Origin of the sequence: Micromonospora citrea, from assembly GCF_049629545.1 — a bacterium.
GTDB classification, from domain to species: Bacteria; Actinomycetota; Actinomycetes; order Mycobacteriales; family Micromonosporaceae; genus Micromonospora; species Micromonospora citrea_A.
Genome location: NZ_JBNADX010000002.1, coordinates 228076 through 343091, shown reverse-complemented (window position 1 = coordinate 343091; position 115016 = coordinate 228076). Strand labels below are relative to the sequence as shown.

General features: G+C 72.9%; 102 protein-coding genes, 2 tRNA genes and 1 pseudogene (2 of these 105 only partly in view). 57 read left to right on the top strand and 48 right to left on the bottom strand.

Translation table 11 applies throughout. The annotated features are described in order from the left end of the window. Positions 1–750 carry the 3' portion of a hypothetical protein gene (locus ACPFP2_RS04140; RefSeq protein ID WP_424086226.1) on the top strand. Its footprint begins 504 nt before the window's first position, so the window shows 750 of its 1254 coding nt (coding positions 505–1254); its start codon lies off the left edge, out of view; its stop codon occupies positions 748–750. A 41-nt stretch (positions 751–791) separates the two neighbouring features. Here the strand turns inward: ACPFP2_RS04140 and ACPFP2_RS04135 are convergent, their stop codons facing one another. The 3 genes from ACPFP2_RS04135 to ACPFP2_RS04125 form a co-directional block, all read right to left on the bottom strand. Then, positions 792–1643: an aldo/keto reductase gene (locus tag ACPFP2_RS04135; RefSeq protein WP_424086224.1), complete on the bottom strand. Its 852-nt coding sequence runs from the start codon at positions 1641–1643 to the stop codon at positions 792–794. Positions 1644–1774: 131 nt separating this feature from the next. Beyond that, positions 1775–2956 carry an endonuclease gene (locus ACPFP2_RS04130; protein ID WP_424086222.1) on the bottom strand — a complete coding sequence of 394 codons (1182 nt, stop codon included), beginning with the start codon at positions 2954–2956 and terminating at the stop codon, positions 1775–1777. Between the two features lie 57 nt (positions 2957–3013). Further along, a complete protein-coding gene (locus ACPFP2_RS04125; RefSeq protein ID WP_424086220.1) occupies positions 3014–3973 on the bottom strand; it encodes a LysR family transcriptional regulator in 960 nt (319 codons plus the stop codon). 37 nt (positions 3974–4010) lie between these two features. On the opposite strand from ACPFP2_RS04125, the gene ACPFP2_RS04120 reads away from it, so the two are divergent. Beyond that, the gene (locus ACPFP2_RS04120; RefSeq protein ID WP_424086219.1) at positions 4011–4898 is read left to right on the top strand and encodes a serine hydrolase; all 888 of its coding nucleotides are present in this window, start codon (positions 4011–4013) and stop codon (positions 4896–4898) included. Between the two features lie 155 nt (positions 4899–5053). Beyond that, on the top strand, positions 5054–6034 hold the full coding sequence (locus ACPFP2_RS04115) for an MBL fold metallo-hydrolase (RefSeq protein ID WP_424086217.1): 981 nt from the start codon (positions 5054–5056) through the stop codon (positions 6032–6034). Positions 6035–6080: 46 nt separating this feature from the next. Here the strand turns inward: ACPFP2_RS04115 and ACPFP2_RS04110 are convergent, their stop codons facing one another. After that, on the bottom strand, positions 6081–6302 hold the full coding sequence (locus ACPFP2_RS04110) for a TM2 domain-containing protein (RefSeq protein WP_424086215.1): 222 nt from the start codon (positions 6300–6302) through the stop codon (positions 6081–6083). A 209-nt stretch (positions 6303–6511) separates the two neighbouring features. Here ACPFP2_RS04110 and ACPFP2_RS04105 point away from each other — a divergent pair, with 209 nt between their 5' ends. Genes ACPFP2_RS04105 through ACPFP2_RS04085 form a run of 5 tightly spaced genes read left to right on the top strand, consistent with a single transcriptional unit; the run spans position 6512 to position 10494 of the window. Then, positions 6512–8122, top strand: a complete 1611-nt coding sequence (locus tag ACPFP2_RS04105) for an AAA family ATPase (RefSeq protein ID WP_424086213.1) — start codon at positions 6512–6514, stop codon at positions 8120–8122. A gap of 31 nt (positions 8123–8153) precedes the next feature. After that, the gene (locus ACPFP2_RS04100; protein WP_424086211.1) at positions 8154–8609 is read left to right on the top strand and encodes a hypothetical protein; all 456 of its coding nucleotides are present in this window, start codon (positions 8154–8156) and stop codon (positions 8607–8609) included. Further along, complete coding sequence (locus tag ACPFP2_RS04095) at positions 8606–8818, top strand: DUF2997 domain-containing protein (protein WP_424086209.1); 213 nt, start codon at positions 8606–8608, stop codon at positions 8816–8818. The genes ACPFP2_RS04100 and ACPFP2_RS04095 overlap by 4 nt, the downstream gene beginning before the upstream one ends. Continuing rightward, positions 8802–9803: a ComEA family DNA-binding protein gene (locus ACPFP2_RS04090; protein WP_424086207.1), complete on the top strand. Its 1002-nt coding sequence runs from the start codon at positions 8802–8804 to the stop codon at positions 9801–9803. The genes ACPFP2_RS04095 and ACPFP2_RS04090 overlap by 17 nt, the downstream gene beginning before the upstream one ends. After that, on the top strand, positions 9781–10494 hold the full coding sequence (locus ACPFP2_RS04085) for a 4Fe-4S single cluster domain-containing protein (protein WP_424086205.1): 714 nt from the start codon (positions 9781–9783) through the stop codon (positions 10492–10494). Before ACPFP2_RS04090 ends, ACPFP2_RS04085 begins: the two co-directional genes overlap by 23 nt. Before the next feature lie 17 nt (positions 10495–10511). Here the strand turns inward: ACPFP2_RS04085 and ACPFP2_RS04080 are convergent, their stop codons facing one another. Next, a complete protein-coding gene (locus tag ACPFP2_RS04080) occupies positions 10512–10919 on the bottom strand; it encodes a hypothetical protein (RefSeq protein ID WP_424086203.1) in 408 nt (135 codons plus the stop codon). After that, positions 10916–11839 (bottom strand): ParA family protein, encoded by a 924-nt coding sequence (locus ACPFP2_RS04075; protein ID WP_424086201.1) that lies wholly within the window; start codon positions 11837–11839, stop codon positions 10916–10918. Before ACPFP2_RS04075 ends, ACPFP2_RS04080 begins: the two co-directional genes overlap by 4 nt. Positions 11840–11962: 123 nt before the next feature. Here ACPFP2_RS04075 and ACPFP2_RS04070 point away from each other — a divergent pair, with 123 nt between their 5' ends. Beyond that, positions 11963–13003 (top strand): hypothetical protein, encoded by a 1041-nt coding sequence (locus ACPFP2_RS04070; RefSeq protein ID WP_424086199.1) that lies wholly within the window; start codon positions 11963–11965, stop codon positions 13001–13003. On the opposite strand, the gene ACPFP2_RS04065 is transcribed toward ACPFP2_RS04070, so the two are convergent. From ACPFP2_RS04065 to ACPFP2_RS04045, 5 genes are all read right to left on the bottom strand, one after another. Next, positions 12949–14379: an amino acid permease gene (locus ACPFP2_RS04065; protein ID WP_424086197.1), complete on the bottom strand. Its 1431-nt coding sequence runs from the start codon at positions 14377–14379 to the stop codon at positions 12949–12951. The genes ACPFP2_RS04070 and ACPFP2_RS04065 overlap by 55 nt on opposite strands. A 73-nt stretch (positions 14380–14452) precedes the next feature. Next, positions 14453–15016, bottom strand: coding sequence for an SOUL family heme-binding protein (locus ACPFP2_RS04060; RefSeq protein ID WP_424086196.1), 564 nt, complete (start codon positions 15014–15016; stop codon positions 14453–14455). A gap of 41 nt (positions 15017–15057) precedes the next feature. Then, positions 15058–15783, bottom strand: coding sequence for a YqeB family protein (locus ACPFP2_RS04055; protein ID WP_424086194.1), 726 nt, complete (start codon positions 15781–15783; stop codon positions 15058–15060). A 2-nt stretch (positions 15784–15785) separates the two neighbouring features. After that, complete coding sequence (locus tag ACPFP2_RS04050) at positions 15786–16568, bottom strand: ABC transporter permease (protein ID WP_424086192.1); 783 nt, start codon at positions 16566–16568, stop codon at positions 15786–15788. Further along, a complete protein-coding gene (locus tag ACPFP2_RS04045) occupies positions 16565–17464 on the bottom strand; it encodes an ATP-binding cassette domain-containing protein (RefSeq protein WP_424086190.1) in 900 nt (299 codons plus the stop codon). Before ACPFP2_RS04045 ends, ACPFP2_RS04050 begins: the two co-directional genes overlap by 4 nt. A gap of 133 nt (positions 17465–17597) precedes the next feature. Between ACPFP2_RS04045 and ACPFP2_RS04040 the strand changes: the two genes are divergently transcribed. The 4 genes from ACPFP2_RS04040 (at position 17598) to ACPFP2_RS04025 (ending at position 21623) form a co-directional block, all read left to right on the top strand. After that, positions 17598–18848, top strand: coding sequence for a sensor histidine kinase (locus ACPFP2_RS04040; RefSeq protein ID WP_424086188.1), 1251 nt, complete (start codon positions 17598–17600; stop codon positions 18846–18848). A 71-nt stretch (positions 18849–18919) separates the two neighbouring features. After that, entirely contained in the window at positions 18920–19528 is a 609-nt protein-coding gene (locus tag ACPFP2_RS04035) for a response regulator (protein WP_424086335.1), read from the top strand. 73 nt (positions 19529–19601) lie between these two features. Further along, entirely contained in the window at positions 19602–21026 is a 1425-nt protein-coding gene (locus tag ACPFP2_RS04030) for an ATP-binding protein (RefSeq protein ID WP_424086186.1), read from the top strand. Between the two features lie 87 nt (positions 21027–21113). Then, on the top strand, positions 21114–21623 hold the full coding sequence (locus tag ACPFP2_RS04025) for a hypothetical protein (protein WP_424086184.1): 510 nt from the start codon (positions 21114–21116) through the stop codon (positions 21621–21623). 97 nt (positions 21624–21720) lie between these two features. Here the strand turns inward: ACPFP2_RS04025 and ACPFP2_RS04020 are convergent, their stop codons facing one another. Continuing rightward, entirely contained in the window at positions 21721–22506 is a 786-nt protein-coding gene (locus tag ACPFP2_RS04020) for a D-Ala-D-Ala carboxypeptidase family metallohydrolase (protein WP_424086183.1), read from the bottom strand. A gap of 316 nt (positions 22507–22822) precedes the next feature. Between ACPFP2_RS04020 and ACPFP2_RS04015 the strand changes: the two genes are divergently transcribed. Further along, positions 22823–23464: a DUF6642 family protein gene (locus tag ACPFP2_RS04015; protein ID WP_424086181.1), complete on the top strand. Its 642-nt coding sequence runs from the start codon at positions 22823–22825 to the stop codon at positions 23462–23464. An 85-nt stretch (positions 23465–23549) separates the two neighbouring features. After that, on the top strand, positions 23550–24014 hold the full coding sequence (locus tag ACPFP2_RS04010; RefSeq protein ID WP_424086180.1) for a PPOX class F420-dependent oxidoreductase: 465 nt from the start codon (positions 23550–23552) through the stop codon (positions 24012–24014). A 9-nt stretch (positions 24015–24023) separates the two neighbouring features. Here ACPFP2_RS04010 and ACPFP2_RS04005 read toward each other — a convergent pair whose 3' ends face one another. Both ACPFP2_RS04005 and ACPFP2_RS04000 read right to left on the bottom strand, forming a co-directional pair. After that, complete coding sequence (locus tag ACPFP2_RS04005) at positions 24024–24665, bottom strand: NAD(P)-dependent oxidoreductase (protein WP_424086178.1); 642 nt, start codon at positions 24663–24665, stop codon at positions 24024–24026. 108 nt (positions 24666–24773) lie between these two features. Further along, on the bottom strand, positions 24774–26006 hold the full coding sequence (locus ACPFP2_RS04000; RefSeq protein WP_424086176.1) for a serine hydrolase domain-containing protein: 1233 nt from the start codon (positions 26004–26006) through the stop codon (positions 24774–24776). Between the two features lie 79 nt (positions 26007–26085). Between ACPFP2_RS04000 and ACPFP2_RS03995 the strand changes: the two genes are divergently transcribed. The 4 genes from ACPFP2_RS03995 (at position 26086) to ACPFP2_RS03980 (ending at position 29720) form a co-directional block, all read left to right on the top strand. Beyond that, positions 26086–26679, top strand: coding sequence for a pentapeptide repeat-containing protein (locus ACPFP2_RS03995; protein WP_424086174.1), 594 nt, complete (start codon positions 26086–26088; stop codon positions 26677–26679). A gap of 34 nt (positions 26680–26713) precedes the next feature. Next, positions 26714–27472 carry a heliorhodopsin HeR gene (heR, locus tag ACPFP2_RS03990; RefSeq protein WP_424086172.1) on the top strand — a complete coding sequence of 253 codons (759 nt, stop codon included), beginning with the start codon at positions 26714–26716 and terminating at the stop codon, positions 27470–27472. 390 nt (positions 27473–27862) lie between these two features. Beyond that, complete coding sequence (locus ACPFP2_RS03985) at positions 27863–28666, top strand: hypothetical protein (protein ID WP_424086169.1); 804 nt, start codon at positions 27863–27865, stop codon at positions 28664–28666. Between the two features lie 94 nt (positions 28667–28760). Further along, the gene (locus ACPFP2_RS03980) at positions 28761–29720 is read left to right on the top strand and encodes a hypothetical protein (RefSeq protein WP_424086167.1); all 960 of its coding nucleotides are present in this window, start codon (positions 28761–28763) and stop codon (positions 29718–29720) included. A 33-nt stretch (positions 29721–29753) separates the two neighbouring features. On the opposite strand, the gene dacB is transcribed toward ACPFP2_RS03980, so the two are convergent. Together dacB and ACPFP2_RS03970 are read right to left on the bottom strand one after the other, a co-directional pair. Further along, positions 29754–31337 carry a D-alanyl-D-alanine carboxypeptidase/D-alanyl-D-alanine endopeptidase gene (gene dacB / locus ACPFP2_RS03975; protein WP_424086165.1) on the bottom strand — a complete coding sequence of 528 codons (1584 nt, stop codon included), beginning with the start codon at positions 31335–31337 and terminating at the stop codon, positions 29754–29756. A gap of 88 nt (positions 31338–31425) precedes the next feature. Further along, a complete protein-coding gene (locus ACPFP2_RS03970; RefSeq protein WP_424086163.1) occupies positions 31426–32172 on the bottom strand; it encodes an MIP/aquaporin family protein in 747 nt (248 codons plus the stop codon). Between the two features lie 233 nt (positions 32173–32405). Between ACPFP2_RS03970 and ACPFP2_RS03965 the strand changes: the two genes are divergently transcribed. Beyond that, positions 32406–32687: a HesB/IscA family protein gene (locus ACPFP2_RS03965; RefSeq protein WP_424086161.1), complete on the top strand. Its 282-nt coding sequence runs from the start codon at positions 32406–32408 to the stop codon at positions 32685–32687. A gap of 1 nt (position 32688) precedes the next feature. Here the strand turns inward: ACPFP2_RS03965 and ACPFP2_RS03960 are convergent, their stop codons facing one another. After that, a complete protein-coding gene (locus tag ACPFP2_RS03960; RefSeq protein ID WP_424086159.1) occupies positions 32689–33741 on the bottom strand; it encodes a beta family protein in 1053 nt (350 codons plus the stop codon). A gap of 568 nt (positions 33742–34309) precedes the next feature. Between ACPFP2_RS03960 and ACPFP2_RS03955 the strand changes: the two genes are divergently transcribed. From ACPFP2_RS03955 to ACPFP2_RS03940, 4 genes are all read left to right on the top strand, one after another. Continuing rightward, complete coding sequence (locus ACPFP2_RS03955) at positions 34310–34717, top strand: hypothetical protein (protein WP_424086158.1); 408 nt, start codon at positions 34310–34312, stop codon at positions 34715–34717. A 248-nt stretch (positions 34718–34965) separates the two neighbouring features. Then, on the top strand, positions 34966–35358 hold the full coding sequence (locus ACPFP2_RS03950; RefSeq protein ID WP_424086156.1) for a cupin domain-containing protein: 393 nt from the start codon (positions 34966–34968) through the stop codon (positions 35356–35358). A gap of 95 nt (positions 35359–35453) precedes the next feature. Then, complete coding sequence (locus tag ACPFP2_RS03945) at positions 35454–37238, top strand: glycoside hydrolase family 15 protein (protein ID WP_424086155.1); 1785 nt, start codon at positions 35454–35456, stop codon at positions 37236–37238. 243 nt (positions 37239–37481) lie between these two features. Next, positions 37482–38852, top strand: a complete 1371-nt coding sequence (locus ACPFP2_RS03940) for a pectate lyase (RefSeq protein ID WP_424086153.1) — start codon at positions 37482–37484, stop codon at positions 38850–38852. A 52-nt stretch (positions 38853–38904) separates the two neighbouring features. Here the strand turns inward: ACPFP2_RS03940 and ACPFP2_RS03935 are convergent, their stop codons facing one another. After that, entirely contained in the window at positions 38905–40098 is a 1194-nt protein-coding gene (locus tag ACPFP2_RS03935) for a threonine synthase (protein WP_424086151.1), read from the bottom strand. 14 nt (positions 40099–40112) lie between these two features. After that, positions 40113–41147, bottom strand: coding sequence for a DNA polymerase ligase N-terminal domain-containing protein (locus ACPFP2_RS03930; protein WP_424086150.1), 1035 nt, complete (start codon positions 41145–41147; stop codon positions 40113–40115). A 78-nt stretch (positions 41148–41225) separates the two neighbouring features. Between ACPFP2_RS03930 and ACPFP2_RS03925 the strand changes: the two genes are divergently transcribed. The 5 genes from ACPFP2_RS03925 to ACPFP2_RS03905 all read left to right on the top strand — a co-directional run bounded on the left by ACPFP2_RS03925 (position 41226) and on the right by ACPFP2_RS03905 (position 56730). Continuing rightward, entirely contained in the window at positions 41226–42008 is a 783-nt protein-coding gene (locus ACPFP2_RS03925; protein WP_424086148.1) for an aldo/keto reductase, read from the top strand. Positions 42009–42718: 710 nt separating this feature from the next. Then, complete coding sequence (locus tag ACPFP2_RS03920; protein ID WP_424086147.1) at positions 42719–45814, top strand: hypothetical protein; 3096 nt, start codon at positions 42719–42721, stop codon at positions 45812–45814. 44 nt (positions 45815–45858) lie between these two features. Further along, positions 45859–49422 carry a LamG-like jellyroll fold domain-containing protein gene (locus tag ACPFP2_RS03915; protein WP_424086145.1) on the top strand — a complete coding sequence of 1188 codons (3564 nt, stop codon included), beginning with the start codon at positions 45859–45861 and terminating at the stop codon, positions 49420–49422. Positions 49423–49578: 156 nt separating this feature from the next. After that, on the top strand, positions 49579–56415 hold the full coding sequence (locus ACPFP2_RS03910) for a polymorphic toxin-type HINT domain-containing protein (RefSeq protein WP_424086143.1): 6837 nt from the start codon (positions 49579–49581) through the stop codon (positions 56413–56415). Between the two features lie 15 nt (positions 56416–56430). Next, complete coding sequence (locus ACPFP2_RS03905) at positions 56431–56730, top strand: hypothetical protein (RefSeq protein WP_424086141.1); 300 nt, start codon at positions 56431–56433, stop codon at positions 56728–56730. A gap of 86 nt (positions 56731–56816) precedes the next feature. Here ACPFP2_RS03905 and ACPFP2_RS03900 read toward each other — a convergent pair whose 3' ends face one another. After that, positions 56817–57965 (bottom strand): GH12 family glycosyl hydrolase domain-containing protein, encoded by a 1149-nt coding sequence (locus ACPFP2_RS03900; RefSeq protein WP_424086139.1) that lies wholly within the window; start codon positions 57963–57965, stop codon positions 56817–56819. Positions 57966–58370: 405 nt separating this feature from the next. On the opposite strand from ACPFP2_RS03900, the gene ACPFP2_RS03895 reads away from it, so the two are divergent. Beyond that, a complete protein-coding gene (locus ACPFP2_RS03895; RefSeq protein WP_424086138.1) occupies positions 58371–59483 on the top strand; it encodes an FAD-dependent monooxygenase in 1113 nt (370 codons plus the stop codon). Positions 59484–59658: 175 nt separating this feature from the next. Next, the gene (gene ctaD, locus ACPFP2_RS03890) at positions 59659–61410 is read left to right on the top strand and encodes a cytochrome c oxidase subunit I (RefSeq protein ID WP_424086136.1); all 1752 of its coding nucleotides are present in this window, start codon (positions 59659–59661) and stop codon (positions 61408–61410) included. A gap of 506 nt (positions 61411–61916) precedes the next feature. Here the strand turns inward: ctaD and ACPFP2_RS03885 are convergent. From ACPFP2_RS03885 to ACPFP2_RS03870, 4 genes are all read right to left on the bottom strand, one after another. Next, positions 61917–63131, bottom strand: a complete 1215-nt coding sequence (locus tag ACPFP2_RS03885; protein WP_424086134.1) for an MFS transporter — start codon at positions 63129–63131, stop codon at positions 61917–61919. 65 nt (positions 63132–63196) lie between these two features. Further along, positions 63197–63778, bottom strand: coding sequence for an isochorismatase family protein (locus ACPFP2_RS03880; RefSeq protein ID WP_424086132.1), 582 nt, complete (start codon positions 63776–63778; stop codon positions 63197–63199). Positions 63779–63793: 15 nt separating this feature from the next. Further along, the gene (locus tag ACPFP2_RS03875; RefSeq protein ID WP_424086131.1) at positions 63794–65080 is read right to left on the bottom strand and encodes a nicotinate phosphoribosyltransferase; all 1287 of its coding nucleotides are present in this window, start codon (positions 65078–65080) and stop codon (positions 63794–63796) included. A gap of 16 nt (positions 65081–65096) precedes the next feature. Next, a complete protein-coding gene (locus tag ACPFP2_RS03870; RefSeq protein WP_424086129.1) occupies positions 65097–67775 on the bottom strand; it encodes a LuxR C-terminal-related transcriptional regulator in 2679 nt (892 codons plus the stop codon). Positions 67776–67973: 198 nt separating this feature from the next. On the opposite strand from ACPFP2_RS03870, the gene ACPFP2_RS03865 reads away from it, so the two are divergent. The 11 genes from ACPFP2_RS03865 to ACPFP2_RS03815 all read left to right on the top strand — a co-directional run bounded on the left by ACPFP2_RS03865 (position 67974) and on the right by ACPFP2_RS03815 (position 76954). Beyond that, positions 67974–69506, top strand: a complete 1533-nt coding sequence (locus ACPFP2_RS03865; RefSeq protein WP_424086127.1) for a hypothetical protein — start codon at positions 67974–67976, stop codon at positions 69504–69506. Positions 69507–69621: 115 nt separating this feature from the next. Then, positions 69622–69912 carry an ATP-dependent Clp protease adapter ClpS gene (gene clpS, locus ACPFP2_RS03860; protein WP_424086125.1) on the top strand — a complete coding sequence of 97 codons (291 nt, stop codon included), beginning with the start codon at positions 69622–69624 and terminating at the stop codon, positions 69910–69912. A 2-nt stretch (positions 69913–69914) separates the two neighbouring features. Next, complete coding sequence (locus ACPFP2_RS03855) at positions 69915–70409, top strand: DUF2017 domain-containing protein (RefSeq protein ID WP_424086333.1); 495 nt, start codon at positions 69915–69917, stop codon at positions 70407–70409. A gap of 55 nt (positions 70410–70464) precedes the next feature. Beyond that, positions 70465–70953, top strand: a complete 489-nt coding sequence (locus tag ACPFP2_RS03850; protein ID WP_088977704.1) for a Mov34/MPN/PAD-1 family protein — start codon at positions 70465–70467, stop codon at positions 70951–70953. Positions 70954–71014: 61 nt separating this feature from the next. Then, entirely contained in the window at positions 71015–71380 is a 366-nt protein-coding gene (locus ACPFP2_RS03845; RefSeq protein ID WP_424086122.1) for a MoaD family protein, read from the top strand. An 11-nt stretch (positions 71381–71391) separates the two neighbouring features. Further along, a complete protein-coding gene (locus tag ACPFP2_RS03840; protein WP_424086120.1) occupies positions 71392–72357 on the top strand; it encodes a PLP-dependent cysteine synthase family protein in 966 nt (321 codons plus the stop codon). A gap of 195 nt (positions 72358–72552) precedes the next feature. Then, entirely contained in the window at positions 72553–73299 is a 747-nt protein-coding gene (locus tag ACPFP2_RS03835; RefSeq protein ID WP_424086118.1) for an MBL fold metallo-hydrolase, read from the top strand. Between the two features lie 655 nt (positions 73300–73954). Continuing rightward, positions 73955–74470 carry a hypothetical protein gene (locus ACPFP2_RS03830; protein WP_424086116.1) on the top strand — a complete coding sequence of 172 codons (516 nt, stop codon included), beginning with the start codon at positions 73955–73957 and terminating at the stop codon, positions 74468–74470. A gap of 84 nt (positions 74471–74554) precedes the next feature. Then, positions 74555–75283: a ribonuclease PH gene (gene rph / locus ACPFP2_RS03825; protein ID WP_363868114.1), complete on the top strand. Its 729-nt coding sequence runs from the start codon at positions 74555–74557 to the stop codon at positions 75281–75283. After that, complete coding sequence (gene rdgB / locus ACPFP2_RS03820; RefSeq protein ID WP_088977711.1) at positions 75280–75894, top strand: RdgB/HAM1 family non-canonical purine NTP pyrophosphatase; 615 nt, start codon at positions 75280–75282, stop codon at positions 75892–75894. The genes rph and rdgB overlap by 4 nt, the downstream gene beginning before the upstream one ends. 139 nt (positions 75895–76033) lie before the next feature. Next, positions 76034–76954 (top strand): AEC family transporter, encoded by a 921-nt coding sequence (locus ACPFP2_RS03815; protein ID WP_424086113.1) that lies wholly within the window; start codon positions 76034–76036, stop codon positions 76952–76954. Positions 76955–77030: 76 nt separating this feature from the next. On the opposite strand, the gene hutH is transcribed toward ACPFP2_RS03815, so the two are convergent. From hutH to ACPFP2_RS03785, 6 genes are read right to left on the bottom strand one after another with little or no spacing between them, the layout of a single operon-like run. Then, entirely contained in the window at positions 77031–78569 is a 1539-nt protein-coding gene (hutH, locus tag ACPFP2_RS03810; RefSeq protein WP_424086111.1) for a histidine ammonia-lyase, read from the bottom strand. Further along, positions 78557–79801 (bottom strand): imidazolonepropionase, encoded by a 1245-nt coding sequence (hutI, locus tag ACPFP2_RS03805; RefSeq protein WP_424086331.1) that lies wholly within the window; start codon positions 79799–79801, stop codon positions 78557–78559. Before hutI ends, hutH begins: the two co-directional genes overlap by 13 nt. Positions 79802–79824: 23 nt before the next feature. Then, complete coding sequence (locus ACPFP2_RS03800; RefSeq protein WP_424086109.1) at positions 79825–81177, bottom strand: formimidoylglutamate deiminase; 1353 nt, start codon at positions 81175–81177, stop codon at positions 79825–79827. Continuing rightward, entirely contained in the window at positions 81168–82367 is a 1200-nt protein-coding gene (locus ACPFP2_RS03795; RefSeq protein WP_424086107.1) for an allantoate amidohydrolase, read from the bottom strand. The genes ACPFP2_RS03800 and ACPFP2_RS03795 overlap by 10 nt, the downstream gene beginning before the upstream one ends. Continuing rightward, complete coding sequence (hutU, locus tag ACPFP2_RS03790) at positions 82364–84019, bottom strand: urocanate hydratase (protein ID WP_424086105.1); 1656 nt, start codon at positions 84017–84019, stop codon at positions 82364–82366. The genes ACPFP2_RS03795 and hutU overlap by 4 nt, the downstream gene beginning before the upstream one ends. A 12-nt stretch (positions 84020–84031) precedes the next feature. Continuing rightward, complete coding sequence (locus ACPFP2_RS03785; RefSeq protein ID WP_424086103.1) at positions 84032–84883, bottom strand: MurR/RpiR family transcriptional regulator; 852 nt, start codon at positions 84881–84883, stop codon at positions 84032–84034. Between the two features lie 277 nt (positions 84884–85160). Here ACPFP2_RS03785 and ACPFP2_RS03780 point away from each other — a divergent pair, with 277 nt between their 5' ends. Further along, positions 85161–86312 carry a hypothetical protein gene (locus ACPFP2_RS03780; protein WP_424086101.1) on the top strand — a complete coding sequence of 384 codons (1152 nt, stop codon included), beginning with the start codon at positions 85161–85163 and terminating at the stop codon, positions 86310–86312. 49 nt (positions 86313–86361) lie between these two features. Here ACPFP2_RS03780 and ACPFP2_RS03775 read toward each other — a convergent pair whose 3' ends face one another. Continuing rightward, positions 86362–87978 carry a hypothetical protein gene (locus ACPFP2_RS03775; RefSeq protein ID WP_424086099.1) on the bottom strand — a complete coding sequence of 539 codons (1617 nt, stop codon included), beginning with the start codon at positions 87976–87978 and terminating at the stop codon, positions 86362–86364. A gap of 195 nt (positions 87979–88173) precedes the next feature. Here ACPFP2_RS03775 and ACPFP2_RS03770 point away from each other — a divergent pair, with 195 nt between their 5' ends. Continuing rightward, on the top strand, positions 88174–89805 hold the full coding sequence (locus tag ACPFP2_RS03770) for a hypothetical protein (RefSeq protein WP_424086097.1): 1632 nt from the start codon (positions 88174–88176) through the stop codon (positions 89803–89805). 92 nt (positions 89806–89897) lie between these two features. Here the strand turns inward: ACPFP2_RS03770 and ACPFP2_RS03765 are convergent, their stop codons facing one another. From ACPFP2_RS03765 to ACPFP2_RS03735, 7 genes are all read right to left on the bottom strand, one after another. Then, positions 89898–90749, bottom strand: coding sequence for a glycosyltransferase (locus ACPFP2_RS03765; RefSeq protein WP_424086095.1), 852 nt, complete (start codon positions 90747–90749; stop codon positions 89898–89900). Then, entirely contained in the window at positions 90749–91663 is a 915-nt protein-coding gene (locus ACPFP2_RS03760; RefSeq protein ID WP_424086093.1) for a glycosyltransferase family 2 protein, read from the bottom strand. Before ACPFP2_RS03760 ends, ACPFP2_RS03765 begins: the two co-directional genes overlap by 1 nt. Positions 91664–91676: 13 nt before the next feature. Beyond that, positions 91677–92774 carry a glycosyltransferase family 4 protein gene (locus ACPFP2_RS03755; protein ID WP_424086091.1) on the bottom strand — a complete coding sequence of 366 codons (1098 nt, stop codon included), beginning with the start codon at positions 92772–92774 and terminating at the stop codon, positions 91677–91679. Continuing rightward, positions 92771–93622: a glycosyltransferase gene (locus ACPFP2_RS03750; protein ID WP_424086089.1), complete on the bottom strand. Its 852-nt coding sequence runs from the start codon at positions 93620–93622 to the stop codon at positions 92771–92773. Before ACPFP2_RS03750 ends, ACPFP2_RS03755 begins: the two co-directional genes overlap by 4 nt. Position 93623: 1 nt before the next feature. Next, positions 93624–94880, bottom strand: coding sequence for a hypothetical protein (locus tag ACPFP2_RS03745; protein WP_424086087.1), 1257 nt, complete (start codon positions 94878–94880; stop codon positions 93624–93626). A gap of 115 nt (positions 94881–94995) precedes the next feature. Further along, positions 94996–96516, bottom strand: a complete 1521-nt coding sequence (locus tag ACPFP2_RS03740; RefSeq protein WP_424086085.1) for a sugar transferase — start codon at positions 96514–96516, stop codon at positions 94996–94998. A 144-nt stretch (positions 96517–96660) separates the two neighbouring features. After that, the gene (locus ACPFP2_RS03735; protein WP_424086084.1) at positions 96661–97743 is read right to left on the bottom strand and encodes an LCP family protein; all 1083 of its coding nucleotides are present in this window, start codon (positions 97741–97743) and stop codon (positions 96661–96663) included. A gap of 126 nt (positions 97744–97869) precedes the next feature. On the opposite strand from ACPFP2_RS03735, the gene ACPFP2_RS03730 reads away from it, so the two are divergent. From ACPFP2_RS03730 to ACPFP2_RS03720, 3 genes are all read left to right on the top strand, one after another. Further along, the gene (locus tag ACPFP2_RS03730) at positions 97870–98703 is read left to right on the top strand and encodes a class I SAM-dependent methyltransferase (protein ID WP_424086083.1); all 834 of its coding nucleotides are present in this window, start codon (positions 97870–97872) and stop codon (positions 98701–98703) included. A 110-nt stretch (positions 98704–98813) separates the two neighbouring features. Continuing rightward, positions 98814–99131 carry a hypothetical protein gene (locus tag ACPFP2_RS03725; RefSeq protein WP_424086081.1) on the top strand — a complete coding sequence of 106 codons (318 nt, stop codon included), beginning with the start codon at positions 98814–98816 and terminating at the stop codon, positions 99129–99131. A 54-nt stretch (positions 99132–99185) separates the two neighbouring features. Beyond that, positions 99186–100178, top strand: coding sequence for an expansin EXLX1 family cellulose-binding protein (locus ACPFP2_RS03720; RefSeq protein ID WP_424086079.1), 993 nt, complete (start codon positions 99186–99188; stop codon positions 100176–100178). Positions 100179–100308: 130 nt separating this feature from the next. Here ACPFP2_RS03720 and ACPFP2_RS03715 read toward each other — a convergent pair whose 3' ends face one another. The 4 genes from ACPFP2_RS03715 to bcp all read right to left on the bottom strand — a co-directional run bounded on the left by ACPFP2_RS03715 (position 100309) and on the right by bcp (position 102404). After that, the gene (locus tag ACPFP2_RS03715) at positions 100309–100839 is read right to left on the bottom strand and encodes an N-acetyltransferase family protein (protein WP_424086077.1); all 531 of its coding nucleotides are present in this window, start codon (positions 100837–100839) and stop codon (positions 100309–100311) included. 70 nt (positions 100840–100909) lie between these two features. Then, positions 100910–100993: transfer RNA gene (locus ACPFP2_RS03710), tRNA-Leu, on the bottom strand. After that, entirely contained in the window at positions 100979–101896 is a 918-nt protein-coding gene (locus ACPFP2_RS03705; protein ID WP_424086075.1) for a hypothetical protein, read from the bottom strand. Before ACPFP2_RS03705 ends, ACPFP2_RS03710 begins: the two co-directional genes overlap by 15 nt. A 31-nt stretch (positions 101897–101927) precedes the next feature. Beyond that, on the bottom strand, positions 101928–102404 hold the full coding sequence (bcp, locus tag ACPFP2_RS03700) for a thioredoxin-dependent thiol peroxidase (protein WP_424086074.1): 477 nt from the start codon (positions 102402–102404) through the stop codon (positions 101928–101930). A 122-nt stretch (positions 102405–102526) separates the two neighbouring features. Between bcp and ACPFP2_RS03695 the strand changes: the two genes are divergently transcribed. From ACPFP2_RS03695 to ACPFP2_RS03680, 4 genes are read left to right on the top strand one after another with little or no spacing between them, the layout of a single operon-like run. Continuing rightward, positions 102527–103243 carry an energy-coupling factor ABC transporter permease gene (locus tag ACPFP2_RS03695; RefSeq protein WP_424086072.1) on the top strand — a complete coding sequence of 239 codons (717 nt, stop codon included), beginning with the start codon at positions 102527–102529 and terminating at the stop codon, positions 103241–103243. Further along, positions 103240–103638: a PDGLE domain-containing protein gene (locus ACPFP2_RS03690; protein ID WP_424086070.1), complete on the top strand. Its 399-nt coding sequence runs from the start codon at positions 103240–103242 to the stop codon at positions 103636–103638. The genes ACPFP2_RS03695 and ACPFP2_RS03690 overlap by 4 nt, the downstream gene beginning before the upstream one ends. Positions 103639–103652: 14 nt before the next feature. Continuing rightward, positions 103653–104423, top strand: coding sequence for a cobalt ECF transporter T component CbiQ (gene cbiQ / locus ACPFP2_RS03685; RefSeq protein ID WP_424086068.1), 771 nt, complete (start codon positions 103653–103655; stop codon positions 104421–104423). Next, positions 104420–105190, top strand: a complete 771-nt coding sequence (locus tag ACPFP2_RS03680) for an energy-coupling factor ABC transporter ATP-binding protein (RefSeq protein ID WP_424086066.1) — start codon at positions 104420–104422, stop codon at positions 105188–105190. The genes cbiQ and ACPFP2_RS03680 overlap by 4 nt, the downstream gene beginning before the upstream one ends. 119 nt (positions 105191–105309) lie before the next feature. On the opposite strand, the gene ACPFP2_RS03675 is transcribed toward ACPFP2_RS03680, so the two are convergent. The 4 genes from ACPFP2_RS03675 to ACPFP2_RS03660 are packed head-to-tail and all read right to left on the bottom strand — an operon-like array spanning position 105310 to position 108258. Next, positions 105310–106407, bottom strand: coding sequence for a hypothetical protein (locus ACPFP2_RS03675; protein ID WP_424086065.1), 1098 nt, complete (start codon positions 106405–106407; stop codon positions 105310–105312). Beyond that, positions 106404–107120, bottom strand: a complete 717-nt coding sequence (locus ACPFP2_RS03670; RefSeq protein ID WP_424086064.1) for a DsbA family protein — start codon at positions 107118–107120, stop codon at positions 106404–106406. The genes ACPFP2_RS03675 and ACPFP2_RS03670 overlap by 4 nt, the downstream gene beginning before the upstream one ends. Beyond that, complete coding sequence (locus ACPFP2_RS03665) at positions 107113–107637, bottom strand: MauE/DoxX family redox-associated membrane protein (protein WP_424086062.1); 525 nt, start codon at positions 107635–107637, stop codon at positions 107113–107115. Before ACPFP2_RS03665 ends, ACPFP2_RS03670 begins: the two co-directional genes overlap by 8 nt. Before the next feature lie 33 nt (positions 107638–107670). Continuing rightward, complete coding sequence (locus tag ACPFP2_RS03660) at positions 107671–108258, bottom strand: sigma factor (protein WP_424086060.1); 588 nt, start codon at positions 108256–108258, stop codon at positions 107671–107673. A 108-nt stretch (positions 108259–108366) separates the two neighbouring features. Between ACPFP2_RS03660 and ACPFP2_RS03655 the strand changes: the two genes are divergently transcribed. From ACPFP2_RS03655 to ACPFP2_RS03640, 4 genes and pseudogenes are all read left to right on the top strand, one after another. Next, positions 108367–109011: a zf-HC2 domain-containing protein gene (locus tag ACPFP2_RS03655; protein ID WP_424086058.1), complete on the top strand. Its 645-nt coding sequence runs from the start codon at positions 108367–108369 to the stop codon at positions 109009–109011. Between the two features lie 130 nt (positions 109012–109141). Then, positions 109142–110806, top strand: coding sequence for a copper resistance CopC/CopD family protein (locus ACPFP2_RS03650; protein ID WP_424086056.1), 1665 nt, complete (start codon positions 109142–109144; stop codon positions 110804–110806). A 15-nt stretch (positions 110807–110821) separates the two neighbouring features. Continuing rightward, a complete protein-coding gene (locus ACPFP2_RS03645; RefSeq protein ID WP_424086054.1) occupies positions 110822–111550 on the top strand; it encodes a YcnI family protein in 729 nt (242 codons plus the stop codon). Between the two features lie 674 nt (positions 111551–112224). Beyond that, positions 112225–112605, top strand: a pseudogene (locus ACPFP2_RS03640) (hypothetical protein); the annotation flags it as partial. Between the two features lie 145 nt (positions 112606–112750). On the opposite strand, the gene ACPFP2_RS03635 reads toward ACPFP2_RS03640, so the two are convergent. Then, positions 112751–114001 (bottom strand): glycosyltransferase 87 family protein, encoded by a 1251-nt coding sequence (locus ACPFP2_RS03635; RefSeq protein ID WP_424086052.1) that lies wholly within the window; start codon positions 113999–114001, stop codon positions 112751–112753. A 74-nt stretch (positions 114002–114075) separates the two neighbouring features. Between ACPFP2_RS03635 and orn the strand changes: the two genes are divergently transcribed. Then, positions 114076–114666 carry an oligoribonuclease gene (gene orn, locus ACPFP2_RS03630; RefSeq protein WP_424086050.1) on the top strand — a complete coding sequence of 197 codons (591 nt, stop codon included), beginning with the start codon at positions 114076–114078 and terminating at the stop codon, positions 114664–114666. A 114-nt stretch (positions 114667–114780) separates the two neighbouring features. Next, positions 114781–114856 (top strand) — tRNA-His (locus ACPFP2_RS03625). 49 nt (positions 114857–114905) lie between these two features. On the opposite strand, the gene ACPFP2_RS03620 is transcribed toward ACPFP2_RS03625, so the two are convergent. Continuing rightward, positions 114906–115016 carry the final stretch of an Ig-like domain-containing protein gene (locus ACPFP2_RS03620; protein WP_424086048.1) on the bottom strand. It continues 1173 nt past the right edge of the window, so 111 of the gene's 1284 nt are visible here — the last part of the coding sequence; its start codon lies off the right edge, out of view; its stop codon occupies positions 114906–114908.

Here is a 115016-nt window from a genome sequence, read left to right as displayed (position 1 = left end):
GACGACGCCTCGGCGCGCCGGTTCACCCGCTACCTGGTGCTGCTGCCGACCGCGTTCCTGTTCCAGGCGGCGCTGACCGAGTCGCTCTTCCTCTGCCTCGCCCTGGCCGCGTTCCACTACGCCGAGCAGCGGCGGTGGCTGGTCGTGGGGCTGGTCGGGTACTTCCTCGGGCTCAGCCGCTCGATCGGGTTCCTGGTCGCCGTCCCGCTGGCCCTGGTGCTGCTGCGCCAGCACCGCCACCGGCTGGACCCGGGCACCCTGCGGGCGTACCTGCGCAACGGGTGGCCGCTGCTGCTCATCCCCGCCGGGTGGCTCACCTTCATGGCGTTCTGCCGCGTCACGGGCGGGGACTGGTTCGCCTACAAGCACGCCCAGGAGAAGGGCTGGGGCATCCGCGTGCAGGACCCGCTGGGGGTGCTGTGGCACGGCCTCACCGGCGGCGACGGCCGGGACGCGGTACGGGTCTGGTTCGCCGTCGCCGTGCTGGCCGTGGTGCTCGCCGGCGCCCGGCGGATCGGGCTGCCGTACGTCGTCTACGCGGTGCTGATGGTCCTGGCCCCGCTGTCGATGGGCCCACCGGTCTACAAGAGCCTGCTGCGCTACCTGCTCGCCGCGTTCCCGGTCGGCCTGGTCCTGGCCCGCTGGGCCAGGACGGCCACCGCCGACGTCTGGCTGAGCGTCACGCTGGCCCTGCTCCAGGGGGTGCTGTTCGTGGTCTGGCTGGCCTACTGGACGCACTTCGTCATCTGAGGACGCGGGGACCGGCCGCCCGGCCCCCGCGTCCGTGACGGTCAGGTGGGCAGGTAGTCGAACGTGTCGGGGTTCGGGCCCTGCCGCCCGGCCTCGCCCCTGTCCAGCCCGGTGATGCGCTCCATCGTCGCCTCGTCCAGGTCGAAGTCGAAGATGTGGAAGTTCTCCTCGATCCGCTGCGGGGTGGTCGACTTCGGGAAGACGATGTCGCCGCGTTGCACGTGCCAGCGGAGCACCACCTGGGCCACCGTGCGGTCCAGTTCCTCGGCGATGTCCACCAGGGTCGGGTCGTCGAGGACCTTCCCCTGGGCGATCGGCGACCACGCCTCGGTCGGGATGCCGTGTGCCCGGCCGTACGCGCGGACGTCGGCGTTGCCGAAGTACGGGTGCACCTCGATCTGGTTCACCGCGGGCACCACCTCGGCCTCGGCGGCCAACCGCTGAAGGTGCGCGACCTGGAAGTTGGACACGCCGATCGAGCGGGCCCGGCCGTCGCGCCGGAACTCCTCCAGCGTCTTCCAGGTGGAGACGAAGTCGCCGTCGTAGAGGGTGGGCAGCGGCCAGTGGATCAGGAACAGGTCGATGTAATCCATCTTCAGCGCGGCCAGCGTCGACTCGAACGCCGTGCGGGCGTCGTCCGGGCGGTGGAAGCCGTTGTTGAGCTTGCTGGTCACGAAGACCTCGCGCCGGTCCAGCCCGGAGCGGCGGATCGCCTCGCCGACCTCGGCCTCGTTGCCGTACATCTCGGCGGTGTCGATGTGCCGGTAGCCGATCTCCAGGGCCTTGCCCACCGCCTCGACGGTGTCCTCCGGCTCGATCTGGTACACCCCGAAGCCGAGCTGCGGGATGGTGTTGCCGTCGTTCAGGGTGATGTCGGGAATCGTGTTCGCCATCCGGCTTCTTCTCCCATCGTCCGGTACGCCCGGTCCGTCGCCGTGACGACGTGCACCGGGCGCGTGCCACCGGAGAGGCATACCCGGTCGGGCCGTACGCTCACGGCCCGACCGGGGTGATCTGCGACAAGTCAGCCCCAGATGGCGCCGGCCCACTCCGGGTGGTCGACGAACGGGTTCCGGTTGCCCTGCCAGCGCTCGTAGATGCGCTGGTTGCGGCGCTTCTCGAAGGTGTCCGGCGGGTCCTGGGCGTGCCACCGCAACAGCACCGACTGCCGGCCCAGGTACGGCGCGGTGCCGTTGGAGACGGAGTTGTTCATCTCCAGGTTCGGCCAGCCGTCGTTGCCCTCGTACCGGATCGCCATGTACATGATCATGCGGGCCACGTCGCCCTTGACCGCGTTGCGCGGCTCGAACGAGTCGGCGTCGGTGTAGCAGCCCGGCGCCTCGGCGACCGCGCTGCCGCCGGTGTCGAAGTCCTTGTTGCCGCGCAGCGAGTTGACCGAGGCGTCCGTCGGGCGCAGGTGGTGCACGTCGGTGCCCGGGCCGGTGGCGGTGCCGAAGTCACCGTGCGACTTGGCCCAGACGTGCTCGCGGTTCCAGTCGTCGACCCCGCCGCCGTTGCTGGTCTTGCTCTGCGAGCGGCCGGTGTAGAGCAGGATCACGTTGTTGGTGTTGGCCGGGTCCTGGTCGGTGTCCCGCAGCGCCTCCCAGACCTGGTCGTAGGAGAGCCTGGTCTGGGTCCGGATGATCGAGTGCAGCGAGCTGCGCAGCGCGGTGCCGGTCTTGCCCATCGCGTTCGCGTAGTAGGTCGAGTCGTACGGGCCGCCGGTCGAGGTCGGCGACGGCGAGGCGGTGGGCGACGGCGCGGTGCCGCCCAGGCTCATCGCGGTCGGGCTCTTCAACCCGCCGTGGCTGAAGTACGCGGTCAGCGTCCCGGTGGCGGTGATCTGCCTCCCGCGCAGCGACGGGTTGGTCAGCAGCCCGAAGCTGCTCCGGTACGCCGTGGTGACCTGGACGTAGAGCATCCGGCCGGTGCTGGTCTCGCCGGCGGCGTCGGCGATGGCGATCGCGGTGTCGGCGGTGTAGTTCGAGGTGATGACGGTGCTCGAGGCGGTGGGTTGCCCGATCACGTAGCCGGTGACGGTGGCGGTCCGGCCGTCCTGCGCGGCCAGCGCCTGCGTCACGGTCAGGGTGGCCGCCGCGGACGCCGACGTCGCGGCCACCGCCACCGAGGTCACCAGGGTGACGGCGAGGGCGAACGCCGTGACCATCCGCCCGGGTCGCGGGCGGGTGGAGCTCTTCGTATTCATGGATGGCGATGTTAACGGGATCGGGGTGGCCGGCGGGAGAGCGGTGACGTGAACTTCTCAGTGGTGGGTGGTGTCGAACAGCACCGGCCAGGGCCGGGCCGACGGCACGACCGGGGCCGGCGGTGGCGGCTCCTCGGCGGCCAGCACCTCGGCGGCGAGCTGGGCGAACATCACCGCCGCCGGGTGCGCCGAGCGGTCCGGCCAGGCCGCCGACGTCCGCTTGACCAGGGGTGCGCCGGCGAGCGGACGCCACGCGATCCGAGGCTCCCGCCGGGCGGACGCCGCCGGCTCCAACGCCACCGCCCCACCCGCCAGCAGCAGACCGAAGATGAACTCGGGGTTACGGGCCGGGCGTACCCGGCGGGGTGTGAAGCCGTGCCGGCGGCAGACGTCCAGGACGTGGTCGTACCAGCCGGGCGCGGTGGGCCGGGGCGGGCCGACCAGGTCCAGCCCGGCCAGGTCGGCCAGCGCCACCGCACGCGGCCGGGCCAGCGGCGAGGCCCGGGGCAGCAGCACCCCCACCGGTACGTCCACCGGTGGGCCGAAGCGCAGCCCGTCCGCCTGCACCGGGTGGTGCAGCAGCCCCGCGTCGAGCCGTCCCTCGGCGAGCATCCGCACCTGCTCGCCGCTGGTCAGCTCGTGCAGGTCGACGTCGAGCCCGGGCGCGGCGACGGCGAGCCGGTCCAGCAGGGCGCGCAGCGTCACCGCCGGGGTCTCCGGCGGCACCCCGGCCCGAAAGACGCCGAGCGCGCCCTCGCGGACCTGGCGCATCAGGTGGCGTAGCCGGCGCTCCCCGGCCAGCAGCTCGTCGGCCTCACCGAGCAGCAGCTGGCCGGAGGTGGTGAGCCGGACCTGCCGGCGGGACCGGTCGAACAGCTCCACCGCCAGCTCCCGCTCCAGCCGCTGGATCGACTGGCTCAGCGGCGGCTGCGCCATGCCCAGCGCCTCGGCGGCCCGGCCGAAGTGCAGCTCGCGGGCGACCACCACGAAGTGCCGCAGGTGGCGGAGCAGGTCCACGCAGGGACCCTACGACAGCGCCCGCTACCGTGCTCCGGTGGCAGTTCAGCAGCGGATCGCGCAGGTCTTCGCGCGGGCGGGGGTCACCGGCAGCCTGCACGTCGTGCCGGTGGACGGGCCGGACGGGCGGGAGGTCGCGCTCGACGCCGACCGGCGGACCGTCATCGCCTCGGTCTTCAAGATCCTGCTGGTGCTGGAGTTCGCCCGGCAGGTCGCCGCCGGGCAGCTCGACCCGACCGAGCGGGTGCTGGTGATCGCGGCTGACCGGCTCGGCGGCTGGGGGGTGGCCGGCTGCGCCGACGACGTCGAGGTGTCCCTGCGCGACCTGGCGTACTTCGCCATGTCGGTCAGCGACAACACCGCCGCCGACCTGCTGCTGCGCCGGGTCGGGGCGGACGTGCTGCCGATGCTCGCCGCCGAGCTGGAGCTGGGGTGTACCCGGGTCCGGGGTGGACCGCGCGACCTGGTGGAGCTGATGCTCGCCGACGTGGGCGCCCGTACCGAGGCGGACTTCGCCCGGATCCTCCCGACCCTGCCCGAGGAGCGGATCCGGGCGATGCGGGTCTTCGACCCGGAGCGGACCTCGTCGAGCACCGCCCGCGACCTCACCCGGCTGCTCACCCTGATCTGGCGCGACCGGGCCGGCCCGGCCGTCGCCTGCGCCACCGTGCGGGAACTGATGTCCCGCCAGCTCGTACGGACCCGGCTCGCCTCCGGCTTCCCGCCCGGGGTGCGGGTGGTGTCGAAGACCGGCACCCTGCCCGGGCTCTACCTCGACGCCGGAGTGGCCGAGTACCCGGACGGCACCCGGTACGCGATGGCCGTCCTCGTCCGCGCCGCGCACCTCGGCACCCACCGCAGCGACGTGGACCTGGCCATGGGCGAGGCCGCCCGGATCGCCGTGCAGGCGCTGCGCGACACCTGAATCCGCCGTCGGTCCGGCCCATCGACAGCGGTGGTGAGCTGGCCCGATATCCGCACCGGTATCGACGGTTGCGGCATCCGGTCTTGGACGCCACGGCCGGCGTGGTGGTGGGCTGTGGGTCGACCACGTACCGCGTGAGACGGGGAGGATCCACCATGTCCGCACACCAGCTCGACCGCCGCCGCTTCCTGCGCGACACCGCCGCCGGGGCCGCCGCGCTCACCGCCGGCGGGCTCGTCGCCGGCACGCCCGCCGCAGCCGCGCCGGTCACCGCGCCCGCCGCCGCGACCCGGCCCGCCCGCTCCGGGCCGGTCACCTTCCGCTGGTGGGGGACCTCCGGCTGGCGGATCGACATCGGCGAGCGGACCGTGCTGGTCGACCCGTACCTCAGCCGCTACGACACCGGCCTGTTCCGGGGCGCGTTCGACCCGGCCACCCCACTGACCGTGCGGTCGTCGGTGGTGGACTCCCTGGTGGACCGGGCCACCACCGTCCTGGTCACCCACACCCACTGGGACCACTTCAACGACGTGCCGTACATCGCCGGGCGTACCGGCGCGCGGGTTTTCGGCACGCTCACCGCCTACCACCTGGGCATCGCGTACGGGCTGCCGGCCGGGCAGCTCAGCCCGGTCTCCGGCGGCGAGGTGCTGGAGTTCGGCGACCACAGCGTCGAGGTGGTGGCCGCGCTGCACAGCCGCAACGCGTCGTGGTCGATGGCGTTCCCCGGCGTACGGGTCAGCCCGCCGGCGAAGCCGGCCACCATCGCCGACCTGCCCGAAGGAAACACCCTGGCGTACCAGCTGCGGGTCGACGGCGGGCCGTCGGTCTTCTTCATGGGCGCCAGTGACTTCGCCGCCCGCAACCTCACCGGCCTGGCGCCCGACGTGGCGATGGTGGCGCTGCCGGCCACCGGCTCGACCGCCGACTACGTGCCCCGGCTGATGGCGGCGCTGGACCACCCGGCGGTCGTGGTGCCGGTGCACTGGGACAACTTCGAGACGCCGCTGACCAACCCGCCGGTCGTCGCGCCGAACGACCGTAGGCGCCTGGAAGAGCTGGTCACGGCCGTACGCAGGGCGTCACCGCGCAGCCGGGTGCTGGTCCCCGAGTACGGCACGGCGTACCGCTTCTGAACGAGGGCGGGGCCGGGACCGGACCTGGTCCCGGCCCCGGCCGGTGTCACTTGGCGAGCGGCTGGCCCTGCTTGTCCTTGAACGAGCCGACCAGGATCATGATGAAGTCGATCAGCGTCCAGACGCCCAGGCCGCCGACGGTGAGCAGCTGCAGCACCCCGGTGCCGACCTTGCCGGTGTAGAAGCGGTGCACACCGAGGGTGCCGAGGAAGAAGCAGAGCAGCAGAGTGACGAGCCAGGACTTCTGGGTCGTGACGGGAGTGGTCACAGGGGGTCCTTTCACGAGGGATAGCCGCGGGAGCGTATCGGGGGCCCAGGTCAGAGGCAAGATCATGACTGCGGTGATCAGCCGGACGGACGAGTCGGCCCGGACCGATGCGGTGCTGCGGGGGCCCCTGCTCAGGGCACGTACCGCCCCGCCGACCCGGTGCTACAGTCTGGCCGGCTCGGCGGCGCTCTCGGGGGGAGGGATCGGCGGTGGCGACCTTCCGCGACACCCTGTCGCAACTGCTCAAGGCCCGCATCCCGGTGCTGCACGTCGAGTCGTACGAGGAACAGCGGGTGATCGCCGAGATCACCGCGGTCGCCCACGACCCCGCCCGGGTACGCACCCCGCGCGGGGTGTGGGTCTGGTCGACGACCCACGGCCTGGTGGCCCCCGACGGCAGCCGCCGCAACGGCGCCGGTGACCCGGAGGCCGCGCTCGACGCGGTGCTGCGGCTCGACGAACCGGCGGTCGTCGTCCTGCTCGACCTGCACCCGGCCCTCGGCGCCGGTGGTCGGCCCGCCGACCCCGGCGTGGTACGCCGGCTGCGCGACCTGGCCGCCGCCTACCGCTCCGGGCCGGTGCCCCGCACCCTGGTCCTGGTGTCACCGGTGCCGCACCTGCCGGTGGAGCTGACCAAGGACGTCACCGCCGTCGACTTCCCCCTGCCCACCGAGGTCGAGATCCGGGCGGTGCTGGAAGGGATGATCGCCGCCAACACCGCCGGCGGCCGGATCCGCATCGACCTCGACGCGCAGGGGCGCGAACGCCTGGCCAAGGCCGCCCTCGGGCTGACCCTGCACGAGGCGGAGAACGCCTTCGCCCGGGCCATGGTGGACGACGGCGTCCTCGACGCACGCGACGTCGCCCTGGTGCACGAGGAGAAACGCCAGGCGGTACGCCGCTCCGGCCTGCTGGAGTTCGTCGAGGCCGAGGTCGCGCTGGGCGACGTCGGCGGCCTGGAGAACCTGAAACGCTGGCTGGCCAAGCGGGACGGCCTCTGGCTGGCCGAGGCGTCCGCGTACGGGCTGCCCGCACCACGCGGCGTCCTGATCACCGGGGTGCCGGGCTGCGGGAAGTCGCTGACCGCCAAGGCGGTCGCCGCCGCCTGGGGGCTGCCGCTGCTGCGCCTGGACATCGGCAAGGTCTTCGCCGGTCTGGTCGGCTCCAGCGAACAGAACATGCGCGAGGCGATCCGCACGGCCGAGGCCGCCGCGCCCTGCGTGCTCTGGCTCGACGAGATCGAGAAGGGCTTCGGCGGCGGCACCGGCGACTCGGGCACCTCGGCGCGGGTCTTCGGCTCGTTCCTCACCTGGATGCAGGAGAAGACCCGGGCGGTCTTCGTCATCGCCACCGCCAACGACTTCGAGGGCCTGCCGCCGGAGCTGCTGCGTAAGGGACGCTTCGACGAGATCTTCTTCGTGGACCTGCCGACCCGGGCCGAGCGCGCCTCGATCTGGGCCCTGCACGTGCAGCGCCGGCTGCGCCACCCCGCCGTCGCGGGCGCGCTCACCGTCGACCACGCCCTGCTCGCGGAGCTGGCCGAGTTGAGCGACGGCTACTCCGGCGCCGAGATCGAGCAGGCGGTGGTGGGCGCGCTCGTCGACGCGTACGCCGAGCGCCGGCCACTGCGCCGCGACGACCTGTTGCGCGCACTGGTCAACATGGTGCCGTTGAGCGTCACCCAGGCCGAGCGGATCACCGCGGTACGGAACTGGGCGGAACGCCGCGCGGTCGCCGCCACCGCCGCCGAGGACTGGGACCTGGACGCCCGCAGCGGGACCGGTCCCGGGCGGCACGGCGGCCGGGCGGTGGAGTTCTGACGGCACCGACCACGACGACGAGAGGATGCCGGTGAGCATCTCGCTGATACTCCTGCCCTTGGCGGTGGCCACGGTGACCGCCGCGCACACGGCCCGCGCCGACCGCGACGAGCGGGGCCGGGTGGTCTGCCAGGTGCAGACCCGGATGCGCGACGAGAACCTGCTGGCCGCCGCGCTGCGCGACACCGACGCCGTGGTCACCGCCGACGCCGACGTGCTGACCGCCGACTGGTCGGGGGTACGCGCGGACTTCCGGCGCGACGCCGACGGCATCTGGACCGCGCACCTCACCGGCGAGGTCGACGACGCGCGGGCGGTCGAGATCGTGCAGGGCGTCGACGCCGCGTACGGGCGGCAGGTGCAGCGGGCGGTGCTGGAGCGGTTGCGTGCGCAGGCGCCGGCCGCCGGGCTGCGCCTGGAGTCCGAGCAGGTCACCGAGGACACCTCGGTGCGGCTGGTCTTCGCCGTCGAGGGGAGGTCGGCGTGAACGACCGGCCCCGGGTGGTGGTGACGGTGGGCCCGGACGGCGCGGTCAGCGCCGAGACCCGGGGTGTCCACGGCGATCGTTGCCTGGACTACGTCGCCCTGCTGGAGGACCTGCTGGCGGCCCGTGCGGTGCAGAGCGCGTACACCGCCGACCACACCCGGGCCGGGGTGGACCTCCGGCAGGAGGAGCACGATGTCGACCGGACCTGACGGGAGTTGGCAGCCGTCGCCGTTCCCACCCGGCCCGCCGCCCGGCGCGTACGGCTCGGGTGGCCCGGCCACCCTCGGCCCGCCACCGGTCAAGCCGTCGCCGACGCATCCGGCGGCGGACTGGAAGTGGCGGTTGCTGCACAGCTGGTGGCTGCTCCTGCCCATCGTCGGGTGCGGCTGTGTCGGCGGCTTCGGCTTCCTCTACGTCGGACTGCGGGCCCGCCGCCCGGCCTGGTGGATCGCCGGTATCGGCTACGCGGTGCTCGGCTGGACCGCCCTGTTCCTGGCCGACGGCGACAAGGACAGCGTCCGGGGGGACATCTCGGCCTCGCTGGCGCTGGCGACCTGGGTCGCCTGCGTGGTGCACGGCCTCCTGATCAACCCGGCCTGGCTGCGCTGGCAGGCCGGGTACCGGCCCTGGTACCGGCAGCCGCAGGGCTGGTCGGGCGACGGTCAGCCGCTGGCGCCGCCGCCGGTCCCGTCGTACACCGCCTGGCCGCCCCCACCGGGGTCGCCGGTCGGCCCGGCCGCAGCCGGCCTCCCGCCGGTCTCCGCGCCGCCGAATCCGCAGTCACCCGCCGCGCCCTGGGGCCCGCCGGCCACCCCGACGATGCCGGTCGCCAGGCCCGCGCCGACGATGCCGGTCGTGCCACCGGTGCCGGCGATGCCGGCCACCCCACCGGCGATGCCGGTCGCGCCGCCGGTGTCCGGCGCTCCCGCGTCCGGTCCGCCCGCCGGGTCGACGGTGGACGTCAACACGGCGACCGCCGCGCAGCTCGGCGTCCTGCCCGGCTTCGACGCGGCCCGGGTGCACCGGGTGCTCGCCGAACGGGACGCCCGCCGGGCCTTCGGCAGCGTCGCCGAGTTCGTCGCCGCCGCCGGCCTGGCCCCGCACGAGTACGCCCCGCTGCGGCACGTGCTGGTCTGCGCGCCACCTCCGTCACCGCCACCGGGGACCGGGCATGGACGCGTACTCGATTTCTGAGGCCGGCCCGGTCCGGCCGCCGGTGACGGGCCCGGTGGCGGTGGCCCGGTTCGTGGCCACCACCCGGGCCGAGGGGCCGGGCATCCGGACCGCCGTCTGGGTGCAGGGCTGCGCCATCCGCTGCCCCGGCTGCTTCAACCCGCAGCTGTGGGGCTTCCGTGGCGGGGACCTGCTCGCCCCCGCCGACCTGCTCGCCCGGGTGCTCGCCGCCGACAGCGAGGGGCTGACGCTGCTCGGCGGGGAACCGTTCGACCAGGCCGCCGCCCTGGCCGAGGTGGCCGCCGGGGTACGCGACGCCGGCCGCTCGGTGATGACCTTCACCGGCTACACCACCGAGGGGCTGCGCCGCGCGGTCGACGGTGGCCGCGCGGACGTGGCCGCCCTGCTGGCCTCGACCGACCTGCTGGTCGCCGGCCCGTTCCGGGCCGACCTGGTCGACACCGGGCGGCCCTGGGTGGGCTCCACGAACCAGGAGTTCGTCCTGCTCGGTGACCGCTTCCCCGGCCTGCTCGACGAGCTGCGGCGCATCCCGGACCGGGTGGAGGTGCTGGTCGACCCGGCCGGCCGGGTCAGCGTCAACGGCTGGGCCGAGCTGGACGCGCTGGACGACCTGCTCGCCGCGGCCGAGCTGCGACGCGCCGGACACGTGCCGGCGGCCGGAGCGGTCAGGGGCGGCACCGGGCGGCGGTGATCCACCCGGCGAGCGCCTCAGAGCTGACGGATCGCGGTGGAGTTCACCCGGAAGCCGACCGTCCGGTCGATGATCCGCTCCACCAGGTCGGCCTTGCGGATGCCGGCCACCCCGCGCAGCCCGAGCCGGGCCGCCAGCGCCCGCAGTTCCCTGCCCGACCAGCCGGCGAGGTACGCCGTACCGTCTTGGCGGGTGGTCAGCGCGGCCAGCGCCGCCACCGCCCGGTCCGGGTCGGTGACCGGCGCGGCCGACCGGCGCGACGCGGGCGGGCGCCCGGCGACGGCGGTGGGCGCGGCGGCCGGGGTCGGCACGACCGCCAGCCGGGCCCGCCCCTCGACCAGCGCGGCCACCTCGGCGGCCGGGAGATCCTCCACCAGCTCCGCGAGGCGGATCAGCAGCGCGGCGGTGACGGCCGGGTCGGTCACGCCGCCGCCTCGGCCGGTTGCAGGTGCGCGATGAACTCGGTGGTGATCCGGCGCAGCTCCTCCTGCACGGCCGGCAGCCCCACCCGGGGACGCAGCACCGCCGGCACGCCGCGCGGGGTGTTCGCGGCGAACAGGGTGACGTTCTCCCGCAGCACCGTCGGGAAGACCGGCAGGCCGAGCGCGCGGACCTGGTCCATGTAGCCCTGGTGCGCGGCGATCGGCTGCTGCGCGCTCAGGTGGATCATGGTGAACACCACCCCGGCGATGCCGGGAGCCACCTTGTGGTGCCGCCGGATGGTGGCGAAGCGCCGCGAGTCGGCGTTGTAGCGGTCGACCAGTTCCCGGACGTTGCCGCACAGGTAGTCGATGCCGAGGGTGGACAGGTAGTCCGCCTTCGCCGGGATGAGCAGGTGGTCGCTGGCGATGATGGCGGACTGGGTGACCACGTTGAAGTTCGGCGGGCAGTCGATGAGCACCAGGTCGTAGCCGCCCAGCGCCTCGTCGTGCAGCCCCTCGGCGAGCGAGCCGCGGACCCGGAACAGTTCCCGGTCGTACTCGTCGCCGTCGGCCACGCCCCGGGCCAGCGCCAGGTCGATGTCGGTGAGGCCGAGGTGCGAGGCGATCAGGTCGAGCCGCCCCGCACCGGACAGGTGGGCGTTGGCCGGGCCGGGAGAGACCACCAGCTCACCCAGGGTGACCGCCGGGGTGTCGCCGCGCAGCCCGTCGTACCACCGCTTCACGGTGCGCCCGTCGCGCAGCCGTTCCCGCCAGTCGTCGGGGTCGTAGAAGCTGAAGGTCAGGCTGGTCTGCGGGTCGAGATCGACCAGCAGCACCTTCATCCCCCGGTTGGCCAGCTCCGCACCGATGTTGGCGGTCAGGGTGGTCTTGCCCACCCCGCCCTTGTAATTGATCACTGACACCACGTACACCGACGGCACCTCCCCAGACGGGGGAACCGTAGCGGGCGCGGCGGAGTCTGACCATCCATGATGGCGACTCGCGACGGTCACGGTCTGCGACCGGGAGTCAGGTACGTCGCCGGTGTGGGCCTCGCCGTCGCGGCGGCCGTGCTCTGGGCGGTCGGCATGACCGTCCTGCAACCGCTCACCGAGCCGATCGGGCCGTGGTCCGAGACGCTGCCCGGGAACAACAGCTACTGGGCCCGCGACCTGCGATTCCTGGCGATCCTGGCGGTCGCGGCCGGGCTGGTGCTGGCCGGCGGGGGCCGGCGCGGCTCGGCGGTGCCGGCGGTGCTGCTCGCCGGCGGCTGGCTGGCCGTGGACGTCGCCGTCGACCGCGCCGACCCGCACGGCGCCGGGCCGACCGGGGCGCTCGCCGTCGCCGGCTGCCTGGCCGTCGCCGTCACCGCGATCGTGGTACGCCGGCAGGCCCGCGCCGACCCGGACCGGCCGGTGCTGGCCGGGACGGCCTGCGTGACGGCGGTGCTCGTGCTGGTCGCCGTGCTGACCGAGTCACCCACCGACCGGGAGCCGGAACTCGACCCGGCGGCGGTGGCCACCGCCCTGCTGCTGCTCGCGCTGGCCGTGGCGTGCGGGTCGGCCGCCGCGCCCGCGTCGTCGTCGCGCGGTGAACGGCACCCCGTGGCCCCGGGGCGCCCGGACACCGTGGAACGCCGTCGGCGGCAGGCGGTGGCGGCCGGGCTCGCCGTCGTGGGCGTCGCCGGCCTGCTCCTGGTGCGGGCAGTCGCGCCAGGTCAACGGTTGACGCCCGCCGCCGCGCTCGGCACGCTCCTGCTGGCCGGGGTCACCCTGCTGGCGTGGGACTGGCCGGGCGGCCGCCCCACGTGGTGGCGGCACGGACTGGCCGCCCTCGTCGCGGCGGTCGTCCCGCAGGTGCTGCTGGTCGTGGCGGTCGTCGTCAGCGGGATGCTGCACCTGGCGGCCCCGCTGACCGCCCTCGCCGGCAACAGCCCGATCAACAGCGCCGACTCCGACGTCCTCACGTCACTGGCGGGACTGTCCGCCGGGCTCGGCACGGCCCTGCTGCTGATCCGCCTGGAACGGCTCGGTCAGGAACTGGGCCGCCCGGAGCCGTCCCGGCGGGCCAGCGCCGAGCGGCGGTAGCCGTAGACGGCGTAGAGGAGCGCGCCGAGCAGGAACCAGACCGCGAACCGCAGCCAGGTCACCGGGGCCAGGAAGGTGATCAGCCAGACGGAGAAGAGCGCGCCGAGCGCCGGCACCACCGGCATGCCCGGCAGCCGGAACGTGCGTGGCGCGTCCGGGCGGCGGTAGCGCAGCACGATCACCGCGATGCAGACCACCACGAACGCCAGCAGGATGCCGATGTTGGTCAGCTCCGCCGCCTCCCGGATCGGCAGGAAGCCGGCGATCAGCGCCGAGCCCGCCCCGACGATCCAGGTGACCCGCACCGGCACCCGGCGGACCGGGTGCACCTTGGCGAACCAGGCCGGCAGCAGCCCGTCCCGGCTCATCGAGAACCACACCCGGGTCACCCCGAGCATGAAGGTGAACATCACGGTCAGGATGCCGATGATCGCGCCGACCGCGATGACGCTGGCCAGGCCGGAGAGCCCCACCGAGGCGAACGCCGAGGAGAAGCCGCTCTCCGGGTCGATCTCCCGGTAGTTCTGCATGCCGGTGAGCACCAGCGTGGCCAGCACGTACAGCACCATCGAGATGGCCAGCGAATAGATGATGGCCTTCGGCATGTGCCGGCGGGCGTCCCTGGACTCCTCGGCGGCGGTGCTCATCGCGTCGTAGCCGAAGACGGCGAAGAAGACGGTGGCCGCGCCGGTGAACGCCCCGGCGATGCCGAACGGGAAGAACGGCGAGTAGTTCGCAGTCTTCACGTAGAAGAAGCCGACCACGATGACCAGCAGCACCACGGCCACCTTCAGGCCGACCACGAACGTCTCGAACCGGGCCGCCGTCTTGATGCCGCGGGTCAGCAGGAAGGCGATGAAGAGGCAGAGGATCACGGCGAACAGGTCGACCACGTGGCCCTCGCCGGTGCCCGGCGCGCCGAGCATCCACGCCGGCAGTTCCACGCCCAACTCACCGACGAGGAAGCCGAAGTAGCCGGAGATGCCGATCGCCACCACCGCCACGATGGCGGTGTACTCCAGCAGCAGGTCCCAGCCGATGAACCAGCCGACCGCCTCGCCGAGCACCGCGTATCCGTAGGTGTAGGCCGAGCCGGCCTTCGGGATCATGCCGGCGAACTCGGCGTACGACAGCGCGGCCGCTGCGCTGGCCAGGCCGGCGATCAGGAACGACACCAGCACGGCGGGGCCGGCCGTCTCACTCGCCACCGCCCCGGCCAGGGCGAAGATGCCGGCGCCGATGATGCCGCCGACGCCGATCGCGGTGAGCTGCCACAGCCCCAGCGAGCGGGCCAGCGACGCGCCCTCCACCTCGTCGGTGATCTCCTCGACGGGCTTGCGTCGGAAGATCCCGGTGCCGTTGCCTGCGGAGGCCATCGTCGTCCCCTTCACCGATCGGCGTGGAGTCCCGTGGGGGACGTATGCCCCAACGACACGACCCGTGGCCCGGTCACTCGGCGACCGGGAGGACCACCTCGTTGCGGCGCAGGAACCACGGCTTCCACGGCGGGTCGAAGCGGGCGTACCGGATCGCGCCCGACGGGGTCAGGCCCGCCGCCGTCACCGCCCGGCCCAGCGCGGTGGCCCGCCGGCCGAACGCCTTCTCCGTCCACCGCCCGGAGAAACGGACGGCGGCGGCGAGCTGCCCGGGGACCTCCCGGACGGTGATCCGCGGGTCCTGCGGCTCGGGGGCGGTCGCCGCGGAGAGGCCCGCCGGCAGCACGAACCGCACCAGCCAGCAGCCGGGCCGCTCGCCCTCCTCCTGCACGACCGGCGCGGTCATCGCGATCCGCTCGGCGCCGGTGGACTCCTGCACCACGGGAGCGGTCATGGCGACCGTCCGCCGGGGCCGATTGGCCCCGGAGAGGTACCCGGCCAGCGGGCGGAACGCGGAGTTGCCCGCCTCGACGAGCGTCCCCTCCACCCGCATCTCGGCGACCAGGTGGGCCGGGTACCGGCGCAGCTCGAAGCCCGGGTGCCTGGCCACCACCCGGTACGGCTGCTGCTCGGTCATCAGGCACGCTCCCGGGCCGTCAGGGCTCCTCCCTCCGCACGCTACCGCTCGTCGGGGGTCTGCTCCCGGTGAAGCGGAACCTCCACCGGTCGCCAGTACTGCCGTCTGCCCTCGTCGCGCACGACCACCCCGAGCCGGGCCAGTTCGGCGCGCAGCTCGCGGGCCTCGCCGCCGCGGTCGGCGTCCAGGGCACGCTGCCGGGCCCGCAGCAGCGCGTCCCCGCCGGGCGGCAGCCCGGGCAGCCCCGCCACCCACCGCCGGTACGCCTCCCGGTGCGGGTCCTGCTCGACCCACGGCCAGCCGTGCCCGGTGAACGCCGCCCGCAGCCGGTCCCGGGTCAGGTCCGACTTCTCCCGGGCCAGCTCCGCGCCGTCGGCGTCGAGCAGCACCAGCGCCTTGCCGTCGAGGAAGACGGCGTCCACCCCGGCCCGGTCGACGTCGCGCCCGTGCCCGTCGCGGTGCAGCCGCACCCCGGTGCGGCCCACCGTCACGGTGAGCCGCTCCCGGGTGCCGACGTACGCCACCAGCAACCCGGCCAGCGCCGGCACCCCCGTGCCGCCGGCGTACGCCTGGGCCTCGGGCAGCCCGGACAGCAGCGCGAACCAGCCCTGGAACGGCACCCAGGCCAGGTCGGCGAGCCAGCCCGAGCCGGCGGTGAGCGCGGCGCCCAGTCCGGCCCCGAGCAGTGGGAACCCGCCCCACATGACCACCAGCTCCCCGATTCCGCCACCGACCACCGTGACGCTGCCGTGCCCCTGGGCGTCCACGGTCAGGACACCTCCCGCCGCAGGGTGCGGGCCAGCCCGGCGGCCAGCGGCACGACCATCCAGACCAGGAGCGACACCGCGAGCCGACCCCACTGGCCGGCGGTGACCTCGGTGCCGAGCAGCGGTTCCATGGTCACCGAGGTGTCCAGCCACGCCGCGGGCCGGTGCAGGGCCTGCACCATCGCGGAGAGGATGCTCCACACGGTCGGCAGCAGCAGGTACGTGACGATCGCCAGCGGGGTGTTCAGCAGCAGCAGGCCGAAGCCCGCGCCCATCAGCACGTTCGCCACCTGGAACACGGCCGCGTGCGGCAGCAGCTGCCAGTCGAGGTTCCACTCGCCCGCGCCGCCGGTGGCCGCGGCGAGCAGCGTGCCGACGGCGGCGACGGCCAGGCTGACCCCGACCGAGGCCAGCGCCGCCAGCACCACCGCGACGAGCTTGGCGAGCACCACCCGTTCCCGGCGTGGGACCAGGGCGAACGTGGTCAGCGCCGTGCGCTGGGACCACTCCGCGCAGATGGAGAGGATGCCGAGCACCGGCAGGAGCAGCCCGACCGGCAGCAGCGACGGGACGAAGAACGCGGTGAACGTCTGCTCGGCGTCGTCGAGGACGAACAGCTGCACGGTGACGATGGCGGCGGCGATCAGCCCGATGGTGGCCAGCAGCCAGCGTCCGGCCCGGGTGTCGGCGAGCTTGCGCAGCTCCACCCCGGTCAGCCGGGCCAGGGACGGCCCGGCGGCCACCGGGCGGCGGCTGGTGACGGCGGGTGCGGTGGTGGTGGTCATTTCACGGCTTCCTTCGTCGACGCGCCGGCGGTGAGGGTGAGGAAGAGCTGTTCGAGGCCGCCGCTGCCGGCGGGACGCAGCTCGGTGAGGACCAGTCCGGCGTCGGCGGCGACCTGCCCCACGGCGCCGGGTTCGGCCCGGACCAGGAAGCCGCCGTCGGTCCCGGCGGTGGCGTTCAGGCCGGCCCGGTCCAGGGTCAGCCGCAGGGCGTGCGGGTCGCGGCCGCGGACCAGGGTGCCGGCACCGGCCAGCAGCTCGTCCTTGCCGCCGGCGGCCACCACCCGGCCGCCGCCGATCACCACGACCCGGTCGGCGACCGCCTCCACCTCGCGCAGCAGGTGGGAGGAGAGCAGCACGGTGCCGCCCCGGTCGGCGAAGTCGCGCAGCAGGCCGCGCATCCAGAAGATGCCCTCCGGGTCGAGGCCGTTGGCCGGCTCGTCCAGGATCAGCACCCGGGGGTCGCCCAGCAGCGCCAGCGCCAGGCCGAGCCGCTGCCGCATCCCGAGCGAGTACGCCCCGACCCGCCGCTTCGCCGCCGTGGCGTTCAGCCCGACCAGGTCGAGCACCGCGCCCACCCGCCCACGCTCCACGCCCATCGTCCGGGCGGCCAGGGTCAGCGCCTCCCGGCCGGTGCGCCCGGCGTGCTGCGCCGAGGCGTCCAGCAGCACCCCGATCTCCCGGCCGGGGTTGGGCAGCTCCCGGTAGCGGCGGCCGGTGACGGTGGCGCCGCCGGAGGTCGGCGGGGTGAGCCCGCAGATCATCCGCATGGTGGTGGACTTGCCGGCGCCGTTCGGGCCGAGGAACCCGGTCACCGTCCCCGGTTCGCAGTGGAACGAGACGTCGTCGACGGCGACGTGCGGGCCGTACCGTTTGGTGAGGTGTTCGACCGTGATCATGGCGTCGAGCCTGCCCGTGCCACCCGGCCCCGCGCTGCGGCCGGCGGTCGAGAGCCGCTCATACCTCGGTCTACCGGCAGACCTCGACTTTGGTAGGTGTCGGCGCGGCGGGGCGGCTTCCTAGCATGGACCGGTGAGCAGCGCCGTCGTCGTACCCGAACATCCCTGGCTGCTGCCGGGGTCCCTCGCCCCCGCCTCCCGGGTGGCCCGCCGGACGCCCCGGGACTGGCTGGTCGACGGCCTGCTCTTCCTGCTCTCCCTGGCCTGGGCGGTGCTCGCCTTCGGCGACTCGCTCGGGCCGGAGCCGGAGATGGCCCTCAACGCCGGACCGTCCTGGCTCAACGAGGTCGACCTGGTGCTCGGCGTGTGGGCCTCCACCGCCCTGTGGCTGCGCCGGCGCTGGCCGGTCGGGCTGGCCGTGCTCACCCTGCCGCTGATCCTCTTCTCGGTCAGCGCGTCGGTGGCCCTGGTGGTCATCCTCTTCACGGTGCTGGTGCACCGCCCGTTGCCGGTGGCGGCGGCGTTGACCGCCGTGCACCTGCTGAGCAGCCCGGTGTTCCTCGCGGTCCGCCCCGATCCGACGATGCCGTACTGGGCCTCGGTGGCGTTCACGGTGCTGGTGATCGGCGTCATCGTGGCCTGGGCGCTCTTCGTCCGGGCCCGCCGTCAGTTGGTGGTGTCGCTGCGCGAGCGCGCGGACCGGGCCGAGGCCGAGCAGCAGCTGCGGGTCGCCCAGGCCCGGCAGCTCGAACGCACCCGCATCGCCCGGGAGATGCACGACGTGCTGGCGCACCGGATCTCCCTGCTCAGCCTGCACGCCGGGGCGCTGGAGTTCCGTCCCGACGCGCCTGCGGAAGAGGTCGCGAAGGCGGCCGGGGTGATCCGGGCCAGCGCGCACGCCGCCCTGCAGGACCTGCGCGAGGTGATCGGGGTGCTGCGCGCCGAGCCCGGCGGCGCCGAGACGGCCACCCCGGAACGCCCGCAGCCCACCCTCGGCGATGTGCCGGGGCTGGTCGCGGAGTCCCGGGCCGCCGGGGTGCGGGTCGGCGTGGTGGACGCGGTCGCCGACGCGGCGGCCGTGCCTCCGGCGGTCGGGCGCAGCGCGTACCGGATCGTGCAGGAGGGGCTGACCAACGCCCGCAAGCACGCGCCGGGGGCGCTGGTGTCGGTCCAGCTCGCCGGTCGCCCCGGCGACGGCCTCGCCGTCGAGATCCGCAACCCGTGGCCGGTCGGCGAGCCGCCCGTCCCGGCGATCCCGGGCACCGGCACCGGCCTGGTCGGCGTCGCCGAGCGGGTCAGCCTCGCCGGTGGCCGGCTGGAGCACGGGCGGGACGCCGCCGGCGACTTCCGGCTCGCCGCCTGGCTGCCCTGGCCGGCGTCGTGAGCGCGGGGGAGCGGGCGCCGGTCCGGGTGCTGATCGTGGACGACGACGCGCTGGTCCGGGCCGGACTGTCGATGATCCTCGGCGGGGTGCCCGACGTGCGGGTGGTCGGCGAGGCCGCCGACGGCGCGGAGGTGCCGGCCGCCGTCGAGGCGTACGCGCCGGACGTGGTGCTGATGGACATCCGGATGCCCCGGGTCGACGGGCTGACCGCCACCGAGGCGCTGCGCGCGGGGCCCCACCCGCCCGAGGTGCTGGTGCTGACGACGTTCGACGCCGACGAGCAGGTGCTGCGGGCGCTGCGCGCCGGGGCGGGCGGCTTCCTGCTCAAGGACACCCCGCCCGCCGAGATCGTCCGGGCGGTGCGCCGGGTGGCAGCGGGGGAGGCGACCCTCTCCCCGGCGGTGACCCGCAAGCTGATCACGCACGTGACCGCCGTCGCCCCGCCGTCCGGGCCGGATCCGCGTCGGCTGCGGGCGCTGCGGCTGCTCGACGGGCTCACCGGGCGGGAACGGGAGGTCGCGCTCGCGCTCGGGCAGGGCCGCAGCAACGCGGAGATCTCGGCGGAGCTGTTCATGAGCGTGGCGACGGTGAAGGCGTACGTGTCCCGGCTGCTGACCAAGTTGGAGCTGAACAACCGGGTCCAGGTGGCGCTGCTGGTGCACGACGCGGGCCTGGTCTGAGCCGCCGGACCGAGGCCCAGCAGATACACTCATTCTTGGTTGTATCACCGATGAGAGTATCGAGGGTGGAAGCGTGGACGGATTCGTCGGACGCACCCGTGAGCTGGCGGCCCTGGACGGCATGCTGCGCAAGGTGGTTCGTGGTGGCCGGGCGGGGCGGCCCGGCCGAGCGCTGCTCATGCGGGGACGACGGAGGGTCGGCAAGTCGCGCCTGGTCGAGGAGTTCGTCGACCGGGCTCAGGTGCCACACCTCTTCTTCACTGCTTCGGCGCAGCCCACGGTCGCCGCCGACCTCGACCTGTTCGTCGAGGCCGCGGCCGCGTCGACGCTTCCGGGCGCCGCACTCTTCACGGCCCAGCGGCCGGCGACCTGGGACGCCGCCCTCACTCTGCTCGCCGCCGCGTTGCCGACCGACCGGCCGAGCGTGGTCATCCTCGACGAGATGCCCTACCTGATCGCCACCGACCCCGGCTTCGAGGGCACGCTCCAGAAGGTGTTCGACCGCGAACTGTCCCGGCGGCCGGTGCTGCTGGTCTGCGTCGGTTCCGACCTGGCCATGATGGAGGCGCTGAACGACTACGGGCGGCCGTTCCACCAGCGCGCCACGGAGATGGTCGTCCCGCCGCTGAGCCCGACGGACGTCCGCGACATGCTCGACCTTTCGGCGGCAGACGCCTTCGACGCCTACCTGGTCTCAGGCGGCCTGCCACTGATCCTCGACGAGTGGCCCGCCGGCGCGTCCTTGGACGACTACCTGCACGAGGCGGTCACCGACCCGACGTCGGCGCTCCTGATCAGCGCGGAGCGGGCGCTGGCCGCGGAGTTCCCCGCCCAGACGCAGGCGGGTCTGGTGCTCCGGGCGATCGGTTCCGGTGAACGCACCTTCTCCCTCATCGCCCGTGCCGCCGGCGACCTGCCCCAGGCGTCGCTCAGCCGCGCGCTGCGCCTGCTGACCGACAAGCGCCTCGTCGATGTCGCGACACCGCTGTCCACCCGACCGTCGCGGGAGACGCGCTACGCCGTCGCCGACCCGTACCTCCGCTTCTGGCTGTCCTTCCTGGGACCCCACCTGCCCGAGATCGAGCGTGGTCGGGGTGACCTGACCCTCGACCGGATCAGGGTGTCGTGGACGTCCTGGCGGGGCCGGGCAGTCGAGCCCGTCGTGCGGGAGAGCCTGCGCCGACTGTCGTACGGATGGTTGCCGGATGGGACCACGGTGGTGGGCGCCTACTGGACCCGTAACAATGATCCGGAGATCGACCTGGTCGGTGCCGATCGTGCACCGGTCGCTCGTCGGCTCACCTTCGTGGGGTCGGTGAAGTGGCTGGAGCAGCGCCCCTTCGATGCCCATGACCTCGGTCGACTGCTCGCCCACCGGGCCCGGATGCCGGGCGCCGACGAGCAGGTCGAGCCGATTGCGGTGTCGCGTTCCGGAGCGACGGTGGACGGGGTGCGGGTGCTGTCCCCCGACGACCTTCTCACCGCCTGGCGCGATTGAACCTCTGCCCGCTGTGGGCCGTACCACTGGCCGAGGATGCGCTGCGGCGGACAGCCGCAGTCGCTGGCGAGCTGCGGGAGGCCTGCCGTGCGAGTTGGTGAGCAGTCGACGGACCCCATCGATCTGATCCTGGGCGAGGTGCCGGTGCCGGCGCCGCTGACGCCGGAGGACGTCCGGCTCGCGGTGCGGGCGGTGGTCGTGCACGCCGCCGAGGAGTGGCCCAACGGGCCGCTGTGCCGCAACGACGGCGCGTCGTACCCCTGCCGGCTGCACCGCTGGGGCCGGCGGGTGCTGGAGAACCACGGGCTCAACGAGCGTCAGATCGAGGCCCTGATCCGGCACGGGAACCCGTTCGTGCACGTGCCGTTCCCCTTCACCTACGGCAGCCCGGCCCAGGGCCGGCCGGCCACCGCCCCACCGGCCCGGCAGGCGCCGGGCTATCCGGCGCGCAGCCAGGCCGGGTCAGCCGGTTACCCGGCGCGGAGCCAGACCGGCCGGGGGGCCGCACCGGGGATGCGGCCCGCCCTCCGGCCCGGTGGGCCCGGCCGGCCGGTGGCACCCCCCGCCACCGCGCCGCGCTGGCCCCGGGCGAGCTGAGCGGAGGTACGACCGCCGGCGTCGCCCGGGCGTCACGATGCCGGCCCGGACCGGGTTGGACCCCGTTCCGGGCCGGCATCGACACCTGGCGCGACGCTCAGTCCGCGGCGCCGACCCCGCAGTCCGGGGCCGACCAGCTCGTCGTGTCGCGGGTGCGGTCGCGGTCGTTCTCCCGCCGTGAGTCGACGTGCACGTGGCTGTCGTGGTTGGTGTATCCCGGGCCGAAGATCCCGCTGAACCCGTGGTTGCGTGCCGCCCGGGCGACGTCGCACAGCTTGCGCGACCGGGAGACCAGGTCGGCGGCGTTGCCGTAGAGGTGCTGGCTGTCGGAGGCGCCACCCACCTGGCGGTTGCAGGCGATGTCACGGAAGCCGCTGGTCACGTTGAGCGGCCGGTCGCCGAGGCTGCGGCGCAGCGCCTCCAGCTTCCACATGGTGCGCAGCGCGTTGGTCCGGGTCTCTCCGGCCGGCAGCGGGCCCCCCGTCCATCCGCCCTGGCCGCAGCCGTCGTCCAGTTCGGTGTAGCTGAAGTGGGCGGGGGTGCAGTCGTCGTCCTGCAACTGGTAGAGCTTGGCGAAGGTCTGCCGGCCGGCGATGCCGTCGCTGCGCAGCCCGTACGCGCTCTGGAACCGGCGCACCGCGGCGGCGGTCTCGGGGCCGTAGCGGCCGTCGATCCGGACGATCCCGCCGCTGCCGGCCCACCCGGCGACCCGGATCTGCAGTTGGCGGACGTCCTCGCCCGAGCGCCCCGGCGCGAGGGTGCGCTGCCAGGTGTAGCAGCCGTCGGCGTGGGCCGCCGGCGCGGCGACCACCACGGCGATCGCGGCCCCGGGCAGCGCCAGGGCACACGCGACGAGGGCCCGTTTCAGGGTGTGTAGGTGCACAGGTGTCCTCCCGTTAGGAGAGCGATGGGGTGACGACCGGGACATCGACCGGGACGTCCCGCGCTTTCCACCCTGACAGCTCTTCTGCCGGTTCGAGGCAGTTGATGAGAATTGTTCTCACGATTGCTGGTAGCTGGGCATTCCCTGGGAATTGCGGTGAATTGCGAAACGGCCGAATGGGCCGACGGATCGCGATCCGGAACAGCGGCCACGACACGGCGACCAGCACCCGAAAACACCCGTCCGGTCACCCGGGGTGACTGCCGTCCCGTGACCGGCGACCGGTAACGTCGGTCCCGGGACGGGGGAGGTGGACGTGGCACGTGGTGGCGTCTTCTGCGTCGAGGGTCAGTGGCACCGGGACCTGCACGAGCGCGGCTCGGTCCTGCCCACCCTGGAACTGCTGGAACGGCTCGGCAAGATCCGCTTCATTCACAAGGACGCCGCCACCCGCGACGAGCTCTTCTACTTCGTCGACCGTTGGCTGCTCAAGCAGTACGCCGACTACCGGGTCGGCTTCTTCGCCATGCACGGGGAACCGAGCCGGCTCTGCCTCACCGACTGGGACTCGGTGGCCCTCACCGACGTCGCCGAACGGATGGCCGGGCGGTGCGAGGGGCGGCGGCTCTACTTCGGCAGCTGCTCGGTCCTGCGCGCCTCCGACGCCACCCTGCGCGACTTCCTCGACACCACCGGAGCGGCGCTGGTCTGCGGCTTCACCCGGGAGGTCGACTGGGTGGAGTCGGCCGCCTTCGAGACGGTGCTGCTCGACGTGCTCGCCAACGGCCAGCGGCACAACGCCGCCGAGCTGCGGATGGGCTCGGCGCACTGGGCGCCGCTGGCGGCGTACCTCGGGTTCCGGGTGATCTACGCCAACGGCCGGGCCTGGCGGCCGACCGTGCGACCCCGGGTGCCCACCCAGACCGCGCCGGGCCGGGTGGCCGGCCGGGCCCGCTGAACATCCGGGGCACCCGACCTCCGGGCGCCGGGCGGAGGGTGGGGCGACCCGGGCCGGCACGACGGTGGCCTGGTAGAACCGAGGGATGGCACGCACCGTCGCGAGCAACACCCGGGTCGACCGGGACGCCCTGACCGAGTTCCTCCGCCCCCGGCACCGGGTCGTGCTGATGACCACCCGGTCCGACGGCCGGCCGCAGTCCTCCCCGGTCTCCTGCGGGGTGGACGCCGAGGGCCGGCTGGTGATCTCCACCTACCCGGAGCGGGCCAAGGTGCGCAACATCCGGCGTGACCCGCGGGTCTCGGCCTGCGTCCTCTCCGACGACTGGGACGGCCCCTGGGTGCAGGTCGACGGCACCGCCGAGGTGCTCGACCTGCCGGAGGCGCTGGAGCCGCTGGTGGAGTACTTCCGCAGCATCTCCGGCGAGCACCCGGACTGGGACGAGTACCGCGCAGCCATGGTGAAGCAGGGCAAATCGCTGATCCGGGTCACCATCGACAGCTGGGGGCCGGTCGCCACCGGCGGCTTCCCGGCCCGCCTCGCCGACTGACCCGGCCGCTCAGTACGCGGCGGTGAAGCGCATGTTCTCGAAGCGCGGATTCTCGATCTCGTCGACGATCGCCACGGCTAGGTCCTCGTAGGTCAGCACCGAGCGCCCCTGCTCGTCCAGCACCGGGTGCTCGGTGCCGGTGCGGTAGCGGCCGGTCCGCTCACCCGGGTGGAACTCCAGCGGCGGTGGGGAGACGTACGTCCAGGTCACCCCGTCGGCCGAGGAGCGGTACCAGGCCAGCGCGTCGGCCTGGCCCAGCGCCGCGTCCCGGTACTCCTCAGGGAAGTCCGGCTCGTCCAGCAGCGGGGTGTCCCTCGCCGTCAGCAGGGTCGCCCCGCCGCCGACGTGGATGACCCGGGGCGGGTTCGGCACGTCGCGCAGGACGGTGACCATGTTCTGCGCCGCGTCCCGCCAGAGCGCCCGCTCGCCGCCGCCGACCGCCACCACGATCACGTCGGCCTCGCCGGCGAGGTCCCGGACGTTCTGCGCCGAGGTGGCGTCCCCGGTCACCAGGTGCACCCCGGCGGGCAGCCAGGTGACCGCCTCCGGGCGGCGGACCGCCGCCGTGACCCGGTGCCCGCGCGCCACCGCCTCGGCGACGATCCGCGAGCCCGCGGTGCCGCCGGCGCCGTACACGACGATGGTGCTCATACCGGCACCCCGCTGTGCGGCCTGCCCGCCACCGCGCGGAGCCTGACGATTCGCTCGCTCATGCCGTCCAGGCTATGGACCGACCCGCCCGCCCGTCGGCGGAACGGCTCACTCGACCAGGGCGGAGTAGACCAGCTGGCGCAGCTGCGAGCGCAGCGGATAGGTGCTCGACGGCATCAGCTGGGTGAAGAGCAGCGCGGTGACCTCCTCGGCCGGGTCGACCCAGAACGCGGTGCTGGCCAGCCCGCCCCAGTAGTACTCGCCGACGCTGCTCGGCACCCGCGCCGGCACCGGATCCTCGACCACCGCGAAGCCCAGTCCGAAGCCGATGCCGTCCAGCACCGTCTCGGCGAACCCCTCCGGCTCGAACGACGCCAGGTCGCCGCCGCCGGGCAGGTGGTTACGGGTCATGTAACGCACCGTGCGGGGGGCGAGCAGGCGTACGCCGTCCAGTTCGCCGCCGCGCAGCAGCAGCTGGGTGAACCGGTGGTAGTCGGCGGCCGTGGAGACCAACCCGCCGCCGCCGGAGAAGCACTCCGGGCGGGTCAGCGCGAACGCGCCGATCTTGTCGACCCGGACCGCCTGCCCGGTGGCCGGGTGCGGGGTGTAGAGCGCGGCGAGCCGTTTGGCGTTCGGCTCGTCGACCCAGAACCGGGTGTCGGTCATGCCCAGCGGGGTGAGGATCCGTTCGGTGAAGAACTCCTCCAGGCTCTGCCCGGAGACCACCTCGACCAGCCGGCCCAGCACGTCGGTGGAGACGCCGTAGTTCCAACCGCTGCCCGGCTGGAACATCAGCGGCAGCTTCGCCATCCCGGCGGTGGCCCCGGCGAGGTCGAGCCCGGGCGGTACGCCCAGGTCGTACCCGGCGGCCCGGTAGAGGGCGTCGACCACCGAGGTCTGCGCGAAGCCGTACGTCAGGCCGGAGGTGTGGGTGAGCAGGTGCCAGACCCGGATCGGCTCGATCGCCGGCACGGTGTACGCCTTGAGCGCCGATCCCTTGTCGAAGACCCGCACGTCGGCGAACTCCGGCAGCCAGCGGCTGATCGGGTCGTTCAGCTCGAACCGGCCCTCCTCCCACAGCATCATCGCCGCGACGGAGGTGATCGGCTTGGTCATCGAGTAGATCCGCCAGACGGTGTCCTGCTCCACCGGCGTGCCCGCCTCGACGTCGCGCAGCCCGTACGTCGAGGAGTGCGCCACCTCCCCGCGCCGGGTCACCACGATCTGCCAGCCGGCGAGCCGGCCGTCGTCGACGTAGCGGCCGAAGTGTTCGTCGATCCGCGCGAGCCGCGCGGGGTCGAAGCCGATCTGGTCCGGGTCGATGCTGCGTGCCACGCTCACGTCCGCGAACCTACTAGCCGGTACGGCGGCGGCGGAAGAGCGGGAGCCCACTGTCGGAGCCCCTGGTTAGTGTGGTCCGATGCCGCAGACGACCGAGGACGCGACGTTCCGCGACGACGACTGGTACGCCGAGGAGCTGGTCGACCGGCACTTCGTCCGCTGCACGTTCCAGCGGGTCGACCTCACCGAGGCGGTCAGCCGGGGCGCCTCGTTCACCGAGTGCCACTTCGGCAACGTGGCGTTCAACGCCTCCCGGCACGTCGACTCCGCCTTCACCCGGTGCGCGTTCCGCCGGTGCAACCTCTTCGAGGCGGAGTTCGTCGGCTGCAAGCTGGTCGGCAGCACCTTCGCGGAGTGCGACCTGCGTCCGCTGCGGGTCGAGGGCGGGGACTGGTCGTTCGTCGCGCTGACCGGTGCCGACCTGCGTGGGGTGACGCTCACCGACGTACGGATGCGGGAGACCGACCTGACCGGGGCCGACCTGACCGGGGCGACGGTGACCGGCGTCGACTTCTCCGGCGCGCAGCTGCACGCGGCCCGGCTCACCCGCGCCGACCTGCGCGGCAGCGACCTGACCGCGCTGGACCCCACGGCGGTCGAGCGGGCCGGGGCGGTGATCGACGCGGAGCAGGCGATCGTGCTGGCGCAGGCGCTGGGCTTCGAGATCCGCTGACGCCGGACCGCCCCGCGCCCGTATCGTGCGATTCATGGCGGTACGAGCGGACTCTCGGGACCGGCGGCTGCGCCGGCTCAACGTGGCGGTCGGGCTGTTGCTGGCCGCCGAGGGAATCGTGATGTGGGCGGCGAGCAACGACCTCGCGCTGCCGGTGACCGCCTCCTACCTCACCGCCGATCCGGTGACCCTGCGCGACGGCACCCTCCCCGAGACGGTCGTCCGGCTGGCGATCGGCCCGACGGTGGCGGTCTTCCTGCTGCTCGCCGCCGTCGACCATCTCGTGGTGGCCGCGCCCGGCGTGCACCGCTGGTACGCCCGCACGCTGGACCGGCGGGCCAACTACGCCCGGTGGATCGAGTACTCGGTCAGCGCGTCCATCATGATCGTCCTGATCGGACTCTTCGTCGGCATCCGCGACCTCGCGGCGGTGATCGGGATCTTCGCGGCCAACACCGCGATGATCCTCTTCGGTCTGCTGATGGAACGCCAGCAGAAGCCGGGCGCGGGGGACTGGAGCGCGTTCTGGTTCGGCTCGCTGGTCGGCCTCGCGCCCTGGGTGGCGATCGGGGTCTACATCGCCCAGCCGCCGCAGGTGCCCACCTTCGTGTACGCGATCACGCTGGTGCAGCTCGTGCTCTTCGCGGGCTTCGCGGTCAACATGGCCCTCCAGTACCGCCAGGTGGGCCGATGGCGTGAGTACCGGTTCGGAGAGGTGGTCTACATCCTGCTCAGCCTGGGGGCGAAGTCCGCCCTGGCCTTGCTGATCTTTGCCAACGTGCTGCGGACCTGAGCCGCGACGACGCCTCGCCGCGACCCACGGCGGCCCACCCGCACGGTGACCGCGCGGACACCAGGGGGTTAGGATCCCTACTCGGCTGAGCGGGTCGATCCCAGCGTCGTTAGGACAGTTTTCGTTACGGCCGTTTGGTAACGAAGTGGAAACGCTGACGGGCCTGCCTATGGCGTAACCGGTCGTACGGATGAAAACGTGACGGGGCTCACGCCGCGTAGGTGATCACGATCGGGCCCGGTGGAGCGGACGCGCGGCTATGGGCGGAGCTGCGGTGTGGGGAACGGAGAAACGGTGACGGACGACCAGGTGCGACGGATCGGTCCGGGTCCGACCGGCGGAACGACCTCCCGGATGGCCCGCCACCGCCAGCGGTACCGTCGACGTTGGATGATCCAGTCGCTGACCGCGCTGGCCTGCCTGCTCACACTCGTGGCGTACCTGAACTTCGAGACCGATCCGGAGCTGCCCGCGACCGGCGGCGACTTCTCCCCCGGCGTGCCCACGGTGGCCGGCCGTCCCACCGGCCTGCCCGGCGTGATCACCGACACCGGCGTCGCCTCGCCGGGACTGCAGCCCCGGCAGCGCCCGCCGTCGCCGACCCCCTCCCCGTCCACCACCCCGACGCCGGCCCCGGAGCCGGAGCCGGTCACCCCGGTGCTGACCGTCGCCGAGGCCGAGGTGCCGGCCGTGGTGGACCTGACCGGCCTCGGCACCCGCGACTGGGTGCACTGGGGGCTGATCGGCCCCGACCGGACGGTCCGCAAGCGCGACGGCTCGGGGGAGATCCGCGACGAGGGCGGCCGGGGGCAGCGCGGCACGTACGACACCAACCCGGAGGGGTTCAGCTGGCGCGACGGCACGCCCGTCGGATCCGCCGACGCCACGTCGACCGGCACGTACGCCTGCGGCGTCGGCAACGGGTTCGCCCTGAGCGTGGCCGGCAGCGGCGAACTGCGCACCGTCCACCTCTTCGCCGGGCTCTGGATGTCCCGGGGTCGGCTCGACGTGCGGCTCTCCACCGGCGGCCCGACCCGGACGCTGCGCCTGGAGGACCCGCACACCAACCACACCGCCCAGTGGGTCATCCGGTTCCGGGTGCCCCGGGGACAGAAACTGCTGGTGTCGTGGACCACCGAGCAGACCTTCAACGGCTGCGGCAACGTCGGCATCCAGGCGGTCGCGCTGCGCTGAGCCGGTCCCCGGTGGTGGCCCTCACCCGGGCGGGGGAGCAGCGCCCCTCCGGCACGGGAACCCCGGCGCGTCGATCGGCGACAGCCTGGACGGCATGACGACCCTGCTGTCCACCGTGCACCGTCGCCCGCTGCTGCCGTACGCCGTCGGGGCGTGGGCCCTGGGTTACGGCGCCCTGCGCCTCGCCTGGGCGGTGAGCGGCCCGCCGGACTTCCCGCCGCTCGGCGTCGACCTGGTGGTCTTCCACGGGTGGCCGGCGGTGGCGCTCTGTGTCGCCGCCGGGCTGGTGGCCGTGGGGCTGGCCCGGGCCCACCGCTGGCGTCCGGCGTTGGCCGTCGCCGGCTGGGCGGTCTGCGCGGCGCTGGTGGCCGCCTGCGCCCTGCTGCTGCTCGACGTGGTGGGGCTGCTGATCCTCCAGCCGTTCGCGCCGTCGACCGCCGGTGCGATGGCCAGCCGGGTGGGCGCGCTCATCGGCGCGGTGCTGCTGCACGTGGCGCTGTTGGAGCACCGCCGCCGGTACCGGGGGGACTGTGCGGGGTGCGGGCGGACCGGGCCGGTGACCGGGCGGCCGGTGGGGGTGCCGGGCCGGGCACGGATCGCCGCCTGGGTCGCGGTGGCCGGTTGCCTGGTGCGGCTGGCCGCGCAGGTGGCGGTGGGCTTCGACGACGTGCCGCTGGCCCAGGGGGCCTCGATGGTCGCCTTCGAGGTGGGCTTCCTGCTCGCCGGGGTGCTGCTGCCGTTGGCGCTGGTGCATTCCTGGGGGCGGATCTGGCCGGGCTGGGTGCCGCTGCTGGCCGGCCGGCGGGTCCCCCGCCTGCTGCTGCTCGTGCCGGCCGCCGTCTTCTCGGTCGGCCTGGTCGGCTACTTCGGCGTCGGACTCGGCCAGCTCGCCGTGCAGACGGTCACCGGCACGTTCGACGGCGGGGGGCGTTACCCGCCGGCCTTCTTCTGGGCCGCCGAGCTGGGCTACTGGGTGTGGGGTTGGGGCCTGGGGATCGCCGCCCTCGACCACCACCGGCGGACCCGGCGGCGGTGCCCACGCTGCGGACGGTGACGGGACCCCGCGCGGGCGGGGCCCCGGTACCGCTCAGCACACGATCGGCTTCACCCAGGAGCACTCCCGGCCCTCCGGGACCCGGGGCGTCTGCGGCGCCGTCGGCGGCGCCACCCGCGCGGTGGTCACGCTCTTCTCGGTGTACGACGCCAGCGCGATGGCGATCTGGTCCTCCAGCCCCTTCACCGACGGGGCGAGGTAGTTGTTGAGCACCACGGAGAAGGCGAGCAGCCGGCCGTCGGCGTCGGTGACGTAACCGGAGAGGCTGGACACCCCGGTGAGGCTGCCGGTCTTGGCGTGCACGTTGCCGGCGGCCGGGGTGCCGCGCATCCGGCTGCGCAGCGTGCCGCCGACGAAGCGCTCGGCGTTGCCGGCGACCGGCAGGCTGGCGTACCAGGTGTCGAACCACGGCTCCTGCCGGACGGCGGTGAGCAGCGCGACGAACTCGGCCGGCGGGATCATGTTGCGCCGGGAGAGCCCGGAGCCGTCGCGCTGGCGCAGCGTGCCGGTGTCCATGCCGGTGTCGGCGACGTACTCGCTGATCGCGGTGAGCCCGGCCGACCAGGTGCCGGTGCCGGAGATGACCCGGCCGACCTCCTTGGTCAGCACCTCGGCGTGCCCGTTGTTGGAGAGCTTGAGGAACGGCACCAGCAGCTCGGCGAGGGTCATCGAGTCGTGCCGGGCGACGGCGGTCGCGTCCTGCGGGGTGGGCCGGCCGAGCACGGTGCGCCCGATCACCCGTACGCCGTGCCGGCGCAGCGCCGCGCGGAACACGTCGGCGGCGTACCCGGTGGGCTCCCAGACGGTCGTCCAGTCGCTCTCCGGCTCGTCACCGAGGGCGATCCGGCCGGTGACCACCACGGTGTTGGTGCCGTGCTCCCGCTCGAAGGAGATCGTGGTGTCCCCGTCGGCGACCGTCTCGGCCCGGTTGTCGATCCGCAGCCAGCCGTTGGGCGGGGTCATGGTGACCACCGGGGGAGCGCCGGGGGTGTCGGCCGGGGCGGCGTGCACGATCACGGTGCCGGCGTCGTAGTCGGTGTCCGGCGCGACGGTCAGCGCGGAGACCTGCGCGGCGTAGTAGTACGGCTGGTCGTCCCAGGCCCAGTCCGGGCCGAGTCGGGTGCGGTCGTAGCGGGTGTCGTCGGCGACCAGGTTGCCCGTCACCACCCGTACGCCGTCCGCCGCCACCTGGGCGGCGAGCGCGTCGTAGTCCGCGGCGAGCATCGTGGGGTCGCCGCCGCCGCGCAGGTACAGATCGCCGGAGAGCAGGCCGGCACGGCGCTGCCCGGCGGCGCGTACGTCGGTGGTGAAGCGGTGCCCCGGGCCGAGCAACTCCATCGCGGCGGTGGAGGTGAGCAGCTTGGTGTTGGAGGCGGGCACCAGCCGGCGGTCGCCGTTGCGGTCGTACAGGGTCCGGCCGGTGGCGGTGTCCACCACGACCACTGCGGCCTGCGCGTCGGTCAGCCGGGCGTCGGCGAGGATCGCGTCGATGGTGGCGTGCAGTCGGGTCGCCGCGGGGGTGGGTGACTCGGCGGTGGCGGGGAGCGCGCCGGCGGCGGCCACGGTGGCGGCGAGCGTCGCGAGCGCCAGGCTCCGGAGGAAGAGACGACGATGCATGCGCTGACGCTGTCATGGAGATTTCCGCCGGACAAGCCTCCAATGCGAAGGTTTTCTTCAAATAGGGGTTGCCCGTCGGTGGCGCCGCTCAGGCGGCGCGCGGCCCGGCCTCCGGTCGGCGCGGCCCGGGGCCGGTCGGTTCCTCCGGCTCGCCCCGGTAGCGCGGGTTGCGTTTGGTGACCAGTGGGGCGACCAGCGCGGCCAGAGCCCCGCCCAGCAGCGGGAAGACGACGAAGAGCCAGAGTTGACGCAGTGCCTCGCCACCCTCGAAGAGGGCCGGACCGAAGGACCGGGCCGGGTTGACCGAGGTGCCGTCCAGCGTGACGCCGACCAGGTGCGCCGCGGCCAGCGCCAGACCGATCGCCAGCCCGGCGATACCGGCGTTCTCGGCCCGGCTCGTCACCACCAGCACCACCAGGACGAAGAGGAACGTCAGCACCGTCTCCAGCACCGCCGCGCCACCGGCGTTGATGTGCTTGCCGTACCCGTTGCTGCCCAACGCGCCCGTCTGGTCGACCACGTCGCCCCAGCGCACCAGCGCCCAGATCACGAAGCTCGCCACGGTGGCGCCGATGAACTGCGCGATCCAGTACGCGACCGCCCCGAGCAGGGAGATCTTGCCGGAAAGCAGCACGCCGAGCGTCACCGCCGGGTTGACGTGGCTGCCGGAGAGCGGACCGATCGTGTAGACCAGCGCCAGCATCACGAACCCGAAGGCGAGCGCCACCACCACGACGCCCCCCTCCACCCGGGCGGCGACGGCGCTGCCCACGCCGAAGAAGACCAACAGCAGCGTGCCGAGGAACTCAGCGACGTACCGCCTCACGTCGTCCATGGCGCCAGCGTATGGACGATCAGGGCGCTGAGGAGCGGAAACCCGGGATCACCGGTCCCGCTCCCACCGATCGCGCTCTATTTGACGGACGGCCGCGCAGCGGGCACGGTGGTCGTAGGGGGACCGTGGAGTGTGCCCCGATTCGCCGGGCGACGGCCGTTCTCCGCCGTCGGATGCGCGCCCGTCTGCCGTGGCGCGGTGCCCGATCCCCGACCTTCCGAGGGAGTTCCGTCATGCTCACCATGACCGACAACGCCGTGCTCGTGATCCGCGACCTCGCCGCCCAGCAGGACGTGTTGCAGGACGGCGGGCTGCGCATCGCGGCCGACACCGAGGCCGGCTCGCTCACCGTCGAGCTGGTGTCCCAGCCGGCACAGGGCGACCAGGTGGTCGACAACCAGGGCGCCCGGATCTTCCTCGACTCCGACGCCGCCGAGCTGCTCAACGACACCTCCGTCGACGCCAGCGTCGACGACGAGGGCGTCGTGCAGTTCGGCTTCACCGAGAAGGAGTGACTCACCCGGCCCGGCGGGTCTCGCCACCCCGGTACGGCCGGCCGGGCCGCCCACGCTCCTCGTCGCCGCCCCACCGGCCGGCCGGGCGGGTCAGCGCGGCGAGCACGTACGCCAGGTGGTGCGAGGTGCTCCACGCCGTCCAGTTCGCCGGCGAGCCCGCCCCCGCCACCCGCCGGGCCCGGCGCAGCAGCTCGTGGTCGCCCCAGGAGAAGCCGGCGCCCGTCGCCGGCCAGTGCGGGGCGGTCACCAGCGTGCGACACAGGTCGGCGAAGCGTTCGTCCCCCCGGCCGCCCCGGCGGGACCACCGGTAGACCCACCACGCCCCCTCCGTCGTGTACCGGACGGTGGGGACCCGGTCGCCGGGCACCTCGCCACCGGGCGCCGCCGGGGCGACACCGTAGTCGCCGTAGGAGACCCCGAGGTCGGCCAGCCGCTCCCAGAGCAGCCAGTCCCAGCGGTCGAGGCGTACCGGCTCGTCGGTGGGGAGCCGGTGCACCGTGGGCGGCATGCCGCCGGCCGCCACCGTCATCGACCGCCAGGCGTGCCGGCGGGACCACTCCACCAGCCGCCGCACCCGGGGCTCGGTCACCCGCAGGTCGGCCGGACAGCAGACGTCCCCGGCGTCGACGAGCAGGTCGCACTGCTCCGGCACCAGCCGGGCGTACCGCCAGATCCGCTCCACCGCGGTGGTGGCGTCGGGCCCGGCCCGGTCCCGACCGGCCCGCAGCCGGACCACCGCGCGCCGGGTGTACGCCTGCGCCGTCACCCCGTGCGCCACCAGCCGCCGGTCGCTCTCCGCGAGCCCGACCACCGGCACCACCGGCACGCCCCAGCGGACCAGTTCCGTCTCCGGGGTGTCGGGCAGCGCGGAGACGTCGACCGCGGGGACGAGCCCGGCCGGCAACCGGCCGAGCAGCTCGACGAGGTAACCGTCGACGGTGGAGACAATGAGGACCGGGGCGAGCAGCGGAGCCGTGGCGCTGTCCAGATGAACCAGCGCCTCCAGCTCACCCCGTCGGCTGGCGAGGATGGGGCGGTAGACCGGTTCCGCCACCCGACCCCCGTGGGCGGGCACCATACTTCAATCTACCGGGACATTCGTCCTCATCACATGGTTTCAGGCGGATCGGGGGTGCGGAAATGCGCAACCGGGCGGCGTGCCCACCGGTGCTGCGGCTGCCGCCGCGACCGGAGCCTCCATACCGGATGGTCCGGCTGGTCACCGCCGCCGGCACGCCCTGCGTCGGCGGCGGTCCGTACCTCCGGCGAGTCGTCCACCGGGCAGGACATCGGCAGGTGACGGACGGCGGGCGTCGTTCCGCGAGCGCTACGGACCTGATCGCGCGGGTGGATCGCGCCTGCCGGAGCAGTGATCCACCCACGCCACCAGGTCCGTAGCGCGTCGAGGCCGTCAGAGGCCCCGTCGGCTGGTGGGTCAGATATCGGGCCGTCGCCGCCCGGGGTGCTGTTATCCCAGCTCAAGCGGGGTGCATGTCGGGCACCTGACAGTTTTCAAGTGGTCGCCGGAGCCCTGGCCGGCATAGTTTCGGAAGCAAGCCGCGTCGGTCATCGCTGATCGGCTCCCTCTGTCGCTGCCGGCCCAACGCCGGTGGAGGAGTGTCATGTCCAGCACCAGATCCCGGCGGAGACAGGCCACTCAGCCCGTGCCCTGCCAGGACGACGTCACCCGCGCCGACGCCCAGCTGGCCGTGGATCGGCCGGTCGGCCTGCCCTGGTCCGCCCGGGCGCTCTACGCCGTGGTGAACGCCGACGGCGCCCTGGTCCGAGGGCTCGGCGCCACCTCGTCCGCCCGGCTCGCCACGGGGATGTACCAGGTGATCTTCGATCAGGACGTGTCCGTCGCCGCCTACGTGGGGACCCTGGGGCTGGCGGGCGCCGCCGGCGTCGCGCCCTTCGGCGCGATCACCGTCGCCGGGCGTACCGGCATCCCGAACGCGGTGTTCCTGAAGACGTTCGCCGGGGACGGGAGCGCCGCGGACCGCGCGTTCCACCTCGCGGTGCTGGCCTGAACCGGCCGCAACGAGCGCACGGCGCCGCCCGACCTGTGGGTCGTCGCGTCGCCGCGCTCCGGCCGTCTCCCACCACCGCAGCCCATCCGGCGGTACGCCGGCGGGGACCTGGCCCATCCGACGCGGTTGCGCGCCGGTCTGGGGTGGTCGATGCCCGTTCGGTCGGGGGTCAAACCTGACCGGCGTGGGGAATTCCACCATCTGCCAGTCCCGGCGTGACCGGGGCCTGCGCCGGGTATGAGCGCGGCATGGAGCATTTCACGATCGCGACCGTCGCCCAGAAGAGTCCGGACTTCCGCCGGGTGCTCTGGACCGGCGGGAAGACCCAGTTGGTGATCATGACCATCCCGCCGGGTGGGGAGATCGGTGAGGAGGTCCACGAGGGGATCGACCAGATCCTGACCTTCGTCAGCGGCACCGGCGAGGCCCGGGTCGCGGGGGAGACGAAGGAGGTCGCCCAGGGCGACCTGGTGGTCGTACCGGCCGGGACGAAGCACAACTTCGTCAACACCGGCCCGAACCCGCTGGTCCTCTACACCGTGTACGGCCCCCCGGAGCACGCCGACCAGGTGGTGCACCGGACCAAGGAGGAGGCCGACGCGGCCGAGGCCGCCGGTGAGGACGAGCCGCCGACATCCTGATTCGGACGCGGGCCGGCTCGGCGCGGGCCGGCCCGGGAACGCGCGAGCCGTCCCCGCCCGGGCCTGATCCTCCGCTGCCCGGGTACCCGGCGCGGGTGGACCAGCCGCCGATCTCCGACTACGGGTTCCTCTCCGACTGCCGCTCCGGGGCGCTGGTCGGCCGGAACGGCTCGGTCGACTGGTGGTGTCCCGACCGGTTCGACTCGCCGTCGGTCTTCGGGCGGCTGCTCGACCCGGACGCCGGGCACTGGTGGCTGGGACCGCTGGGGCCGTCCCGGGTCGAGCGGGCGTACCGGCCGGACACGCTGGTGCTGCGGACCGTGCACCACACCGCCGAGGGCAGCGTGGCGGTCACCGACGCGCTCGCCGCCGAACTGGGCGCGCGCGGTCACGAACTCGGCATGAACTCCCCGGCAGTGCTGCTGCGGGTGGTGGAGGGGCTCAGCGGCCGGGTCCGGTTGGGCCTGGAGTTCGCGCCCCGCCCGGAGTACGGGCTGCTCACCCCGTACCTGCACGAGCAGCCGGACGGCTCGGTGCTGGCCGCGGGCGGCCCGATGGCGCTGACCCTGCGCGGCACCGGGCTGACCCTGCGCGCCGACGCCGACCGGGTGCGCCACGAGTTCGAGGTGGGCCCGGGCGACACCGTCGGCTTCGACCTCGCCTTCTGCCGGGCGTACGGCACGCCACCGGTACGGCTCGACCCGGTGGTCGCGCTCGCCGAGACGGTGCAGGCGTGGGAGGCGTACCGGGAGACACACGGCTACGACGGTCGGTACGCCCCGCAGGTGCGCCACGGCGCGACGGTCCTCACCGGCCTGACGTACGCCCGCAGCGGCGCGGTCGCCGCCGCGCTGACCACCTCGCTGCCGGAGCGGCGCGGCGGCGACCGGAACTACGACTACCGCTACTCCTGGCTGCGCGACTTCGCGATGACGCTGCGCGCCCTGTGGGTGGCGGCCTGCCCGTCGGAGGCCGACCGCCTCTTCGCCTGGGCGGCCCGCTCGATCGGTCGGATCGGGGCCGCCCCGGTGCCGGTCATGTTCGGGCTGGAGGGGGAGCGGGACATCTCCGAGCACGAGCTGGACCACCTGCGCGGGTACGCGGGCAGCCGGCCGGTGCGCGTCGGCAACGACGCCTGGCGGCAGCGACAGCTCGACGTGCCCGGCGAGGTGATCTCGGCGGTCTGGCGGCTGCACGACTATCTCGGCGAGACCTTCGACGAGGAGTTGCGGGAGATGGTGGTCGGGCTGGCCGAGCAGGTCGCGTCGACCTGGCGGCTGCCGGACCGGGGCATGTGGGAGACCCGGGACACCGAGCGGCACTACCTGTCGTCGAAGGTGCTCTGCTGGACGGCGCTCGCCCGGGCCGTGGAGCTGGCGCCCCGGCTCGGCGAGCGGGCCGACGTGCCGCGCTGGGCGGCGATCCGCGACGAGATCCGCGAGGCGGTGCTGCGGGAGGGCTTCAACGACCGGATCGGCGCGTACACCGGGGCGTTCGGGTCGGCGGAGCTGGACGCGTCGGCGCTGCTGCTGCCGATGCTGGGCTTCCTGCCGGCCACCGACGCGCGGATGCGCTCCACCATCGAGGCGGTGGAGCGCGAGCTCGGCAGCGACCGGGGCCTGGTGCGCCGCTGGAGCACCGACCCGGCCGGCTTCGTGCTCTGCTCGTTCTGGCTGGTGGAGTGCCTGGTGATGGCGGGCGAGCAGGAGCGGGCCGACCGGCTCTTCCAGCAGGTGCTCGGCCACGCCAACGACGTCGGCCTCTTCGCCGAGCAGGCGGACCTGCGCACCGGGACGCAGCTGGGCAACATGCCGCAGGCGTTGTCGCACATCGGGCTGATCAACGCGGCCTGGCGGCTGACCGAGCCGACCACGGACTGACCCGCCCGCGTGATCCTGCAACAGTCCTGCAACCGCCAGGCATTGACGGTGATGTACGGCCGACCCTAGCCTCGTGGTACGGGAAAGCCCTTTCCCAGGGGTCGTGCCCCACCTCCCGCTCCGGAGACCGGGCCTCCGACGGGACGCACCGCGGCAACGGCCACCGACCGCCGTCGCGCCCGCGCACCCCGTACGACGCGGACGGTCGCCGTCACCCCACCACCTGCTCCACAGGAGGAATCCGTGCGCACCAGATCCGCCGTACCCCGACGTCCACTACTGCTCGCGGTGGGCGCCGGCGCCACCGCCGCCCTGCTCGCCGCCGGCATGGGCACCTCGGCCTTCGCGGCCACCGTCTTCTCCGACAACTTCGACGACGGCAACTACTCCGGCTGGTCCAAGTCCGGCGGCACCTGGGCCGTCAGCGGCGGCGTGTTCAGCCAGTCCAACGCCAGCAGCGAGCTGGCCCGGCAGTTCGCCGGCCAGACCAGCTGGACCGACTACCAGGTGCAGGCCCGCGTCCGGCCCGACGGCTTCGGCTCGTCCAGCGCCCTGGTCGGGCTCGCCGCCCGATCCAGCAGCAGCACCAAGATGTACCGGCTGGCCCTGCTCGGCTCCGGCCGGGCCGAACTCCAGGCCGTCAACGGCAGCCAGATCACCGCCATCGGCTCCGCCTCGGTCGGCGCGTCCGCCGGCACCTGGTACACGCTGCGGATCGAGGCCGCCGGCAGCACCATCCGGGGCTTCGTCAACGGCACCCAGATCGCCTCGGGCAGCAACGGCCTCGTCGGCGCCGGCCGGATCGGCCTGGTCACCGCGCACGCCAGGGGCAGCTTCGACGACGTGGCGGTGGACACCTCCGGCTCCACCCCGACCACGCCGCCCACCTCGTCGCCGACGCCGACGCCCACCACGACGCCGACCACCCCACCCCCCACCGGCACGCCGCCGCCGTCGACCTCGTGGCCGACGCCGACCTCCAGCGTCAAGGTGGACGCCACCACGAACGTCTCCGGCACCTTCGACGGCGGCATGAAGCGCTACTACGGAATCGGTGACGGCGGGCAGAGCGAGAGCCAGGACCCGATGTTCGTGCTGTCCGCCGGGGCGACCCTGCGCAACGTGATCATCGGCGCCCCGGCCGGTGACGGCGTGCACTGCGAGGGCAACTGCACCCTGATCAACGTGTGGTGGGAGGACGTGGGCGAGGACGCCGCCACCTTCCGCGGCGGCAGCACGTACACCGTCGACGGCGGCGGCGCCCGTGCCGCCAGCGACAAGGTGTTCCAGCACAACGGCGGCGGCACGGTGTACATCAGGAACTTCCGGGTGGAGAGCTCGGGCAAGCTCTACCGCGCCTGCGGCAACTGCTCCACCTCGTACCAGCGGCACGTGGTGATGGACAACATCACGGCCGTCAAGACGAAGGTGCTCGCCGGCATCAACACCAACTGGGGCGACACCGCCCGGTTCACCCGGATCACCGCCGACAGCGGCACCCGGATCTGCGTCAAGTACAAGGGCGTGCCGAAGGGCAGCGAGCCGACCGAGATCGGCGAGGGCGCCGACGGCGTCAACTGCATCTACTCGCCGTCCGACATCACCTGGCGCTGACCCCGCCGCTCCGGTGCCCCGTGGACGCCCGGTCCACGGGGCACCGGTCCGCTCAGCGGCCGACCAGCGGCACGCCGGAGACGTCCACCGTCTCCGGGTACTTCAGCCCCGCGCCGGTGTTCAGCACCACCACCCGCTCGCCGGCCCGGATCCAGCCGCCCGCCCGCAGATGCCGGGCGGCGGTCAGGCAGGCCGCACCCTCCGGGCAGAGCAGCAGCCCCTCCCGGGCGGCGAAGTCCCGCAGGTCGGCCAGGATCTCCGCGTCGTCGACGGCGAGCGCGGTGCCGCTGCTCTCCCGCAGCGCGTCCAGGATCAGCTCGTCACCGAGCGGGGCCGGCACGGTGATCCCGAAGGCGACGGTGCGCGCGTCCGCCCACGGGGTGGCCCGCTCCTCCCCGGCGGCGAAGGCGCGCACGATCGGGGCGCAGCCGGTGGACTGCACCGCCACCAGCCGGGGCAGCTTGTCCTCCACCCAGCCCAGCTCGCGCAGCTCGTGCATCGCCTTGTGGATGCCGATCAGCCCCACCCCGCCGCCGGTCGGGTAGATGATCACGTCGGGCACCTGCCAGCCGAGCTGCTCGACGATCTCGTACCCCATGGTCTTCTTGCCCTCCAGCCGGTACGGCTCGCGCAGCGTGCCGGCGTCGAAGACCGCGCCACCGGAGTCGGCGACCAGCTTCGCCACCCACCGGCCGGCGTCGCCGATCAGCCCGTCCACCAGGCGCAGGTCCGCCCCGGCGGCCAGGCACTCCCGCCGGCAGATGGTCGGCGCGTCCAGCGGCATCGCGATGGTGGCGCCCAGCCCGGCCCGGGCCGCGTACGTCGCCCAGGCCGCCCCCGCATTGCCGTTCGTCGGCATGGCGACGTGCCGCACGCCCAGCTCCCGGGCGCGGCTGACACCCACCGCCGCGCCGCGCGCCTTGAACGACCCGGTCGGCGTCAGCCCCTCGTCCTTGACGAGCAGGTCCGAAATGCCGATCTCGTGGCCGTACGCCGGTGCGCGCAGCAGCGGCGTCCAGCCCTCACCCAGGGTGGTGACGTGCCGCTCGTCGGCCACCGGCAGCACCTCCCGGTAGCGCCAGAGGTCGGCCGGGCGCAACCCGAACCGCTCCGGGGTGACCGCCGCCGCCACCGCCGCCAGGTCGTAGCGGGCCAGCAGCGGCGACCCGCAGCCGCAGAGGTTGACCGGCTCGCCGGCGTCGTGCTCCCGGCCGCAACGTGGGCACTCCAGATGGGTCAGGTACACGATGCTCCTCGCCGTCAGCCCGTGTCGATGCTCAACCAGCGGCGGCTGCGCCGGCCCGGCTCGTAGACCGAGTCGAGCCGCTTCGCCACCACCCCGGGCAGCCGCTGCGTCCGCGCGGTGTCGAGGGCCTCGGCGCCGGTGCCGGGGAACCACGGCGGAGTCTGCCAGTGCGTCCCGGCCGGCGCCAGCCCGTCGAGCAGCTCCCGGCGCTGCGCGTACGGCACGTCGGCGCTGCCCACGCCCTCCAGCCAGAGCAGGTCGACGATCAGGAACTGGCCGTCGCGCCCGCTGGGCCGGCGGACCCGTCCCGCACCGTCGATCCGCACCAGCACCCCGTCCAGCACGGCCTCCGTGGGCGCCAGCGCCTCGGCCATCCCGCGCAGCCAGGGGTACGTCCCGGTGACGTCCTCGTCGGTCTCCGACAGCAGCCGCAGCCGCCCCCCGGACACGTACGCCATCGCCCGGACCCCGTCCCAGCGCAGCTCGTAGCCCCAGGCGTCGGCGTCGCGGGGCAGCCGCGCGGCGGGCGTGGCGTGCATCGGCCGGACCAGCTCCGGCATGGGGGTCCAGCCGGGCGGGGGCGGGTCGGTGCGGCGGACCATCCAGTCCCGCCCGTCCCGGCCCCCGGTGGCGAACAGGACGTACCGGCCCCGGGTCCGTTCCCCGTCGAGCACCACCACGACCTCGTCGTCCTGCCACTTCTCGCAGCGGTAGGTGCCCCGGTCGTGGATGGTCATCGTGCCGCCGCCGTACTCGCCGGCCGGGATCTCGCCGTGGAAGTCGAGGTACTCCATCGGGTGGTCCTCGGTGTGCACGGCGAGGTGGTTGCGCCCGGTGTCCCGGGGCAGGCCACGCGGCACCGCCCAGGAGGCGAGCACACCGTCGTGCTCCAGCCGCAGGTCCCAGTGCAGGGCGCGGGCGTGGTGCTGCTGGATGACGAAGCGCGCCTCGCCCGCCCTCCTGGGCCGGCGCGGCGGGCGGCGCGGCACCGGCTCCGGGGTGCGCGCGGCGTCCCGCTTGCGCCGGTACTCCTCCAACCGGTCGGCCACCCCCGCATTCTCCGGCAGTCCGCCCCCGTTCGCCCGTTGCCCGGCATGTCGGGAGCGAACCCGGGTAGAACCGTCGGCATGGACCACGACCTGCCCACCGTCCTGCTCCCCGGCGACGTCCGGATGCCGCTGCTCGGCTTCGGCACCTGGCAGGCCACCGGCCAGGCCGGGTACGACGCCGTGCTGGCCGCCCTCGACGCCGGCTACCGGCACATCGACACGGCCACCATGTACGGCAACGAGGAGGAGGTGGGCCGGGCGGTCAAGGAGAGCGGACTGCGCCGGGAGGACGTCTTCGTCACCACCAAGCTGCCGCCGGACCGGGTGGGCCGGGAGCGGGAGACCATCGAGGCCAGCCTGCGCGCCCTCGACCTGGAGTACGTCGACCTGTGGCTGATCCACTGGCCGCCGTCCTCGCCGTCGGACGGCATCCCGATGTGGCGGGAGCTGCTCGCCGCCCGGGACGAGAACCTGACCCGCGCGATCGGGGTGAGCAACTACAGCACCGCCCAGATGGACGAGCTGATCCAGGCCACCGAGGAGAATCCGGCGGTCAACCAGATCCGGTGGAGCCCGTCCCTGTACGACCGGCAGCGGCACGCCGAGCACCGGGACCGGGGGGTCGTGCTGGAGGGGTACAGCCCGTTCAAGTCCACCGACCTGTCCGATCCGGTGCTGGTGCGGATCGCCGCCGCGCACGACGTGTCGCCGGCGCAGGTGGTCCTGCGGTGGCACATCGACCACGAAATCGTGGTCATCCCGAAGTCGGTGACCCCGGACCGGATCAGGGCGAACGCCGATGTCTGGAACTTCTCGCTGACCGCGGAGGAGATGCGCGACATCGACGCGCTCGGTGGCTGAGCCCGGATGATCCACTACCACCACGGCTTCCGTTCCACCAGGTGTCCATCAGTGGAATGTCCGCCGCTTCGGCGGAATTTGCCGAACAACCGCCGGAACTGACCGTTCGCCGATGTTCGAACATTCGTTCGAATGCCTTTCGATGCGGATGATATAGGGCTTCACCTGCTTCGATGGCACCTCGGAGCAGCCGCGTGCGGGTGTGGCCCGAATCCGGGTTGCCGGTGTGGCGGCCCTTGGTTCGATCCGCTTCCGTCGGTTGTGGCGCGGGCCGGAGGGCGCGCGACCGGCGTAAGGGTCCGGTATTCGACCTGCCGAAGTCGCGATTACGCGCGCGCTCCGCGTTTCCCGAAGCCGCGCCATTGCTTCCCGCGACTCTCCGTCATCGGATAATCAATTGACGCATGGCGATGCATGGCGCGTTTTGCCAGGTCAGCCGACACGCCCGGGCGCATGCCGTCCGAACAGCCAAGACTCCGCCGAGTGATCAAGGTCGGCAATAAGTCCGATTAGCGGCATACGTCCTCACAGTTCGTAATCGCGCTTGTGCCCTCCGCTCCCGGCTCCCTACAGTCCCGGTGCACACACAACTGGAGACTCACGGGGGAGGATTAGTGGCACGTCGTCAGACTGCCACCGTCCGTTCATGTCTTGCGGCAGGCGTTGCCGTGATGACGGCGGTCGCACTTTTTGGCATATCGGGCGAACCGGTGTCGTACCTGGCCGCGGGCCCGGACGGCGTCACCGGTGGCGTCGAGAACAACTCCGACGAGGCGGTGTCCCTGCGCAAGGCGCGGGAGACCGGAAAGCCCGTCAAGGTCGAGAGCCTCACGTCGGAGACGACGGAGGTGCACGCGCTGCCCGACGGGCAGTTCCGGGCGGACATCGCCACCGGCATGCAGCGCTTCCGGCGCGGCGGTGACTGGGTCCCGGTCGATCTCACCCTCGAGGCGGCGGCGGACGGCTCCGTCGCCCCGGTGGCCCACCCGAACGACCTGCGCATCTCCGGCCGGCAGGGCGAGGGCGCGCACGAACTGGCCGCCGTCGGCGCCGGCGCGCAGCGGGTGGCCATGGGCTGGTCGGGCGCGCTGCCCGCACCGGTCCTCGACGGCAACCGCGCCACCTACGTCGACGCCCGCCCCGGCGTGGACCTCGTCGTCGAGGCCACCCGGACCGGCTTCGAGCAGTTCCTGGTCGTCAAGACCCGGGAGGCCGCCACGCAGGTCGAGACGGTCACCTTCCCGTTCACCGGCCCCGGCGTCGCCGGGTCGACGCGCGCGAAGGACGGCTCGATCGCGATCACCGACCGGGCCGGCAAGCAGACCGCGCACATCCCCGCGCCCCTGATGTGGGACGCGAAGACGAACAAGATCACCGGCGCCCCGGCCGTCGAGAAGCCGGTCCGCACCGAACTCGCCACCCGCGGCGACGCCGTCGAGCTGACCCTCGCCCCCGACCGGGCCTGGCTGCGCGACCCGGCCACCGCGTACCCGGTCACCATCGACCCGACGGTCAACCCGCTGGGCACGACGTTCGACACGTACGTCCGGGAGACGGTGACCACCGACAAGAACCAGGAGGCCGACCTCCAGATCGGTCTGCTGGCCACCACCCCGGCCACGCTCACCCGGTCGTTCCTCACCTGGGACACCACGGTCCTGGCCGGCAAACAGATCAACTCCGCCACGGTCTCGTTCTGGAACTTCTGGTCGCACACCTGCACCGCGACCTCCTGGGAGATCTGGACCACCAACCCGTCGACCTACACCACGACGTTCACCAACCAGCCCGCCTGGGACACGGTGGGCCCGGACGCCAGGTCGACCGCCACCCACGGCTCCACCAACTGCGCCGACGCGTGGGCCACCATCGACGGCAAGACCTTCTTCCAGAAGGCCGCCACCGCCAACAAGACCCGGGCCGGCATGGGCGTGCGGGCCACCGACGAGACGGTGACCGCCGGCTTCAAGCAGTTCCGGTCCCGCGAGGGCGCCAACGCCGCCGAGGACCCGAAGGCGTCGGTGACCTACAACTCCTGGCCGACCGTCACCGCCCGGTCCACCGTCCCCGCCACCAGCTGCGTCACCGGCTCGTCCCGGCCGCTGGTCAACACCCTGACCCCACAGCTCAAGGCCACCGTCTCCGACGGTGACGGCACCGCCATGACGGTGACCTTCGAGTGGTGGGCCCTGAACGGTGCCACCGCTCTCGGCTCGACCGCGTTCACCGGCGTCGCGACCGGCGCCACCGCCACCGCCACCGTCCCCGGGGGCGCGTTCACCGAGGGCGGCAGCTACAAGTGGCGGGTGAAGGCGGCCGACGGCGTCGCCGGCAGTGACGTCTGGTCGTCCTTCTGTGAGATGACCGTCTACGTCACCGCACCGCCCGTCACCGGCTGCACCGGCGGTACCGACAGTGACTTCAACGGCGACGGCGTCGCCGATGTCGCCATCGCCGACCCCGAGGCGACGGTGAACGGCCAGGAGAAGGCGGGGCTCATCCGGGTCAGCTACGGCGGCACGGGCACCGTGAAGACTTTGCACGAGGGAGCCGAGCAGGTCGGCGGCGCCCCGGGCGCGGGCGACGGCTTCGGCACTTCGATCTCCGCCTATGACGCCAACAACGACGGCTGCACCGACCTCGCGGTCGGCATCCCGTACCAGGACGTCTCGAGCATGGCTGACGCGGGCGCGGTCCACGTGCTGCTGGGCACGCCCGCAGGCCTGGCGCAGGGACCGGCCTCGCTGGTGTACCACCAGGACGTCACCAACGTGCCGGACGCCGCCGAGGCGGGGGACTCGTTCGGCTACTCGGTCGCCGGCAGCCGGACCGCCGCAGGGCAGTCCTACCTGATCATCGGCGCTCCCGGCGAGGACATCGGGACCGGCGAGGACACCGGCCTCGTGCACTACCTGCGAGGCAGCATCAACGTGGCGATGAGCCAGGGAGCCGGCATCCCCGGATCCCCCGAAAGGGACGACCGGACCGGCTTCTCGGTCGCCGCCTCGACCCACCACTGGGCGGTCGGCTCCCCCGGGGAGGCGATCGGGAGCGAGCTCTTCGCCGGTGCGGTCAACGTCTTCAGCCACACCCTCACCAACAACCTGCCGACCATCGCCGCCGGCCTGACGCAGGACGAGCCGAACGTCTCCAACAACTCCGAGGCGAACGACACCTTCGGCAAGTCGGTCTCCATCGCTCCGTACCGGCCGGTCGGTGCGCCTGCCGGCCAGGCCGACTCGCTGGTGGTCGTCGGTGTGCCCGGTGAGGACATCACCGTCGCGGCGACCAACACCCCGGCGCCCGACGCCGGCATGGTGCAGCGCTTCCACGTCAAGTCCACCAACACGTTCACCGAGCTCTCGGCCATCACCTTCGCCTCGGAGGACGGCGACTACCTCGGCGAGAAGGTGGTCGTGGTGAACACCGACCCGGGCAGCGAGGGCACCGACGCCACCATGTTCCTCGCGATCGGCGCACCCGGTGAGGACGCGGGCAGCAGCGTCGTCGACTTCGGTCGGGTGCGGGTGTTCCCCGCCCTTGCCGACCCGATCGGCACCCCGGAGACGATCGCGCGTAGCGCGTCGAGCATCCCCGGCTCGCCCATCGCGCAGGAACTGGTCGGCGCCTCACTCGGGGCCACGTCGCAGCAGCTCTACGTGGGCACCCCGTACGGCGACCCCGCCGTCTACGGATTCACCTGGGCGAGCCTCGCGGGCGGGTCGGCGGCGCCGACGTCGACCTGGAAGCCGGGGCTGAACGGCATGCCGGCCGACGAGACCGCCTTCGGGGCGGTGATCGGGTGATGAGCCGGACGATCTGGCAGAAGAGCACGGGGGAGGAACAGGAAGTGGAAGGCCGTACACGCAGCCGCAGTTGGCTGCGGCGGGTCGGGATGACGGCCGGCCTGGCCGGGCTGTTCGCCGCGTACGCGACGACGGCCGGGCCGGAGGTGCCGTCCGCGGCACCACGGCCGGCGATGCTGCCCGCCGCCAGCGAAGGGCCGGTCCGCCAGTCCGAGGCGGAGGCGGTGGCCGCGGCCAAGGAGCTCGGCCGACGCGTCGAGATCGGTGCCATGCGCGGTGAGGCGTCGGAGACCTACGCCAACCCCGACGGCACCCTGACCTCCGTCGCGCACACCCAGCCCGTGCGGATCGCCCGCAACGGGCGCTGGATGCCCGTCGACGCCACGTTGACCCGCGGCAGCGATGGTGCCGTCCGTCCGGTGGCGACCACCGTCGCGCTCGAACTCTCCGGCGGCGGCGATTCCCCGCTGGTACAGGTCGAGCGCGCCGGCCGGAAGCTCACCCTGGACTGGCCGGGCAAGCTGCCCACCCCGGTCCTCGACGGCGACAAGGCCACCTATCCGGAGGTCCTGCCGGGCGTCGACCTGGTCGTCAACGTGGGGATCAGCGGTTTCTCCCACGTCCTGGTCATCAAGAACGCGGAAGCTGCGCGCAATCCGGAACTGGCCGAGCTCGACTTCGGTCTGCGCGGCGACGGCCTCAAGGTCGAGGAGCGGGCCGACGGCGGGCTGACCGCTGTCGACGCGGCCACGGGCGGAGCCGTTCTCGAATCGGCCACGCCAGTGATGTGGGAGTCCGGCGCGCCGGCGACCACGGCGGCGGCGAAGAGCCTCGCCCGGTCCGCCGACCCGGCTCCGGCGGACGCGGTCGAGGAGGCCCCGGCCTCGGCCCGGCGGGCCGAACTGGGCGTGAAGCTGGCCGCGGACAAGATCACTCTCGTTCCGGACCAGGCCATGCTCGCGGATCCGACCACCCGCTGGCCGGTGTACGTCGACCCGGTCTGGCAGGACACCCGCAACTCGGCCTGGGCCATGGTGGCCAGTGGCTACCCCAACGAGGAGTACTACAAGTTCTCCGGAACCCAGGGGCTCGGCGAGTGCCCCGTCTCCTCGGGGCAGTGCAACGGCACCGGCGTCAAGCGGCTCTTCTACGCCCTGCCGACCCCGTACGCGGGCAAGACGATCCTCGAAGCCGAGTTCGCGGTCACCATGACGCACACCTACGACGGGTCGGCCAAGGGGGTTGCCCTCTACCGGGCCGGTGCCGCCATCGGCTCCGGCACCAACTGGAACAACCAGCCCGCCATGAGCGTGCACCAGGAGACGAAGTCGCCGACCGCCGAGCAGAGCTCCTGCACGTCGACCAACCAGAACGTGACCTTCAACGCGCTCGCCGCGGTGAAGGAGTCCGTGACCAAGGGCTGGTCCACCACCACCTTCGGCATGCGGGCGGTCAGCGAGACCGACCACACCGCGTTCAAGCGGTTCTGCGGCAACGCGCTGCTGTCGGTGCGCTACAACCGGGCGCCGCTACAGCCCAAGCAGACCGAGATGACCATGTCCCCGGGTGGACAGTGCGTGACCGGCAGCAGCCGGCCGTACGTCAGCGACGAGCCCACCCTCTACTTCTATCTGCGCGACCCGGACCACTCGTCCACGCACACCGAGAACGTCTACGGCAAGCTGCGCTACTACTGGAAGAGCGGCACCACCGACGTCATCAAGACGTACAACACGCCCTCGAAGGCGAGTGGTTCCCGGTTCCAGTACACGATCCCCAGCGGGTCCATCCCGCAGAACACCGTCATCAAGTGGGACGTGATGGCGAACGACGGTTCAACCGACGGGACGCGCAGCGTCGCGTGCGAGTTCATCTACGACGCGACCAAACCGACCGCGCCGGACATCGACTCGCCCGAGTACCTGCCGAACGACAGCACAGAAACCACGTCCCTCTGCGCCGACGACGACGAATGGCGCGGCTCGGTGGGCACCTACGGCACGTTCACCTTCGACACGTCGGCCACCGATGCGGCGAAGTACTACTACGCCTTCAACACCAACCCGTCCCCGTCGAACGTCCTGACGCCCACCACGGCAGGTGGTCCGGTGTCGGTGACCTGGATGCCGGAAAACGACGGGCCGAACTACGTCACCGTCCAGGCGGTCGACCAAGGCGGGCTGACCAGCACGATCGCCACCTGTGTCTTCAGCGTGCCGACCCGGCTGGCAGCTGGCGAGTGGGCGCTCGACGAACTGGCCGGCGCCAGCGCACTGGCGGACGCCCGTGGACAGCACCCGGCGACGCCGGGGCCCGGTGTGCAGCCGGGCGTTCCGGGACCGGGCTGCATGGACACCGGTGAGGAGTGCCAGCTGGACCGCGCCGTCCGTTTCACCGGCACCGCCGACAGCTATCTCTCCACCGCCAGCGCCGCGTTGGTCGACACCAGCGGCGGGTTCGGAATCACCGCCTGGGTACGGCTGACCGACGCCAGTCGGGACCGGGTGGCGGTCAGCATGGACGGCAGCGGCGAGCCGGGCTTCACGGTCGGATACGACCACGCCACGAAGAAGTGGGCGGTCACCGTTCCGTCCACCGACATCACCTCGTTCGGCGGTTGGACGGCCACCAGCAACACCGATGCCGCCATCGGGGTGTGGACCCACCTGACGGCGGTCCACGACCCGGTGAAGCAGACCCTGCAGCTCTATGTCAACGGCAACGCCCAGACGGCCTCGCCGCGTCGTTCGGCATGGAAGGCCCGCGGTGCGGTGCAGATGGGTCGCGGGATGGCCAAGAGTGGGTACACGGACCACTGGGTCGGTGACCTGGCCGACGTGATGGTCTTCGACCGCGTGGTGGTGGCCCGTGAGGCGACCGCGATCTCCCAGCTCCGGGCGATCCGGCAGGCGTTCTGGCCGCTCGACGAGGTGATCGAGGGCAAGAGCCCGGCCGACGACGTCGCCGGCAAGGACCTGGTCCTCGCCGGCGGAGCGACGCTGTACACGCCCGACCTCGACGATCCGGAGGCGAAGTTCCCGCTGGGCGGCGCCGGCAACCTGTTGCTCGACGGGGTGGACGACGCCGCGCACACCACGACCGCCATGGCGCGGACCGACCGCAGCTTCACGATCAGCGTGCGGGTGCGGCTCGCCAGCGCGGGGTGTGGCCGGAACATGGCCGTGGTGTCGCAGAACGGCGCTATCGGCACCGGCTTCCTCATCCGCTGCTCCACCACGGACCAAGGCCGGTGGGAACTGGTCGTGCCCCAGGCGGACGGCACCGCGCCGACCGTGGTCGCGGTGATCGACAACGCGACGTTGCCGAACGCCGAGACGCAGGGCCAGTGGGTCGCCATGGTCTACGACTCCTTCCGGAAGGAGGTCCGGCTCTACGTCAACGGGCAGCTCTCCGCCACCGGCACGGCTCCGCGCCCGACGGCCTGGAACGCCGCCGGCGGCTTGCAGGTGGGCCGGGTGCAGACCAACACCAACGTGTACGGCGAGTACCTCGCGGGTGAGATCGACGACGTCCGGGTCTACTCCGGTGTCGTCGACGACATCACCCTGGCCCAGATCGCCTCTCCGGAGCCGAACCCCAACATCTGACCGCCGGCCGGCCCGTCCGTTCCTCGGACGGGCCGGCCCTGCCGTCAGTCACCCCTGTCTGCTCTCTTGCTGTCACTTGGAGTAGCGATGTCACTACCCCTGTCCCGTCCACCCTCTCCACGGAGGGCGCGCCTGCGGCGTGGCCTCGCGTGGGGCATGAGCGTCGTGGTCACCGCCGGCTTCCTCCAGGCGGTGCCGCCGTCGCCGACCGCGCAGGCCAAGCCCTCGGCCCCGAAGACCCAGGCCGAGGAGGACCCGGCCCCGGCCAGGCCGGCTCCGCCGGCCCGCCCCCGCCAGGTGGGCGACGCGGTGAAGAACGCGCTGAAGAGCGCCCCGAAGGTCAGTTGGCCCACCGCGGCGTCGGTGGACGTCCCCGTGTCGGCGACGACGAAGGCGTCCGCCCGTACCGCCGCACCGGCGAGGGCCACCACGGTCGGCGGTCTCGTGGTGACGGCGGCCCCGACGACGACCTCGGCCAAGGCCGAGGCGCGCTCGCTGTCGCGGCCGGAGGCGGTCCGGCCGACCAAAATCCGGGTGGAGACCCTCGACCGTGGCGCGTCCGCCCGGGCGAAGGTGGACGGTCCGGTCCTCCGGGTCAGCCGCAACGACGGCGTCGGCGCCTCCGGCCAGGTTCGGCTGACTCTCAGCTACGCGGGTGTGGCCGACGCCTTCGGCGGCGACTTCGGCGCGCGGCTGAGCCTCGTCAAGATTGCCGACTGCGCCGGCCGGCCGGCCGGTGACGCCGCCTGTCTTCCCCAGCCGGTGCCCACGGTCAACGACGCCGAGGCCCGCACCCTCACCGCGACGGTGCAGGCCGGGACCGCGGCCACCACGTACGCGATGACCGCGACGGAGAGTTCCGCCCAGGGCAACTACGGCGCCACCGAGCTGACGCCGTCGTCGAAGTGGAGCGTCTCCCCGTCCAACGGCGCGTTCAACTGGTCCTACCCGATGCGGGTCCCGCCGGTCCCCGGCGGCGCGAACCCATCGATCGTCCTGTCCTACAACTCCCAGACGGTGGACGGTCGCACCGCGGCGACCAACAACCAGGGCAGCTGGATCGGCGAGGGCTTCGGTTACGACCCGGGCTACGTGGAACGGCAGTACAAGCCGTGCACCGAGGACGGGCACGACGGAGTCGGCGACCTCTGCTGGTCGCACGAGAACCTCACGCTGATGCTCAACGGTCGCTCCAGCGAGCTGGTCCAGGACGGCACCGGGTGGCGTTTCTCCAGCGACGACGGCTCGAAGATCCGCCGGGAGACCGGTGCCGTCAACGGCGACGAGCGCGACGGCGAGTACTGGGTGGTCACCACCACCGACGGCGCCGAGTACTACTTCGGCATGCACCGGCTTCCGGGCTGGGTCTCCGGCAAGGAGGAGACCAACTCGGTCTGGACCGTGCCGGTCTACGGCGACGACAACGGCGAGCAGTGCTACAACAGCACCTTCACCAGCGCCTGGTGCCAGCAGGGCTGGCGGTGGAACCTCGACTACGTCAAGGACCGCAACGGCAACGTCGTTTCGTACTTCTACGACCGCGAGACCAACTACTACGCCCGTAACGCCAAGTTCGACGTCAACGGCACCGCCTACCACCGCGGTGGCTACCTCAAGCGCATCGACTACGGCCAGCGGCACAACGAGGTCTACACCACCAACGCCGCGGCCCGCGTGGCCTTCGGCATCGTCGAGCGGTGCATCCCGAGCGGCACCATGCTCTGCAACCCGGGCGACCTGAACGACTCCACCGCCAACCACTGGCCGGACGTCCCGTGGGACCGCAACTGCCCGGCGGCCACCAAGTGCAAGACCACGCAGGCGTCGCCGAGCTTCTGGACCCGCAAGCGCGTCACGCAGATCACCACCGAGATCCGCAACGCCACCGCGTGGAGCCCGGTCGACGCCTGGAAGCTGGACCACAACTGGACCAACAACGCCGACGGCAGCCGCAGCCTCTGGCTGACCCACATCCGGCACGAGGGTGTGTACGGCGGCGGGACGCCGATCACCGTCCCCAGCGTGCAGCTCGACGCCGTGCAGCTGCCCAACCGGATCGACAAGGCGGGCGACAACATCCTGCCGCTGATCCGGCCCCGCCTGAACACCGTCTGGACGGACTCCGGCGGTCAGATCACCGTCCGGTACGAGGACGCCGACTGCACCGCCGACACCCTCCCCACGCCGGGCACCAGCACGAAGCGCTGCTACCCGGTGATGTGGCACCCGGGCGGCGCCACCGACCCGGTCACCGACTGGTTCCACAAGTACGTGGTCAAGACGGTCACCGAGAGCGACATGACCACGGTGGTCCCGGGCACGTCCATCGCGCCCGACATGGTCACCGAGTACGAGTACCTGGGCGACGCCGCCTGGCGGCACGGTGAGCCCAACGGCATCACCGAGGCGAAGTACCTGACCTGGAACCAGTGGCGCGGGTACGAGAAGGTGCGGATCCGCAAGGGCAGCGAGCAGCTCAAGACGACGCTGACCGAGCACCACTTCCTGCGGGGCATGCACGGCGACAAGCTGCCCGCCTCCGCCGGCGGCGGCACCCGTACCGAGACCCGTACGGACTCGGTCGGCACCACCCACACTGATCACGACCAGTTCGCCGGCTTCGAGTTCGAGACGAAGGTCTACGACGGCTCAAAGATCATCAGCAAGTCGGTGGCGACGCCGTGGCGCCAGGAGACCGCCAGCAAGACCTGGACCTGGGGCACCGACCGGGCCTGGATGGTCAAGCCGTCGGTGAACCGCGGTTTCACCCTGCTCGAGGACGGTTCGTGGCGGGAGACCAAGTCGGTCACCACGTACGACGTCAAGACCGCCTCCTACACCGACCCGGTGGGCCGGGTCACCCAGGTCGAGGACCTGGGCGACGTGAGCACTCCCGCTGACGACCGGTGCACCCGGACGACGTACGCGGACAGCGCCACGCCGCGACTGCGCACCCTGGTGGCACGGGAGGAGACGGTCGCCGTCGCCTGCTCGGCGACGCCGAACCGGGCGACCCAGGTGCTGTCCGACGCCCGCACGTCGTACGACGGTCTGGCCTTCGGCGCCACCCCGACCCGGGGCAACGCCACCAAGGTCGAGAAGCTGTCCAGCCACGACGGCACCACCGCCAGCTACGTCACGGTGGGTGAGAGCACCTTCGACAAGTACGGTCGGCCGGACACCGCCAAGGACATCTCCGGCGCGCTGACCACCATCACCTACACCGAGACGAACGGCCTGACCACGAAGAAGGTGGAGAAGTCCCCGACGATCAAGGTCGCGGGCACCGACACCAACTTCTCGGCGACCACCGAGTTCCACCCGGCGTGGGGTCAGCCCACCGTCCAGCTCGACTGGAACAACCGGCGCACCGACGTCGAGTACGACAAGCTCGGCCGGGTCACCGGCGTGTGGCTGCCGGACCGCGCCAAGGCCAGCACTCCGACGGCGCCGAGCGTCCGGTACAGCTACATCGTCGAGACGTCGAAGCCGATCGCGGTGAAGACCGAGTCGCTGGACAACTCCGGCGTGTACGTCGCGTCGTACGAGATCTACGACGGTCTGCTGCGGCCGCGGCAGACCCAGAGTCCTGGTCCGGACGGTGGCCGGATGGTCGCCGAGACCTACTACACCGCCACCGGCCAGGCCGGTCGGGTCAACGATTCGTACTACGCCGCCGGCGCACCGTCCGGGCAACTGCTGCCGACGCTGACCGGTGACACTGACCTCCAGTCGGAGTACGTCTACGACGGCGCCGACCGGGTGACCAACGCGATCACCCTGGTGGCGGGCGAGGAGAAGTGGCGGACCGTCACCTCGTACGGCGGTGACCGGACCCATGTCGACCCGCCGACCGGGGCGACGCCGACCACCACCATCACCGACGCCCGCGGGCAGGTCCGCGCCCTGCGCCAGTACAAGGGCGCAGGCCCGTCCGGCGAGTACGACGAGACGACGTACACGTACACGGCGGCCGGTCAGCCGGAGACGGTGAAGGACGCGGCGAACAACATCTGGCGGTACGCCTACGACCAGCGTGGCCGCAAGATCTCCGCCGTCGATCCGGACACGGGCACGACGATCTACGAGTACAACGGGTACGACCAGCTCACGTCGACCGTCAACGCCGAGAACGTGCGGGTGTCCTACGCCTACGACGTGCTGGGCCGCAAGACGGCGACCTACCAAGGTGATGTCCTGACCGGCACCAAGCTCACCGAGTTCGTGTTCGACACGGTCGCCAAGGGACAGCTCTACTCGTCCACCCGATACGTGGGCGCGCTGAAGTACCAGGTCTTCTATCCGGCCCGGGACGCGTTCAACCGCGCGACGGAGGTCCGGTACTCCATCCCGAAGCCGACCCTCGATGACAAGCTGGGTGGGGTCTACCGCTTCCACACCGCCTACAACAACGACGGCACCGTCAGGAACATCGGATTCCCGGCGGCCGGCGGCCTGGCCCAGGAGAGCGTGACGTACACGTACGACAGCCTCCAGCGGGTCACCAACATCACCGGCTCGGGCACCGCAGGGCAGCAGTCCTACGTGACCGGCACGAAGTACGCACAGACCGGTGAGCTCCAGCAGGTCGAGTTGAACACCGGTGGCCGCAAGGCCTGGGGCACCTACTTCTACGAGGAGGGCACCAAGCGGCTCAGCCGCAGCATGCTGACCCGTCAGGTGATCGTGGCGCCGGGTCAGCCGGAGCCCACCGATCCGCCGTCGGACATCGACCAGCAGTACACGTACGACCAGGCCGGCAACGTTTTGAGCGTCGCCGACACCCCGGCCAACGGTCAGCGGGACATCCAGTGCTTCAACTACGACTACCTGCGGCGACTGACCGAGGCGTGGAGCACCGGGAGCACCGTCACCGACCCGTGCGCCGGTGGCCCGGCGACCAGTGGTGTGAGCGGAGCGGCTCCCTACCACCACAGCTACACCTACGACGTGACCGGCAACCGGCTCACCGAGACGCAGCACGCCGCAGGTGGCAGCGAGAAGATCGAGCGGATCTACGGCTATCCGGACGCCGGCCAGCCGCAGCCGCACACGGTCCGCTCGGTGACGGAGAAGACCTCGGGTGGTGACCGGCTCTACTCCTACGAATACGACAAGGTGGGCAACACCACCAAGCGGACCCAGATCGGGGAGGATCAGTCGCTGGTCTGGGACGCCGAGGGGCATCTCGCCTCGGCGACGAAGAACGGCCAGACCACCAGCTTCATCTACGACGCCGACGGCAACCGCATGGTCCGCAAGGAGCCGAACGCCACCACCGTCTACCTCCCGGGCATGGAACTGCGGCTCGACCACGCCACCAATGTGGTCGACGGCACCCGCTTCTACCAGGTCACCGACAAGATGTCGGTGGTACGGACCGTCAGCGGGCTGCAGTTCCAGGCGACGGACCGTCACGGCACCGGCCAGGCCGCCGTCGACGCCACCAGCGGTCAGCTCACCTACCGTCGGTCCACCCCGTTCGGGACCCCGCGCGGCAACCAGCCAGGGGCGGGTGAGTGGCTCGGCGAGAAGGGATTCGTCGGTGGCACGAAGGACGAGTCCACAGGTCTGACCCACCTCGGTGCCCGCGAGTACGACCCGTTGATCGGCCGCTTCATCTCCGTCGACCCGATCATCGATCCGGCCGATCCGCAGCAGATGCACGGGTACTCGTACGCGGTGAACAACCCGCTGACCTTCAGTGACGCCAACGGTCTGAAGCCGCTCGCGACGGACGGCGGCGCCGCGGAGGACAAGTACTGGAAGGACCGCCCGGACCAGAAGCTGACCCAGGACCCGAAGAGCGGCAAGTGGACGGTCATCAAGGTCACGCCGAAGAAGCCGCGGCCGTCCGAACCGCCGGAGGTGACCCGCGCCCGGCAGGAGGCCGAGCGGGCGAAGCAGATCGTCATCGCGATCGCCAAGGAGCTCGGCAAGATCATCGCCGACGAACTCGGCATCACCGACGCGATGGACTGCTTCATCAAGGGCGACATGGGCGCATGCGCGATGACCGCGTTGAACGTGGTCCTCACTGCGGTCGGCGGCGCCGCCGGCAAGTTGCTCGCCCGCTACGCTTTCCGTCTCGACAAGCTCAACGACCTCAAGAACCGCCTCTGGGATCTGGGTGGCCGGCTCAAGGAAGCTGTTACCACCTTCTTCAGGTCCCGTAAGCGGGCGGACGAAATGGCCGAAGCCGCAGCGGATACATGCGAGGTGCCCTGGGCGCAGAGCTTCGTGCCCGGAACACTCGTCCTGATGGCCGACGGCAGCAAGAAAAAGATTGAAGATCTTGAGCCTGGGGACCACGTCCGGGCGGAAGATCCCAAGACGGGGAAGTCTGCCGCGAAGGCTGTCGTGGCCACGTGGACGAGCAGGAGCGTGAAGGACCTTGTCCGGATCACGGTTGACATCGATGGTGACCATGGCGATGCCACTGACGAAATCGTCGCGACTGCCGTCCACCCCTTCTGGGTGGACGAGATCGAGGAGTGGGTCAACGCCCAGGCGCTGACCCCAGGGCAGTCGCTGCTCACCCCCTCCGGAGATCGGATGCGGATTGCCGGCGTCAAGCACTGGTCCGAGACGACCCGGGTCCACAATCTGACCGTCGACGACATCCACACGTACTATGTGGTGGCGGGAGAGCGGGCGGTGCTCGTCCACAACTGCGGGAGCGGAACAATTTCCGACAAGCAGATGAACGAGCATATTCTCCCGCGGCATGACCCGAACCATCCAGATTATGGAAAGTGGTACAAGAAGTCGAAGTTCGACGACTGGGTCACCCCGGATCATATTCGTAACTGGGCTAAGCTGGCGATGAGGAAGCCCGTGGACAAGACAAATATCGGCACTGGAGTCGGCCACCGTCATGTCTTGCGGATCAACAGCATCCACCCGGTGGGCTTCGACAAGGACGGAAACGAATTGCATACTATTGCCGTGTGGGTGGAAGACGGCAATGTCACATCCGTTCACCCGGATTGACGAAGGAGGGCGGGCGTGATCGATCTTGAGGTGCGTGACGAGTCCGGCGTTGTGCAGCAGCACGGCAACTGCGGCCTCGAGTGGTTTGCCACCATTGGTCGGCTGAACGAGGAGGAGTTCCCATTCCTGGGGGGCAGTCTGTTGCCCTACGCGGACACGATGTTCAATTCACGACAGGTGAAGAGGCTTAGGCGGGAGCTTTCCTGTGCGCCTGTTCGCGATGTTCTGGGGGCGGATGTCGTAGCGGAAATCGATAGATTGTGCTCGCAGGTCGAGAATGGTGTGGGCCTTTACCTGTGGTTCCTGGGTGACTAGTAGGAGCCTGTAGCCACCCGCCGTCCGGTGAACAGGGAAGGGGGCGTGACCCGTCGGGTCACGCCCCCTTCCGTTTGCTGGCAGGATTACACCCGCGAGCAGGCGACCCCGTTGAGTGAGAAGCTGGTCGGCGACGAGTACGCCCCGCTCAGCGTCCCCTGGTACCCGAAGTTCGCGGTACCCCCAGGCGCGATCGACCCGTTGAAGCTCACGTTCCGCGCGCTCACCGCGGACCCGCTCTGCGTCACGGTCGCGTTCCACGCGTTGGTGACCCGCTGCCCCGACGGCAGGTTGTAGGTCAGGTTCCAGCCGTTGATGGTGCTGGAGCCCCGGTTGGTGATCGTCACGTCGGCGGTGAAGCCGCTGTTCCAGACGCTCGCCGGCGTGTACTTCACCGTGCAGGCGGCGTTCGACGGCGGGGGCGACGACGGCGGGGTGGTGGTCGGCGGCGTCGTGGTGGGCGGGGTGGTCGAGCCGCCGCCGTTGACGTTGGCCGAGAAGGACGTCACGCCGAGGCCGGCGCCGCCCTGCCACGGCTCGAAGCCGGCCTGGATGCTGGTGAGGTACCAGCTGCTGGTGATCGCGCCCCGGTTGCGGGTGTCGTTGATGAACGCCAGCAGGTTGAGGTTCGCGCTGCTGATCGCCGACGGCGCGAGGTACGAGATGACGTTGTTGGAGCCGTTGCTGCCGCGCCAGACCTCCCAGCTGCGACCGTCGATGGTGGCGGTGCCGACCGGGGAGCCGATGGGCTGGATCGGGCCCTGGCGGTTGAGCCAGATCATGATCTCCATCTGGTTGACCCCGTCGCGCTTGGGCGTGGGGTCGAGCCAGATGTCGTACGAGGCGTTGTAGGTGGCTCCGCTGACGTACTTGTAGTTGATGCTGCTGGTGGCGCTGCTGATCTGGCTGACCTGGATCGGCAGGTTCGTGCCGGGGGAGCAGTTGGTGTAGTGGCAGCCGGCGAAGACCGACGGGTACGACACCGGCGCGCCGTTGGTCGGCGAGGAGCCCTGCTGGGTGGTGATCTCGAAGCCGGTGCTGGTGACGTTGATGCACTGCTGGGCGGTGGTGCCCCAGCGGTTGTTCTGCACCACGTACCGGTTCTGGATCGTGGTGGAGCCGTACTGCTCGCAGATCTGGGTGTCGGCGGAGGCGTTGCCGCCGAGGGCGACGGCGACGATCGACCCGGCGGCCAGCAGGCCGGCCGCGGCGATGGCCCGGAGTGAACGTTTCATGATGCTCCTTGGACTCCGGCGCGGGGGCGCCGAGTGGGACGGGGGACACGGGCGGGAGCGCTCCCAAGTTCAGTCGACACATTTACATGCCTGCAACTACTTTGCAACCGAACCGGTTAAGTGAATTCACGTGATCATCCGGCGTGGGAGGCGTGGAGCTTCACGCGCCATCGCGAAAGACGTCGCCGGGCTGATCGATGTCGCAGGTCAGCCGCAGGGTGGCGGTGGTTGCCGGCCCGAACGAGGACGGCTCGTCCGGGCGGCGACGTGAATGAGATGCGCGAATGGCGTCATCACTCCGAGGAGTGTGCGCGCCAGGGCCGATCAGGTCTACCGTGCGTCAATCGCGGGGAGTAGTGTCTTGCCTCCAACGCGTGCCGAACCCCTCCGGAGGCGTACACCACCATGGGTGGCAGCTCCCCCCTGCGCATCCTCGTCGTCGGCGCGGGCATCGCCGGCCTCGCCGTGGCCCGGGCACTGCGCCTGGCGGGGTTCCGGCCGGACGTCACCGAGAAGCTCCCCCCGAACGAACTCGTCGACACCGGCCTCTACCTCCCCGGCAACGCGGCGCGGGCGCTGCGCCGCCTCGACCTGCACGACCCGCTCCGGCCGTACGGGCAGGTGATCCACCGGCAGCGCTTCCTCGACGCGGCGGGTGAGCCGCTCTGTGAGGTTGATCTCGACGCGCTCTGGGCCGGGGTGGGCGACTGCCGGGCGCTGCCCCGTCGCGACCTGTACCAGGTGCTGCTCAGCGGCGCCGGTGGCGCGGTCCGGCACGGCGCCGAGATCAGCGCCGTGGAGTTGCTGCCCGCCAGTGTCGGGGTCACCTTCACCGACGGCACCGGCGGCGAGTACGACCTGGTCATCGGCGCCGACGGGCCCCGATCGGCGGTACGCAGCCTGGCCGCGCTCGGCGGCCCGCCCCGCCCGGCGGGCCAGGTGGTCTACCGCACCGTGGTCCGGGACGGGCCGGAGGTCACCGACTGGACCGCCCTGCTGGGCCAGCGCGCCGGCTTCCTCGTGGTGCCCATCGGCGCGGGACGGCTCTACTGCTACGCCGACGAGGCCGGCACCGTCGCACCGGCCGACCCGTCGGCCCGGCTGCGGGAGCTCTTCGGCTCCTACGGCGGCCCGGTGCCGGCCGTGCTGGCGGCGATCGGCGGCGACGTGCAGGTGGGGCTCACCGACGAGGTGGAGCTGGGACGCTGGCACCGCGGCCGGGTGTTGCTGGTCGGCGACGCCGCGCACGCCACCGCGCCGACGTTGAGCCAGGGCGCCGCGATGGCGCTGGAGGACGCGGTGGTCCTCGCCGAGTCGCTGCAGGCCGCCGGCACCGTCGAGGCGGCGCTGGTGGCGTACGAGAGCCGCCGTCGTCCGCGTACCCGATGGGTGCGGGACCGGACCCGGGACCGCAACCGGACCCGCGACGTCCCGCCGGCGCTGCGCGACCCGCTGCTGCGCGGACGCGGCGACCGGATCTTCCGCGAGCACTACCGGCTGCTGGTCGACCCGCTCTGATCGCGGGACAGGTCGCCCGCCTCGGCCCGGCCCGATCGCGGGACAGACCCCCCGCCCAGCATGCCGCACCACCCCGAGCGGCGTTGCCACCTGCCGGGGACTATCCTCCTTGCGGATGACGGCTCGCAGATGACAGCGCGTGCCGAGCGGGACAACCGAGAACCGGAGGCCATTCGTGACCACCGTCGCACCCAAGCCGGTCGTGACCCGGCCATGGCCGGTCCGAGAGCCGGTCAAGGGGTCGGCCATCGCGCGGCTGCTGCGCACCACGGACGCGAAGCAGATCGGGATCATGTACATGGTCACCGCGTTCGTGTTCTTCATGATCGGTGGCCTGATGGCCCTGATCATGCGAGCCGAGCTGGCGCGGCCGGGCCTGCAGTTCCTGTCGCCCGAGCAGTACAACCAGCTGTTCACCATGCACGGCACGATCATGCTGCTGTTCTTCGCGACGCCGATCGTGTTCGCCTTCGCGAACTACGTCGTGCCGCTGCAGATCGGCGCGCCGGACGTCTCCTTCCCCCGGCTCAACGCCTTCGCCTACTGGCTGTACCTCTTCGGAGGCACCATGGCGACGGCCGGCTTCATCAGCCCGGGTGGCGCCGCCGACTTCGGTTGGACCGCCTACACCCCGCTGAGCACGGTCGAGCACTCGCCGGGCGTCGGCGCGAACATGTGGGTGGTCGGCCTGGCCATCTCCGGTCTGGGCACCATCCTCGGCGCGGTCAACCTGATCACCACGATCCTGACCCTGCGCGCCCCCGGCATGACGATGTTCCGGATGCCGATCTTCACCTGGAACATGCTGGTCACCAGCCTGCTGGCGATCCTGATCTTCCCGCTGCTGGCCGCCGCGCTCTTCGCGCTGGCCGCGGACCGGCTGCTCGGCGCCCACGTGTACGACCCGGCGACCGGCGGGCCGATGCTCTGGCAGCACCTGTTCTGGTTCTTCGGGCACCCCGAGGTCTACATCATCGCGCTGCCGTTCTTCGGCATCATCACCGAGATCATCCCGGTCTTCTCGCGGAAGCCGATCTTCGGTTACAAGGGCCTGGTCGCCGCGACCATCGCCATCGCCGCCCTGTCGATGAGCGTGTGGGCGCACCACATGTTCTCCACCGGCCAGGTGCTGCTGCCGTTCTTCAGCTTCCTGAGCTACCTGATCGCCGTGCCGACCGGTATGAAGTTCTTCAACTGGATCGGCACCATGTGGCGGGGCCAGATCACCTTCGAGACGCCGATGCTCTTCGCCGTCGGCTTCCTGGTGACCTTCCTCTTCGGTGGCCTCACCGGTGTGCTGCTGGCCAGCCCGCCGCTGGACTTCCACCTGCACGACTCGTACTTCGTGGTGGCGCACTTCCACTACGTGCTCTTCGGCACCATCGTGTTCGCCGTCTTCGGTGGCATCTACTTCTGGTTCCCGAAGATGTTCGGCCGGATGCTCGACGAGCGGCTGGGCAAGATCCACTTCTGGCTGACGATGATCGGGTTCCACACCACGTTCCTCATCCAGCACTGGTTGGGCAACGAGGGCATGCCGCGTCGGTACGCCGACTACCTGCCCAGCGACGGCTTCACCACGCTGAACATGATCTCCACGATCGGCGCGTTCATCACCGGTATCTCGACCCTGCCGTTCATCTGGAACTGCTGGAAGTCGTACAAGACCGGGCCGGTCGTCGAGGTCGACGACCCGTGGGGCCACGGCAACTCGCTGGAGTGGGCGACCACCTCCCCGCCGCCCCTGCGCAACTTCGACCGGATGCCGCGGATCCGCTCCGAGCGGCCGGCCTTCGACCACAAGTTCCCGGAGCTGGCCGCCGGCCAGACCCTGGCCGGACCGCCGGAGGGTGGCTCCAAGCCGCTCACGTCCGAGTCCGACGGTGGCGCCAGCTACCAGGAGGACACCGCCAGCGACAAGCGCTGACGCTCCGCACGACACCGCCACGGGCGCCGCACTCCACACCAGGGGTACGGCGCCCGTCGCCGTTCATCCCGGTACGCTCGCTGCCCCCGAGCCGGTGGGCTGTGCCGATCGAGCGCGGCGGCGATCGATCGTGTCCGGCGGTGGGCTGCGGACCGTTCCCGACGGGTCGATGTCGGGTCGCGATCACGGAGGGTGATCGGTGTGGCTGGAGGGTGAGGGGTCGCTGTCGCCGCTTTGCTCTGCTGCCACGGACGCACCACTGCGGTGAGCAGGGGTTGTCCGTTGGGCGTCCGGTGGCCGGAGCACGATGACCACCACGCTGTGTATCTGGCGCATCGGTGGCAGCAGAGCAAGAGCGGCCGGAGTGCCGGGGTGGGCGCGGCGTCGACCGCGCTGACGGTGGCCGCCGGTGCTGCCACGTCGGTGACATCGGCCATCGGCGCGTCGGCCGGGCACGTGAGTAGCAGGCCAGGCCCCGAGCCAGTAGGCCCAGGCCCCGGGCCGGGTCAGGTGGTGGCGGGGACCAGGTCGGTGGCGTCCGGCACGACGGCCGCCGCGCGACGGTGGCGCAGCTCCAGCGGGAGCACCGCCAGGGTCAGCAGCAGCCCGACCGCGCCGGTCACCGCGAAGCCCCACAGCGGCACCGAGGCGTCGATCACCGCGCCGGCCAGCGGCGCGCCCAGCGCGATGCCGACCGTGACCGCGGAGCCGTGCAGGCCCATCGCCTCACCGCGGACCCCGGCGGGGGCCAGCCGGCTCACCGCGTCGGCGGTCGCCGCGAGGGTCGGGGCGCAGAGCGCGCCTGCCGGGACGAGGGCCAGGCAGAGCAGCCACCAGTGGCCGCCGCCCAGCCCGACCGGGATGGTGCAGAGGCTGAGCGCGGCGGCCAGCGCCAGCGGGGAGAAGGAACGCTTGACCGCGCCGTACGCGAAGCCACCGACCAGCGACGCCACCGCCCACATGGCGAGGACGGCGCCGGTCCAGCCGACCTCGCCGCCGGCGCGCAGCACGGCGACCACCGCGACGTCGGTGCCGCCCAGCACCAGGGTGGCCCCGGCGCTCACCGCCAGCACGGCCAGCAGCCGGGGCGTCAGCCAGACCCGGCGGGGCACCCGGGGCTGCGGCCCCACCGGCTCGTCCGCGCTGCGGGTGGGCGGGTTCATCAGCCAGAGTGCGATGCCGGCGCCGACGACGCCCGCGCCGACCGCCCAGAGCGTGAACCGCGCCGAGACGGTGGTGGCCAGGGCCACGGCGAGCGCCGGCCCGACCATGAACGACAGCTCCACCGACATCGAGTCCAACGCGTACGCCGGGCGGCGCCGCTCCTGCGGCACCAGCGCGGCGATCGACTGGCGGATCACCGAGAAGACCGGCAGGGCGAGCAGGCCGGCGAAGAACGCGGCGGGCAGCAGCACCGGGTACGACAGCGCCGGTGCGCTCGCCCAGAACACCGCCTCGGCGACGGTGGTGACGGCGAGCACCGGGCGCAGGCCGTACCGGTCGACGAGGCGGCCGAGCAGCGGCGAGCCGATCGCGGCGCCCACGGTCAGCGCGGCGCCGATCAGGCCGGCGGCGCCGTAGCCGCGGCCGAGGTCGAGCACGACGAAGAAGGTGAGCGTCACCCCGGTCGCGGTGAGCGGGATACGGGCCAGTACGGACACCAGCAGCAACGACCGGAGTCCGGGCTGGGCGAGCGCCTGCCGGTAAGGTGTCAAGTTCATGATGGTCCGTACCTCCGGCGGTCATCCTTCGCCGGGGGTACGACATCGGCAAGCCGTTTACCGGCTCAAGCGGCCCGCATCACAGCCTCACCCCGCAACGTCACCCCGGCGCCCTGCATCGCCCGCAGCGCCACGTCGAGCGTCTCCGGTGCGACGGCGGCGGTCAGGTCGAGCAGCACCGTGGTGTCGAAGCCCTCCCGGGCCGCGTCCAGCGCGGTGGCGCGTACGCAGTGGTCGGTGGCGATGCCGACCACGTCGACCCGGTCCACGCCCTGTCGGCGCAGCCAGTCCGCCAGGCACTCGCCGCCCTCCGCGTGCCCCTCGAAGCCGGAGTACGCGGCGGCGTGCTCGCCCTTGTGGAAGATCGCCTCCACCCGGCCGGTCTCCAGCTCGGGGTGGAACTCGGAGCCGGCGGTGCCCACCACGCAGTGCCGCGGCCAGGAGTCGACGTAGTCCGGCGGATCGCCGAAGTGCGCCCCCGGGTCGACGTGGTAGTCCTTGGTGGCGACCACGTGGTCCCAGCGCTGCGGTTCGGCGGCGAGCAGCCGGGAGATCCCGCCGGCCACGCCGGCGCCGCCGGCGACGGCGAGCGAGCCGCCCTCGCAGAAGTCGTTCTGCACGTCCACGATGATCAAGGCGTTGGCCATCGGAGGTGTCCTTCCTCAGCTTGCCGGTACGACGGTGACCGGAACGGCCGGGTCACCGGCGGAGAGCTTCAACCCCTCCCAGGGGATCGAGATCAGGCACTGCCGCAGGTGCTCCCGGGACTCGTCCAGCGACGGCAGCGCCACCGGCTCCCCGTCGACGATGAAGGAGCGTTGCAGCAGCCGGTCGTTGGGCTGCCGGTCCGGCACGCCCTGCGGCACGACGACCTCCTCGGTGGCGGTGCCGGTCGGCTTGTGCCGGCGTACCGCGACCTTCCGGCCGCCGATGGTGGCCTTGTGCTCCGAGCGCTTGACCACCGCCCGGCCCTCCACCTCGACCAGCTTGTAGACCAGCCCGGCGGTCGGCGCGCCGGAGCCGGTGACCACGGCGGTGCCGGCGCCGTACATGTCGACCGGTTCGGCGGCGAGCGTGGCGATGGCGTACTCGTCCAGGTCGCCGGAGACGATGATCTTCGTCTCGGTCGCCCCGAGCGAGTCGAGCAGTTCCCGGGACTGCTGGGCGATCACCGTCAGGTCCCCCGAGTCGATCCGGACGGCCCGCAGCTCCGGCCCGGCCACCTCGATCGCGTTGCGGATGCCCTGGGTGATGTCGTACGTGTCGACCAGCAACGTGGTGTCCTTGCCCAGCGTGGCCACCTGCGAGGCGAACGCCGCCCGCTCGTCGTCGTGCAGCAGGGTGAACGCGTGGGCGGCCGTGCCGGCGGTGGGGATGCCGTAGCGCTGCCCCGCCGCCAGGTTGGAGGTGAACCGGAAACCGGCCAGGTACGCCGCGCGCGCCGCAGCCACCGCCGCCTCCTCGTGCGCCCGCCGCGAACCCATCTCGATCAGGGCCCGGCCCCGGGCCGCGGTGACCATCCGGGCGGCGGCGGCCGCCACCGCGCAGTCGTGGTTGAGCACCGAGAGCACCAGCGTCTCCAGCACCACGCACTCGGCGAAGCTGCCGGAGACGGTGAGGATCGGCGAGCCGGGGAAGAAGAGTTCACCCTCGGCGTACCCGTCGATGTCGCCGGTGAAGCGGTAACCGGACAGCCATTCGGCGGCGGCGTCGTCGACCACGCCGGTGCGGCGCAGGAAGTCGATCTCCGCCGCGTCGAAGCGGAAGTCGCGGATCAGGTCGATGAGCCGGCCCGTCCCGGCGACCACGCCGTACCGCCGGCCGGTCGGCAGCCGCCGGCTGAACACCTCGAAGGCGCAGCGGCGCTCGGCCGTGCCGTCCCGCAGGGCGGCACTGACCATGGTCAGCTCGTAGTGGTCGGTCAGCAGCGCGGGGCGAAGGGTGGTCACCGCCCCAGCCTAGAGTTCACTCCGTCCCGTCGCCGTCGTGGCCCGTGATCGACCGCAACGCCGCCGGCAGTTCGGCCCGGCCGGTGATGCCGAGCTTGCTGTAGACCCGCTGGAGGTGGTTCTCCACCGTCCGGGTGGAGAGGAACAGTCGCTCGGCGATCACCCGGCTGGTCACCCCCGCCGCGGCCAGCCCGGCGATCTGCCGTTCCCGGTCGGTCAGCGCCGGGCGCAGCGCCTCCAACGCCGGGGTGCGGATCTGGTCGGCGGCGCCGAGCAGGACGCCGAGCCGCTGGTGGGCGGCGGCGGCCGACGCGGCACGTCCCCGGCGCAGCCCGTGCAGGGCGATCGCGGCGGCCTCGGCGGCCCACACCGTCAGGCCCAGCGCGGCGAAGGCGTCGGCCACCTCCAGCAGGTCGGCGGCGTCGCCGGCGACGGTGGCCCGGGCGTACCGGGCGAGCAGCGGCGGCAGCACCCCGTCGACCCGGTCGGAGAGCTCGGTCAACCGCTGCGCCACCGTACGCCGGCTGCCGTCGGTGCAGGTCGGCCCGACCGGCGCGTCCGCCCGGCCCAGCCGGACCAGGTCGTGCAGGACCAGCACCTCGTGCCCGGCCAGCCCGTCGGCGCGCAGCCGGTCGGCCAGCTCCGCGAGGTGCTTGGTCGCCCCGGGCAGGTCGTCACCGGCCGCCAGCACCGCGCCGCGGGCCTGCTCCAGCCACGGGTACAGCACCGCCATGCCGGGGGTGTGCACCCGGTCCGCCTCGGCCATCGCCTCCGCCGCCGCCCCGGCGTCGCCGTGCAGCGCGGCGGCCTGGGCCCGCTCGGCGTGCGCCAGCCCCGCGTAGACCCGGCTGGTGGCCAGCACCGCGCAGGCCCCGAGGCTGATCTTGAGGGCGTCGCCGCTGCGCCCGCGCAGCCGGGCCGCGTACGCCTGGAGGATGGCCAGGTAACCGGTGCCGAGCCGGAAGTCGCCCGCCCCGGCCAGGTCGGCGAACTCGTCCGCGGCGATCGCGTCGATGCCGGCCAGGTCACCGGCGAGCGCCAGCCGGGTGCCCCGGGCCAGCTCCATGGCCAGCTGGAGGTAGGGCATGTCGGCCCGCCAGGCCGGCGCCTCGGCCTGCACCCGGGCGATCGCCGCCGCGCTGCGCCGGAACTGCCCCCGCGCCGCGTCCAGGTGGGCGATGGTGCACCGGGCCAGCTCGCGGGCCGCCACGCCGGCGGCCGGGCGGTCGAGCACCGAGCGGGACAGCCGCAGCGCCTCCGCCGGGTCGAGGCCGTGCAGCCGCATGATCGCCTCGAAGGCCCGGACCCGTGCCTGGTCGCCGGGGTCGGCCAGCTCGGCGCCCGCGCGGGCGATCTCCTCCACCGTGGACTGCCGGCTGAGCCCCCAGTAGGTGACCATGCCGCGTACCGTCAGCCAGCGGCTGAGCCGCCGGTCGGAGGTGACCTCGCCGGTCACCGCGTCGAGCACCCGGACCGCCTCGTCCGGCCGGTCGGCGAACATGAGGATGGTGGCGAGCAGCTCCGCGGCGTCGAAGCCGCCGTCGGCGTCGAGCGCCGCGCGGGCCAGCCGGGTCGCCAGGGGTACGTCGTAGCGGGCGAACGCCTGCGCGGCCGCGCCCAGCAGCAGCGTGCCGTCCTGTGCGGTGCCGGAGTCCAGCCGCCACACGGCGACCCGGAGCAGGTCGCCCCGACGGCGCGCGCCGACCGCCTCCAGCAGCTCGGCCAGGTGGGCCTGCAACCGCCGGGTCCGGCTGACCGGGCAGCGGCGGCGCATCATCTCGCCGTACAGCGGGTGGGCCAGCCGGACGTCGAAGCGCCGGTCGTCCTGCACCACGGTGATCAGGCCGCGTTCCTCGGCCAGCTCCACGTCGGCCGGGTCGGCGGCCTGGTTCAGCAGGTGCAGGCCGAGCGGCTCGCCGAAGGCGACCAGCTCCACCACCGCCCGCACGCCGGACTCCAGCCGGCCGATCCGGGTGTCGATCAGGTCGGTCAGGCTGGGGGCGAGCTCCAGCCGGCCGGTCCAGCGCCATACCCCGTAGCGGCGGTCCAGCTCGCCCCCGCCGGCCGCGGCGAGCACCAGTTCGCGCAGGAGCAGCGGGTTGCCGGCGGAGAGCCGGAACAGTCGCTCGGCGGAGCCGGCGTCGACCGGGCCGTCCAGGATGGCGGCGAGCAGGTTCGCGGTCTCGGTGGGGCCCAGCGGGGCCAGCTCGGCGTGCTCGACCAGGTCGTCGGTCCAGAGCGCCCGGATCGGCAGCGGGATCTGCTCGCCGTTGCGCAGTGTCCCGAGGACGGTCGTGTTCTCCTGCCGGGCGAGCAGGTGGACCAGCGCGGCCGACGGCGGGTCGAGCAGGTGGGCGTCGTCGATGGCGAGCACGATCCGCCGGCCGGCCGCCTGCTCCCGGAGCACCTCCACGGCCCAGCGCAGCACCCCGGCGGGGGAGAGGCCCTCCGGTTGCTCGGCGGGGAGCACCTGGGCCAGCCCGCCGAAGGGCAGGGCGGCGGTGGCGCTGCTGGCGGCGACGTACCAGATCGCGTAGCGCTCGGGTGGCAGCGCGGCGACGCCCTCGCGCAGCAGGCGGCTCTTGCCGACACCGGCGCGGCCGCTGAAGAAGAGTCCGCGTCCCTCGACCCCGTCCACCGCCGATTGCAGACGGTCAAGTTCGTCCGTTCGGCCGACGAAACACCACCGACTCATCGGAGCAGCATATCGATGGAATTCCGTCCGCGCGGGCACCGTCACGCTGCGAAGTTGAGTAATCTCGCAGTTACCGGTGAGTATCCGAGGTGTTCCGTGCCAGTCGGTAAGAGCCTTTACTCTTCCGGCATCCGGGGTGCCACCACACCGGACGTACCCGCGGGCGGAGCCACTGCCCGCCCTACCGGGAGGCCACCGATGAGACCCGGCCCACTCCCCGGGGTCGACGTGCCCGGCGGTCCAGGCGGCGCAGCCGGGCTGCCCCGCTGCGCTCCGCTGACGACCCGCCTGGGGGTCACCGAGCCCGCGTCCGACGAGCCGCTCACCGTGGTCGCCGCCGGCCCGGCCGGCGCCGCCCGGCGCGAGGTGCTCGCCGCCCTGCTGGGCGTCTCCTCCGGCATGCTCGACGTGCCGACCGGCAGCACCCTGCTCGTCCGGCACGACCGGACGGCCACCCGCGCCGCCTACGTGCCGGGCTACCGGCAGCCGCACTCCTACGGCGCGGACCAGGCAGCCGCCGGCCCCGCGTTGGCCCGGCCGCCGCGGCGGGTGGAGCTGCACCTGCCCGAGCCGCTGCTGCGCCACTTCGGGCTGCTCGACACGCCGGACACCGACACCCTCGGCGTCGCCGGCGGCCGGGTGCTGCTCGACGCGGTCGGGCGCGGTGGGGCGCTGCTCTTCGTGATCGGCGCGGACCAGGCCTTCGGCGCCGCCGAGCTGCATCTACTCACCCAGGTGGCGCGCGCGTCGGTCGAGGTCTTCTTCGTGGTCACCCCGGGCGCCGGAGGGTGGGCGACGACGAGCGAGGCGGCCGGGACGGAGGACACGGGGGAGTCCGTCCCGTCGGCGGTGGACCCGGCGGAGGTCAGCGTCGAGGCGCACCGGGCGGCGCTGCTCGCCGCCGTGCCGGCGCTGGCCGAGGCCCGGTGGTTCCCGGTGCACCGGGCCGAGCATCCCGGCCTGCGCCGGGCGCTGGTGGGCTGGGCGGCCGACGAGGGGCTGCGCCGCGCCAGCCTGCAACCGCCCGAGCTGCCCGGCGAGCGTGGTCGGGTGAGCGTGCCGCCGGATGCCGACGCGGGGGCGTGGTCGGAGTGGCTGGAACGGCAGAGCCGTACCTGTGCCCGCAGCATCCGCCAGCACCTCGCCCTGGAACTCGCCAACGCCCACCTGCGGGTGGTCCAGGAGATCGTCTTCGGGGTGGGCTGCGCGGGTCTGCCGCAACTGCTGGACCGGGAGATGGAGGCGCTGTCCCTGCTCGCCACCGCGCAGTGCGACGAGGCGGTCCGTGCCATCGTCGACGAGGCCGCGGCGCGGGTGCTCGGCGCGCCGGTGGCCGAGGGGGTCCGGCGTCGCATCGCCCGGGCCACCCGGCTGCGGCTGGCCGACCAGCCGTCCGGGCAGGGCCTCGACCGGGTGCTCCTGGTGACCAGCACCGCCGGAGTGGGCGACCTGACCGGCGCGGCGGCGCTCGACGCGCTCGCCGGGCACCCCGGCGCACCGCGCGACGAGGTCCTGCCGCCGGTCGGCGTGGCGCTCTCCGGCGGGTGCTGGCAGCACTGGCGCAGCCCCGGCAACGACGACCCGAGCGGCGCCCGGTCCTGGGCCCAGCGGGCGCTGCGCGAGGTCGAGTTGGAGCTGTGCCGGGAGGTGTCCCGGCGCTTCGAGGTGATCCGTCTCTCGCTCGACGCGGTGCTCTCCGATGCCCTCGACCACGGCATCCTGCTCGCCTGAGCGGGTGGCCCACGCGCTGTCGCCCGGCCCGGTCACCGCGGTCCGGGAGGGTGAACCGGACGTCCCCGGCGTTCCGGTTCATCGGTTCGCCGGATCCGGTGGCACGATGGGGGGCATGGCGGCTCCACAGGTTGCACCGGTCGAGACGCCGGACACCGACGAGGTGCCGGTGTCGGACCGGCCTTGGGTGACGATCGTCTGGGACGACCCGGTCAATCTCATGACGTACGTGACCTGGGTCCTGCAGAAGCTCTTCGGGTACAGCCGGGAGAAGGCCGAGAAACTCATGCTGGACGTGCACCACAAGGGCAAGGCCGTGGTGTCCAGCGGCGCCCGGGAGCGGATGGAGCACGACGCGTCGCAGCTGCACGCGTACGGGCTGTGGGCGACGGTGGAGCGCTCGTGAGCATGTTCCGCCGCCGGGGCGACCGTTACGTCGCCACCTTCGCCGTCGACGAGGTGCGCGTGCTGCGCAAGGTCGCCTCCGAGGTGGTCGGGCTGCTCACCGACGGGTTCGACCACGGCGACCCGGTGGTCGGGCGGCTCTTCCCCGAGGCGTACCCGGACGACCCGGCCGGGACCGCGGAGTTCCGTCGCTACACCGAGGGCGACCTCAAGACCGCCAAGATCGACCAGGCGGGGGCGATCCTGGCCGCGCTGCCGGACTCCGCCGGCGGCGAGGTGCGGCTGGACGCCGAGGCGGCCGAGGCGTGGCTGCGGGCGCTCAACGACGCCCGGCTGGCGATGGGCGTCCGGCTGGAGATCAAGGACGGCACCGACCTGGGCGAGGAGCTGGACGACGCGGTCGCCGAGGACCCCACCTCGTCCCGGGTGTTCCAACTGTCGGTATACGCCTACCTCGGCTACCTCCAGGAGTCCCTGCTCAACGCCTTGATCGACTGAAGTGTGACGGTCGCCGCCTCGCCGCACCCGGCGGGTGGGCGCTAGGCTGGGCCACGTGCTGAGTATCGACCGGTCGATCGTCGAGGCGATCGTCGCCCACGCGCGCCGGGACCACCCGGACGAGGCGTGCGGCGTGGTCGCCGGTCCCGCCGGCAGCGACACCCCCACCCGGCACATCCCGATGGACAACGCCGCCCGTTCGATGACGTTCTACGAGTTCGACTCGATGGAGCAGTTGCGCGTGTGGCGGGAGATGGACGACCGCGACGAGGAACCGGTCGTCATCTACCACTCGCACACCGCGACGGAGGCGTACCCGTCCCGCACGGACATCTCCTTCGCCGGTGAGCCCGGGGCCCACTACCTGCTGGTCTCCACGCGCGAGCCCGACACGGAGGAGATCCGCTCCTTCCGCATCGTCGACGGCGTGGTGACCGAGGAGCCGGTGCGGATCGTGGACGCCGCCGTTGACCCGCACGCGGTGCAGTCCTACATGTTCGGGCAGAGCCCGGCGACGGTCGACTACGAGTGTTCGGGCCGCTGACCCTTCAGCCCCGTTCCCTCTCTCCCGTCACCGAGCACACCCGATCAAGGAGCACGCCACCATGGCCATCGAGGTTCGCATCCCCACCATCCTGCGCAGCTACACCGGCGGCGCGAAGGTCGTCGAGGGCGCCGGGGACACCCTGGGCGACCTGCTCACCGACCTGGACTCCCGGCACGCCGGCCTGAAGGCCCGGCTGGTCACCGACGCCGGCGCGCTGCACCGCTTCGTCAACGTCTACGTCAACGACGAGGACGTCCGTTTCCTGGGCGCGCTGGACGCCAAGCTCAACGACGGCGACAGCGTGACCATCCTGCCGGCCGTCGCCGGTGGCGCCTTCGGCTTCGCGGCCGCCGCCGCGATCGCCCAGCACAGCGCGGCCGCCGCGGCGCTGGCCGGTGGCCGCCGCGTCGCCGCCGTCCGCTGACGGCGGCCGTCATGGCGCGGTACGACAGCCTGCTCGACGCCTGCGGCGGCACTCCCCTGGTGGGGCTGCCCCGGCTCTCGCCGACGGTGCCCGACGGGGCGCCGCCGGTGCGGCTCTGGGCGAAGCTGGAGGACCGGAACCCGACCGGCAGCATCAAGGACCGCGCGGCCCTGTTCATGGTCCGCGCGGCCGAGCAGGCCGGTCGGCTCCGTCCGGGTGACACCATCCTGGAGCCCACCAGCGGCAACACCGGCATCTCGCTGGCCATGGTGGCCAAGCTGCGCGGCTACCGGCTGGTCTGCGTGATGCCGGAGAACGTCTCCACCGAGCGGGTCCAGCTGCTCCGGATGTACGGCGCGGAGATCATCTTCTCGCCGGCCGCCGGCGGCTCGAACCAGGCCGTCGCGACCGCGAAGCAGATCTCGGCCGAGCACCCCGACTGGGTGATGCTCTACCAGTACGGCAACGAGGCCAACGCCCGGGCGCACTACGAGACGACCGGGCCGGAGCTACTGCACGACCTGCCCACGATCACCCACTTCGTGGCAGGTCTGGGCACCACCGGCACCCTGATGGGCACCGGGCGGTACCTGCGCGAGAAGGTCGACGGCATCCAGGTGGTGGCCGCCGAGCCGCGCTACGGCGAGCTGGTCTACGGCCTGCGCAACATCGACGAGGGGTACGTCCCGGAGCTCTACGACGCCACCGTGCTGAACCGGCGGTTCTCCGTCGGCACCCGGGACGCGGTGCTGCGTACCCGGCAGCTCGTCGAGGTGGAGGGGATCTTCGCCGGCTTCTCCACCGGGGCGATCCTGCACGCCGCCCTGGCCGTGGCGCACGAGGCGGTGCGCGAGGGCCGCCGGGCCGACGTCGCCTTCGTGGTCTGCGACGGCGGCTGGAAGTACCTCTCCACCGGCGCGTACGGCGGCACCCTCGCCGACGCCGAGGACGCCCTCGAAGGACAGCTCTGGGCATGATGCCCGACCACGGGGCCGGCCGGCGCCTCGCCGGCCGGCCCCGTGGGTGTCACGTTGATGACAAGTTCCAGTAGATGATTCTTGCCCCGCCGTCGCTGCGCGTAGGCTGCGCAGCGTGGCGTACGCGTCGGTAGAGATCATCTGCGGTGCTGACACCGGCGTGTCGACTACGGTCGGTGACAGTGGGGCGACCGGATGAGACTGACCGTCCTCGGCTGCGCGGGCAGCTTCCCCGGCCCCGAATCGCCCTGCTCCGCGTACCTGGTCGAGGCGGACGGGTTCCGCCTCCTGGTGGACTTCGGCTCCGGCGCGCTCTCCACCCTCCAGCGCTACGTGGGGCTGCACGCCCCCGACGCCATCCTCCTGACCCACCTGCACTGCGACCACATCCTCGACGCCGCCTCGTACGTCGTGGTCCGCCGGTACGCCCCCGACGGCCCGTACCCGCCGCTGCCGGTGTACGCCCCGTCCGGCGCCCCGGACCGGCTCGCCGCCGTGTACGGCCAGGAGGACAGCACGGTCGAGGACGTCTACCAGTTCTACGGCCTGCAACCCGGCACCTTCCCGATCGGCCCGTTCACCGTGACCGTCGACCGGATGAACCACCCCGTCGAGACGTACGGGGTGCGACTGGAGCACGACGGCCGGGTGCTCTGCTACTCCTCGGACACCGCCCCGTGCGACGCCCTGCTGCGGCTGGCCCAGGACGCCGACGTCTTCCTCTGCGAGGCGAGCTACCTCGACGGCCTGGACAACCCGCCGGACCTGCACCTGACCGGCCGGGAGGCCGGCGAGGCGGCCACCAAGGCGGGGGCGGGCCGGCTCCTGCTCACCCACCTCGTGGTCGCCTGGGGCAGCGAGTCGCAGACCATCGAGGCGGCGTCCGGGGCGTACACCGGGCCGCTGGAAGTGGTCCGCGCCGGCGCCACGTACGACGTCTAGCTGCAATGCCCATCAGCGTTGTCGACGGCGTGACACACCCCTTCCCCTGCCCCACCGATCCCCGCTGACTTCCCGGGCCCCCGCCCGTCCGGCGCCGCCCTGTGATCCTCGGCGCGACCGACCCCTCGCACGGTGGACACGGGCCCGCGTCGCCGAGGTCCGGTCCGCCGTCCGCCCCCGGCCGGCAACCGACACCACCGCACGGCGCTCCTGCGCCGGTCGCGCCGCACGGCGGTCCTGTACCTGCCGCGTGCGCGGCTGTCGCGCGTCCGCCGGCACCACAGGGCTGGACCGGGTGCCGGAGGGCTGGGACCGGCCGGTCGAACTCCAGGTACGGGTCGAGGAGTGCCGCTGATGGCGGCCGGTTCGGTGCGGTCTGGGGCGGAGACGGGGCGGTGCCCGGTGCCGGAACCGCTCTAAGATCACCGCCGTGACCGACCCCTCGTCCGGCCCATCCGACTCCGGCCCGCCGTCGGGACAGCCCGCACCGGCGGGCCCCCCTCCGGCCGGTCCCCGGCCACCGGCGGGTCCACCGCCGGCCGGTCCGTACCCCGCCGCGACCGGCACCTACCCGCCTGCGCCGGGCACCTACCCGCCTGCGCCGGGCGGGTTCGCTTCGCCGTACGCGCCGCAGGCCGGCCCGGTCGCGCCCGGCGTGTACCCCGCGCCGCGGAAGCGCTCCGGCGCCAGCAAGGTGCTGGCGGCGGTCCTCTCCCTCGTGGTGCTGCTCGTCCTCTGCTGCTGCGGCGCGTTCACCTACAACGGCTGGTACCAGCCCCGCGAGCGGATGGAACAGCGCCGGCAGCTGCACGAGTCCATGGGCGTGCCGTCGGGCTTCAACCGCAACGGCGTCAGTGAGAGCCTCGACAACGAGACGCTCTACGCCACCTACCTGCTCAACTGCGAGAACGGCGTCTGCCCGGTCAACCTGGCGGAGAGCCTGCAGGGCTGGCTCGTCGACGGCGGCGCGGCGGGGGTCACCGTCCGCGACGTCGCCGACTGCGTCGACGACCACATGAGATGGGGCGGGCAGGCCTGCGACGGCTGGACGTGGCAACGGAACGGCTTCGAGGTGACCGGCCGGATCGTCAACATCCTGCCCGCGTACCGGGGGTCGGGGCGGACGGACAAGGAGGTGATCGTCGCACTGCGGATCGGCCACCAGGAGTGAGTGGCGCAGCCGGCGCGGGCCGGCACACGCCCCCGGTGGGGCACCCCGGGACGCTTCGATCACCCGACCGCATAAGGTGCAGGGATGGCGCGACCTGACGGGCGGCTGCCCGACCAACTCCGACCGGTCACCCTCACCCGTGGCTGGAGCACCCACCCGGAGGGCTCGGTGCTCGTCGAGTTCGGCGGCACCCGGGTGCTCTGCACGGCCAGCGTCACCGAGGGGGTGCCCCGCTGGCGCAAGGGTTCCGGGCTCGGTTGGGTGACCGCCGAGTACGCGATGCTGCCCCGGGCGACCAACACCCGCTCCGACCGGGAGAGCGTGCGGGGCAAGGTCGGTGGGCGTACCCACGAGATCTCCCGGCTGATCGGGCGCAGCCTGCGCGCCAGCATCGACCTGAAGGCGCTCGGCGAGAACTCGATCGTGCTCGACTGCGACGTGCTCCAAGCCGACGGCGGCACCCGTACGGCGGCGATCACCGGCGCGTACGTCGCCCTGCACGACGCGGTGACCTGGCTGGCCGCCCGCAAGGCGCTCGCCGGCAAGCCGGAGAAGGTCATGCACCGGTCGGTGGCCGCGGTCAGCGTCGGCGTCATCGCCGGCGAGGCGCGGCTGGACCTGAACTACGAGGAGGACGTCGCCGCCGAGGTGGACATGAACGTGGTCTGCACCGGCGCCGGCGAGTTCGTCGAGGTGCAGGGGACGGGGGAGGACGGCGTCTTCTCGCGCGGGCAGCTGGACGCGCTGCTCGACCTGGGCCTGGCGGGCTGTGTGGAACTGGCCGAGGCACAGCGGAAGGCACTGGCATCATGAACAAGGTCCTGCTCGCCACCCGTAACCGCAAGAAGCTCATCGAGCTGCAGCGGATCCTCGACGGCGCGCTCGGCGCGCACCGGATCGCCCTGGTCGGGCTGGACGACGTCGAGGAGTACCCGGAACTGCCGGAGACCGGCCTGACCTTCGGCGAGAACGCGCTGATCAAGGCGCGGGAGGGCTGCCGGCGCACCGGCCTGCCGACCATCGCCGACGACTCCGGCATCGCCGTCGACGCGCTCAACGGCATGCCGGGCGTGTTCAGCGCCCGCTGGGCCGGTAGTCACGGCGACGACAAGGCCAACCTCCAGCTCGTCCTGGACCAGATCGCCGACCTGCCCGACGAGCACCGCAAGGCGTCCTTCGTCTGCACCGTCGCGTTGGTGCTGCCCGGCGGCAAGGAGCACCTGGTCGACGGCCGGCAGAGCGGCCGGCTGCTGCGCGCGCCGCGCGGCGAGGGCGGCTTCGGCTACGACCCGATCTTCCTCGGTGACGGCCAGGACCGGACCAACGCGGAGCTGACGCCGGAGGAGAAGGACGCGATCAGCCACCGCGGCAAGGCGCTGCGCGAGCTGGCGAAGCTGGTCGCCAAGGTGCTCCCGCCGGCCTGACCGGCACCGGCCACGCCGACACCGACGGGGCGAGGACGGCCGGCTGCTCCGGGGCCCACGGGGGGCCGACGACGACGGCCCCCGGACCGCGCGGTCGGTCGGGGCGGGTCGTCGGGGCACGGTGGGGAAGAGGGACGACGTGCCGGGTGTCCTGACGGGCTTCGCCGTCATCGGGGCCGTGGTCGCCGTCGGCTGGCTGCTCGGCCGGCGCGACGTCCTCGGCCCGCAGGCGTCGACGGTGCTGTCCCGGGTGGCGTTCTTCGTGGCCACCCCGGCGCTGCTGTTCACCACCGTGGCGCGGGCCGATGTGCTCGCGGCCGTCTCGTCCGCCCTGCTCGTGACGGTGCTCAGCACCGCCGTCGTGGCGACCGTCTTCGTGCTCGTGGTGCGCCTGCGGTGGCGCCGCTCCGCCGCCGAGACCACCATCGGGGTGCTCGCCTCGTCGTACGTGAACGCGGCGAACATCGGCATCCCGGTCGCCGTGTACGTCCTCGGTGACGCCTCGATCGTCGCGCCCGTGCTGATGTTCCAGCTGGTGGTGATGGCGCCACTGGCCTTCGCCGTGCTGGAGACGAGCACCGGCGGGCGGATGCCGCCGCTGCGGGCGGTGACCCGGCCACTGGGCAACCCGGTCACCGTCGCCTGCGCCCTGGGCGTGGCGGTCAACCTGACCGGCTGGTCCCCGCCGGAGGCGGTGCTGCGGCCGGTGGAACTCGTGGCCGCGATGGCCGTGCCCGCCGCCCTGCTCGCGTACGGGCTGTCGCTGCACGGGGCGCCGATGCCCGGATCGGGCGACACCGGCCCGGACGTCCGGCTGGCGGTGCTGCTCAAGACCGTCGCCCAGCCCACCGTCGCGTACCTGATCGCCCGGTTCGCCCTGGCGCTGCCGCACCCGCTCGTGCTGGCCTGCACCGTCACCGCCGCGCTGCCGACCGCGCAGAACGTCTTCGTCTACGCGGTCCGCTACGGCCGGGGCGTGGTGCTGGCCCGGGACGCGGTACTGCTGTCCACTGTGGCGGCGGTGCCGGTGCTGCTCGGTGTGGCGCTGCTCGGCAGCTGAGCGCCGCGCGGCGCCACACCGTCAGCGGCGCCACACCACTGCCACTCGCCGTCCTGAGGCGGGCGGACCCCGGGACTCAGGCGAGCGGGCCCACCTCCCGCTCGATGGCGGCCCGCAGCTGCGGACCGGCCAGCACGGTCCGGGCGGCCTCCATCACCGGGGCGAGGAAGACGTCCGGCCCGGGCTCCCCGGCGACGCCGCCCAGCGCCGCCACGGCGGCCCGCCCGGCCGGCGACGGCACCAGCGGCGCGCGCAGCTGCAACCCGCGTACGGCGGACAGCAGCTCCACCGCGAGCACACTGGTCAGGTTGTCCAGCACGGTGCGCAGCTTCTTGGTCGCCGCCCAGCCCATCGAGACGTGGTCCTCCTGCATGCCGCTGGTGGGCAGCGAGTCGACCGAGGCGGGTGCGGCCAGCCGGCGGTTCTCCGCGACGATCCCGGCGGCCGTGTACTGGGCGATCATCAGGCCGGAGTTGACCCCTGCGTCGGGGGAGAGGAACGCCGGCAGGTCCCGGTTGCGGGCGACGTCGAGCAGCCGGTCGACCCGGCGCTCGGCGATCGCGCCCACCTCGGCGGCGGCGATGGCCAGGTAGTCGGCGGCGAAGCCGAGCGGCGCGCCGTGGAAGTTGCCGGTCGACTCGACCCGCCCGTCCGGCAGCACCACCGGGTTGTCGACCACCGACAGCAGCTCCCGCCCGGCGACGGTCGCGGCGAAGTCGAGGGTGTCCCGGGCCGCGCCGGCCACCTGCGGCGCGCAGCGCATCGAGTACGCGTCCTGCACGGCGTGGGCCAGGTCATCGCGGTGCGAGTCCATCACCCGGGAGTCCTGCAGCAGCCGGTGGATGTTCGCCGCCGACGCGGCCTGACCGGGGTGCGGCCGGATGGCGTGCAGCTCCGGCAGGAACGGCCGTTCCGAGCCGAGCATCGCCTCGATCGCGAGGGCGGCGGTCACGTCGGCCATGGTGAACAGGTGCCGGGCGTCGTGGATCGCCAGCAGCAGCATGCCGAGCATGCCGTCGGTGCCGTTGATCAGCGCCAGCCCCTCCTTCGCGGCCAGCTCGATCGGGGCGAGCCCGGCCCGGCGCAGCGCCTCGGCGGCGGGGATGCGTTCCCCGGCCGGGCCGAGCGCCCAGCCCTCGCCGAGCAGCACCAGCGCGCAGTGCGCCAGCGGCGCCAGGTCGCCGGAGGCGCCGAGCGAGCCGTGCTCCGGCACCCACGGGGTGACCTGGTGGTTGAGCAGGTCGACCAGGGCCTCGGCGACCAGCGGGCGGACCCCGGAGCGGCCGAGGGCCAGCGAGCGTACCCGCAGCAGCATCATCGCCCGGACCACCTCGCGGGGCATCGGCGCGCCCACCCCGGCGGCGTGCGAACGGATCAGCGCGTGCTGGAGCTCGGCCCGCCGCCCGGGGGCGACGAACGTGTTGGCCAGCGCCCCGAAGCCGGTGGAGACGCCGTACACGGGTCGGCCGGCGGCCTCGATGCCGTCCACGATGGACCGGCTGGCCACCATGGCCTCGACGGCCGCCGGGTCGAGGACGACCTTGGCGGCGCCGCGGGCCACGGCGAGCACGTCGGCGGGGGAGATCCCGGTGGGCTGGATCATTACGGTCGACATTGCGGCACTCCGTTGTGCAGAACCTGGCGGATCAGTGGGACACCCGGCCGGTAGGCCAGGTGCAGGTGGGACGGCGCGTCGAGGATCATCAGGTCGGCCCGGGCGCCGGGTTCCAGCCGGCCGACGTCGCGGCGGCGCAGCGCCGCCGCCCCGCCGGCGGTGGCGGCCCGGACCGCCTCCGCCGGGGTCATCCGCATCTCGCGTACGGCGAGCGCGACGCAGAACGGCATCGACGAGGTGTACGACGACCCGGGGTTGCAGTCCGTGGCCAGCGCGACGGTCACCCCCGCGTCGAGCAGCCGCCGCGCGTCCGGGTACGGCGACCGGGTGGAGAACTCCGCCCCGGGCAGCAGCGTGGCCACGGTCGTCGTCTCCGCGCCGGAGGTCCGGTCGACGGTGGTCGAGGCGAGGGCGTCGACGTCGGCGTCGCTCAGGTGGGTGCAGTGGTCGACGCTGGCCGCGCCCAGCTCCACCCCGAGCTGCACGCCCGGGCCGGGGCCGAGCTGGTTGGCGTGCACCCGCACGCCCAGCCCGACGGCCTGCCCGCAGGCCAGGATCGCCCGGGCGTGGTCGACGTCGAACGCGCCCCGCTCGCAGAACACGTCGATCCAGCGGGCGTACGGGGCGGCGGCGGCCAGCATCGGCCCGCACACCACACCGACGTAGTCGTCGGGGCGGTCGGCGTACTCGGCGGGGACGACGTGCGCGCCGAGGAAGGTGGTGTCCTCGCTGAACTCGGCGGCGATGCGCAGCGAGCGGGCCTCGTCGGCGACGGTGAGGCCGTACCCGCTCTTGATCTCGATGGTGGTGGTGCCCTGCCGCATCGCCTCGCCGCGCAGCCGGCGCACGGTGGCCCGCAGCTCGTCGTCGGAGGCCGCGCGGGTGGCGCCGACCGTGGTGCGGATCCCGCCCCCGGTGTACGGCTCCCCTGCCATCCGGGCGGCGAACTCGGCGGCCCGGTCCCCGGCGAAGACCAGGTGGGCGTGGCTGTCCACGAAGCCGGGCAGCACCGCCGCGCCCCCGGCGTCGATGCGCCGGTCGGCGGCCGGGGCGTCGCGGGTCGGCCCGATCCAGGCCACCTGACCGTCCTCCACCAGCAGCGCGACGTTCCGGCGCAGGCCCAGCGGGCCGGTGCCGGCGGGGGAGTTGGTGACCAGCTCCCCGATGTCGTCCACCAGCAGGCTGCCCGTGGCGCGGGCCGCCGGACGCCCGGCGGGGCCGGGCCGTACCACCCGGTGCGACCAGTCGCCCGGGCTCACGAGGTCACCGCCTCGATCGCGTCGCGCAGCTCGACCGGCACGTCCACGGTCAGGTGCCGGCCGTCGCGCACCACCACCCGGCCGTCCACCACGACGTGGTCGACGTCGGCGGCGGTGGCCGCGAAGAACACGCCCACCGGCGGCACCCCGGCGGTACGGGCGGAGTCGAGCCGTACGGTGACCAGGTCGGCGCGCATCCCCACCGCGAGTTCACCGGCGTCGCCCCAGCCCAGCGCGGCGTGCCCGGCGCGGGTCGCCGCGGTGAGCAGCTCGTCGGCGCGGAAGTGCCCGCGCCGGCGGGTCCGCAGCCGCTCGTCCAGTTCCACCGCGCGGGCCTCCTCGAAGAGGTCCACCACGGCGTGGCTGTCGCTGCCCAGACTCAGCGGGCTGCCCGCCTCGACCATCCGCCGGGTCGGGCCGATCCCGTCGGCCAGGTCCCGTTCGGTGGTGGGGCAGAGGCAGACCCCGGTACGGCTCTCCCCGAGCAGCGCCACGTCCGCGCCGGTCGGGTGGGTGGCGTGCACGGCGGTGGTGTGCCGGCCGAGCACTCCCCGGTCGGCCAGCAGCCGGGTGGGGGTGACCCCGTGCACCGCCCGGCAGGCGTCGTTCTCGGCGGGCTGCTCCGACAGGTGCACGTGCAGCGGCGCGCCCCGCCGGTGCGCCCAGCCGGCCACCGTGGCGAGCTGACCGGCCGGCACCGCGCGCACCGAGTGGATCGCCGCGCCGATGCGGGCGTGGTCGTTGTCCGGGGTGAACCCGCCCACCCGGTCGGCCCAGCGCAGCGCGTCCCCGTCGCCGAAGCGTCGCTGCGGCCCGGCCAGCGGGTCGCCGTCCACCGAGGCGGTCAGGTAGCAGGTGTCGAGCAGGGTGAGCCGGATGCCGGCGTGCGCGGCGGCCTCCACCAGCGCGGCCGACATCGCGTTCGGGTCGTCGTACCGGGTGCCGTCCGGGCCGTGGTGCAGGTAGTGGAACTCGCCCACGCAGGTCACCCCGGCCTGGGCCATCTCGGCGTACGCGGCCCGGGCCAGGGCCAGGTACGAGTCCGGGTCGAGCCGCCCCGCCACCTCGTACATGACCTCCCGCCACGTCCAGAAGTCACCCCGACCGCCGTGGGTACGCCCGCGCAGCGCCCGGTGGAAGGCGTGCGAGTGGGCGTTGGCCAGCCCGGGCAGGGTGAGCCCGGGCAGCCGTACCGCGTCGCCCAGCACCTCCACCCCGGCGGCGGGCCGGCCGGCGGTCAGCGGCGCGACGGCGGTGATCCGCCCACCGTCGGTCTCGATCAGCACGTCGGGCGTCGGCGCGGCGTGCGCGGGCAGCCAGGCGTACTCGGCCAGCCATCTCATCGGCATGCCAGCTCCTCCAGCACCCGGGCCAGGGCGCTCACCCCGGCGGCGCAGTCGGCGTCGGTGGCGGACTCGGCGGGGGAGTGCGACACCCCGGTCGGGTTACGGACGAAGAGCATCGCGGTGGGCAGGTGGCCGGCGAGCACCCCGGCGTCGTGCCCCGCCCCGGTGGGCAGCACCGGGGCGTCGAGCAGCGCGGCCAACCGCCCGCCGAGCCCGCCGTCGAACGCCACCAGCGGCGTCGCCGACTCCTCGGTCAGGGTCAGCCCGGTGCCGTCCCGCCGCGCCCGCTCGGCGGCCTTGGCGTGCACCGCCTCCACCAGCCCGTGCAGGGTCTCCGGTTCGGCCGCCCGGGCGTCGAGCCAACCGGTGACCTTCGACGGGATCGCGTTGGTGGCGTTCGGCTCGACCGCGATCCGGCCGACCGTGGCGTGCGCACCGCGCAGCCGGGCCTCCTTGTTCGCCGCGAGCACCGTGAAGGCGTACGTCAGCATCGGGTCGCGGCGGTCGGCCATCCGGGTCGTACCCGCGTGGTTGCCCTCGCCGTGGAAGTCGAACCGCCAGCGGCCGTGCGGCCAGATGGCGCTCGCCACCGCGACCGGCGCGTCCGCGTCGACCAGCGCCCGGCCCTGCTCGACGTGCAGCTCCACGAAGGCCGTGAAGCGGCCGGTCAGGCCCGGTTCGGCGCCCGCCGGCCGGTCGCCCAGCGCCTCGGCGAAGCTCACCCCGGCCGCGTCGCGCAGCCCGGCCGCGCGGTCGACCGCGATCTCACCGGTGAGCAGCCGCGACCCCAGGCAGGGTACGCCGAAACGGGCCCCCTCCTCCTCCACGAACGCGGCCACCGCCACCGACCGGACCGGGGCGACCCCGGCCGCCCGCAGCTCGTCGACGGCGAGGAACGCGCTGACGATGCCGAGCGGCCCGTCGTACGCCCCGCCGTGCGGCACCGAGTCGAAGTGGCTGCCGGTGAGCACCACGTCCCCGGCCTCCGGGTCGCCCCACCAGGCGAAGAGGTTGCCGTTGCCGTCGGCGGTCACCGGCATGCCCCGCCCGTCGGCCTGCTCCCGGAACCACTGCCGCAGCCGCAGCTCCGCGTCGGTGAGGGCGTAGCGCAGGTAGCCGCCGCTGCCGGCGTCCCGCCCCACCGGGGCGATCTCGTCCCACAGCGCGCGGAACCGGGCGGCCAGGTCGGTCACGCCGTCCCCTCCGCCATCGGGACCCGCACGCCGGTACGCTCGGCGACCTCGCGGGCGTCGTCGTAGCCGGCGTCGACGTGCCGGATCACCCCCATCGCCGGGTCGTTGGTGAGCACCCGCTCGATCTTCTGCCCGGCCAGCGCGGTGCCGTCGGCGACGCAGACCTGCCCGGCGTGGATGGACCGGCCGATGCCGACGCCGCCACCGTGGTGGATGGAGACCCAGGACGCCCCGCTGGCGGTGTTGACCAGCGCGTTGAGCAGCGGCCAGTCGGCGATGGCGTCGGAGCCGTCGGCCATCGCCTCGGTCTCCCGGTACGGGCTCGCCACGCTGCCGCAGTCCAGGTGGTCCCGGCCGATCACCACCGGCGCGGACAGCTCACCGGAGGCCACCATCTCGTTGAACCGCACCCCGGCCCTGTCCCGCTCGCCGTAGCCGAGCCAGCAGATCCGCGCCGGCAGGCCCTGGAAGGCGACCCGCTCGCCGGCCATCCGGATCCAGCGGGCGAGGGACTCGTTCTCCGGGAACAGGTCGAGGATCGCCCGGTCGGTGGCGGCGATGTCGGCCGGGTCGCCGGAGAGCGCCGCCCACCGGAACGGGCCCTTGCCCTCACAGAACAGCGGCCGGATGTACGCCGGCACGAAGCCGGGGAAGTCGAAGGCGCGCTCGTACCCGCCGAGCTTCGCCTCGCCCCGGATCGAGTTGCCGTAGTCGAAGACCTCCGCGCCCGCGTCCAGGAACCCGACCATCGCCTCGACGTGCTTCGCCATCGACGCCCGGGCCCGGTCGGTGAACTCGGCCGGCTTCGCCGCCGCGTAGTCCCGCGCGTCGCCGACCTCCACCCCCTCCGGCAGGTACGACAGCGGGTCGTGCGCGCTGGTCTGGTCGGTCACCACGTCGATCGGCACGCCCCGGCGCAGCAGCTCCGGGAAGACCGTGGCGGCGTTGCCGACCACGCCGACGCTCAGCGCCCGCCGGTCCCGCTTCGCCGCCAGGACCCGGTCGACGGCGTCGTCCAGCGAGTCGGCCACCTCGTCCAGGTAGCGGTCGTGCACCCGGCGGTCCAGTCGGGTCCGGTCCACGTCCACGATCAGGCAGACACCGCCGTTCATGGTGACCGCCAGGGGCTGGGCCCCGCCCATCCCGCCGCAGCCGGCGGTCAACGTCAGCGTCCCGGCCAGGCTGCCGCCGAACCTCTTCGCGGCGACGGCGGCGAACGTCTCGTAGGTGCCCTGGAGGATGCCCTGGGTGCCGATGTAGATCCACGAGCCGGCGGTCATCTGCCCGTACATGGTCAGGCCGAGCTGCTCCAGGCGGCGGAACTCCGGCCAGGTGGCCCAGTCGCCGACCAGGTTCGAGTTGGCCAGCAGCACCCGGGGCGCCCACTCGTGGGTGCGCATGACCCCCACCGGGCGGCCGGACTGCACCAGCATCGTCTCGTCGTCACGCAGCCCGGTCAGCGTCCGCACCAGCGCGTGGTACGACGGCCAGTCCCGCGCGGCCCGACCGGTGCCGCCGTAGACGACCAGGTCCTCGGGACGCTCGGCCACCTCCGGGTCGAGGTTGTTCATCAACATCCGCAGGGCGGCCTCCTGCGGCCACCCCTGGGCGGTGCGTGCGGTGCCGCGGGCGGCGCGGACGGGCTGGTGCATCTCGTACTCCTCTCAGCCGAGGAACAACTGGCGACGGGCGGCGGACGACTCGAACGCCTCCAGACGGGCCTGCGTGTCGGCCGGTGAGGCGTCGCAGATCGCCTGGAGGACCACCATGGCCAGGGCCATCGGGGCGGTGTGCAGGTCGAAGACGAGACCGGTGCCGACGGCGGCGGGCAGCACCAGCTCGGCGTACTCGGTGGCGGGGCTGACCGGGGAGTCGGTGATGGCGACGACGGTCAGGCCGGCGTCGCGGGCCTCCCGCAGCGCCTCGAAGGTCTCCCGCGGGTAGCGGGGCAGCACGAAGGCGAGCAGGGCGCTCGCCCCGGCGGCGGCCGCCTGCTCCAGCCGGTCGGTGAGCAGGCTGCCGCCGTCGTCGAGCACCCGGACGTCCGGGTGCACCTTGGCGGCGAAGTAGGCGAAGTAGGAGGCCAGCGGAGCGGCGGCGCGCAGCCCGAGCACCGGCAGCGGCCGGCTCGCCGCCAGCAGCCGCCCGGCACCCGCGATCCGCTCCCGGTCGGCCAGCTCCCCGGCCAGCCGGTCGAGGTTGGCCATCTCGGCCCGGACCGCCCGCTGCAGCTCGTTGCCGTCGTCGGCGCTCCCGGCGCCGGCGGTGGCGGTCAGCTCGCGCAGCCGGCGGCGCAGCGCGGGGTAGCCGTCGTGGCCGAGCGCCATCGCGAACCGCGTCACCGAGGGCTGGCTCACCCCGGCCAGCTCGGCGACCTCCGCGGCCGACAGGTACGACGCGGCGGCGGCGTGCTGCACCAGGCACTGCGCGATACGCCGCTGGGTGGGGGTGAGCCGGACGCCGTGGAACAGGTCGAGCACCCGGTCGGGGGGCGCGGCGACAGCTCCTTCATTCATGCTGTGACTGTATGCATGAAAACTTTCACAAGCAACCGTGCGGTGGATCCGTCCACACCGTCCGGTCATCCCGCGGGACCCGACGACCGACGGACGAGGTGACGGGCACGCTCTCTGTACGATCCCTTCGGCGGGGCGAGCAGAGGAGTGGTGGGGGATGCAGCCGGACGGTCCGTACAGGTTCACCGAGGTGATGGGGGTTTGCCAGGTCGGCAAAGCCTGGTGGGCCGTCGACGGGCAGGATCGACTGGTCACCGTTGGAGTGCTGGATCCAGCCGTGGCGGAGGACCCGGCCTGGCGGCGGGCGTTCGCCGGCATGGCCGACGCGCTGGCTGCGCCCGGCGGTGGCGGCCGGCCCTATCTGGCCGCCGACTTCGAGGCACCATCCCCGTGGGTGGCCTACGTCGCAGACGGCAGTCCCGGCGCCGAGCACCTTTTCCGTGCCCTCGGCCACGAGATCCACAGCGAGCAGGCGGCCGAGGACGGCACCGTGGCGATGCTCCAGGTGCCGCCGGTGCAGCAGTCACAGCCGGTCCCATGGGCGGTGCAGGGCGACCCGACCCAGGTCTCCGCCCCGCCGCAGCCGGTGTCCACGTCACCGGTCTCGGCCCCACCCCAGCCGGTGTCGGCGCAGCCCGTATCGGCGCAGCCCGTGTCGACGCCGCCGGTGCCGGTCTCCACGCCGCCGCAGCAGATCTCCGGGCCGCCGGTGTCACCGGCGTACCCGCAGCAGACCAGCGCCCCCGGGTTCGACCCGTTCGATTCGTCCGGGGGTCCACGGATCGCCCCGGTGCGGCCGCAGCCCAAGCGCCGCGACTGGATCTCCGTCGCCGTGGCACTGGTGCTCACCCTGGTCGCCGGCACTGCCGGGTTCTTCCTGGGTGGGGGCGGCGACAAGAGGGAGACCGTCACCCCGTCGCCGTCGGGCAGCCCGTCCCTGCCGCCGTACGAGGCGGCGCAGTTCTCCATCAACAAGGCCAGGTTCGAGGGCGAACTGGCGCCGCTGGCCGAGCCCTGGCTGACCCGGATCGGCGGTTGCGTGGTCTACGGCGAGGCCGGCGCCCCGAAGCTGCCGGCCGACGAGAAGAAGCACGTTTTCTGTAACTACAGCGGTGCCTGGCTGCACTTCGCGCTGCACCAGGGCAGGAAGCAGAAGGACACGGCCCGGGCGTACCGCCAGCAGCTCAACCTGGCCGGCGCGACGTTGGCGCCGGGGATGCGTGAGGCCACCCGGACGACCGGCGGCGTGACCGGCGCGAACGGCAGCTACGTCGAGTACGCCTTCGAAGGCGGGGACGGCCGGGCGATCTGTGGCGTCTGGTGGGACCGGAACGACATCGACGGCGCGTTCTACGTCGAGACGCTCTGCGAGGAAGGCATCGCCGGGAACTGGGACGCCCTGCGGGACCTGTGGCGCCGGGGGAGCTGACCGCGGACTCTGCGGCGGGCTCGAGGGCGGTGCCGTTCGGCAGGGCCGATCAGCGGTTGCTGACCAGCACGACCGGCTCCACCCCGTCGGTGACCTGTTCCACCCGGTAGTCGGCGAGCACCTGCCGCCAGGCGTCCACCTCGTCGTCGATGACGTGGGAACGGATCAGCCAGACGCGTGCGTCCCCGCCGCGCCGACCCGCCGACTCCAACGCCTGATCGAGGGTGGCGCGGATGGCCGCCGTGTCATGCCCCGAGACCACGACGACGTCGGGCCGGGTGGGCATCCTGACCCACCAACCGACGGTGTTCCCGTACGGTGCGACCAACTCGATGGTGTCGCCCTCCGAGTAGAAGGCGAACCCGTACCAGGCCGCGTCGTTCATGACGACGACGTCGTTCGGTGAGCGGTGCGTGGCCACGTACCCGGTCGCCGAACGGACGTCCGTCACGGCGATCGCGGTGTAGTAGAGCCCGGGCTCGTTCCCGTCGAACCGGTACCACCGGCCGTTGCCGATGCCGTACGACCCGAGCAGGACCGCGCAGATCGCCGCGCTGACGATCGCGGGCCGGGTACCGGGGAGCCTGCGTTGGGCCAGCGTGGCCGCCGAGTCCGCCAGCCCGGCGACCCCGATGCCGGCCACCGCTGCCGCCGTGACCAGCAGGAAGTGCGAGGTGCGCAGTTCCAGCAGCGGGTAGACCCCCGCGACGCCAAGCACGATCGCCACCGCGGGCAGCAGGAGCACCGCGACGCCGGAGACGAGGCGGTCCCGCGCGACGAGGGTGCGTGTGCCGACGACGAGCAGGCCGACGACGACCAGCCCGGGAGCGCCGACCAGCGGGGCGAGATCGTCGATCTGCTGGCCGAGGTGGCCGGGCAGTTCGGTCGGTGCGGGAAAACTGTCGACCCAGTACCGTTCCATCGCCTCGTTCCGCCCTCGCGAGGAGATGCCGACGTAGACGGCGGCGACGATGATCCCGGCATTGAGCGCGGCCAGCGCCACCTCGACGAAGCGCGCCCACTGCCGGCGGATCGCGGTCGTCAGCATCAACGCGCCGAACGCGCAGGGAGCGACGATCGCCGTCACGTGACTGACCAGGATCCCCACCGCGACCACGGCCGTCATCACCCCGAGTCGCCGACGGGACCACGACTGCTCGGTCCACGAGACCAGGACGAGCAGGACCACCGCGACGGCGGCGTCGGCGGTGTACTGCTTGAGGTCGTGGCGAACCTGCTGCGCCGGAAGGAGCAGGACCGCCATCGCGCAGGCCATTCCCGCGACGATGCCCCGGCCGGGCGTCGGCCAGCTCAGCGACCGGCCGAGCGCGTACGCCGCGACGACCGCGAGCGCGTGGAACACGAGCGGCACCACTCGCAGATGGTCGATGTCGGGAACAAGCCGCAGTAGGAAGCTCCAGCCCAGCGGGCTCGACGACGTGGTCACCGGGAGTTCGCTGAGCGAGAACCGCACCGAGAGCGCCACCCATGCCTCGTCGACCCAGTACGGTGCCGTCAGCATGGTCCTGACGTCGTGCAAGACCGGGACGAGTTCCAGCAGCACGGCGATCGCGGCGGCGTCGCGCACGGTCGGGCGGGGTCTCGGCGCGGCGACCATCGGTGCGTCGGTTCCGCCGACGTCCGCTGGTTCCAGTTGTGCAACCACGCAGATCCCAATCCCGACTGCCGACCGGCCGGGCGTCACCCTAACCCACGGGGGGAGATGGAGCGGCAGCGGTCCAAAGTAGCTGCTCCGGCCGGGTGCGGGCGGCCAACTCGACCCCGTTCCGGAGCGCCCCGGGGTGCGGAGACCCGCTGCCAATCGGCGCCGGCTGATACGTACGATCGCACGGTGCGAGGTTTGACTGCCCAGGTAAAGGGAGTGGAGCGCCGGGTGCGCCTGCTCGGCATCGGTCTTGTCCTATTGGCGGCCGGGCTCCTGTTCGCGGGCAGGTGGCAAGCGGCCATCGCGGTCGGCGTCGGCATCCTGCTCGGTTGGGTGCTGCTGGAACCTGTCCGGATCACCTGGGCCGTCTTCGTCATCGCCTTCGTGATCCCGGTGACCATCGACTTCGGCTACCCGACCAACCCCTCGTACACCCTGGTGCTGGTCCTCTTCGTCCTCGCCGGCTGGGGCCGGGTGCTGCGCGCCGAACGGGACGGGTGGCAGCCGAAGCTGATGGCGGCGGCGCTGCTGCTCCCGATGTGCGCGGTGCTCGCGGGGATCGTCCACTGGCACGGGGCGAAGCCCGTGGTCGTCGGTGTGGCCCCCCTGTTGTGCTTCGGCGTCCTGGGTTGGCACCTCGTGGAGGAAGCGCGCCGTGATCCACCGACGATCAGGCGGATCGCCGAGACCTTCACCTGGTTCAGCGTCGTCGTCGCCGTGTTCGCCAAGTACCAGACCCTGTCCCGTACCTGGCCGATCTTCGACCAGTTGGCGTACGACTGGACCTACACCTCCGCCTTCGACAACACACGGGCGGTGGGTCTCTCGGGTCACCCCATCATCTACGGCACCTTCGCCATGGCGATGGCCCTCGTCGCGTTGACCCTCCGGGGTAGGTACTGGTACGTCCCGTTCACCGCGAACCTCGTGGGACTGGTGCTGTCGGGCACCCGGAGCGCCTGGGTCGGCACGATCCTCGCCCTGGCGGCCTGGCTGCTCCTGCGTTGGCGGCAGGTCTCCTGGCGGGGTGCGGCCACCGGGGTCGCCGTCGCCGCGGTCTCCTACGCGGTCGTGGCGTTCGCACCCTCGGCCCTCACTCCCGCTCCCGCGCCGGCGCCCGGGGCCGCTGCTCCGGTGGCGAGTGCGTCCCCTGTGCCGAGCACTGAGGCTCCTGCGCCGAGCACTGAGGCTCCTGCGCCGAGCACTGAGGCTCCTGCGCCGAGCAGCAAGGCTCCTGCGCCGAGCACCGAGGCTGCCGCGCCGGGCCCCAGCGCTCCCGTACCCGGCTCCACCGCCGCTCCCGCGCCCGGGGCGGTGGACGCGGTCGACGTGGCGGGGTCGCGGATCTCCGACCCGGCCAGCGCGGGCGCGCGTTTCACCCGCATCAACGTCGTCTGGGACGGCATCACCCGAGACTGGTCCACCGTCGTCTTCGGCAACGGCCCGGAGGCCAACGTGCGCTACCTGGAGCACGTCGGTATCGGCGACGGCCAGGCGGAAGTCTTCGACAACACCTACCTGACCTTCTGGTACAACTACGGGCTGGTCGGGCTGGCCGGCCTGCTGTCGCTGCTGGCGATGCTGTTCTGGCGTCTCCGGTCGTTGCCTGCCCGCGTCCTGCTGGTGGCGATCGCGGCGCAGATCTTCTTCTTCGACGTGTGGTTGTGGCTCGGAGCGGTGGCCGTGATTCTCCTGGCGATCGCGTTGGGTGCCGCCGACCACCCGTCGTCGTCCGCTCGGCCACTGCCACCCGATGCGCGCCTTCCGCTCCCCCGGACGTCGGGGAACGCCAGTGCGGAGGGCGGCGTCGCCCCGGCCGTCCACTAGGGCCTGCCGTCACCGGGCGCGCGTCGCCGGGCCGTCGGCCGCAGAGCGCTCCGACGAGGCCTACGGTCGCTCGCCCGGCGACAACCGGCTGTTCAGCCGTCGGTGGTCGAGACCGGTTCGCCCGTGCGCGAGACCTGCGGCACCGTTGATCCGATCAGTCGTGCGGCCTGCCGGTGCCGCCGGGACGCCGGAGGCATCCCGATCAGGAACTCGGGGAACATGCCGAAGAAGATCCTCGCGCTCTGCAACTCCAGCGTGTGCGCCCTGGACCAGCGGAGGGAATTCGTCGCGCGAGCCCAGTGATGGGTCCACCGGACGTCACCCCGCAACGCGACGGGAAGGCCGTGCCGCCACGCACGCAGCCCGAGTTCGTGGTCCTCGTAGTAGAGGAAGAACCGCTCGTTCCACCCACCCAGTGCCACGAGGTCCGCGGTGCGTCCGGCGACGGCCGCGCCCATCACCCAGGCGACGTAGCGCACCTCGCCCGGGTCCGCCACCATACGGTACGAGGCGTGCAGGCGGGACAGTGGCCAGAGCTTGCGGTTTCCCAGCTTGGCGGTGGCGTACGGGAAGCCACGGCCGTTGGCCTGCGGCACTCCCTCGGACGAGAGCAACTGGGGGGCGACCAGGCCACCGTGTGCGTCGAGGTGCCGTCCCAACGTGTCGAGACCGTCCGTGCGGACCTCGAGGTCCGGGTTCGCGAACAGGACGTACTCGCCCGCCGCCTGGCGCAGCGCGAGGTTGTTGGCCCGGGCGAAGCCGACGTTCTCCGGCAGCCGGACGACCCGAGCGCCCAGCTCCGCCGCGACCGCGGCCGAGTCGTCGGCGGAGCAGTTGTCCACGACGATCCACTCGTACGGCCGGGCCCCGCCGAGCCAGCATCGGCGCAGCGTCTCCGCCGAGTTGTAGGTGACCGTCACGACGCTCCACCGCGATGTTGCCATCACGCTCCACGACCTCTCAGGTAGCTCCACAGGCAGGCGAAGCCGAACCGCTCGCCCTGCCACTGCCGGCGGGCGGCCGGCCCCTCCACCAGGCCGCGTCCCACACCGCGCAGAAACGGCCGCAGCAGGCCCTGACGCACCCGCCGGGCGGCCAGCGCGACGTGCGCCAGCGCCAGGATCGGCACCGCGACGAGCATCAGCGGCCAGCTGAAGGTCCGCGCCGCGACCAGGAGCCGATTACGGGCCAGGAGGAAGGCCCGGAATCCCTGGAGCTTGTCGTCTCCCTCGACGCTGTGGCCACCGGCGTGCGGCAGCACGAGATCCAGCGCGCGGGTGCGCAGGCCCGCCCCGCAGAGCCGGAAGGCCAGGTCGGCGTCCTCACCCCAGGCGAACAGGTGCTCGTCGAATCCTCCGAACCTGCGGAACAGGTCGGTGGGGAAGACCGCCGCGCCACCTGACGGGCCGAGCGGTGGCCGCGACGCCGTGGCGGGCCGGTCGATGAAGAGCGAGATCGGATTGAGGTCGATCCCGACGTACTCGCCGCCGTGCATGGCCAGGCCGACCGCGACGGGGATGCCGGGATCCTCGGCGATGGCGTCGCAGAGCCGGGCCAGCGCGTCGTCGGGCAACCAGACGTCCGGATTCAGCAGCAGGAGGTGGCTCGTGGTGGTGGACGCGACCGCCCGGTTGCAGCCGGCCGCAAAGCCCGGGTTCGACGGGTCGGGCAGGTATTCGTACCGGTCGTCGTCGAGGCAGCCGGCGATGACCTTCTCGCACCCGTCCTCGGGCCAGTTGTCGGCGAAGATGAACCGCACCGGGAGTCCGTCGGCGCTGCGTACCCAGGTCGGGAGCGTCTCGGCGAGCATCTGCGTGGACCGGTACAGCACCGTGACGACGGTCAGTTCCTGCGCCACTCGGGCACCACCCTCACTGGTCCACCGGTCGCCGCAGTGACCGGTACAGGCGCTGCCAGCGCGACACGCACCGGTCGAACGCGTACTCGTCGGCGTACCACTCGGCCACCTTCCGTCTGTCCTCCGGGGCGTCGACGCGGCGGATCGCCTCCCGGACGGCCCCGGCCAGCGCCACGGGCGTGGGCTCCGCCCGGAAGGCCAGGACGCCCTCCGCGTGCCGGGTGACCTCCGCCAGTCCGCCGGCGCCGGTGTGCACCACGGGTACGCCCAGCGACAGCGCTTCGAGCGCGCTGAGCCCGAACGATTCCACCCGGGACGGGACCACGAGGCAGTCGATCCGTTGCAGGAACTCCGCCGCGACGACCCGGCCGACGAGCTCGAGGTTCGGCCGGGCGGCGATCGGCAGCGAGCCGGCGCCGGCGACCTTGACGTCCGCTTCCGGCAGGTACGAGGCGATCTCGGCCAGCAGATCGGCCCCCTTCTCCCGTTCCAGCCGTCCGAGGTACCCCACCACCGGCCGCCGACCGGCGCCGGGCCGGGGCGCGGCCCGCGGACCGGGCCAACTGGCCGGCAGCGGGTTCGGGATCAGGTGGACGTTCTCGACCCGTCCACGGTCGCGTAACTCGGCGGCCTCGAACTCGGAGACCGCGACCGTCGCATGTGGTCGTAACCGCCGCATGGCCAGGTCGAGGGTGATGTTCGACTGGATGCTGGCCTTCTGCCGAAGCGACCCGGCCGTGTCCCGGTACTGCCAGAGACTGTTGTGCAGCGTGACCACGAGGGGGGTCCGCACGCGTTGCATGCTCAGCGCGGCCCGGGCATGCATCGCTGCCGACAGCAGGTGGGCGCAGACCACGTCCGGCTGCACCTCGTGGGCGAGACGACGGATCTGGCGCGCGTACGTCAGGTCGATCCGACTGGCCGCGCCGAGCCCCACCCAGGGCACCCCGGCCTCGCGCAACGACCTGCCGACCTCGTCGTCCGAGGTGGCGGCGACGACCTCGACGCCCGTCCGGGCATGCGCCGGGATGATCTCCGTCAGGATCCGTTCCGCCCCACCGAGCTGCCGTCGCCCGGAACCCCCCGTGGTGCAGACGAAGAGCACCTTCACGAGGCACGCAATCCCTCGACGGCACCGCGCGCGATCGCGCGGCGGACCGGATTCCGGCCCACCGCCGCCCGCAGCAGCACCCCGCAGACGTACGCCGTGGCCGCGACCCGGCCGCGCCGACCTCCCATGTCCCGGCTCGCCCGGATGAACTCCCGGGTACGCCGTTGCGAGATCTCCTCCTCGGACCAGCGCCGCTTGGCCGTCGCGTCGTCCTCGTGCATGATCACGGCCTCCGGCACGTACGCCAACCGCATGCCTCGCTGGCGTACGGCCCAGCACAGCCGCATGTCCTCCGAGTAGAAGAAGGAGTTCTCGTCGACCCCGCCGATGGCGTCGAAGGTGTGCCGGCGCATGGCGACGAAGGGGCCGGTCAGCCAGTCCGCCTCGTCCGGCGGAGCGACGATCCGCAGGCGCGGCGCCACCAGACTCAGTCCGGTGGCGTGCGCCAGGCCCACCCGGACGGTGAGGAAGCGTCCGCCGTCGGTCTGTGGCACGCCCCCCGGAGTCACCACGGCGGGGAAGGCGGCGCCGACCGCAGGGTCCTCCAGAGCGGCCAGCAGCCGGGCCACGGCACCGTCGTGCACGATGATGTCGTTGTTGGAGAGGATGACGTTCGCCCTGCTCGTGTGGCGTACGCCGAGGTTCATCCCTCGGGCGTACCCGAGGTTGGAGCCGGACTGGACGTACCTGACGCCCTGCTGGGCGCAGAATCCGCTCAACGCCTGCCGGATCTCGTCCGAGCTGCCGTTGTCCACGACGACGATCTCCGCCTCGCTCGGCAGCGACAGGACGCAGGCCCGGGTCCGCTCATAGTCCTCCCAGGCGAGGACCACAATCGAGACATCCATCTCACACCGTTCCAGGACTCGGCGGCTGCGCTCGGCGCAGGCTCGCTCTCGACGCGAATGCGTGTACGGCGTAGGCGAGCGAGGAGGCGACCGCCGCCCCGACCGCGCCGGCCCAGGGGATGATCCCGAAGTACGCGGGTATCGCCACCACGACCGTGACGAGGGCGACCACGGTGGTCGCCTGCTCGCCTCGCCTTTTCAACAGCAGGGCGCTCCAGCTCTTGCCGGCCGCCGTCGCCAGCGAACCGGGCAGGAGGAGCAGACCGAGGATCCAGGCGTGCCGGTACTCGGGCTGCAGGAAGCCCAGTACGGCGAGCCCGACGACCGCGGCCAGGGCGATCGGCAGCGCGGCCCGGACCACCGCCCGCGTCGGGTCCGGCCCGTCCGCGCCGCTGCGGTCGGCGAGGATCCGCTGCGCGCGCACCACGGCGCCGGCCTGTGCGAACTCCAACGCCGCGACAGCCAGGGCGTACACGCCGAGCGGGCCGGCGCCGGCGAACCTCGCCACCAGGACCTGGTTGAACCGGAGGGTCATCATCTGCGCGAAGATCCCGGCATGCAGGCTGCCGACCGCGAGCACGTCCGCGCGATAGTCCCGCCGGGTGGCCGTGGGCGGCGGGGTCGACCCGATCCGCCGGGCCATCCCCAGCACCAGGCCGCACACGGCCAGCGCACTGAGCCACTGGACTCCCAGCCAGACCTGGCTCCACCGGCCGCCGTCGAGCTGTCCGGCGACGTAGAGGGCGGCGTACCCGCCGACCAGGACCGCCCCGCTCGCCGCGCGCATCGCGTAGACGAGCCGGAAGCTCTTCTGCCGTAGCGCGATCGACGAGACCGTGTTGAAGACGGTCAGACCCGCCGCGGATCCCACGCCGACCAGGTGACTACCGACTCCGGCCACCACGGTGAGCAGCGCGGCGGCGACACCGGAGAGCAGTACCGAGATCCCGAGCATCGCGAGGACCCACGTCCGCCCCCGGGAGAAGATCCAGCCGGCCGGGCGGGACAGCAGGAAGGTGTCCAGCGACAGTCCGCCGACGGCCGCGCCCAGCGTCGCGCTCACCATGTTCGCGGCTAGTTCGCCGCGTTCTGCCGCCGGGAGGGTCACCGACACGACCGCTGCCAGGCCGGTCAGGCCGAGGGCGGCGAGGTACAGGAGTTCCGGCGCGACGAGCCGCCGGAGCAGTCGGGACGCCCGGTGCCCGGGCGAGGAGTCCGGTGACGGCTGGCCGGCGTCGACCAGCGAAACGCCTGTCACTCGTCTCCCCCAAACGGTGCGGCACGTGGATCGGTACGACAGGTTCCACGTCGCCGGCACTTTCTACCCGAGCGACGCTCCACCCGCAATTGCCCTCCAGGCGAGGCGGAGCCGGTCACCGTCCACCACCACGGAACACCTCCGCGACGGTACGCAGCACGATCTTGACGTCGAGCCAGAGCGACCAGTTCTCGACGTAGTAGTTGTCGAATCTCGCCCGGTCGGAGATCGGGGTGTCGCCCCGCAGTCCACTGACCTGCGCAAGCCCGGTGAGCCCCACAGGCACCCGGTGGCGCATCGCGTAGTTCGGGTACTCGACCGAGAACTTCTCGACGAAGTACGGCCGCTCCGGGCGCGGTCCCACCACGCTCATCTCGCCGCGCAGGATGTTCCAGAGCTGGGGCAGTTCGTCCAGCGACGTACGTCGCATGAACCGCCCGATCGGCCCGACCCGCTGGTCGTGCGCGATGGACCAGTTCGTCTGCGACTCGTGTTCGTCGACCGGGCGCATCGACCGGAACTTGATGACCTTGAACGGCTTGCCGTACCGGCCGACCCGCTCCTGCAGGAAGAAGATCCCGCGACCGCCGTCGAGGAGCGTCGCGATCGCGCAGAACAGGAGCACCGGGCTCAGGACGATCAGCGCCACTGCGGCGAACAGCACGTCAGAGGCGCGCTTGACCATCCAACGTGGACCGGTCAACGTGGTGTCGCCGATCTTGACGATCGGGAAGGCGCCCACCCGGTCGGGGTACCGACCGTGGGATCGGGAGCCCCAGAGACGCGGCACCGCCCACAGGTCGCACCGTGAGCTGTCGGGTCGGAGCAGGATCTCCATCAGGGTCGACTCGGGACAGTCCGGGTCGGCGATGATCAGGACCTCGCACTCCAGCAGCCGGGCGAGTTGCTCGAGGTCGTCGAGGGTCCCGATCAGGGGGAGCGCCGCGACGCCCTGCCGCGACGATGCGTCGACGCAACCGACGAACCGTAGTCCGTACTGCGGGTAGCGCCGCAGCAGTCGGGCGAGCTCGGCCCCGATCGGGCCGCCACCGATGACGATGGCGTTGTGTTCCACCCACCGCCGCCTCCGCGCGACGACGAGGATGCTTCGACTGCACGCCCGGCCGATCATGACAAGGCCGGCGGAGAGTGCCACGCCCTGCATGAATCCGCTCACGTACGGCACGGAATCATGACGCTCGGCCGCCACGATGGCCACCACGGCGCCGGATGCCAGCAACCGGCCGCCGAGGATCGGCATCTCGTCCAGGAAACTGACGTGACGGCGGGGTCGGTAGAGCCCGCCGGCGGCGAAGAGGGCCACCGTGAGGCCGGCATTGACAAGTGTCCCGCGCCAGTAGTTCTGCGTCAGCAGCAGCGGTGCGAGGAGCGCGATGACGTCGATGGGAGCCGTCATCATCCAGGCGCGGAGACGGCGGGTGCGCTTCGACGCCCGGGAGCCGGCGTACGGCAGCACCGTCGTCGTGTCGAGACCGGCACGCCGCTCCGTGGCCGGCAGCGGTTCGCCGGCCAGCCGGACGGGAGGGGTCCCCGAGAGAATCCCCTGACCGTCGGTCGAGACGCCCTGCATTTCCGTGGCCTGCTGCGACGACTCCCCGACGTGCGTCGCGAACACAGCAGGATGACCTGTCGCCGGTAGGCGTGACATGGTCGGTCCTCCCCCGTGGCAACCCTCGGCCAAACGCGAACGCCAGAGGGCGATCGAAGGATACGAGGGTCTCGCCGGGCCCACCAGCGCCCAGCGAGGTGATTCGATGTCCTACTTTCCGGCAGCCACGATCTCGGGCACGGAGTCGCGGCGGACCGCGTCGAAGAGCGTCCTGGCTCTGGCCTTGTCCGCGAAGACGACACTCTCGCTGCCGACCCGGCCCGTTCCCTTGCTCGGGCAGGTGAAGAACTCCAGGTTCTCGCTGCGCAGATGGCGCAGCTTCATCGCCAGGTCCACCAGGGACAGTGACTTGTCGACCGCCACCGCGTTGGCACTCGCCTTGACGAACGAGTTCAGCTTGCCGGGGTTGGTCAGCACACCGCCGGAGGCTGCCTTGTCCAGGATCGCCTTGATCACCTGCTGCTGGTGTCGGATCCGGGCGAAGTCCCCGTCAGCGAAGGCGTGCCGCTCACGCGCATAGTCGAGCGCGGCGGCACCGTCGAGGGTCTGTCGGCCGGCGACGAAGGTCCGGCTGCCGCTCTTGTCGAGTGAGTACTTCGTGGTGAAGCTCTTCTCGACGTCGATCTCGACGCCGCCCAACGCGTCGACGATCTCCTTGAAGCCGGCGAAGTCGACCATCGTCACATGGTCGATGCGGACGCCGGTGAACTCCTCCACTGTCTGGACCATCAGCGGGACGCCGCCCCATGCGTAGGCTGCGTTGATCTTCGCGTCCCGGCCCCCCTGCCCGCTCTTCGACCGGGGCACGTGCACCCAGGTGTCGCGGGGGATCGAGATGAGCTGGGCGCTCGACCGGTCCTTGGTCAGGTGGGCCAGGATGAGGGTGTCGCTGCGGGAACCCGCGCTGTTCTCCTGATCCCGGGAGTCGCTGCCCAGGATCATGATGTTCATGGCCCCCTCGGCGGCCGGCACGGCCTCCGGGCGCGATTCCTGCGGCACGTCGTCGAACGCCTCGACCCGCTCGATGGAGGAGTCGACCGAGCGGTAGTACAACCCGCCCGCGAGGACTCCACCGCCGGCCAGCAACGCCACCACCAGCAGCACGATCAGCGCGATCCGCCGCCCACGACGGCGACGCGGAGCCGGTGCGGGCGCCTCGCCCGTACCGTCGATGTCCACGTCGGACGCCGGCGGGCGCGGGTCCGGGTCGGTGAGCTGCTGACGATCTGACATGGCCGCGATGCTACTGATTCACGTTTCGGCGCGGGGACCCTCGTCCGGTCGGCCGACCCCGGCCACCCGGTCGGTGAATCGAAACTTTCCTCGCCGATCTTCACGTTCGCCTGGTAGAACCCTCCCGTGGACGCAACGACGCTTCGCCGGGCCATCGCCCGCACCCGCCTCGCACCGGTAGCCGCCTTCCCCAAGCGGCTCGCCCGGGTCGCCCGGCACGACGCCAAGGTCATCCGGACCAGCACCCGGTGGCTCTTCACCTCCCGCGAACACCACAACTACACCTACGACCTGACGAAGCTCAGCCGGCAGCACCTCGCCTGGTTCGTCAGCGTCGTCTGCGACGTGCCCGTCAAGCAGGTCCGCGCGTACCTCGACGAGATCGAGTCCGACGACACGCTGCGCGGCCACATCGAGCGGGCCACCGCCGGGTCCGCGCGCCGCGGCCTGGCCGACAAACAGGTCCGCTACGCCCGCCGCATCGGCTGGTACGCCATCGTCCGCGCCACCCGTCCCGCGCACGTGGTCGAGACCGGCGTCGACAAGGGCCTCGGCAGCTGCGTGCTCGCCGCCGCGCTGTTGCGCAACACCGCCGAGGGCCACCCCGGCCGGGTGACCTCGCTGGACATCAACCCCGAGGCCGGCTACCTGGCCCGCACCGCCCCCTGGTCCGAGGTGGTGGACCTGGTCATCGGCGACTCGATCGCCTCGATCGGCGCGCTCGACCGCCCCGTCGACCTGTTCCTGCACGACAGCGACCACAGCCGTGCCCACGAGCGGCGCGAGTTCGAGGCCGTGGAGGCCAAGCTCGCCCCCGGCGCGATCCTGCTCACCGACAACGTCACCAGCACCAACGTGCTCGCCGAGCATGCCGAGCGCACCGGTCGCAAGTTCCTCGCCTACCGGGAGACCCCGCGCGACCACTGGTACCCGGGGGACGGCATCGGCGTGGCCTGGTGACCTCGGCGGCCCAGGTCACGATCGGGGGTCGACCTGGGCCGACGGGCCTTGCCGCCCGTACCGGCATCGATCGATGATGTCCGTACTGGCGCATCGACAGAGGAGTCGAGATGCAGGTCGTCCACCACCCCCGCCTCGCCTGGGACACGGCCCGGTTGTTCGTCGCCGCGGCCGACGACGCGGAGCTGTTCGCCTGGCTCGCCCACCAGGTCGGCGAGATCCTCGGCCCCGCCTACGAGCAGGAGCTGCGTGACACCGGGGCCAGGGTGTCGTACCCCGCCGAGGACCGGTCCCCGGTCGAGGCCGGCATCTGGCGGGTCCGCCTGGAGGACCTGCTGCGCGCCCGGCCGGAGGCCGTCGAGCCGTTGCGCTCGCTCACCGTGACCGCGTCGGGGCTGCTGCGCGACCGTCAGAGGCTGGCGTCCTGACAATCGCCCGGCCGACTTGTCCCCGGAGGCGCCGGTCCGGCAACATCGACCGGCGTGATCGACGGTAGCGCTCCCACTGACCCTGCCACCCGTCCCGCGGCGGGCCGTCGCCGGGCTCCCCGCTCGACCCGCACCCGCTGGCTCGCCGCCGCCGGCGCCAGCGGGCTCGCCGTCGTCCTCGCCCTGAGCCTCGCCCTGCGCTCCGGCGCCGCCCCCGCCTGCGCCGCCGCGCCGCTTGCCGCCGCCCCACCCGTCGGCGGCACCGTCCACAAGGGCAAGGCGACCTTCTACGACTCCAAGGGCGCCGGCGGCAACTGCTCGTACCCCGCCGCTCCGGCCAACCGGCTCTACGTCGCGCTCGGCCCCGACGAGTACGCCGCCGGCGCCGCCTGCGGTGGCCACCTCGACGTCACCGGCCCGCGCGGCACCGTCCGAGTGCTGATCATGGACCAGTGCCCCGAATGCGCCCCCGGCCACCTCGACCTGTCCCGCGAGGCGTTCGCCCGCATCGCCGACCCCGTGCAGGGCATCGTCTCCGTCAGCTACCGCGCCGTCGTCGACCCGCCCCTGCCCGGGCCACTCACCTTCCGGATGAAGGAGGGCTCCTCGCAGTACTGGTTCGCCGTGCTCGTCGGCGACCACGGCAACCCGCTGCGTTCCGTCGAGGTACGACCGAGCGGCTCGACGACGTTCCGCTCCGCCGTCCGGCAGGACTACAACTACTGGCTGATCGACTCCGGGGCCGGCCCCGGGCCGTACACCCTGCGGGTCACCGACGTGTACGGCCACCGCGCCACCGCCACCGGGATCCGGATGGCGCTGGGCCAGACCCAACGCAGCACCGTGCGGATGTACGGCGGCGGAGGCGCCGCGCCCGGCACCGCCCGGACCGGCACGCCGACCCGGTCCCCGTCGGCGCGGCCGAGCCCGTCGCGGTCGGCCTTGCCCCGCCCCACCACCAGCCCGACGGGCAGCGCCACGCCGGCGTCGCCCGGCGCGTCCGTCGCACCAGCGGCGGAGGGGACCCGGGCACCCGGCTGCTCCTGACCGGCGGACGGCACGAGGTGGGCCGGCGGGCCGTACCCCGCTGCGCCCTGCCGTCGGCGGCGGCGTCCGCCGGCCTCATCCCGTCGGTTGTCCCGCCCGGCCCCTGAGCCCCCGGCTGGGCGCCGCCCGGTCAGTCCGCCGGCTGGTCCAGGTCGAGCCAGAACAGGACCTCGTCGCGGTCGTCGCCGGACGCCACCCGCAGTGCGGCCGGCAGCCGGCCCACCTCGCGGTAGCCGAGCCGGGCGTAGAACCTCTCCAGGCCCAGGCCGCCCCGCACGGTCACGTGCAGCGCCTGCCAGCCGAGTCCGGGGGCGAGGCGCGCGGCCTCCCGCATGGTCGCGGCGCCGTACCCGCGACCCTGCGTCCTCGGATGGACCATGACCCGCTTGAGGGTGCCCCAGTGGGCCTTGAGGCGGAACCGGTTGTCCGCGAAGATCAGCACCGCGACGGGCTGCCCGTCCTCGAACCCGACGAGGAGCCGGTCCGGGCCGGCCGTGATGTCGTCGAAGGTCGCCTCGGCGACCGGGCGGACGTCGTCGGCGGTGACCGGGGCGACGAAGCCGACGGCGCCACCGGCGTTGGTGACGTCCACCCAGAGGTCGATGATCCGTCGGCGCAGCTCGGGCGTCAGGTCGGGGTCGAGGACGAAGCACAGGCTCACGCCGGCCATCCTGACCTGACAGGGGCGTGGCAATCTCGCGATCGTGATGCTTGCAACTGCGGTGCGTGGGTGCGGGAGAGGGGACTCGAACCCCTACGTCCAATCGGACAATAGGACCTAAACCTATCGCGGCTGCCTGTTACGCCACTCCCGCCGATTCGCTGAGTCTAAGCCGTCGAGCCTCCTCGGTGTGGAGCCCGGCCTCCTTGAGAATCAGTTGGACGGTGCGGTGGCTGATGACCGGGACACCGTTGGACGAATCTGCGAGTCCCCGAGCGATCCTGCGGGATCCGAACTGAGGGTGGTTGAGGGCGAAGCGGATGACGGCATCCTGGAACTGTCGTCTCACCGGGCGGTCGCGGACATGGGGCCGAGGCTTGATGCTTCCGGTGACCTCGAAGCGGCGGCGCAGTCTGCCAATGTGATCTCTGGTGCGTCCGGAGATCTGCGCCGCCTCTGCCGTCGTCAGCTCGCCCTCGCTCACTCTCTGCACGAGGGAGTGAAGTTCGATGTCGCCTGGTGGGGGCATCGTCGGCTGGGACGCGGGCTCGGATCGGTCCTCGCGTGAACCGCTCACCGTCGTCGGACCGTCGCGACGGATTCGTCCCGCGTAGGTGGCCGTCTGGCTGTGGCAGTTCGGGCAGAGCAGGCGGAGGTTGGGCGCACGGTTGTCCAGAAAGTCACCGTTGATGTGGTCGACGTGCAGCACGAGCGGTGCTCCCTGCCACATGGTGCCCACCCCGCACACCTCGCACTGCTCGGCAGTGCCGATGGATGCGAGGGCACGCTTGAGGCGGTGTCCGGGGATTCTCTGGGATCCGGGTGTCAGCGGGCGCAGCACCTCTGACGGGGCCTGGCGTCGCCAAGGGCGCCCGCGGTTGTGTGCCTGCCCGGTGAAGTGCGACGTGTCGATGCCGAACCGCTTCAACTGCCGGCTGATGTGCGCGTGCGACCCGCCGCTGACGCGCACCCCGAGCAACCGCAGCACCTCGGTGACGTTGCGCGCGGCGGCGGCCGCCTCGCCCAGCCGCTCGGGCGTGTATTTGTACCGGACCACGTACGCACCGTAGTGACCCGGTACGACAACCTCAGTCCAGGCCGAGGTCGCGGCGCAGCTTGGCGACGTGTCCGGTGGCCTTGACGTTGTAGAACGCCCGCTCGATCTTGCCGTCCGGGTCGATGACGAAGGTCGACCGGATCACGCCGGTGACGGTCCTGCCGTACATCTGCTTCTCGCCGTACGCGCCGTAGGCGGTGAGCACCGCCTTGTCGGTGTCGGCGACGAGCGGGAAGGTGATGGCGTCGCGCTCGCGGAACTTCGCCAGCTTCTGCGGCTTGTCCGGGGAGATGCCGACGACCTCGTAGCCGGCGGCCTGCAGCGAGGCGAGCGAGTCGCGGAAGTCGCAGGCCTGCTTGGTGCAGCCGGGGGTCATCGCCGCCGGGTAGGCGTACAGGATGACCCGGCGGCCGCGCAGGTCCGCCAGGGCGAGCGTCTCGCCGGTGTCGGTGGGCAGGGTGAAGTCGGGAGCGGGGTCGCCGGGGCTGAGGCGGTCGGGCGCGGTCATGGCGACGACCCTACCGCCGGTTCGGGGCCGGGCGGCCGACGCGCGCCGGGCGTACGGTGATCAACACCATGCCTTGTTGCCACATCTTGGCAACAACGATGCCGTGGAAATAAGCTGACCCGGTGGACACCCTGGCGATGCACATCTCGAACGGGATCATCAACGGTCCCGTGGCGGGGATATTCGCGGCGCTCGCTCTCGCCGCGCTGACCGTCTGCGTCCTGCGCGGCCGCCGTGACCTGGACGACCGGCTGGCCCCGATGGCCGGCCTGGTCGCCGCCTTCATCTTCGCCGTGCAGATGCTCAACTTCCCGATCTTCACCGCCGGGGTGAGCGGCCACCTGCTCGGCGGCGCGCTCGCCGCGCTGCTGGTCGGCCCCTGGGTGGGCGCGCTCTGCGTGGCGGTGGTGCTGGTGGTGCAGGCCCTGGTCTTCGGCGACGGCGGCGTCGCGATGCTCGGCCTGAACGTCACCAACATGGCGCTGCTGGGCACCGCGGTGGCGTACCTGCTGATCGCCGGGCTGCTGCGGGTGCTGCCGCGCACCCCGGCCGGGCTGGGCGTGACCGCGTTCGTCTCCGCGCTGCTCAGCGTGGTGGTCGCCGCCCAGGGCTTCGTGCTGCAGTACTGGCTCGGCGGCACCACCGACCTGGGCGGCAACATCACCGGGCTGGCCGCCACGATGGGCGGGGTGCACCTGCTGATCGGCATCGGCGAGGGGCTGATCACCGCGACCACCGTGGTCACCGTCGCCAAGGTCCGGCCCGACCTGGTGTACGCGCTGCGCGCGCTGAAGCCGGCCGCGCCGGCGCCCGTCCCGGCGGTCGGAGGTGTCCGGTGAGAAAGCGGTCCTGGGGTTTCGTCGCGGTCGGCCTGCTGGTCGCGCTCCTGCTGGCCGGAGTGGTCAGCAACTACGCCTCGTCGCACCCGGACGGGTTGGACTCCTCCCTGCTCGAGGGTTGCACGGTCGACTCCGAGGGCGAGATCACCGGCGGCTCCTGCCCGGCGCAGCAGGAGCAGGAGCACGAGGTGGGCGGTCCGCTCGCCGACTACGGGGTCGCCGGGATCGACAACGGCTTCCTCTCCACCGGCCTGTCCGGGGTGCTCGGGGTGCTGCTGACGTTCGCCATCGGCGGCGGGGTGTTCTGGCTGCTGCGTCGGCGCGGCCCGGCCGGGTCGGACGAGTCCGGTGACGCGGCGCGCGGCGAGCGGCAGCGCGCCGACGCGGCCGGCTGAGCGGGCGTACGACGATGGGCGCGGGACACGCGCACGTGCTCTACCGCGAGGCGTCCTCGCCGGTGCACCGGCTCGCCCCCGAGGTGAAGATCCCGGCGATGGTGCTCTTCACCGTCGCCGTGGTCGCCACCCCGCGCGAGGCGCTCTGGGCGTTCGTCGGGTACGCGGTGCTGGTCGCCGTGGTCGCCGTACTGGCCCGGGTCGGTCTGCGCTGGCTGCTGCTGCGCTCGATGATCGAGCTGCCGTTCGTGCTCTTCGCCTTCGCGCTGCCGTTCCTCGGCGCGGGGGAGCGGGTGCAGGTGGTCGGCCTGAGCCTGTCGGTGGACGGTCTCTACGGCGGGTGGAACATCGTCGCCAAGGGCACGCTGGGCGTGCTCGCGTCGCTGCTGCTGGCCGCGACCACCACGACCCGGGACCTGATCCTCGGCCTGGACCGGCTGCGCTGCCCCGAGGTCGTCACCCAGATCGCCACCTTCATGCTGCGGTACCTGGACGTGCTGGTCGGCGAGGCCCGCCGGATGCGGGTGGCCCGGATGTCCCGGGGCGACGACCCGCGCTTCCTCTGGCAGTTGCGCGGCTTCGCCGCCGGGGTGGGCGCGCTGTTCCTGCGCGCGTTCGAGCGGGGCGAGCGGGTCTACCTGGCGATGCTGTCCCGGGGTTACTCCGGTCGGATGCCGGCGGTCTGGCAGGGCGCGGGCGCGGCGACGGCCGGGCAGTGGCTGGCGGCGGCGACCGTGCCGTTGGTCGCGGTCTGCATCGCGGCCACCGCCGTCGTGCTGACATGATCGGGTACGTGCAGCCTGCTGTCTCCCTGGACGTCCGTGGCGTCCGGTACGCCTACCCGGACGGTCACGTCGCCCTGCACGGGGTGGACCTGACCGTCCCGCGCGGCGAGCGGGTGGCCCTGCTCGGCCCGAACGGGGCCGGCAAGACCACGCTGGTGCTGCACCTCAACGGCATCCTGACCCCCACCGGGGGCACGGTGAGTGTCGGTGGGCTGACCGTGTCGAAGGACCGGGACACGCTGGCCGAGATCCGCCGCCGGGTGGGCATCGTCTTCCAGGACCCGGACGACCAGCTCTTCCTGCCCACGGTCGCCGAGGACGTGGCGTTCGGCCCGGCCAACCTGGGGCTGCGCGGCGCGGAGCTGGCCGAGCGGGTGGACGAGGCGCTCGCGGCGGTGCGGATGGGCGAGCACCGGGACCGGGCCCCGCACCACCTGTCGTTCGGGCAGCGCCGCCGGGTGGCGGTCGCCACCGTGCTGGCCATGCGCCCGGAGATCCTGGTGCTCGACGAGCCCTCGTCGAACCTGGACCCGGCGGCACGCCGGGAACTGGCGGAGATCCTGCGCGGCCTGCCGGTGACCTTGCTGATGGTCACCCACGACCTGCCGTACGCGGCGGAGCTGTGCGACCGCTCGGTGATCCTGGACGCCGGCCGGATCGTCGCCGACGCCCCCACCCTGGACGTCCTGGGTGACGCCGAGCTGCTGGCCCGGCACCGCCTGGAACTTCCCTACGGCTTCACCCCGCACTCGCTGCCCCGCCCCTGACCGGCGATGTCACCGGCGGTCGCCGCGCCGAGGCCCCGACCGACCGCCCCGGACGCCGGCGCGCCGAACCGCCCGGGCGCTGTGCTCGACGGGCGGTCAGGCGGGCGACCGACGGACGGTCAGGCCGGCACCGGGGTGCGGCCGGGTGCCGTCGCGAGGGCGGCGCGGGAGGCGGCGTGCAGCCGCAGGACACCGGCGGCGAGCGCGCCGGTGCCGGCGGCCAGGACCAGCACGAGCAGCAGCCGGGCGTACTGGCCGGGCCAGGGGACCGGCGCCACCGCCCGGGAGAGCATCGACAGGTTGGCCACGCCGACGAAGAGCGCCAGACAGGTGCCGGCCAGCGCCAGCGCGAAGTCGGCCGCCGGGCGGCGGGCCAGCGCGTAGCCGCCCGCCGTGATCGCGCCGAGCGCGGTGAGCAGCGCCCAGACCTGCCCGGTGAGCAGCCCGAACAGCAGCCCGCCGAGGCCGTCGGCGCCGGCGTCGAGCTCCCGGCCGACCACGAGGACGATCGCCGCCGCGCCGCCGAGCGCGAGCAGCGCCCCGACCGCGCGCAGCGCCTGCGTCCCGGCGGTCGAGCCGGCCGGCAGCAGCCCGGCCGCCCCGAGGGCGAGGGCGCCGAGGGTGGCGGCCACCCACCAGGGGTACGGGTCCGGCGGCGGCACCCAGTCCAGGGTGCCCCGGATCTCCACCGGCTCGGCGCCGTCGCGTACCGGCACGGCCCAGTCGCGGACCCGGTGCTCGCGGGTCGGGTCGGCGGCGACCAGTGCCGGCACCCCGGATTCGCGCCACAGGACGCGCTGGTCGTGCCAGCGCGCCCGCGGTTCGTCGGCGATCCTGCGCCACTGCGGCGGCGCGGCCGGGTCCGCCTCGGCGGGCAGGGTGGTGTCGCCGGCGAGGGTCCGGTTCAGGTACGTGGCGGGGGAGCGGGTGTTCTCGTACGCCCCGCCCGGCCCCACCTTCAGGTACGGCTCCCCGGAGTAGCCGATCACCTCGACGTCGCGTCCGCCGGTGTTGACCAGCTCCAGCCGCGCGCCCGCCTCGACCGCCCGTACGGTCAGGTCGGGGCGGGCCGGGGTGAGGCCGGTCACCTCGCTGCGGTAGTCGGTGCCGTCGGGGGCGTCGGCGCCGTGCGCGGCGGCCGGGGCGGCGACGGTGAGGACGGTGACGAGCGCGGCGGTGACGACCAGGCCGGCCCGCCGGAGCAGGGGCGGGATCACTTGCCGGCCGCCTCCACCGCCGCCTTGATCCCCTCCGGGGAGCGGTCCGCGACGTCCTTGCCGTCGATCCGGATGGTCGGGGTGCCGGTGACGCGGGACCTGCTGGCGTCCTCGGTCACGTGCTGGGTCCACGCCTTGAAGGTGCCGTCGGAGACGCAGGAGCCGAAGTCGTCGCGGTTCAGTCCGACCCCCGCGCCGATGTCGATCAGCTCGTCGTCGCTCAGTCCGGGGCCGCCCTCCGGCGGCTGCCGCTCGAAGAGCGCGTCGCTGAACTCCTTGAACTTGCCGCCCTCGGCGGCGCAGCCGGAGGCGGCCGACGAGCGGGTCGAGTACTCGGTGGTGGAGAAGCGGTTGAGGATGGCGACCGGGTGGAACACGACCTTCGCCTTGCCCTCGCTGACGAGCTGGTCGATGGTCGCCCCGCTGAGCTGCTGGAACTGCTTGCAGGCCGGGCAGAGGTAGTCCTCGTACAGGTCGATGGTGACCGGGCCGCTGCCGATCACCACGCCGGTGCCGGCGTCGTTGGCGCCCCTGGGCGCGGTGAAGTCGTCAGCGCGCTGGCTGGAGTAGACGCTCCAGCCGATCAGCCCGGCGATGACCAGGACCACGACCGCGCCGACCGACGTCCACAGCGTCCGCTTGCGCCGCTTCTCCCGGGCCAGTTGCTCGCGGACCACCCGGGCCGCGTCCTTCTGCCCCTTGCGACTACTCATCGTCGTCCTCCACGCCAGGTTCGCCCGCCAGCCAGCCGTCCATCGAGACGGGGGTGCGGGGCCAGATCAGCAGGAATCCGGCCAGCGCCAGGAATCCCAGGTCCCGGAGGATCTCCGGGAGGTAGCTCGGGGTCTGCCCGGCGGCGAGCTGCCCGCCGCTGCCGAAGCACCCGCAGTCGATGGACAGGCCGCGGCTCCAGGCGGAGGCGATGCCGGCGACGAAGACCACCAGCAGCGCCGCGGAGACGCCGGCGGCGAGCCGGGTGGCGAGGCCGAGCAGCAGGATCACCCCGAGCGCCAGCTCCACGAAGGGCAGCGCGGCGCCGATCACCATCGCCAGGTCGTACGGCATCACCTGGTAGGCGTTGACGGCGCGGCCGGAGGCGGCGAGGTCACCGACCTTGGCTCCGCCGGCGATCAGCCAGACGGCGGCCAGGCCGAGCCGGGCGGCGACACCGATCCAGGGGCGTACGACGGGCCAGCGGCCGGTCCGGGTGGGCTCAGCGGTCACACTCATTTGTCGTCGCGTCCGGTCCCGAAGTTCCACGGTTCAGCCGGCCAGCGCGTCGCTGACGGCTTCGACCAGGTCGTGGCGGGCCCGGGCCACCCGGGAGCGGATGGTGCCCACCGGCACCCCCTCCACGGCGGCGGCCTCGGCGTACGACAGGCCGAGCAGTTGGGTGAGGACGAACGCGCCGCGCCGTTCGGCGGGCAGCCGGCGGACCAGGTCGGCGGTGCCGAGCTGCCCGGCCGGGTCGGGGTGCGGGCCGCCGGTGTGCGCGTCGGCGGCGAGGCGTTCGTCCAGCCGCCGGCGCCGGACCACGGTGCGCAGGTGGTCGGCGCAGGCCCGGCGGGCGATGCCGAGCAGCCAGGTGCGCGCACTCGAGCGCCCCTGGAATCCGGGCAGCGCCCGCAACGCCCGCAGGTAGGTCTCCTGGGTGAGGTCGTCGGCGCTGTCCGGGTCGACCAGCGCGGCGGCGAAGCGCCACACCTCGACCTGGGTGGCCCGGACGAAGGCGGCCTGAGCCGTGGGGTCGCCGTCGCGGGCGGCCAGCGCCCACCCGGTCGCCGCGTCCGGCGCAGCACCGCGTGCCGCCTGACGGCGGCCGGCGGGGGTGTCACGCGGGGCGGGGATCACGTCACCCGAGGTTACGCGGCACAAATGAGGTGGGCAGGGTCCTTCGACCCTTTCCATGGCCTGGCTCACGTCGGGAACTTTCCCGCCCCCGTACCCGACTACCTGCCCATGAACTGCGACGACGTACGTGCGGCGCTGTCGGCGCGGCTGGACGGCGAGGACCCGCAGGTTCCGGAGGCGGTGCTGGACGCGCACACCGGGGCCTGCCCCGGCTGCCGATCCTGGCTGGCCCGGGCCGAACAGGTGACCCGGCTCACCCGGGTGCGCGCCGTGCAGGTGCCCGACCTGACCGCCCGGGTGCTGGCGGCGGTGGCCGCCGATCCGGTGCTGGCCGGGCGCGCCCCGGCGGCGGTGCGCGCGGCACGTCGTCAGGTGCTGCGCGTCGCCGTGGGCGTGGCCGCCGTGGCGCAGCTCGCCATCGCCCTGCCGGTGCTGCTCGCCGGGCTGGGGGTGGCCGCCGACCCGCACGTCAGCCGGGAGATGGCCTCCTTCGACGTGGCTCTCGCGGTGGGCTTCGCGCTGGCCGCCTGGCGGCCGGAGCGGGCCCGGGCGTTCCTGCCGGTGGCGTTGGTGCTGGCGCTCTGCCTGGCCGGCACCAGCGTCGTGGACATCGCGAACTCGACCACCGCCCTGGTGCACGAGATCGGCCACCTGGCCGCCGTGGTGCAGGCGGGGCTGCTGTGGGCGTTGGGTCGGGTCGGCGGGGAGCCCGGCCGGCCGTGGTCGGGTGCGGTCGTGGCGGGACGCGGGTGAGCCGCCCGTCGGGTCCGGACGTCGCGTCGCGCCGGGTGGTGCTCCGCCCGGGTACGCCCGCACCGGCGGGAACCGCGCCGACCAGGAGCGCACGGGGCCGGGTCGCCGAACGTGCCCCGCGTCGGCGAGCATGGCGGTCATGAACGTCGTCGATCGTCGCTGGTCCGTACGGCTGGGCGGCACCGCCGGCCTCCTGGTCGCCCTCGTCGCGTTGCTGCTCGTCCCGGCGACACCGGCGAGCGCCCACGCCGTGCTGGTGAGCAGCAGCCCGGTCGCCTCGGCCGTGGTGCCGGAGGCGCCGGCCGAGGTGGTGCTGACCTTCAGCGAGTCCGTCCGCAAGGTCACCGGCAAGATCCGGGTCATCGCGCCGGACGGCTCCCGCGCCGACCGGGGCGAGCCGACCTTCGAGGGCGCGGTGGTGACCGTCCCGGTGGACCGGGCCGGACCGCGCGGCACCTATCTGGTCAGCTACCGGGTGATCTCCGCCGACAGCCATCCGGTCTCCGGCGCGTTCACCTACTCCGTCGGCGCGCCCTCGCCGCCGCCGACCGACTCCGGCTCGGACAGCCGCGCCAACCCGGTGGTGGACACCGGGGTGAAGGTCGCCAAGTACCTCGGCTACGTGGGGCTGCTGCTGGTGACCGGCGCCGCCCTGGTGCTCGCCGCGCTCTGGCCGCAGCGGCTCTCCCGCCGGGGCCCGGCCCGGCTGCTCTGGGCCGGCGCCGTCCTGCTCGCCGTCGCCACCGTGGCCGAGTTGTGGTTGCAGGTGCCGTACACGGCCGGGGGCGGGCCGTTCGCCGTCACCGGCGCGGGCTTCGGCGAGGTGCTGGGCAGCACGTACGGCACCGCGCACCTGGTCCGGCTGGGGATGCTCGCGGCGGCGGCGTTCCTGCTGCGCCCGCTGACCCGGGGGCCGGTGGGCCGCTCGGACGGGATCATCCTGGCCGTGCTCGGCGCGGCGGCGCTGCTGACCTGGCCGCTGTCCGGGCACGCGGCGGCCTCGCCCGCGCCGGCCGTCTCGGTGCTGGTCGACGCGGTGCACCTGGGCAGCATGGCGGTCTGGCTGGGCGGCCTGGTGATGCTCGCCGGGTTCCTGCTGCGCCGCGCCGACGAGCGGGAGCTGGGAGCGATCCTGCCGATCTGGGCGCGTTGGGCGGCGCTGGCGGTGGCGGCGCTGCTGCTGGCCGGCACCGTGCAGGCGCTGATCGAGGTGGGCGGTCTCGCCGCTCTGCTCGACACCACGTACGGGCGGCTGCTGCTCGCCAAGATCGCGCTGTTCGCGCTGGTGGTCGGGGTGGCGGCGTACTCGCGGGCGCTGGTGCGTCGGCGCACCGCCGCCGGTCGGCCGACGCCGGTGCGGCGGGCGGTCTGGGTCGAGCTGGCGATCACCGCGGTGGTGCTCGGGGTCTCCGCCACGCTGGTGCAGACCACCCCGGCCCGGGTCGCCGCCGCCGACGTGGCCGGTACGCCCAGCGGCTACTTCTCCACCACGCTGAGCAGCCCGATCTACTCGTTGCAGGTGGAGCTGGACCCGGCCGAGCGGGGCAACAACTCGCTGCACCTGTACGCGTACACGAAGGACAACCGGCCGCAGCCGGTGGCCGAGTGGAAGGCCACCGCCGCGCTGCCGTCGGCGGGGATCGAACCGATCGAGATCCCGCTGCTGCCGCTGACCGACAACCACGCGACCGGGGAGGTCACCTTCCCGGCGGCCGGTGAGTGGCAGCTGCGGCTCACCGTCCGCACGTCCGACATCGACCAGGCCACGGTGACCGCCACCGTGCCGATCAAGTAGGCGAAAGGCTCTCAGATGATCCGTCTCCGGCGTACCGCAACCGCCGCCGCCCTCGCGTTCACCGTCGCCACCACGGCCGTGCTCGGCTTCGCCGGGCCCGCCTCGGCGCACGTGTCGGTCAACCCGAAGGAGGCGACCCAGGGCGGCTACGGCCGGTTCGCCTTCCGGGTGCCGAACGAGAGCGACAGCGCCTCGACCACCAAGGTCGAGGTGGTGCTGCCGGAGAACGCCCCGGTCGGTTCGGTGTCGACGATGCCGGTGCCGGGGTGGACGGTCGTGGTGGAGAAGCGCAAGGTCGACCCGCCGGTGGAGGTGCACGGGAGCCAGCTCACCGAGGTGGTGTCGAAGCTGACCTGGACGGCGACCGGCGACGCGGCGGTCAAGCCGGGCCAGTTCCAGGAGTTCCCGGTGTCGATGGGGCCGCTGCCGCAGGTCGACCGGATGGTCTTCAAGTCGTTGCAGACGTACTCCGACGGCAACGTGGTGCGCTGGATCGAGGAGCCGACCCCGGGCGGGGAGGAGCCGGAGAAGCCGGCCCCGGTGCTCACCCTCACCCCGGCGTCCGCGTCGGCCGCGCCGTCCGCCGCCCCGGCCGGGCAGGTCGAGGCCGACGATGACGACGACGACTCCGACGGCGCGGCGACCGGGCTGGGCATCGCCGGCCTGGTGGCCGGGCTCGCCGGCCTGCTCCTGGGTGGACTCGCCTTCGCCCGGACCCGGCGGGAGGCCGCGCCGAAGGCCTGATCCCGCGCTGCGCCGCCCGGCCCGACGGGCGTCCGGCTCCGCCGGTGGCCGTCCCGGCCGGTCCCGCCGATATCCGCAGATCAAGGCGGTGGCGTCGGTAAGGTCGGCCGGGTACCCGGTCACCGAAGGAGACGGAACGAATGCGGTTCGTGCGGGCGCTCACCGGAATGCTGCTGCTGGTCGTCGGGATCCCTCTCCTGTTGGCGGGCGCCGGTCTCAGTGCCGTCGCCGGGCGTGCCGGCGGGGACGGGGCCTTCGCCGCCCGGGTCGAGCCGCTGCGCACCCCGGGCCGGGCGGTGGTGGTGCAGGACGTCGACGCGCTGCTGCGCGCCGAGGCGCCGTTCACCCGGGTCGGGCCGTCCCGGCTGCGACTGACCGCGCGGACCGCCGACGGTCCCGCCTTCGTCGGCCTGGCCCCGACCGATCAGGTGCGACGCTGGCTGGACGGCGTCGGGCACGCCGTGGTCGGGCGGGTGGCGCTGGCGCGAGGTCCGCTGCCGGTCCGGTTGACCGATGCGACGCCCGCGTCCACCGCCGCCCCGGCGGGGCCGGTCCCGGCCGTCCCGTTCGACGTCTCCTTCTGGGTACGCGAGGGGATCGGCTCGGTCGAGTGGAGTCCTGCCGAGCTGGCGGGCCGGCGGCTGAGCCTGGTGGTGATGCGGCCCGACGGGCGGGCCGACCTGGCCGTGGCGCTGCGCGCCGAGTTGCGCGCCGACTGGTTCCGGCCACTGGCGTGGGGGTCGGCGGCCGGCGGCCTGCTCCTGGTCGCCCTGGCGGTGCTGGTGCTGCTGCGGCCCGTCCGGCCGCGCGAGGTGGTCTTCGTGGTGGAGCCCGACCAGGTGCCGGTGCTCGCCGGGCGGCTCGGGGTGAGTTCGCTGAGCGGCCTGGGCGCCGCGCCCGAACCGGAGCGGCAACTGGTGTCGGTGGGTGCGCCAGAGGCCGCGCGTCCGGCGATCGGGGCGGTGCCGGCGCGCCGCCCGGCCAGCCTGGCGGACCTGCCGCCGTGGCCGCCGCAGCGTCCGGATGCGACACCCGGCCCGGTGGACGGGGACTGAACACGTACGGACGGCCCTGCGCGCTGCCGACGCGCAGGGCCGTCCTCACCGGGGGATCGGTGCCACCTGACACCTGCCAGAGGTGGGTGTCGTCAGATTAGCGCCGATAGTCGCTCGTAGGAACATCTGTCCATTTGATGCGATTTTATCCGCGTGCCGGCCGGGGCTCCCCCCGCACCGGCAGGGCCACCAGCAACAGCAGCGCCAGCAGCACGTACGCGTTGCGCAGCAGGAACTCCCACGGGGTGTCGGTACGCGCCGGCGCGACACCCCAGTCGTAGAAGGACACCACCCCGTACACGATCACCACGCCCGTGCCGACCGCGAGCGCGAGCAGCCGGCGGCGTCGACGGGCCCCCTCGGCGTCGTTCCGGTCGGCGTCGAGCGCCGCGTCCACCAGCACCACCACCGCCGGGATGAACCAGTAGATGTGGTGGGTCCAGGTGATCGGGCTGATCAGCCCGCCGACCAGGCCGGTGAGGGTGAGCCCGGTCAGTTCGTCGCCGGCCCGCGCCGCCCGGGCCGCCCGCCACAGGCCGTACCCGGCGACGACCGCGACCAGCGCCAGCCAGAGCAGCCGGTTCGGCTCGGCCGGCGCGTCGACCCGGCTCAGCAGGCCGAACAGCGACTGGTTGCCGGTGTAGTCGGTGCGGCCGACCCGGTCGGTCGCCCAGAGTTCGTGGGTCCAGAACCGCCAGGAGTCGCGGGGCGCCACCGCCGCCGCGAGCAGCGTCGCCACCGCCGCCGTCACGGCGGCCACCGCCGCCGCCCGCCACCGCCGGGTCACCAGCAGGTAGACGATGAAGATGCCCGGGAAGAGTTTCAGCGCCGTGGCCAGCCCGACGGCCACCCCGGCCCAGCGGCGGGCCTGCGGCACCGCGAAGAGCAGGTCGGCCAGGACCAGCACCACCAGCAGCATGTTGATCTGGCCGAAGGTGATGGTCTCCCGGGTGCTCTCGATCGCGAAGACCAGCAGCGCCGCCACGGTGAGCGTGAACACCCGGGGCAGGCCGTGCCGCGCGATCACCGGGGTGAGCAACCAACGGGTGGTGTAGATCACCGCGATGCCGGTGAGGACGGTGAAGACCGCGATGGTCAGCCCGAGCGGCAGCACCGCGAACGGCCGCAGCAGCAGCGCGCTGAACGGCGGGTAGGTGAAGTAGAGCGCGCCCTGCACCCGGTCCGGCTGCACGTAGTCGTAGAGCGGGTGCCCGGCCGCCCACCAGTCCATCGCCCGCATGTAGATCTTCAGGTCGAAGAAGTCGTGCACCATGCCGGGCAGGTAGAGCGCCGGCAGCACGGCCGCCAGCGCCAGCACCGTGGCGACCCGGCGCGCCGTACGGCTCCTCCGGTCGTCTGCGGTGACGGCGGGTGGCGCGACGGATTCGGCTGGCACGGGGAAACCCTAGCGGTCCACCGCGCCGACGGTGCCGAGGCGCGGGCACCTGGGCTGCGACTAGTCTGTCGGGCGTGGCTGACCTTCTCGTCTGGATCGACTGTGAGATGACCGGGCTCGATCTCGGCAGGGACGCGCTGATCGAGGTCGCCGCGCTCGTCACCGACCCCGACCTCAACGTGCTCGGTGACGGGGTCGACGTGGTCATCCACGCCGACGACGCGGCCCTGGCGGCGATGCCGGAAATCGTGCGCACGATGCACGGCAAGTCCGGGCTCACCGAGGAGGTACGCCGCTCGACGGTCACCCTCGCCGAGGCCGAGGACATGGTGCTGGAGTACGTCACCAGCCACGTCAAGGACCCGCGGACCGCGCCGCTGTGCGGCAACTCGATCGCCACCGACCGGGGCTTCATCACCCGGGACATGCCGCGCCTCGACGCCCACCTGCACTACCGCATGATCGACGTCTCCTCGATCAAGGAGCTGTGCCGGCGCTGGTACCCGCGGGTGTACTTCGGGCAGCCGCAGAAGGGGCTGGCCCACCGGGCGCTGGCCGACATCCGGGAGAGCATCCGGGAGTTGGAGTACTACCGGCGCACCATCTTCGTGCCGCTGCCGGGGCCGGACGTGGACAGCGCGAAGGCGATCGCCGCGCAGCTGTAGGGCTCGCCCCGGCCGGCGTGCCGGCGGGGGGGGGCCGAACCCGCTGGACGGGGCCCGCGGGGGTGTGGCTATTATTAGTCCGCACCCGCCCGGGTAACCGGAGCGGACGGCATGGTGGCTGTAGCTCAGTTGGCAGAGCACCGGGTTGTGGTCCCGGTTGTCGTGGGTTCAATTCCCATCAGTCACCCCAGACACGAAGGCCCCCTCCGCACGGAGGGGGCCTTCGTCGTTCCCGCCCGTCAGGGCGTGGGCTCGACGCTCGGCTCCTCGCCGTCGGCGCTCGGCTCGGCGTCCGGCGCGGCCGGCGGCTCGTACGGCAGGGCGCTGCCCTCGACGTACTGCTCCCAGCT

Excerpts from the sequence above, each read along its gene's own strand:
- ACPFP2_RS04135 (WP_424086224.1), bottom strand. The coding sequence starts at position 1,643 with ATGGCGAACACGATTCCCGACATCACCCTGAACGACGGCAACACCATC.
- ACPFP2_RS04130 (WP_424086222.1), bottom strand. The coding sequence starts at position 2,956 with ATGAATACGAAGAGCTCCACCCGCCCGCGACCCGGGCGGATGGTCACG.
- ACPFP2_RS04115 (WP_424086217.1), top strand. The coding sequence starts at position 5,054 with ATGTCCGCACACCAGCTCGACCGCCGCCGCTTCCTGCGCGACACCGCC.
- ACPFP2_RS04090 (WP_424086207.1), top strand. The coding sequence starts at position 8,802 with ATGTCGACCGGACCTGACGGGAGTTGGCAGCCGTCGCCGTTCCCACCC.
- ACPFP2_RS04085 (WP_424086205.1), top strand. The coding sequence starts at position 9,781 with ATGGACGCGTACTCGATTTCTGAGGCCGGCCCGGTCCGGCCGCCGGTG.
- ACPFP2_RS04065 (WP_424086197.1), bottom strand. The coding sequence starts at position 14,379 with ATGGCCTCCGCAGGCAACGGCACCGGGATCTTCCGACGCAAGCCCGTC.
- ACPFP2_RS04060 (WP_424086196.1), bottom strand. The coding sequence starts at position 15,016 with ATGACCGAGCAGCAGCCGTACCGGGTGGTGGCCAGGCACCCGGGCTTC.
- ACPFP2_RS04050 (WP_424086192.1), bottom strand. The coding sequence starts at position 16,568 with ATGACCACCACCACCGCACCCGCCGTCACCAGCCGCCGCCCGGTGGCC.
- ACPFP2_RS04045 (WP_424086190.1), bottom strand. The coding sequence starts at position 17,464 with ATGATCACGGTCGAACACCTCACCAAACGGTACGGCCCGCACGTCGCC.
- ACPFP2_RS04035 (WP_424086335.1), top strand. The coding sequence starts at position 18,920 with ATGATCCTCGGCGGGGTGCCCGACGTGCGGGTGGTCGGCGAGGCCGCC.
- ACPFP2_RS04010 (WP_424086180.1), top strand. The coding sequence starts at position 23,550 with ATGGCACGCACCGTCGCGAGCAACACCCGGGTCGACCGGGACGCCCTG.
- ACPFP2_RS04005 (WP_424086178.1), bottom strand. The coding sequence starts at position 24,665 with ATGAGCACCATCGTCGTGTACGGCGCCGGCGGCACCGCGGGCTCGCGG.
- ACPFP2_RS03995 (WP_424086174.1), top strand. The coding sequence starts at position 26,086 with ATGCCGCAGACGACCGAGGACGCGACGTTCCGCGACGACGACTGGTAC.
- heR (WP_424086172.1), top strand. The coding sequence starts at position 26,714 with ATGGCGGTACGAGCGGACTCTCGGGACCGGCGGCTGCGCCGGCTCAAC.
- ACPFP2_RS03985 (WP_424086169.1), top strand. The coding sequence starts at position 27,863 with ATGATCCAGTCGCTGACCGCGCTGGCCTGCCTGCTCACACTCGTGGCG.
- ACPFP2_RS03980 (WP_424086167.1), top strand. The coding sequence starts at position 28,761 with ATGACGACCCTGCTGTCCACCGTGCACCGTCGCCCGCTGCTGCCGTAC.
- dacB (WP_424086165.1), bottom strand. The coding sequence starts at position 31,337 with ATGCATCGTCGTCTCTTCCTCCGGAGCCTGGCGCTCGCGACGCTCGCC.
- ACPFP2_RS03970 (WP_424086163.1), bottom strand. The coding sequence starts at position 32,172 with ATGGACGACGTGAGGCGGTACGTCGCTGAGTTCCTCGGCACGCTGCTG.
- ACPFP2_RS03965 (WP_424086161.1), top strand. The coding sequence starts at position 32,406 with ATGCTCACCATGACCGACAACGCCGTGCTCGTGATCCGCGACCTCGCC.
- ACPFP2_RS03955 (WP_424086158.1), top strand. The coding sequence starts at position 34,310 with ATGTCCAGCACCAGATCCCGGCGGAGACAGGCCACTCAGCCCGTGCCC.
- ACPFP2_RS03950 (WP_424086156.1), top strand. The coding sequence starts at position 34,966 with ATGGAGCATTTCACGATCGCGACCGTCGCCCAGAAGAGTCCGGACTTC.
- ACPFP2_RS03925 (WP_424086148.1), top strand. The coding sequence starts at position 41,226 with ATGGACCACGACCTGCCCACCGTCCTGCTCCCCGGCGACGTCCGGATG.
- ACPFP2_RS03910 (WP_424086143.1), top strand. The coding sequence starts at position 49,579 with ATGAGCGTCGTGGTCACCGCCGGCTTCCTCCAGGCGGTGCCGCCGTCG.
- ACPFP2_RS03900 (WP_424086139.1), bottom strand. The coding sequence starts at position 57,965 with ATGAAACGTTCACTCCGGGCCATCGCCGCGGCCGGCCTGCTGGCCGCC.
- ACPFP2_RS03895 (WP_424086138.1), top strand. The coding sequence starts at position 58,371 with ATGGGTGGCAGCTCCCCCCTGCGCATCCTCGTCGTCGGCGCGGGCATC.
- ACPFP2_RS03885 (WP_424086134.1), bottom strand. The coding sequence starts at position 63,131 with ATGAACTTGACACCTTACCGGCAGGCGCTCGCCCAGCCCGGACTCCGG.
- ACPFP2_RS03880 (WP_424086132.1), bottom strand. The coding sequence starts at position 63,778 with ATGGCCAACGCCTTGATCATCGTGGACGTGCAGAACGACTTCTGCGAG.
- ACPFP2_RS03870 (WP_424086129.1), bottom strand. The coding sequence starts at position 67,775 with ATGAGTCGGTGGTGTTTCGTCGGCCGAACGGACGAACTTGACCGTCTG.
- ACPFP2_RS03865 (WP_424086127.1), top strand. The coding sequence starts at position 67,974 with ATGAGACCCGGCCCACTCCCCGGGGTCGACGTGCCCGGCGGTCCAGGC.
- clpS (WP_424086125.1), top strand. The coding sequence starts at position 69,622 with ATGGCGGCTCCACAGGTTGCACCGGTCGAGACGCCGGACACCGACGAG.
- ACPFP2_RS03855 (WP_424086333.1), top strand. The coding sequence starts at position 69,915 with ATGTTCCGCCGCCGGGGCGACCGTTACGTCGCCACCTTCGCCGTCGAC.
- ACPFP2_RS03845 (WP_424086122.1), top strand. The coding sequence starts at position 71,015 with ATGGCCATCGAGGTTCGCATCCCCACCATCCTGCGCAGCTACACCGGC.
- ACPFP2_RS03840 (WP_424086120.1), top strand. The coding sequence starts at position 71,392 with ATGGCGCGGTACGACAGCCTGCTCGACGCCTGCGGCGGCACTCCCCTG.
- ACPFP2_RS03835 (WP_424086118.1), top strand. The coding sequence starts at position 72,553 with ATGAGACTGACCGTCCTCGGCTGCGCGGGCAGCTTCCCCGGCCCCGAA.
- rph (WP_363868114.1), top strand. The coding sequence starts at position 74,555 with ATGGCGCGACCTGACGGGCGGCTGCCCGACCAACTCCGACCGGTCACC.
- rdgB (WP_088977711.1), top strand. The coding sequence starts at position 75,280 with ATGAACAAGGTCCTGCTCGCCACCCGTAACCGCAAGAAGCTCATCGAG.
- hutH (WP_424086111.1), bottom strand. The coding sequence starts at position 78,569 with ATGTCGACCGTAATGATCCAGCCCACCGGGATCTCCCCCGCCGACGTG.
- ACPFP2_RS03800 (WP_424086109.1), bottom strand. The coding sequence starts at position 81,177 with ATGCCGATGAGATGGCTGGCCGAGTACGCCTGGCTGCCCGCGCACGCC.
- hutU (WP_424086105.1), bottom strand. The coding sequence starts at position 84,019 with ATGCACCAGCCCGTCCGCGCCGCCCGCGGCACCGCACGCACCGCCCAG.
- ACPFP2_RS03785 (WP_424086103.1), bottom strand. The coding sequence starts at position 84,883 with ATGAATGAAGGAGCTGTCGCCGCGCCCCCCGACCGGGTGCTCGACCTG.
- ACPFP2_RS03765 (WP_424086095.1), bottom strand. The coding sequence starts at position 90,749 with ATGGCAACATCGCGGTGGAGCGTCGTGACGGTCACCTACAACTCGGCG.
- ACPFP2_RS03750 (WP_424086089.1), bottom strand. The coding sequence starts at position 93,622 with ATGGATGTCTCGATTGTGGTCCTCGCCTGGGAGGACTATGAGCGGACC.
- ACPFP2_RS03735 (WP_424086084.1), bottom strand. The coding sequence starts at position 97,743 with ATGTCAGATCGTCAGCAGCTCACCGACCCGGACCCGCGCCCGCCGGCG.
- ACPFP2_RS03725 (WP_424086081.1), top strand. The coding sequence starts at position 98,814 with ATGCAGGTCGTCCACCACCCCCGCCTCGCCTGGGACACGGCCCGGTTG.
- bcp (WP_424086074.1), bottom strand. The coding sequence starts at position 102,404 with ATGACCGCGCCCGACCGCCTCAGCCCCGGCGACCCCGCTCCCGACTTC.
- cbiQ (WP_424086068.1), top strand. The coding sequence starts at position 103,653 with ATGGGCGCGGGACACGCGCACGTGCTCTACCGCGAGGCGTCCTCGCCG.
- ACPFP2_RS03680 (WP_424086066.1), top strand. The coding sequence starts at position 104,420 with ATGATCGGGTACGTGCAGCCTGCTGTCTCCCTGGACGTCCGTGGCGTC.
- ACPFP2_RS03670 (WP_424086064.1), bottom strand. The coding sequence starts at position 107,120 with ATGAGTAGTCGCAAGGGGCAGAAGGACGCGGCCCGGGTGGTCCGCGAG.
- ACPFP2_RS03665 (WP_424086062.1), bottom strand. The coding sequence starts at position 107,637 with ATGAGTGTGACCGCTGAGCCCACCCGGACCGGCCGCTGGCCCGTCGTA.
- ACPFP2_RS03655 (WP_424086058.1), top strand. The coding sequence starts at position 108,367 with ATGAACTGCGACGACGTACGTGCGGCGCTGTCGGCGCGGCTGGACGGC.
- ACPFP2_RS03650 (WP_424086056.1), top strand. The coding sequence starts at position 109,142 with ATGGCGGTCATGAACGTCGTCGATCGTCGCTGGTCCGTACGGCTGGGC.
- ACPFP2_RS03645 (WP_424086054.1), top strand. The coding sequence starts at position 110,822 with ATGATCCGTCTCCGGCGTACCGCAACCGCCGCCGCCCTCGCGTTCACC.